The sequence below is a fragment of the Xylophilus rhododendri genome (assembly GCF_009906855.1).
Taxonomy (GTDB): Bacteria; Pseudomonadota; Gammaproteobacteria; order Burkholderiales; family Burkholderiaceae_C; genus Xylophilus; species Xylophilus rhododendri.
Map to the genome: position 1 here is coordinate 57672 of NZ_CP047650.1, position 111625 is coordinate 169296.

At 68.7% G+C, this 111625-nt stretch carries 106 protein-coding genes, 2 tRNA genes and 3 pseudogenes (2 of these 111 only partly in view); 61 read left to right on the top strand and 50 right to left on the bottom strand.

What is annotated here, in order from left to right; translation table 11 throughout:
• Both GT347_RS00290 and imuA read right to left on the bottom strand, forming a co-directional pair.
• Window positions 1–967, bottom strand: partial view of a DNA polymerase Y subunit UmuC family protein gene (locus tag GT347_RS00290; protein WP_160550088.1) — the 5' portion only. Its footprint begins 404 nt before the window's first position; 967 of the gene's 1371 nt are visible here — the first part of the coding sequence; its start codon is at window positions 965–967; the stop codon falls past the left edge of the window.
• Window positions 936–1757 (bottom strand): translesion DNA synthesis-associated protein ImuA, encoded by an 822-nt coding sequence (imuA, locus tag GT347_RS00295; protein WP_160550089.1) that lies wholly within the window; start codon window positions 1755–1757, stop codon window positions 936–938. Before imuA ends, GT347_RS00290 begins: the two co-directional genes overlap by 32 nt.
• A 137-nt stretch (window positions 1758–1894) precedes the next feature.
• On the opposite strand from imuA, the gene GT347_RS00300 reads away from it, so the two are divergent.
• Window positions 1895–3802, top strand: coding sequence for an ABC transporter ATP-binding protein (locus GT347_RS00300; RefSeq protein ID WP_160550090.1), 1908 nt, complete (start codon window positions 1895–1897; stop codon window positions 3800–3802).
• A 161-nt stretch (window positions 3803–3963) separates the two neighbouring features.
• A complete protein-coding gene (locus tag GT347_RS00305) occupies window positions 3964–4185 on the top strand; it encodes a hypothetical protein (protein ID WP_160550091.1) in 222 nt (73 codons plus the stop codon).
• Window positions 4186–4239: 54 nt separating this feature from the next.
• On the opposite strand, the gene GT347_RS00310 is transcribed toward GT347_RS00305, so the two are convergent.
• A complete protein-coding gene (locus tag GT347_RS00310; protein WP_160550092.1) occupies window positions 4240–5628 on the bottom strand; it encodes a sensor histidine kinase in 1389 nt (462 codons plus the stop codon).
• Window positions 5625–6308 (bottom strand): response regulator, encoded by a 684-nt coding sequence (locus GT347_RS00315; RefSeq protein WP_160550093.1) that lies wholly within the window; start codon window positions 6306–6308, stop codon window positions 5625–5627. Before GT347_RS00315 ends, GT347_RS00310 begins: the two co-directional genes overlap by 4 nt.
• A 191-nt stretch (window positions 6309–6499) precedes the next feature.
• Here GT347_RS00315 and GT347_RS00320 point away from each other — a divergent pair, with 191 nt between their 5' ends.
• Genes GT347_RS00320 through GT347_RS00330 form a run of 3 tightly spaced genes read left to right on the top strand, consistent with a single transcriptional unit; the run spans window position 6500 to window position 9087 of the window.
• Complete coding sequence (locus GT347_RS00320) at window positions 6500–7039, top strand: TRAP transporter small permease subunit (RefSeq protein WP_160550094.1); 540 nt, start codon at window positions 6500–6502, stop codon at window positions 7037–7039.
• A gap of 30 nt (window positions 7040–7069) precedes the next feature.
• Window positions 7070–8605 carry a TRAP transporter large permease gene (locus GT347_RS00325; protein WP_160550095.1) on the top strand — a complete coding sequence of 512 codons (1536 nt, stop codon included), beginning with the start codon at window positions 7070–7072 and terminating at the stop codon, window positions 8603–8605.
• On the top strand, window positions 8602–9087 hold the full coding sequence (locus GT347_RS00330; protein ID WP_160550096.1) for a hypothetical protein: 486 nt from the start codon (window positions 8602–8604) through the stop codon (window positions 9085–9087). Before GT347_RS00325 ends, GT347_RS00330 begins: the two co-directional genes overlap by 4 nt.
• Window positions 9088–9108: 21 nt before the next feature.
• Here the strand turns inward: GT347_RS00330 and GT347_RS00335 are convergent, their stop codons facing one another.
• On the bottom strand, window positions 9109–10143 hold the full coding sequence (locus GT347_RS00335) for a sulfate ABC transporter substrate-binding protein (RefSeq protein WP_160550097.1): 1035 nt from the start codon (window positions 10141–10143) through the stop codon (window positions 9109–9111).
• Window positions 10144–10262: 119 nt separating this feature from the next.
• Between GT347_RS00335 and GT347_RS00340 the strand changes: the two are divergent.
• The 12 genes and pseudogenes from GT347_RS00340 (at window position 10263) to GT347_RS00395 (ending at window position 22690) form a co-directional block, all read left to right on the top strand.
• A pseudogene (locus tag GT347_RS00340) lies at window positions 10263–10540 on the top strand (oxidative damage protection protein).
• Window positions 10541–10547: 7 nt separating this feature from the next.
• Window positions 10548–12287: a tRNA (5-methylaminomethyl-2-thiouridine)(34)-methyltransferase MnmD gene (gene mnmD, locus GT347_RS00345; protein ID WP_160550098.1), complete on the top strand. Its 1740-nt coding sequence runs from the start codon at window positions 10548–10550 to the stop codon at window positions 12285–12287.
• Between the two features lie 38 nt (window positions 12288–12325).
• The gene (locus tag GT347_RS27895; RefSeq protein ID WP_160550099.1) at window positions 12326–13954 is read left to right on the top strand and encodes a methyl-accepting chemotaxis protein; all 1629 of its coding nucleotides are present in this window, start codon (window positions 12326–12328) and stop codon (window positions 13952–13954) included.
• Between the two features lie 162 nt (window positions 13955–14116).
• Window positions 14117–15886 carry a nitrite/sulfite reductase gene (locus GT347_RS00355; protein ID WP_160550100.1) on the top strand — a complete coding sequence of 590 codons (1770 nt, stop codon included), beginning with the start codon at window positions 14117–14119 and terminating at the stop codon, window positions 15884–15886.
• Between the two features lie 16 nt (window positions 15887–15902).
• The gene (locus tag GT347_RS00360) at window positions 15903–16304 is read left to right on the top strand and encodes a DUF934 domain-containing protein (protein WP_160550101.1); all 402 of its coding nucleotides are present in this window, start codon (window positions 15903–15905) and stop codon (window positions 16302–16304) included.
• 11 nt (window positions 16305–16315) lie between these two features.
• Window positions 16316–17173, top strand: coding sequence for a phosphoadenylyl-sulfate reductase (locus GT347_RS00365; RefSeq protein WP_160550102.1), 858 nt, complete (start codon window positions 16316–16318; stop codon window positions 17171–17173).
• A complete protein-coding gene (gene cysD / locus GT347_RS00370) occupies window positions 17170–18108 on the top strand; it encodes a sulfate adenylyltransferase subunit CysD (RefSeq protein WP_160550103.1) in 939 nt (312 codons plus the stop codon). Before GT347_RS00365 ends, cysD begins: the two co-directional genes overlap by 4 nt.
• Window positions 18108–19409: a sulfate adenylyltransferase subunit 1 gene (locus GT347_RS00375; RefSeq protein ID WP_160550104.1), complete on the top strand. Its 1302-nt coding sequence runs from the start codon at window positions 18108–18110 to the stop codon at window positions 19407–19409. Before cysD ends, GT347_RS00375 begins: the two co-directional genes overlap by 1 nt.
• A gap of 106 nt (window positions 19410–19515) precedes the next feature.
• Window positions 19516–19845: a ferredoxin FdxA gene (fdxA, locus tag GT347_RS00380; protein ID WP_160550105.1), complete on the top strand. Its 330-nt coding sequence runs from the start codon at window positions 19516–19518 to the stop codon at window positions 19843–19845.
• Window positions 19846–19849: 4 nt separating this feature from the next.
• Entirely contained in the window at window positions 19850–20902 is a 1053-nt protein-coding gene (locus GT347_RS00385; RefSeq protein ID WP_160550106.1) for an NAD(P)/FAD-dependent oxidoreductase, read from the top strand.
• A 173-nt stretch (window positions 20903–21075) separates the two neighbouring features.
• Complete coding sequence (locus GT347_RS00390) at window positions 21076–21390, top strand: helix-turn-helix domain-containing protein (RefSeq protein WP_195812379.1); 315 nt, start codon at window positions 21076–21078, stop codon at window positions 21388–21390.
• A complete protein-coding gene (locus GT347_RS00395) occupies window positions 21374–22690 on the top strand; it encodes a type II toxin-antitoxin system HipA family toxin (RefSeq protein WP_160550107.1) in 1317 nt (438 codons plus the stop codon). Before GT347_RS00390 ends, GT347_RS00395 begins: the two co-directional genes overlap by 17 nt.
• Before the next feature lie 19 nt (window positions 22691–22709).
• Here GT347_RS00395 and GT347_RS00400 read toward each other — a convergent pair whose 3' ends face one another.
• From GT347_RS00400 to GT347_RS00415, 4 genes are read right to left on the bottom strand one after another with little or no spacing between them, the layout of a single operon-like run.
• Entirely contained in the window at window positions 22710–23678 is a 969-nt protein-coding gene (locus GT347_RS00400; protein ID WP_160550108.1) for a Bug family tripartite tricarboxylate transporter substrate binding protein, read from the bottom strand.
• Between the two features lie 10 nt (window positions 23679–23688).
• The gene (locus GT347_RS00405; protein ID WP_160550109.1) at window positions 23689–24789 is read right to left on the bottom strand and encodes an SMP-30/gluconolactonase/LRE family protein; all 1101 of its coding nucleotides are present in this window, start codon (window positions 24787–24789) and stop codon (window positions 23689–23691) included.
• A gap of 44 nt (window positions 24790–24833) precedes the next feature.
• Window positions 24834–25991 carry an L-talarate/galactarate dehydratase gene (locus GT347_RS00410; protein ID WP_160550110.1) on the bottom strand — a complete coding sequence of 386 codons (1158 nt, stop codon included), beginning with the start codon at window positions 25989–25991 and terminating at the stop codon, window positions 24834–24836.
• Between the two features lie 13 nt (window positions 25992–26004).
• The gene (locus tag GT347_RS00415) at window positions 26005–26991 is read right to left on the bottom strand and encodes a Bug family tripartite tricarboxylate transporter substrate binding protein (protein ID WP_160550111.1); all 987 of its coding nucleotides are present in this window, start codon (window positions 26989–26991) and stop codon (window positions 26005–26007) included.
• A 138-nt stretch (window positions 26992–27129) separates the two neighbouring features.
• Between GT347_RS00415 and GT347_RS00420 the strand changes: the two genes are divergently transcribed.
• Entirely contained in the window at window positions 27130–28134 is a 1005-nt protein-coding gene (locus GT347_RS00420) for a LacI family DNA-binding transcriptional regulator (RefSeq protein ID WP_229722573.1), read from the top strand.
• A 71-nt stretch (window positions 28135–28205) separates the two neighbouring features.
• Window positions 28206–28463 carry a DUF3297 family protein gene (locus tag GT347_RS00425; protein WP_160550113.1) on the top strand — a complete coding sequence of 86 codons (258 nt, stop codon included), beginning with the start codon at window positions 28206–28208 and terminating at the stop codon, window positions 28461–28463.
• 9 nt (window positions 28464–28472) lie between these two features.
• Here the strand turns inward: GT347_RS00425 and GT347_RS00430 are convergent, their stop codons facing one another.
• The 3 genes from GT347_RS00430 to GT347_RS00440 are packed head-to-tail and all read right to left on the bottom strand — an operon-like array spanning window position 28473 to window position 32319.
• A complete protein-coding gene (locus GT347_RS00430) occupies window positions 28473–29603 on the bottom strand; it encodes a CaiB/BaiF CoA transferase family protein (RefSeq protein ID WP_160550114.1) in 1131 nt (376 codons plus the stop codon).
• Window positions 29604–29607: 4 nt separating this feature from the next.
• Complete coding sequence (locus GT347_RS00435; RefSeq protein ID WP_160550115.1) at window positions 29608–30585, bottom strand: Bug family tripartite tricarboxylate transporter substrate binding protein; 978 nt, start codon at window positions 30583–30585, stop codon at window positions 29608–29610.
• A gap of 36 nt (window positions 30586–30621) precedes the next feature.
• Window positions 30622–32319: an acyl-CoA dehydrogenase family protein gene (locus GT347_RS00440; RefSeq protein WP_195812380.1), complete on the bottom strand. Its 1698-nt coding sequence runs from the start codon at window positions 32317–32319 to the stop codon at window positions 30622–30624.
• A 91-nt stretch (window positions 32320–32410) separates the two neighbouring features.
• On the opposite strand from GT347_RS00440, the pseudogene GT347_RS00445 reads away from it, so the two are divergent.
• Window positions 32411–33285: pseudogene (locus GT347_RS00445) on the top strand (LysR family transcriptional regulator).
• A 3-nt stretch (window positions 33286–33288) separates the two neighbouring features.
• Here GT347_RS00445 and otnI read toward each other — a convergent pair.
• From otnI to GT347_RS00470, 5 genes are all read right to left on the bottom strand, one after another.
• Window positions 33289–34116, bottom strand: coding sequence for a 2-oxo-tetronate isomerase (gene otnI / locus GT347_RS00450; RefSeq protein ID WP_160550117.1), 828 nt, complete (start codon window positions 34114–34116; stop codon window positions 33289–33291).
• A 22-nt stretch (window positions 34117–34138) separates the two neighbouring features.
• Entirely contained in the window at window positions 34139–35416 is a 1278-nt protein-coding gene (gene otnK / locus GT347_RS00455; RefSeq protein WP_160550118.1) for a 3-oxo-tetronate kinase, read from the bottom strand.
• 5 nt (window positions 35417–35421) lie between these two features.
• A complete protein-coding gene (locus tag GT347_RS00460; RefSeq protein ID WP_160550119.1) occupies window positions 35422–36411 on the bottom strand; it encodes a 4-hydroxythreonine-4-phosphate dehydrogenase PdxA in 990 nt (329 codons plus the stop codon).
• A gap of 13 nt (window positions 36412–36424) precedes the next feature.
• A complete protein-coding gene (locus GT347_RS00465; protein WP_160550120.1) occupies window positions 36425–37396 on the bottom strand; it encodes a Bug family tripartite tricarboxylate transporter substrate binding protein in 972 nt (323 codons plus the stop codon).
• 133 nt (window positions 37397–37529) lie between these two features.
• On the bottom strand, window positions 37530–38474 hold the full coding sequence (locus GT347_RS00470; RefSeq protein ID WP_160550121.1) for a LysR family transcriptional regulator: 945 nt from the start codon (window positions 38472–38474) through the stop codon (window positions 37530–37532).
• A gap of 112 nt (window positions 38475–38586) precedes the next feature.
• Between GT347_RS00470 and GT347_RS00475 the strand changes: the two genes are divergently transcribed.
• Together GT347_RS00475 and GT347_RS00480 are read left to right on the top strand one after the other, a co-directional pair.
• Window positions 38587–39489 carry a ketopantoate reductase family protein gene (locus tag GT347_RS00475; RefSeq protein WP_160555153.1) on the top strand — a complete coding sequence of 301 codons (903 nt, stop codon included), beginning with the start codon at window positions 38587–38589 and terminating at the stop codon, window positions 39487–39489.
• 169 nt (window positions 39490–39658) lie between these two features.
• Window positions 39659–41785 carry a putative bifunctional diguanylate cyclase/phosphodiesterase gene (locus GT347_RS00480; RefSeq protein ID WP_229722960.1) on the top strand — a complete coding sequence of 709 codons (2127 nt, stop codon included), beginning with the start codon at window positions 39659–39661 and terminating at the stop codon, window positions 41783–41785.
• 309 nt (window positions 41786–42094) lie between these two features.
• On the opposite strand, the gene GT347_RS00485 is transcribed toward GT347_RS00480, so the two are convergent.
• A complete protein-coding gene (locus tag GT347_RS00485; RefSeq protein WP_160550122.1) occupies window positions 42095–43531 on the bottom strand; it encodes a CoA transferase in 1437 nt (478 codons plus the stop codon).
• Between the two features lie 83 nt (window positions 43532–43614).
• Here GT347_RS00485 and GT347_RS00490 point away from each other — a divergent pair, with 83 nt between their 5' ends.
• Together GT347_RS00490 and GT347_RS00495 are read left to right on the top strand one after the other, a co-directional pair.
• Window positions 43615–44586 carry a DnaJ C-terminal domain-containing protein gene (locus tag GT347_RS00490; protein WP_160550123.1) on the top strand — a complete coding sequence of 324 codons (972 nt, stop codon included), beginning with the start codon at window positions 43615–43617 and terminating at the stop codon, window positions 44584–44586.
• A 2-nt stretch (window positions 44587–44588) separates the two neighbouring features.
• Window positions 44589–44933 (top strand): chaperone modulator CbpM, encoded by a 345-nt coding sequence (locus GT347_RS00495; protein WP_160550124.1) that lies wholly within the window; start codon window positions 44589–44591, stop codon window positions 44931–44933.
• A gap of 16 nt (window positions 44934–44949) precedes the next feature.
• Here the strand turns inward: GT347_RS00495 and slmA are convergent, their stop codons facing one another.
• The 3 genes from slmA to GT347_RS00510 all read right to left on the bottom strand — a co-directional run bounded on the left by slmA (window position 44950) and on the right by GT347_RS00510 (window position 47433).
• Window positions 44950–45786 carry a nucleoid occlusion factor SlmA gene (gene slmA, locus GT347_RS00500; protein WP_160550125.1) on the bottom strand — a complete coding sequence of 279 codons (837 nt, stop codon included), beginning with the start codon at window positions 45784–45786 and terminating at the stop codon, window positions 44950–44952.
• Between the two features lie 168 nt (window positions 45787–45954).
• Entirely contained in the window at window positions 45955–46596 is a 642-nt protein-coding gene (locus GT347_RS00505) for a CoA transferase subunit B (protein ID WP_160550126.1), read from the bottom strand.
• 3 nt (window positions 46597–46599) lie between these two features.
• Entirely contained in the window at window positions 46600–47433 is an 834-nt protein-coding gene (locus tag GT347_RS00510; RefSeq protein WP_160550127.1) for a CoA transferase subunit A, read from the bottom strand.
• A gap of 76 nt (window positions 47434–47509) precedes the next feature.
• Between GT347_RS00510 and GT347_RS00515 the strand changes: the two genes are divergently transcribed.
• On the top strand, window positions 47510–48085 hold the full coding sequence (locus GT347_RS00515; protein WP_160550128.1) for a PAS and helix-turn-helix domain-containing protein: 576 nt from the start codon (window positions 47510–47512) through the stop codon (window positions 48083–48085).
• Window positions 48086–48119: 34 nt separating this feature from the next.
• Here GT347_RS00515 and GT347_RS00520 read toward each other — a convergent pair whose 3' ends face one another.
• Window positions 48120–48452, bottom strand: a complete 333-nt coding sequence (locus GT347_RS00520) for a hypothetical protein (protein WP_160550129.1) — start codon at window positions 48450–48452, stop codon at window positions 48120–48122.
• A gap of 93 nt (window positions 48453–48545) precedes the next feature.
• Between GT347_RS00520 and GT347_RS00525 the strand changes: the two genes are divergently transcribed.
• The 4 genes from GT347_RS00525 (at window position 48546) to GT347_RS00540 (ending at window position 50486) form a co-directional block, all read left to right on the top strand.
• The gene (locus GT347_RS00525) at window positions 48546–48803 is read left to right on the top strand and encodes a helix-turn-helix domain-containing protein (RefSeq protein WP_160550130.1); all 258 of its coding nucleotides are present in this window, start codon (window positions 48546–48548) and stop codon (window positions 48801–48803) included.
• On the top strand, window positions 48800–49306 hold the full coding sequence (locus GT347_RS00530; protein ID WP_160550131.1) for a GAF domain-containing protein: 507 nt from the start codon (window positions 48800–48802) through the stop codon (window positions 49304–49306). Before GT347_RS00525 ends, GT347_RS00530 begins: the two co-directional genes overlap by 4 nt.
• The gene (locus GT347_RS00535) at window positions 49303–49710 is read left to right on the top strand and encodes a DNA-binding transcriptional response regulator (RefSeq protein WP_160550132.1); all 408 of its coding nucleotides are present in this window, start codon (window positions 49303–49305) and stop codon (window positions 49708–49710) included. Before GT347_RS00530 ends, GT347_RS00535 begins: the two co-directional genes overlap by 4 nt.
• 104 nt (window positions 49711–49814) lie before the next feature.
• On the top strand, window positions 49815–50486 hold the full coding sequence (locus GT347_RS00540) for a YbhB/YbcL family Raf kinase inhibitor-like protein (protein ID WP_160550133.1): 672 nt from the start codon (window positions 49815–49817) through the stop codon (window positions 50484–50486).
• Between the two features lies 1 nt (window position 50487).
• Here GT347_RS00540 and aroQ read toward each other — a convergent pair whose 3' ends face one another.
• A complete protein-coding gene (gene aroQ, locus GT347_RS00545; RefSeq protein WP_160550134.1) occupies window positions 50488–50964 on the bottom strand; it encodes a type II 3-dehydroquinate dehydratase in 477 nt (158 codons plus the stop codon).
• Between the two features lie 93 nt (window positions 50965–51057).
• Window positions 51058–51441, bottom strand: coding sequence for a hypothetical protein (locus GT347_RS00550; RefSeq protein ID WP_160550135.1), 384 nt, complete (start codon window positions 51439–51441; stop codon window positions 51058–51060).
• 199 nt (window positions 51442–51640) lie between these two features.
• Here GT347_RS00550 and GT347_RS00555 point away from each other — a divergent pair, with 199 nt between their 5' ends.
• Window positions 51641–53461, top strand: a complete 1821-nt coding sequence (locus GT347_RS00555) for a glutamine--tRNA ligase/YqeY domain fusion protein (RefSeq protein WP_160550136.1) — start codon at window positions 51641–51643, stop codon at window positions 53459–53461.
• Window positions 53462–53473: 12 nt separating this feature from the next.
• Here GT347_RS00555 and GT347_RS00560 read toward each other — a convergent pair whose 3' ends face one another.
• The gene (locus tag GT347_RS00560; protein WP_160550137.1) at window positions 53474–53674 is read right to left on the bottom strand and encodes a hypothetical protein; all 201 of its coding nucleotides are present in this window, start codon (window positions 53672–53674) and stop codon (window positions 53474–53476) included.
• Window positions 53675–53848: 174 nt separating this feature from the next.
• Here GT347_RS00560 and GT347_RS00565 point away from each other — a divergent pair, with 174 nt between their 5' ends.
• Window positions 53849–56044, top strand: a complete 2196-nt coding sequence (locus GT347_RS00565; protein WP_160550138.1) for a hypothetical protein — start codon at window positions 53849–53851, stop codon at window positions 56042–56044.
• Window positions 56045–56052: 8 nt separating this feature from the next.
• Complete coding sequence (locus tag GT347_RS00570; protein WP_229722961.1) at window positions 56053–56973, top strand: glutaminase; 921 nt, start codon at window positions 56053–56055, stop codon at window positions 56971–56973.
• On the opposite strand, the gene GT347_RS00575 is transcribed toward GT347_RS00570, so the two are convergent.
• Together GT347_RS00575 and gshA are read right to left on the bottom strand one after the other, a co-directional pair.
• Window positions 56970–59312 (bottom strand): penicillin-binding protein 1A, encoded by a 2343-nt coding sequence (locus tag GT347_RS00575; RefSeq protein ID WP_160550140.1) that lies wholly within the window; start codon window positions 59310–59312, stop codon window positions 56970–56972. The two genes, GT347_RS00570 and GT347_RS00575, sit on opposite strands and share 4 nt — an antisense overlap.
• Before the next feature lie 87 nt (window positions 59313–59399).
• Window positions 59400–60959: a glutamate--cysteine ligase gene (gene gshA / locus GT347_RS00580; RefSeq protein WP_160550141.1), complete on the bottom strand. Its 1560-nt coding sequence runs from the start codon at window positions 60957–60959 to the stop codon at window positions 59400–59402.
• Between the two features lie 120 nt (window positions 60960–61079).
• Between gshA and GT347_RS00585 the strand changes: the two genes are divergently transcribed.
• Window positions 61080–61274 carry a hypothetical protein gene (locus GT347_RS00585; RefSeq protein ID WP_160550142.1) on the top strand — a complete coding sequence of 65 codons (195 nt, stop codon included), beginning with the start codon at window positions 61080–61082 and terminating at the stop codon, window positions 61272–61274.
• On the opposite strand, the gene GT347_RS00590 is transcribed toward GT347_RS00585, so the two are convergent.
• Window positions 61275–61940, bottom strand: coding sequence for an alpha/beta hydrolase (locus GT347_RS00590; RefSeq protein WP_160550143.1), 666 nt, complete (start codon window positions 61938–61940; stop codon window positions 61275–61277).
• A gap of 141 nt (window positions 61941–62081) precedes the next feature.
• Between GT347_RS00590 and GT347_RS00595 the strand changes: the two genes are divergently transcribed.
• The 13 genes from GT347_RS00595 (at window position 62082) to GT347_RS00655 (ending at window position 71745) form a co-directional block, all read left to right on the top strand.
• Window positions 62082–62633 carry a GspH/FimT family pseudopilin gene (locus GT347_RS00595; protein ID WP_160550144.1) on the top strand — a complete coding sequence of 184 codons (552 nt, stop codon included), beginning with the start codon at window positions 62082–62084 and terminating at the stop codon, window positions 62631–62633.
• Window positions 62634–62635: 2 nt separating this feature from the next.
• Entirely contained in the window at window positions 62636–63052 is a 417-nt protein-coding gene (locus GT347_RS00600; RefSeq protein ID WP_160550145.1) for a hypothetical protein, read from the top strand.
• Between the two features lie 402 nt (window positions 63053–63454).
• Window positions 63455–63823 carry a PilW family protein gene (locus GT347_RS00605; protein ID WP_160550146.1) on the top strand — a complete coding sequence of 123 codons (369 nt, stop codon included), beginning with the start codon at window positions 63455–63457 and terminating at the stop codon, window positions 63821–63823.
• A 34-nt stretch (window positions 63824–63857) separates the two neighbouring features.
• Window positions 63858–64535 (top strand): pilus assembly protein, encoded by a 678-nt coding sequence (locus tag GT347_RS00610; RefSeq protein ID WP_229722574.1) that lies wholly within the window; start codon window positions 63858–63860, stop codon window positions 64533–64535.
• Complete coding sequence (locus GT347_RS27805) at window positions 64532–65707, top strand: pilus assembly protein (RefSeq protein WP_160550148.1); 1176 nt, start codon at window positions 64532–64534, stop codon at window positions 65705–65707. The genes GT347_RS00610 and GT347_RS27805 overlap by 4 nt, the downstream gene beginning before the upstream one ends.
• Window positions 65701–66522, top strand: a complete 822-nt coding sequence (locus GT347_RS27810; protein WP_160550149.1) for a PilC/PilY family type IV pilus protein — start codon at window positions 65701–65703, stop codon at window positions 66520–66522. The genes GT347_RS27805 and GT347_RS27810 overlap by 7 nt, the downstream gene beginning before the upstream one ends.
• Window positions 66519–66923, top strand: coding sequence for a type IV pilin protein (locus tag GT347_RS00625; RefSeq protein ID WP_160550150.1), 405 nt, complete (start codon window positions 66519–66521; stop codon window positions 66921–66923). The genes GT347_RS27810 and GT347_RS00625 overlap by 4 nt, the downstream gene beginning before the upstream one ends.
• Complete coding sequence (locus GT347_RS00630; RefSeq protein ID WP_229722576.1) at window positions 66904–67620, top strand: RibD family protein; 717 nt, start codon at window positions 66904–66906, stop codon at window positions 67618–67620. The genes GT347_RS00625 and GT347_RS00630 overlap by 20 nt, the downstream gene beginning before the upstream one ends.
• Before the next feature lie 62 nt (window positions 67621–67682).
• Window positions 67683–68327, top strand: coding sequence for a riboflavin synthase (locus GT347_RS00635; protein WP_160550151.1), 645 nt, complete (start codon window positions 67683–67685; stop codon window positions 68325–68327).
• Between the two features lie 79 nt (window positions 68328–68406).
• Window positions 68407–69459, top strand: a complete 1053-nt coding sequence (gene ribBA, locus GT347_RS00640) for a bifunctional 3,4-dihydroxy-2-butanone-4-phosphate synthase/GTP cyclohydrolase II (protein WP_229722962.1) — start codon at window positions 68407–68409, stop codon at window positions 69457–69459.
• A 38-nt stretch (window positions 69460–69497) separates the two neighbouring features.
• Window positions 69498–69962, top strand: a complete 465-nt coding sequence (ribH, locus tag GT347_RS00645; protein ID WP_160550152.1) for a 6,7-dimethyl-8-ribityllumazine synthase — start codon at window positions 69498–69500, stop codon at window positions 69960–69962.
• Entirely contained in the window at window positions 69959–70528 is a 570-nt protein-coding gene (gene nusB / locus GT347_RS00650; protein WP_160550153.1) for a transcription antitermination factor NusB, read from the top strand. The genes ribH and nusB overlap by 4 nt, the downstream gene beginning before the upstream one ends.
• Before the next feature lie 17 nt (window positions 70529–70545).
• Window positions 70546–71745 (top strand): pyridoxal phosphate-dependent aminotransferase, encoded by a 1200-nt coding sequence (locus GT347_RS00655; protein WP_160555157.1) that lies wholly within the window; start codon window positions 70546–70548, stop codon window positions 71743–71745.
• On the opposite strand, the gene GT347_RS00660 is transcribed toward GT347_RS00655, so the two are convergent.
• The 3 genes from GT347_RS00660 to GT347_RS00670 form a co-directional block, all read right to left on the bottom strand.
• The gene (locus tag GT347_RS00660; RefSeq protein WP_160550154.1) at window positions 71706–74087 is read right to left on the bottom strand and encodes a hypothetical protein; all 2382 of its coding nucleotides are present in this window, start codon (window positions 74085–74087) and stop codon (window positions 71706–71708) included. The two genes, GT347_RS00655 and GT347_RS00660, sit on opposite strands and share 40 nt — an antisense overlap.
• On the bottom strand, window positions 74084–75013 hold the full coding sequence (locus tag GT347_RS00665) for a hypothetical protein (RefSeq protein ID WP_160550155.1): 930 nt from the start codon (window positions 75011–75013) through the stop codon (window positions 74084–74086). Before GT347_RS00665 ends, GT347_RS00660 begins: the two co-directional genes overlap by 4 nt.
• A gap of 188 nt (window positions 75014–75201) precedes the next feature.
• Complete coding sequence (locus GT347_RS00670) at window positions 75202–77895, bottom strand: hypothetical protein (RefSeq protein WP_160550156.1); 2694 nt, start codon at window positions 77893–77895, stop codon at window positions 75202–75204.
• Window positions 77896–78053: 158 nt separating this feature from the next.
• On the opposite strand from GT347_RS00670, the gene ybgC reads away from it, so the two are divergent.
• From ybgC to GT347_RS00695, 5 genes are read left to right on the top strand one after another with little or no spacing between them, the layout of a single operon-like run.
• Window positions 78054–78473, top strand: a complete 420-nt coding sequence (gene ybgC, locus GT347_RS00675) for a tol-pal system-associated acyl-CoA thioesterase (protein WP_160550157.1) — start codon at window positions 78054–78056, stop codon at window positions 78471–78473.
• Entirely contained in the window at window positions 78470–79174 is a 705-nt protein-coding gene (tolQ, locus tag GT347_RS00680; RefSeq protein WP_160550158.1) for a protein TolQ, read from the top strand. The genes ybgC and tolQ overlap by 4 nt, the downstream gene beginning before the upstream one ends.
• A gap of 17 nt (window positions 79175–79191) precedes the next feature.
• The gene (locus tag GT347_RS00685; RefSeq protein WP_160550159.1) at window positions 79192–79656 is read left to right on the top strand and encodes a biopolymer transporter ExbD; all 465 of its coding nucleotides are present in this window, start codon (window positions 79192–79194) and stop codon (window positions 79654–79656) included.
• Between the two features lie 21 nt (window positions 79657–79677).
• Window positions 79678–80715: a cell envelope integrity protein TolA gene (gene tolA / locus GT347_RS00690; RefSeq protein ID WP_160550160.1), complete on the top strand. Its 1038-nt coding sequence runs from the start codon at window positions 79678–79680 to the stop codon at window positions 80713–80715.
• Window positions 80716–80754: 39 nt separating this feature from the next.
• Window positions 80755–81000, top strand: a complete 246-nt coding sequence (locus GT347_RS00695; protein WP_160550161.1) for a DUF2164 family protein — start codon at window positions 80755–80757, stop codon at window positions 80998–81000.
• An 18-nt stretch (window positions 81001–81018) separates the two neighbouring features.
• Here the strand turns inward: GT347_RS00695 and GT347_RS00700 are convergent, their stop codons facing one another.
• Window positions 81019–81402, bottom strand: coding sequence for a hypothetical protein (locus GT347_RS00700; RefSeq protein ID WP_160550162.1), 384 nt, complete (start codon window positions 81400–81402; stop codon window positions 81019–81021).
• A 167-nt stretch (window positions 81403–81569) separates the two neighbouring features.
• On the opposite strand from GT347_RS00700, the gene GT347_RS00705 reads away from it, so the two are divergent.
• Complete coding sequence (locus tag GT347_RS00705) at window positions 81570–82055, top strand: GFA family protein (protein ID WP_160550163.1); 486 nt, start codon at window positions 81570–81572, stop codon at window positions 82053–82055.
• A 6-nt stretch (window positions 82056–82061) separates the two neighbouring features.
• Here the strand turns inward: GT347_RS00705 and hemH are convergent, their stop codons facing one another.
• Together hemH and GT347_RS00715 are read right to left on the bottom strand one after the other, a co-directional pair.
• Window positions 82062–83156, bottom strand: a complete 1095-nt coding sequence (gene hemH, locus GT347_RS00710; protein ID WP_160550164.1) for a ferrochelatase — start codon at window positions 83154–83156, stop codon at window positions 82062–82064.
• An 81-nt stretch (window positions 83157–83237) separates the two neighbouring features.
• Window positions 83238–84467 carry a pyridoxal phosphate-dependent aminotransferase gene (locus tag GT347_RS00715; protein WP_160555158.1) on the bottom strand — a complete coding sequence of 410 codons (1230 nt, stop codon included), beginning with the start codon at window positions 84465–84467 and terminating at the stop codon, window positions 83238–83240.
• Window positions 84468–84562: 95 nt separating this feature from the next.
• Here GT347_RS00715 and GT347_RS00720 point away from each other — a divergent pair, with 95 nt between their 5' ends.
• Window positions 84563–85273, top strand: coding sequence for an HAD-IA family hydrolase (locus GT347_RS00720; protein WP_160550165.1), 711 nt, complete (start codon window positions 84563–84565; stop codon window positions 85271–85273).
• A 25-nt stretch (window positions 85274–85298) separates the two neighbouring features.
• Here the strand turns inward: GT347_RS00720 and GT347_RS00725 are convergent, their stop codons facing one another.
• The 3 genes from GT347_RS00725 to GT347_RS00735 all read right to left on the bottom strand — a co-directional run bounded on the left by GT347_RS00725 (window position 85299) and on the right by GT347_RS00735 (window position 89468).
• Window positions 85299–86348, bottom strand: a complete 1050-nt coding sequence (locus tag GT347_RS00725; protein ID WP_160550166.1) for an acyltransferase family protein — start codon at window positions 86346–86348, stop codon at window positions 85299–85301.
• A gap of 138 nt (window positions 86349–86486) precedes the next feature.
• The gene (locus GT347_RS00730) at window positions 86487–87035 is read right to left on the bottom strand and encodes an MOSC domain-containing protein (protein ID WP_160550167.1); all 549 of its coding nucleotides are present in this window, start codon (window positions 87033–87035) and stop codon (window positions 86487–86489) included.
• A 6-nt stretch (window positions 87036–87041) separates the two neighbouring features.
• Window positions 87042–89468, bottom strand: a complete 2427-nt coding sequence (locus GT347_RS00735) for a DUF3772 domain-containing protein (RefSeq protein WP_229722578.1) — start codon at window positions 89466–89468, stop codon at window positions 87042–87044.
• Window positions 89469–89693: 225 nt separating this feature from the next.
• Here GT347_RS00735 and GT347_RS00740 point away from each other — a divergent pair, with 225 nt between their 5' ends.
• The 4 genes from GT347_RS00740 to GT347_RS00755 all read left to right on the top strand — a co-directional run bounded on the left by GT347_RS00740 (window position 89694) and on the right by GT347_RS00755 (window position 93492).
• On the top strand, window positions 89694–90779 hold the full coding sequence (locus tag GT347_RS00740; protein WP_160550168.1) for an AI-2E family transporter: 1086 nt from the start codon (window positions 89694–89696) through the stop codon (window positions 90777–90779).
• A gap of 284 nt (window positions 90780–91063) precedes the next feature.
• Window positions 91064–93238, top strand: coding sequence for a TonB-dependent siderophore receptor (locus GT347_RS00745; RefSeq protein WP_229722579.1), 2175 nt, complete (start codon window positions 91064–91066; stop codon window positions 93236–93238).
• A 36-nt stretch (window positions 93239–93274) separates the two neighbouring features.
• A tRNA-Asn gene (locus GT347_RS00750) sits at window positions 93275–93350 on the top strand.
• Window positions 93351–93416: 66 nt separating this feature from the next.
• Window positions 93417–93492: transfer RNA gene (locus tag GT347_RS00755), tRNA-Asn, on the top strand.
• A gap of 53 nt (window positions 93493–93545) precedes the next feature.
• Here GT347_RS00755 and GT347_RS00760 read toward each other — a convergent pair.
• Entirely contained in the window at window positions 93546–94319 is a 774-nt protein-coding gene (locus GT347_RS00760) for a hypothetical protein (protein ID WP_229722580.1), read from the bottom strand.
• A 159-nt stretch (window positions 94320–94478) separates the two neighbouring features.
• Here GT347_RS00760 and GT347_RS00765 point away from each other — a divergent pair, with 159 nt between their 5' ends.
• Window positions 94479–95678, top strand: a complete 1200-nt coding sequence (locus GT347_RS00765; RefSeq protein WP_160550169.1) for a hypothetical protein — start codon at window positions 94479–94481, stop codon at window positions 95676–95678.
• Between the two features lie 20 nt (window positions 95679–95698).
• On the opposite strand, the gene GT347_RS00770 is transcribed toward GT347_RS00765, so the two are convergent.
• Window positions 95699–97309: a methyl-accepting chemotaxis protein gene (locus GT347_RS00770; RefSeq protein ID WP_160550170.1), complete on the bottom strand. Its 1611-nt coding sequence runs from the start codon at window positions 97307–97309 to the stop codon at window positions 95699–95701.
• Window positions 97310–97441: 132 nt separating this feature from the next.
• On the opposite strand from GT347_RS00770, the pseudogene GT347_RS00775 reads away from it, so the two are divergent.
• Window positions 97442–98587 (top strand): annotated as a pseudogene (locus GT347_RS00775) (SulP family inorganic anion transporter); the annotation flags it as partial.
• Between the two features lie 54 nt (window positions 98588–98641).
• Here GT347_RS00775 and GT347_RS00780 read toward each other — a convergent pair.
• Genes GT347_RS00780 through cyoA form a run of 7 tightly spaced genes read right to left on the bottom strand, consistent with a single transcriptional unit; the run spans window position 98642 to window position 105524 of the window.
• Window positions 98642–99211: a response regulator transcription factor gene (locus tag GT347_RS00780; protein ID WP_160550171.1), complete on the bottom strand. Its 570-nt coding sequence runs from the start codon at window positions 99209–99211 to the stop codon at window positions 98642–98644.
• Window positions 99201–100514, bottom strand: a complete 1314-nt coding sequence (locus tag GT347_RS00785; RefSeq protein WP_229722582.1) for an ATP-binding protein — start codon at window positions 100512–100514, stop codon at window positions 99201–99203. The genes GT347_RS00780 and GT347_RS00785 overlap by 11 nt, the downstream gene beginning before the upstream one ends.
• A 34-nt stretch (window positions 100515–100548) precedes the next feature.
• On the bottom strand, window positions 100549–101301 hold the full coding sequence (locus tag GT347_RS00790) for an SURF1 family protein (protein ID WP_160550173.1): 753 nt from the start codon (window positions 101299–101301) through the stop codon (window positions 100549–100551).
• A 14-nt stretch (window positions 101302–101315) separates the two neighbouring features.
• A complete protein-coding gene (gene cyoD / locus GT347_RS00795) occupies window positions 101316–101768 on the bottom strand; it encodes a cytochrome o ubiquinol oxidase subunit IV (RefSeq protein WP_160550174.1) in 453 nt (150 codons plus the stop codon).
• The gene (gene cyoC / locus GT347_RS00800) at window positions 101765–102403 is read right to left on the bottom strand and encodes a cytochrome o ubiquinol oxidase subunit III (protein WP_160550175.1); all 639 of its coding nucleotides are present in this window, start codon (window positions 102401–102403) and stop codon (window positions 101765–101767) included. Before cyoC ends, cyoD begins: the two co-directional genes overlap by 4 nt.
• Window positions 102396–104399 (bottom strand): cytochrome o ubiquinol oxidase subunit I, encoded by a 2004-nt coding sequence (cyoB, locus tag GT347_RS00805; RefSeq protein ID WP_160550176.1) that lies wholly within the window; start codon window positions 104397–104399, stop codon window positions 102396–102398. The genes cyoC and cyoB overlap by 8 nt, the downstream gene beginning before the upstream one ends.
• A 60-nt stretch (window positions 104400–104459) precedes the next feature.
• Window positions 104460–105524 carry a ubiquinol oxidase subunit II gene (cyoA, locus tag GT347_RS00810; RefSeq protein WP_160550177.1) on the bottom strand — a complete coding sequence of 355 codons (1065 nt, stop codon included), beginning with the start codon at window positions 105522–105524 and terminating at the stop codon, window positions 104460–104462.
• Window positions 105525–105689: 165 nt separating this feature from the next.
• Between cyoA and GT347_RS00815 the strand changes: the two genes are divergently transcribed.
• Complete coding sequence (locus tag GT347_RS00815; RefSeq protein WP_160550178.1) at window positions 105690–107045, top strand: MFS transporter; 1356 nt, start codon at window positions 105690–105692, stop codon at window positions 107043–107045.
• Between the two features lie 75 nt (window positions 107046–107120).
• Here the strand turns inward: GT347_RS00815 and GT347_RS00820 are convergent, their stop codons facing one another.
• The gene (locus tag GT347_RS00820) at window positions 107121–107912 is read right to left on the bottom strand and encodes an IclR family transcriptional regulator (RefSeq protein WP_160550179.1); all 792 of its coding nucleotides are present in this window, start codon (window positions 107910–107912) and stop codon (window positions 107121–107123) included.
• Window positions 107913–108136: 224 nt separating this feature from the next.
• On the bottom strand, window positions 108137–109141 hold the full coding sequence (locus GT347_RS00825) for a tripartite tricarboxylate transporter substrate binding protein (protein ID WP_326830377.1): 1005 nt from the start codon (window positions 109139–109141) through the stop codon (window positions 108137–108139).
• 26 nt (window positions 109142–109167) lie between these two features.
• Between GT347_RS00825 and GT347_RS00830 the strand changes: the two genes are divergently transcribed.
• Window positions 109168–110082 carry a LysR family transcriptional regulator gene (locus tag GT347_RS00830; RefSeq protein ID WP_160550180.1) on the top strand — a complete coding sequence of 305 codons (915 nt, stop codon included), beginning with the start codon at window positions 109168–109170 and terminating at the stop codon, window positions 110080–110082.
• Here GT347_RS00830 and GT347_RS00835 read toward each other — a convergent pair.
• Together GT347_RS00835 and GT347_RS00840 are read right to left on the bottom strand one after the other, a co-directional pair.
• Window positions 110070–110918 carry an amidohydrolase family protein gene (locus GT347_RS00835; protein WP_160550181.1) on the bottom strand — a complete coding sequence of 283 codons (849 nt, stop codon included), beginning with the start codon at window positions 110916–110918 and terminating at the stop codon, window positions 110070–110072. The genes GT347_RS00830 and GT347_RS00835 overlap by 13 nt on opposite strands.
• A gap of 35 nt (window positions 110919–110953) precedes the next feature.
• Window positions 110954–111625, bottom strand: the 3' portion of a protein-coding gene (locus GT347_RS00840; RefSeq protein WP_326830378.1) for a Bug family tripartite tricarboxylate transporter substrate binding protein. The gene runs 315 nt beyond the window's last position; the window shows 672 of its 987 coding nt (coding positions 316–987); its start codon lies beyond the right edge, outside the window — the gene reads right to left on this strand; the stop codon is at window positions 110954–110956.

Below are 111625 nucleotides of genomic sequence, written 5' to 3' on the forward strand. Positions count from 1 at the left end.
GCACGCAGTCCTCGCCCAGGCGGGCGCTGAGCCGCTCGACCAGTTGGTGCAGCGCATCGCCCTTGCGGTTGTCCTCCGGCAGGAAGCTGGTGCTCGATCCGCCCCAGGGCGCCGTCTCCAGCGAGCGCAGGCGCAGGCCGTTGGCGGGCGCCGCCATCTTCTGCTGGGCCAGGCGTTCGCTCAGCAGGCGCTGCAAATGGGCCATGTCCTGCATCGGCTCGGCCGTGCGCAGCAGCAGTCGTTCGTGGGAGGGCAGGTCGATGCCGTCGATGCGTTTCAGGTCCAGCGTCCATTGCAGTTCCAGCGCCAGCACGCCGAGCTGGCGGCCGCGCAGCCAGAACTGCAGCGAGCGCAGCAGCCGGGCGGCCGACCACATCAGCTCCGGCGCCCGTTCGGCCAGCGCCGGCAGTTCGAGCTTCTGGTCGAACTGCTCGGGCAACTCCAGCCAGCGGTGCAGGTCCGGCCGCTGGCCCCAGGCGATGTCCAGCGCATCGCGCAGGGCCGGGCCGAAACGCCGCGCCAGGCCGGCGCGCGGCAGCTGCGCCACATCGCCCCAGCAGAGGCAGCCCAGGCGTTCGAGCATCTCCAGGTGCTCGCGCGCCGCGCTCAGGGTGAACAGCGGCAGGGCGGCGGGGATGTCGGCCGGCGGGCGCTCGTCCAGCAGGATCAGGCGCAGCCGGGCCAGCGCGCACAGGCTGCTGTCGCCCCAGGCGGTGAACAACCGGGCTTCGGGCGCCGGATTGCGCGATTGCAGCTCGGCCCGCAGGGCGCGCGGGCCGCCGAAAAGCCGCTCGCAGGCGGAGACCTCGATCAGCAGCGCCTCGTCCAGCCAGGCCACGCGCGGCGAGAACTGCAGCGCCCACCAGCCCAGGGCTTCCGGCTCGGGCAGCGCGGCCGGTTCCTTGCCCGGCTCGCCGGGCTGGCCCGGCGCAGCCTCAAGCCGCCAGAAAAGGGCGATCCAGCGCATGCGCGATCTCCGGCAGACGGGCCACGGAAGCCAGCCGCACCACGGTGGCGGCCGCCGGCCGGCCGGCAGAAACCTCCACCGGCTGGCGCTGCGCCCGCCGGCGCTGGCTGGCGGCCAACACCGCATTCAGCCGGGCCGGCCGCGCCATCAGCGGCACCGGCCGGACCAGCGGCGGCCCGCGCCGCTTGAGCAGATGCACCTGCAGGCTGTGCCCGCCCTCCTCCTCATCTTGCGCGGCCTCGACCAGCAGCCGCAGCCGCGCCGGCGATGCCTGGGCCGCCTGCGCCTGCGGCCGGAACACCCAGAAAAGCGCATCGAACTGCTGCGCCGCCAGCTGCAGCCGGCGCAACTCGCCCACCCGCGCCTGAGGCAGCCAGGCCAGCACGGCCGACACCTCGGCGCAGCGCAGGGCCTGCTCGCAGGCCCAGAGCCGGGCGGCGGGCGCATCGCAGCGCACCCACAGCAGCGCCTCCGGAGGTAGGCCCTGCGCCGCCAGCGCCGGGCCGAAGGGTTCATGCGGCGCCCCGATCAGCGCCACCGGCCGCCCCCGCGCCGACACCGCCTGCGCCAGGGCCGGCAGCAGCAGCGGCCAGGCGAAACTCTCGGTGCCGGCATGCAACACTTCGGTCATCGAGCCGACCGGCCAGCCGCCGCCGGGCAGTTCGGCGTCCAGCGCCGCGAAGCCGCTGGCCGCGATCGCCCCTTCTCCCGCGGCCAGCGATTCGGCCAGCCATACCTGCGACAGCAGGGACGGACCGGAATCACGTGAGTTGATGGCAAGCGATGGCATGACTGTATTTTTATACAGTATTCCAATCCACGCCAGGGCTTGAGCCCTTTTTTACCCGGGCGTTTTCCAGCTGCGGGAAAATCCAGGCCAAGGCTGCAGCGTTTAAAGTGTGCGCACGCCATCAACAAGGCTCAGGTTTGTCCGAAGATTTTCTCCCCCCATCGCCGCCGCGCCGCGGCGCCTTCGCCTTCTTCGAATCGAGGGTCGAGGCCTTTCCACCCCAGTCCGCCGGCCTGCCGCCCGCCCGCTTCGCCGCCTTCCTGTGGCGCTGCACCGAGGGCTCGCGCGGCTGGATCGTGCTGCTGACGCTGCTGACTGCCGCCATCGGCGCATTCGACGCCCTGCTCGTCGCCTCGCTCGGCCGGGTGGTCGACCTGTTCGGCCATGTGCAGCCGGCCCTGCTCTGGCAGGAACACGGCGGGCTGCTGAGCCTGATCGCGGCCGTGGTGCTGGCCAGCATCGCCTTCGTCTGGCTGCAGACGACGGTGCAGCACCAGGTGCTGGCCATCAATTTCCCGATGCGCCTGCGCTGGAACTTCCACCGCCTGCTGCTGGGCCAGAGCATGTCCTTCTACCAGGACGAGTTCTCCGGCCGCATCACCGCCCGCATGATGCAGACGGCGCTGGGCGCGCGCGACCTGATCTTCACCATGGCCGAAGTGGTGGTCGGCATGTTCACCAACTTCATCACCATCCTGGTGTTCGCCGCGGCTTTCGACACGCGCCTGGTCTGGCCCTTCCTGATCTGGGCGCTGGCCTACGGCTGCGCCTGCTTCCACTTCGTGCCGCGTGTCTCCCGGGTCGGCCGCGAGCAGGCCGATGCGCGCTCCCTGATGACCGGCCGGGTGAGCGACGCCTACACCAACATCGCCACCGTCAAGCTGTTCTCGCATTCGCAGCGCGAGGCCTTCTTCGCCCGCGAGGCGATGCGCGAGTTCCAGGGCACCGGCTTTCGGCAGATGCGGCTGGTGAGCTCCTTCGAGACGATCAACCACACGCTGTCGATGCTGTTGCTGCTGGGCGTGGCCGGCTGCTCCCTATGGCTGTGGAGCCGCGGCCAGGTGGGCCTGGGCGCGATCGCCGCGGCCACCGCCATGGCGCTGCGCCTGAACAGCCTGGCGCACTGGATCATGTGGCAGCTGAGCGCACTGTTCGAGAACGTGGGCACGGTGCAGGACGGCATCAGGACGCTGTCGGCGCCGCACGCGGTGCTGGACCGCCCCGCCGCCCCGGCACTGGCGGTGCCGCGCGGCGAGGTGCGCTTCGAGAACATCCGCTTCGCCTACCCGGTGACGGCCGCCGCCGGCCAGGCCGCCGCCACGGCGGGACGGCCCATCGTCGACGGGCTGGACCTGGTGGTGCGGCCCGGCGAGAAGATCGGGCTGGTGGGCCGCTCCGGTTCGGGCAAGTCCACGCTGGTCAACCTGCTGCTGCGCTTCTACGAACTCGACGGCGGGCGCATCCTGGTCGATGGCCAGGACATCGCCGCCGTCACGCAGGACAGCCTGCGCGCCGCCATCGGCATGGTGACGCAGGACACCTCCCTGCTGCACCGCTCGGTGCGCGACAACATCTCCTACGGCAGGCCGGATGCCGACGACGCCGCGATCGCCCATGCCGCCGAACGTGCCGAGGCCACCGGCTTCATCCCGCAGCTCTCCGATGCCAAGGGCCGCACCGGCTACGACGCCCATGTCGGCGAGCGCGGCGTGAAGCTGTCCGGCGGACAGCGCCAGCGCATCGCGATCGCGCGGGTGATGCTGAAGGATGCGCCCATCCTGCTGCTGGACGAGGCGACGAGTGCACTCGACTCCGAGGTGGAGGCGGCGATCCAGGAAAGCCTGTACCGGCTGATGGAGGGCAAGACCGTCATCGCCATCGCGCACCGGCTGTCGACCATCGCGGCCATGGACCGGCTGGTGGTGCTGGACGGCGGCCGCATCGTGGAGCAAGGCGACCATGCGAGCCTGCTGGCGGCCGACGGGATCTATGCACGGCTCTGGGCGCACCAGAGCGGTGGTTTCCTGGGCGAGCGGGACGATTGAACGGAGCCGCAGCTCTTGCAACTCACCGTTCGTCGGCCGCCGAATGGTCCGCCCCCCTGTGGAAAAATCCAGCGATGGCCCGCCCCGACCCCCGAATCCTTCGTTTCGACCCACCCGGCATCTTGCAGCCCGGCGGCCGTCCTCCCTATGATGGGAGCGATATGGAACCCCGGATCAAGAAGCTGGAAGACCTGGCCGAAAAGACCGGCGAGCGCCTCGCCACGATCGAAAAGGACCTGTCCATCGTGAAAGCCACATCCGCCACCAAGGAAGACCTCCACCGGGAGATCAACACGCAGACCTGGAAGCTGGTCAGCTTCGTCTGCAGCTTCGGCACCGCGCTGGTCGCCGCGACCTACTACATCGCCCATCGCGCCAGTTGAGCATGCAAACCGACTGCGCGGCGATTCAAGCGGCAAAAAAAACCGCCACCACCCTCAGCCCCCGCCCCCGGTGCCCTCCCCCAGCAGCAAACGGCTGCCATGGCTGCGTGCGATCTCCTCGGCAATGGCCAGTCCCAGCCCATTGCCTTCCCCCGCTGTGCCGCGTACGCGGTAGAACCGCTCCAGCACCCGGCCCCTTTCCTCGTTTGCGATCCCGGGGCCGTCGTCCTCGACCTCCAGCACGGCGCATGACTTGCCATGCTCGTCCGCTTCCAGGCGGCAGCGCACCGTCACCGTGCCGCCGGCGGGTGTGTACTTCACCGCGTTGTCCACCAGGTTGGACAGCATCTCCCGCAGCAGCCATTCCTGCCCGATCACCCGGGCCGGCGCGCAGTCCAGCCCCAGGTCCACCTGGCGGTCCGCCGCGTGAGGAAAGTGCAGTTCGATCATCGCGTGGCACAAGGCCAGCAGCTCCACCGGCGCACCGGCCCGGGCGTCCAGCGCGTGGGCGTCGGCACGCGACAGGGCCAGCAGTTGATGCGCCAATTGGGAAGTGCGACGTGTGGCGTCGCGCATGCGCCATACGTCCTCGGCCCGCAGCCGCACGCCGTGCTCGTCGGCCGCATGCGCCCAGGCCTCGACCTGGGATTGCAGCGCCGCCAGCGGCGTGCGCAGCTGGTGCGCCGCGTCGGCCACGAAACGCCGCTGGCTGTCGCTCTGCGCATTGACCAGCCCGAACAACCGGTTGAGTGACTGCACCAGCGGCCGCACCTCGTCGGGTGTCGGGCCCTCGTCCAGCGGGCTCAGGTCGCGCGGGGAACGCCGCTCGACCGCATCCTTCACATCGAGCAGCGGCTTGAGCGCATGGCGCACCGCGAGTTGCATGGCGACAGCGGCCAGCACCAGCAGCACCAGATTGGGCAGCAGCGCGCGGACGAGGATGGCACGCCCCCAGTCCTGGCGCGGATCCGAACCATCGGCCAGCTGCATGACGAAATCGCCTGCCGGAGAGACGATGCGCAGCGACATGATGCGGTAGAGCACCCCCTCGTGTTCGCGGCTGATGAATTCCGGCTCCCGCGTGCCCGGCGCGGCCGACTCCAGCCAGCCATCGCCCTGCAGCACCCGGCCGACGTCGTCGGACATGCTCCAGGCCGCGGTGCCCGGACGCTCCTTGAGGAACTCCTCGACCGGCGGCGCCAGCAGCACCTGGGGCACATGCTGCAGCACATCGCCGTGCTCGGCGGCCGGCACGATGATGCTGTCGGCCAGCAGCGGCGCCATGCGCAGCAGCTGGGCGTCCTGCTGCAGCGCGGCGCTGTCGGCCGAGCGGTAGTCGATCCAGGCCGACAGCAACGCCAGCAGCAGCAACGGCAGGAGCAGCAGCAGCACCAGCCGCCGCTGCAGGCCGCGAAAGACCTGGCGGCGCTCGGGCCGGTTCATGCCGACGCGGGCGCCGTCCGCAGTTCCAGCCGGTAGCCGAAGCCGCGAATCGCCCGCAGCGCCACGCCGTGCGGCTCCAGCTTGGCGCGCAGGCGGGAGATGTGCACCTCCACCGCGTTGGCGGTGATCTCGCGGTCCCAGCCGGTGAGGGCCTGCAGGAGCTTGTCCTTAGCCGTGGGGTTGGGCGCCTGCAGCAGCAGGTATTCCAGCACCGTCCATTCGCGCGGGCCCAACTCCAGCGGCTGGCCGGCGACACTGCCGCGCCGCTGGGCGGTGTCGAGTTCGACCGGGCCGAAGCTCAGCACCGCCGTGGTGGCGGCATGCGACCTCCTCAGCAGGGCCCTCAGCCTTGCCAGCAGTTCCGGGAGCTGGAAGGGCTTGACGAGATAGTCGTCGGCGCCGAGGTCCAATCCCCGCACCCGGTCTTCCAGGGCGTCCCGGGCCGTCAGGATCAGTACCGGCATGGCGTGCCCATCGGTGCGCAGGCGGCGGGTGAGTTCCAGGCCGTCCATTCGCGGCAGGCCGATATCCACGATCAACGCGTCGAATTTTGCCTTTGCCAGCGCTTCTTCGGCCCTTTCTCCGCTGCCGACCCAATCCACTGCATAGCCGGCGTCGCATAAGCCCAGTTTGATGCCGCTGGCCACCATGACGTCGTCTTCTATCAGCAGTAATCTCATGTTTCCATTTTATTGGTATTTTTCAGGTCTTCTTATTTACTTCCCGAAGACTAATTGAAGTAAATAAAACCCCGGCGAGATAACCCAGAAATAAGGGAAAACCCCGCGAAAACTCGTCAGCCTTCTTTCAGCGCCAAATCGATGCCGCGCCGTACGATCCACGGCACAAAAGACAGCTCCAAAGGCCCCCCATGTCTGCCTTGCTATTCCTGGCACGCCTGATCGACAGAATCTCCTCCCTCCTCGGCAAGCTGGCCGCCTGGACGGTCCTGGCCGCGGCGCTGATATCGGCGGGCAACGCCTTCGTGCGCTACGGCTTCGACATCAGCTCCAACGGCTGGCTCGAAATCCAGTGGTACCTGTTCGCCGCCACCGTGATGCTGGGCGCCCCCATCGTGCTCAACCTCAACGAGCATGTGCGGGTCGACATCCTCTACGGCAGGCTCAAGCCCAGGGGGCAGGTGATGGTCGACATCTTCGGCATCGTCGTCTTCCTGCTGCCGGTGATGGGCATGCTCGCCTGGCTCAGCTGGCCGCTCTTTTTGAAGATGTACCTCACGCACGAGATGTCGGGCAACGCCGGCGGCCTGATCCGCTGGCCCGCCATGCTGCTGCTGCCGGTCGGCTTCGCCATGATGTTCATCCAGGGGCTGGCCGAATTGGTCAAACGCATCGCCTACCTCAGCGGCCATCTGCAGATGAGTTTCCAGTACGAGAAACCGCTGCAATAAGAAGAACGAAGAGAAAAAGAGAGACAAGCCATGCAGATGGAAAACTTCGCGCCCTTCATGTTCCTGGGCCTGGTGCTGATCATGCTGATCGGCTTTCCCGTCGCCTTCTCGCTGGCCGCGCTGGGCCTGGGCTCGGGCTTCCTGGCCATCGAGATGGGCTGGTTCCCGGCCAGCTTCATGGCCAACCTGCCGATCAATATGTTCGGCATCCTCAGCAACGAGCTGCTGCTGGCCATCCCCTTCTTCACCTTCATGGGCGCCATCCTGGAGAAGTGCGGCCTGGCCGAGGACATGCTCGACTCCATGGGCCAGCTTTTCGGGCCGGTCAAGGGCGGGCTGGGCTACTCGGTGATCATCGTGGGCTTCATCCTCGGCGCCATCACCGGCACGGTGGCGGGCCAGGTGATCGCGATGGCGCTGATCTCGCTGCCGGTGATGATCCGCTACGGCTACAACATGCGCTACGCCACCGGCGTGCTGGCGGCCTCGGGCACCATCACGCAGCTGGTGCCGCCCTCGCTGGTGCTGATCGTGATGGCCGACCAGCTCGGCCGCTCGGTGGGCGACATGTACAAGGGCGCCTGGGGGCCGTCCATCCTGCAGGTGCTGCTGTTCGCGGCCTATACCTTCATGCTGGGCGTGTTCAAGCCGCACCACATCCCGGGCGTGCCCAAGTCGGAACGCACGCTGCACGGCTGGGCGCTGTGGGGCAAATGCCTGCGCGGCATCATCCCGTCTGCCGTGCTGATCTTCGCGGTGCTGGGCTCCATGGGCGGGCTGCCGGGCATCGATACCGCCATCGCCACGCCGACCGAGGCCGGCGCCATGGGTGTGGTCGGCGCCCTGCTGCTGGCAGCCCTGCACAAGCGGCTCACGCCTTCGCTGGTGTGGGATGCGATGGTGGGCACCATGCGGCTGACGGCCATGGTGGTGTTCATCCTGATCGGGGCGCGCACCTTCTCGATGGTGTTCCAGGGCGTGGACGGCGCCAAGTGGGTGGAGCACATGCTCTCCGGCCTGCCGGGCGGCCAGGTGGGCTTCCTGATCGCGGTCAACATCTTCATCTTCTTCCTGGCCTTCTTCCTCGACTTCTTCGAGATCGCCTTCATCATCCTGCCGATGCTGGGACCGGTGGCCGCCAAGCTCGGCATCGACCTGGTGTGGTTCGGCGTGCTGCTGTGCGTGAACATGCAGACCAGCTTCATGCACCCGCCCTTCGGCTTCGCCCTCTTCTACCTGCGCGGCATCTCGGACACGCTGTTCAAGGAAAAGCGCATCGACAAGCCGATCAAGTCCAGCGACATCTACCTGGGCTCCATCCCCTGGGTGCTGCTGCAGTTGCTGCTGGTGGCGATCGTGATCTTCGTGCCGCAGACGGTGACGGTGTTCCTCGACAAGGAAGAAGTCATCGACCTGGACAAGGTGAAGATCGAGGCGCCCGTCAGCGACCAGCCCGACGCCAGCAGCGAGTCGGAAGAAGAGCAGCAGAAGCGCATCGAAGAGATGTTCAAGCAGAACGGCGCCGCCGCCCCGGCCGCACCCGCCAGCCCGGAGCCGGCCAAATGATCGCCCTGGTCGCTACCGGCCTGACGCCGGATCCCTTCACCTACACCCCGCTGGGCGGCAAGGTCGAAGGCCAGGCCTTCTCGCGCCCCTTCCAGATGCTGGCCACCCTGCTGGTGGCCGGCTGCTTCAGCTGGGTGCTGCGCCTGTGGCTGCGCGATGCGATCACCTGGGGGCCGGGCATGGTGTGGGTGGTGGCGGGCCTGGCGATGATGGCCTGGACCTGGGTCTGCGTGCTGCGCAGCCGCACCGTCATCGACGGCTTGGTGCTGCAGCAGCGCTGGATCTGGAACAAGCGCCTGGCGCTGGGCGAACTGGCCTATTGCAAGGTGATCCGCATGCCGGGGTTGGACTGGCTGGTGGCGCCGCGCCTCTATGCCCGCACGCTGTCGGGCAAGTTCCTGGTGTTCTACGGCGCCACGCCGGCGCTGGTGGCCGAGTTCTCGCGGCTGTCGCGGGAACTGGCCGATTTCCGGCGGATGTAGGGCCGCCGGTCCCGTCAGGCCTCAGCGGCCGGGCTGATAGAGCTTGTCGAAGGAGCCGCCGTCGGCGAAATGCTCCTTGTCGGCCTTGGTCCAGCCGCCGAAGGCGCCGTCCACGGTCACGAGATCCAGCTTCGGGAACTGCTTGTCGTACTTGGCCTTGGCCGCGGTGCCTGTCGGGCGGTAGAAGTTGCGGCCGGCGATGTCCTGGCCTTCGTCCGAATACAGGTACTTGAGGTATTCCTCGGCGACGGCGCGGGTGCCGCGTTTGTCCACCACCTTGTCGACCACCGCCACCGAGGGCTCGGCAAGGATGGAGACCGAAGGCACGACGATCTGGAACTTCTCCGGACCGAACTCCTTCAGCGCCAGGAAGGCCTCGTTTTCCCAGGCCAGCAGCACATCGCCGACGCCGCGCTGCACGAAGGTGATGGTGGCGCCGCGCGCACCGGTGTCGAGCACCGGCACGTTCTTGAACAGCTTGGCGATGTAGTCGGCCGCACCCTTGTCGCCGCCGAACTTGCGGCGGCCGTATTCCCAGCCGGCCAGGTAGTTCCAGCGCGCGCCGCCGGAGGTCTTGGGGTTGGGCGTGATCACGGCCACGCCGGGCTTGATCAGGTCGTCCCAGTCCTTGATGCCCTTGGGATTGCCCTTCTTGACCAGGAACACGATGGTCGAGGTGTAGGGCGCCGAGTTGTGCGGCAGGCGCTTTTGCCAGTCGGCCTTGACCAGGCCGCCGTGGGTGGCCAGCGCGTCGATGTCGCCGCCGAGTGCCAGGGTGGCCACATCGGCCTCGATGCCGTCGATGATGGAGCGCGCCTGCTTGCCCGAGCCGCCGTGCGACTGCTTGACGCTCACGTCCTGGCCGGTCTTGCCCTTCCAGTACTTGGCGAAGGCGGCGTTGTAGTCCACATAGAGTTCGCGCGTCGGATCGTAGGAGACATTGAGCAGGGTGACGGCGGCGGGGGCCTGGGCGAAGGCCTGGGTGGCGGGCAGGCCAATCGCGCTCGCCAGGGCGGCGGCCAAGGGAATCTTGATAAAGTCGCGGCGCGCTTGCATGGCGGAATCCATTCGGGGTTGTCGAAAACAGCCGCGATTCTGGAAGCCGGCTACTGCATGGCAAACGAATAAGAATCTCTTTGTTTAGTTCAAAAATCATCTTAGAAGGCGAAATCCCGATGGCGCGCACAGTCCAATGCATCAAGCTCGGCCAAGAGGCCGAAGGCCTGGACTTCCCCCCTACCCCGGCGAACTCGGCAAACGGCTCTGGGAAAACGTCAGCAAGCAAGCCTGGGCCGACTGGATGAAGCAGCAGACCATGCTGGTCAACGAAAACCGGCTGAACCTGGCCGATGCCCGCGCCCGCCAATACCTGGCGCGGCAGATGGAAAACCATTTCTTCGGCCAGGGCGCCGACGCGGTCCAGGGCTTCGTCCCGCCGCCGTCCGACGCCTGAGGACGCCGTGGCGGAACCCGTCGAATGGCGGGCCGACGGCACCCCATTCAGCACCCCGTACAGTCCGCGTTTCCAGGACCGTTACCGCAGCGAACTCGGCGGGCTCGACCAGGCCCGTGACGTCTTCCTGGCCGGCTGCGGCCTGCCCGCAGCCTGGCAAGGCACGGCACGCTGGTGCATCCTGGAAACCGGCTTCGGCCTGGGGCTCAATTTCCTGACGGCCTGGCAGGCCTGGCGCGAGGATCCGCGCCGGCCGGCCATGCTGCATTACGTAGCGACCGAGGCCTATCCGGCCGATGCTTCGGACGTGCGGCGCAATGCCCAGGCACATCCCCACCTGCAGCCCCTGGCCGACGAACTGGCCGATGGCTGGTGGGGCCTGGAACCCGGCACCCACCGCATCGCGCTGGATGGCGGACGGGTGCAACTCACCCTGCTGATCGGCGACAGCACCCAGGCCCTGCGCGGCCTGGGCCGCTTCGCCGACAGCGTCTTCCTCGACGGCTTCAGCCCCGACCGCAACCCGGAGATGTGGAGCGGCGATGCGATGCGAGCCGTGGCCCGCTGCTGCCGGCGCGATGCCCGGCTGGCGACCTGGACCGTGGCGCGCCTGGTGCGCGACGGGCTGGCCTCGGCCGGCTTCCAGGTCGCCAAGGTCGAGGGCGTGGCGCCCAAGCGGCACAACCTGCAGGCACGGCTGGTGCATCTGCCGGCGCGGCATGTCGACGAGGCAGCCGTGACGATCGGCGATTGCACGGTGATCGGCGCCGGGCTGGCCGGCGCCGCCGTCGCACGCGCCATGGCGCTGCGCGGATGGCGGGTGCGGGTGCTGGAAGCCGGCCCGGGCCCGGCATCGGGCGCCTCGGGCGTGCCGGCGGGCCTGTTCGCTCCCCATGTCTCGGCCGACGACGCGGTGCTGTCGCGCCTGAGCCGGGCCGGCGTGCGTGCGCTCGTCACCACGGCCCGGGGCCTGCTGCAGCGCGGCGTGGACTGGGACCTGTCCGGCGTTTCGCAACAACGCGAAGGCGCCGAAGCGCTCTGGCACGAAAAAGCCGGGTGGCTGCGCCCGGCCCGGCTGGTGCGGGCCTTGCTGGACACGCCGGGCATCACGGTGGAATACGGCCGCACGGCCTTGCCATCCGACCGTGAGTTCGACGGGCCGGTGATCCTGGCAGCGGGCTCGGGCAGCCTCGCGCTGCTGCCGGCGGGATTTCCGCTTCAACCGGTTGCAGGACAGATCTCCTTCGGACCGGCAGGCGCCCTGGCGCAGGCACCTGCTGCCCCACTCACCCCCATGAACGGGCACGGCCATTTCATGCCTTTGCTTCCACTGGCGACTGGCACGGCTTGGCTGGCCGGCGCCAGCTTCGAGCGCGATGTGGCGGCCGTCGAAATCCCCGATGAAGAGCGGCTGCGCCACCGCATGGCGAACCGCCAGCGCCTGGCCGAACTGGCCCCCGCGCTGGCGCCCTGGCTGCCCGCCGCTTTCGCGCAGGCCGGAGACTGGCGCGGCGTCCGCGCCACCTCGCCCGACCGGCTGCCCATCGTCGGCCCCTGGCCGGTGAACGATTTCGCGCCCATCTGGCTGTGCACCGCCCTCGGCGCCCGCGGCATCACGCTGGGGCTGCTCTGCGCTGAATTGCTGGTGGCACAGCTGCACAAAGACCCCTTGCCAGTCGCGCCCAAGCTGGCCGAATCGTTGCAAACCGGCCGAATCGCGCGCCGTCTACTGGTAGTTTCCCGATAGACTGCATGATTTCGTAACGCCGTGTTTCGCGGGCGACCATGCAATTTCTTCAAAACATCAAGATCGGCACCCGCCTGGCGCTGGCTTTCGGCATCCTCATCCTGATGCTCACCCTGCTCGGCCTGACGGGCATCTACCAGGTCCGTGAAACCAACGACTACGCCAGCGATCTCGGCCAGAGCTGGCTGCCGCGCGTGCGCAAGCTGGCCGACATCTCCAACGAACTCGGCGCCGACCGCCGCACCGTGCTGCGCCACATCATCGAGCGCTCGCCCGATGCCAAGAAGGAAGCCGAAGCCCTGATCGCCAAGCGCCACCAGCAGGTGCTGCCGAAGATGCTCAAGGAGTACGAAGCCATGATCACCAGCCAGAAGGAGCGCGAGACCTTCGCCGTGTTCACCACGCAGCTCGACCGCTACCACAAGCTGGCCGACGACACCCTGGCCCTGTCCCGCGTCGGCGAGAGCGGCTTCGATGCCACCAACCAGCAGGACAAGGACATCGCCGCCCCGGCCTTCCGCGAGCTCACCAAGGCGCTGGCCAAGAGCTTCGACTATGCAGGCGACACCGGCGCGCAGGTGGCGGCCGCGTCCAGCGCCAATTATTCGCAGACCGTGTATGTCTCCATAGCCGCCATCCTCGCCGCCGTGGCGCTGGGTGCGATCGGTGCGATCGCCGTCACGCGCTCCATCGTCCGTCCGCTGGCCGAAGGCGTGAAGCTTGCCGAGGCCGTGGCCGAAGGCGACCTGCGCTCGAGGATCGCGGTGCAAGGCAGCGACGAACTCGCCGACCTGCTGCGCGCGCTGCAGAATATGAACCAGCGCCTGGTCGACATGGTGGGCAGCGTGCGCCTTTCCAGCGACAACATCGCCACCGGCTCCACCGAGATCGCCATGGGCAACTCCGACCTGAGCCAGCGCACCGAGCGCCAGGCCAGCAACCTGGAGGAAACCGCCGCCTCGATGGAAGAGCTGAGCGCCACCGTCAAGAACAACGCCGGCCTGGCCCAGGAAGCCAACCGCCTGGCCACCGCCGCCACCAGCGCCGCCGAACAGGGCGGGCAGGTCGTCGGCCAGGTGGTCAGCACCATGCAGGAGATCTCGGCCTCCTCGCGCAAGATTTCCGACATCATCGGCGTGATCGACGGCATCGCCTTCCAGACCAACATCCTGGCGCTCAACGCCGCCGTGGAAGCCGCTCGCGCCGGCGAGCAGGGCCGGGGCTTCGCCGTCGTGGCCAGCGAGGTGCGCAGCCTGGCGCAGCGCTCGGCCAATGCCGCCAAGGAAATCAAGGGCCTGATCGGCGCCAGCGTCGAGAAAGTGGAGAGCGGCACCCAGCTGGTGGACGAGGCCGGCCGCAACATGGAAGGCATCGTCGGCCAGGTACGCCAGGTGCGTAATCTGATCGGTGAGATCGCCAGCGCGTCCTCCGAGCAGAGCTGCGGCATCGAACAGGTCGGCATCGCCGTGACGCAGATGGACCAGGCCACGCAGCAGAACGCCGCCTTGGTGGAAGAAAGCGCCGCCGCCGCGGCCAGCCTGCAGGCCCAGGCCGAGCAACTGGCGGAACTGGTGTCGGTGTTCAAGCTCTCCGACAGCGGCCTGCGGGCCAGCCGTCCCGCCCACCGGGCGAGCGGCACGCCGGCATCGGGGCTTCTCCTGGCCTGAGCGCCTGGACATGCGTAAACCAAATATGCCTCATAACCGGGGCATATATGCCCCAAACGAACTATTCGTTAGTCTTTAGACCTGGAAGTCGTAAAGTGCCCGGGTACCCGTTGTCCGCATGGACAATCGGGCATCCACAAAACGGTGCCCCCGACTTCCACGATGTACCAATACACAGCATTCGATCGCCAATTCGTCCGCCAGCGCGCCGCGCAGTTCCGTGACCAGCTGGAGCGCCACCAGTCCGGCGCCCTGAGCGAAGACGAATTCAAGCCCCTGCGCCTGCAGAACGGCTGGTACGTGCAGCGCTACGCACCGATGCTGCGAGTGGCCGTGCCCTACGGCGAGATCTCCAGCACCCAGCTGCGTGTGCTGGCCCGCATCGCCCGCGAGTACGACGAGCCCGAGGCCGCCGTCTTCCAGTGCGCCATGGAAGGCCAGGGCGCACTCGGCACCACCTTCCTGCCCAAGAACTGCGGCCACTTCACCACCCGGCAGAACGTGCAGTTCAACTGGATCCCCCTGGCGAAGGGCGCCGACGTGATGGACCTGCTGGCCACGGTGGACATGCACGGCATCCAGACCAGCGGCAACTGCATCCGCAACATCACCACCGACGAGCGCGCGGGCGTGGCCGACGACGAGATCGTCGACCCGCGCCCCATCGCCGAAATCATGCGGCAGTGGAGCACGCTGCACCCCGAGTTCGCCTTCCTGCCGCGCAAGTTCAAGATCGCCATCACCGGCGCATCGGAAGACCGCGCCGCCACCGCCTGGCACGACGTGGGCCTGCACATGCAGCGCGACGCGGCCGGCGAAGCCGGTTTCCGTGTCACCGTCGGCGGCGGCATGGGCCGCACCCCCATCGTCGGCACGGTGCTGCGCGAGTTCCTGCCCTGGCAGCAGATCCTGAACTACCTCGAGGCCGTGGTGCGGGTCTACAACCGCTACGGCCGGCGCGACAACATCTACAAGGCGCGCATCAAGATCCTGGTGAAGGCCGAAGGCCAGCGCTACATCGACGACGTCGAGGCCGAATACCGCCAGATCGTCGAGAAGGACGGCGCGCCCCACACCATCACCCAGGCCGAGTTCGACCGCGTGGCCGCCTCCTTCGTGCCGCCCGCGCTCGCAGCCGACGCGGCGGACGACGGCAGCTGGCAGAAGGCCGCCGCCGAAGAGCCCGCCTTCGCCCGCTGGCTGCAGCGCAACGTGGCCGGCCACAAGAACCCGGCGCTGCGTGCGGTGACCCTGTCCTTCAAGCGCCCCGGCCAGTCGCCCGGCGACGCCACCGGCGACCAGCTCGACATCGCTGCAAGCCTGGCCGACGACTTCTCGGCCGGCGAGGCGCGTGTCACCCACGACCAGAACCTGCTGTTGCCCTGGGTGCCCGCCTCCAGGCTCTTCGCCCTCTGGCAGGCCGCCCGCGCGGCCGGCTTCGCCAGCACCAATGTGCACCTGCTGACCGACATGATCGCCTGCCCCGGCGGCGACTTCTGCGATCTGGCCAACGCCCGTTCGCTGCCCATCGCCGAGGCCATCACCGAGCGCTACCAGGACCTGGACGAACTCGACGACATCGGCGAGATCGACCTGCACATCAGCGGCTGCATCAACTCCTGCGGCCACCACCACAGCGGCCATATCGGCATCCTCGGCGTCGACAAGGACGGCAAGGAGTGGTACCAGGTCACGCTCGGCGGCTCCGACGGCTCGGCGCTCTCGGGCAATGCCCAGGCCGGCAAGATCGTCGGCCCCTCCTTCACCGGCGCGGAAGTGCCCGACGTGATCGAGGCCGTGCTCGGCACCTACCGCGACACCCGCAACGCCGGCGAGACCTTCATCGACACCCTGCGCCGCGTCGGCCACGACCCCTTCAAGGCCGCGGCCAACGCCGCCCGCGCGCCCAAGGCCGAAGAAGCCGTTGCCTGAAGAAAGACACTCCACGATGACCACCCCCCAACTGCGCATCCTGTCCGCCGAAGAAGCCGTGGACGACCTGCCGGCCGTGCTGGCCCTGCCCAACGACGAAGACCCGCTCACCCTGGCCGAGCGCCTGAAGGACATCCAGCGCATCGAGCTGGTGTTCCCCAAGTTCACCGACGGCCGGGCCTACAGCCAGGCCTTCCTGCTGCGCCGCCGGATGGGCTTCACCGGCGACATCCGCGCCACCGGCGACGTGCTGATCGACCAGCTGGTGCAGATGTCGCGCATGGGTTTTTCCAGCGCGGTGTTGAAGCCCGGCGTGGACGCCTCGGCCGCCAACCGCCAGTTCGAACGTTTCGCCGCCTTCTACCAGGGCGACGTGGTGCACCAGCAGCCGCATTTCGCAGCGGCTGAGACGGCCTGAAGGCGAGCGCCATGTCCGATGCCCTGCTGGCCCTGCAACGCGGCCGCCCCTCTGCCGATTTCGACGCCAAGGTCGCGCACTCCATCGCCGTGCTGCAGGAGGCCGCGCGCCAGTACAGCCCGCTGACGCAGGCCTCCAGCCTGGGCGCGGAGGACATGGTCGTCACCGACCTGATCCAGCGCAGCGGCATCGACTCGGCCGTCTTCGTGCTCGACACCGGCAAGCTGCACGAGGAAACCGTGGCGCTGATCGGCCGGCTGCAGGCCCACTACGGCCGCGAGGTCGAGGTCTACCGGCCCGACGCGGCCACGGCAGAGGCCTTCGTCGCCGCCAACGGCGAGGACGCCATGTACAAGAGCATCGCCCTGCGCAAGCAGTGCTGCGACATCCGCAAGATGGTGCCCCTGGAAGCCGCCCTGGCCGGCAAGCGCGCCTGGATCACCGGCCTGCGCCGCGAGCAGTCGCAGGCGCGCGCCGAGGTGCACGACATCGAGGCGCCGGCCTCCGACAAACCCGATGCCCGCGCCAAGGCCAACCCCCTGGCCGCCTGGACCTGGGGCGACGTCTGGCACTACATCACCACGAATGGCGTGCCCTACAACCCGCTGCACGACCAGTTCTTCCCCAGCATTGGCTGCGCGCCCTGCACCCGCGCCGTGACGTTGGGCGAGGACTTCCGCTCCGGCCGCTGGTGGTGGGAGAACGAAAGCGCCAAGGAATGCGGCCTGCACGTGGCCGAAGGCCATGACGGCGCGCCCTCAGGCACCAGCCAGGACGACCCCACCTCGGCCGATGTCTCGCCCGACGTCTCGCCCCTGAACTTTTTCCCGACCCGCAGCAGCAGCCCGCAGAAAGAAACCGCCGCATGAACGCCCGCACGGAACCCCAGCTCCTCGGCGCTGCCCACCTGGCCGACAGCCACCTCGACGCGCTCGAGGAAGAAGCCATCTTCATCCTGCGCGAGGTCGCCGCCGTCTTCGAACGCCCCACGCTGCTGTTCTCCGGCGGCAAGGATTCGCTGGTGCTGCTCAAGCTCGCCGAGAAGGCTTTCGGCGCGGGCCGCATCCCTTATCCCCTGCTGATGATCGACACCGGCCACAACTTCCATGAAGTGACCGATTTCCGCGACAGCCGGGCCGCCGAACTCAAGGCCGAACTCATCGTGCGCAGCGTGGAAGACTCCATGGCCCGCGGCACCGTGCGCCTGGCCCACGAAGGCGAGTCGCGCAACGTGCACCAGTCGGTCACCCTGCTCGAAGCCATCGAGGAATTCGGCTTCGACGCCCTGATCGGTGGCGCCCGCCGCGACGAGGAAAAGGCGCGCGCCAAGGAACGCATCTTTTCGCACCGCGACAGCTTCGGCCAGTGGCAGCCCAAGGCCCAGCGCCCCGAGCTGTGGAACCTGTTCAACACCCGGCTGCAGCCCGGCGAACACTTCCGCGTGTTCCCGATCAGCAACTGGACCGAACTGGACGTCTGGCAATACATCGCCCGCGAGAACATCGCCCTGCCCTCGCTCTACTACACGCATGAGCGCGAAGTGGTGGAGCGCAAGGGCCTGCTGGTGCCGGTCACGCCGCTGACGCTGCCGCGCGAGGGCGAGACGCCGGTCGTGCGCAGCGTGCGTTTCCGCACCGTCGGCGACATCACCTGCACCTGCCCGGTGGCCAGCGATGCGGCGAATGCCGAGGACGTGGTGATCGAAACGCTGTCCGCCGAGGTCAGCGAACGCGGCTCCACCCGCATGGACGACAAGACATCCGAGGCTTCCATGGAGAAGCGCAAGAAAGACGGGTATTTCTGATGAACACGAACACCCTCGACACCCCGGTGGAAACCGCCGCCGCCCTGCGTTTCATCACCTGCGGCAGCGTGGACGACGGCAAGAGCACCCTGATCGGCCGCCTGCTGGTCGACACCCGCGCCGTGCTGTCCGACCAATTGGCCGGCGTGCAGCGCTCGGGCGCCACCGACCTGGCACTGCTCACCGACGGCCTGTCGGCCGAGCGCGAGCAAGGCATCACCATCGACGTGGCCTACCGCTACTTCGCCACCGCCAGCCGCAAGTTCATCATCGGCGACGCGCCCGGCCATGAGCAGTACACCCGCAACATGGTCACCGCCGCCTCCAGCGCCGACGCCGCCGTGGTGCTGGTCGATGCGAGCAAGCTGCCCTGGGCCTCGGCCGATACCGGCGCTGCACACGAACTGCTGCCGCAGACGCGCCGCCACAGCCTGCTGGTGCACCTGCTGCGGGTGCCTTCGGTGATCTTCGCTGTCAACAAGCTCGATGCGGTCGAGCATCCCGAGCAGGCTTTCGAGCGCATCCGCGCCGCGCTGCAGGCATTCGCTGCCCAGGCCGGCATCGAAGTGACCGCCACCGTGCCCATGTCGGCGCTGGAAGGCTGGAACGTGGTCGATCCGCGCACCGGCTGGGCCGGCTACAGCGGTCCCTCGCTGCTGCAGATTCTCGAAGGCCTGCCGGTCACGCCGGCCGACACCGCCCTGCCCTTCGCCTTCCCGGTGCAGTGGGTGGAGAAGTTCTCTGCATCCGCCGACACCCAGAAAGGCCGCCGCGTCTTCTGGGGCCGCATCAACGCCGGCAGCGTCGCCGCCGGCCAGGATCTGGTGGTGATGCCGAGCGGCGCCACCGCCAGGGTCGCCCAGGTGCTGGACCACGCCCGCCAGGAGCAGCCCTCCATCGCCGCCGGCCACAGCGCCGGCATCGTGCTCGACCGCGAGGTGGACGTGTCGCGCGGCGACTGGCTGCTGGCCGCCGGCGCCTTCCAGGCCGAACGCACCCTGCGCGCCACCGTCGCCTGGCTGGACGACGAGGCCCTGGTGCCCGGCCGCGTCTACTGGGCGCTGCACGGCCACCGCTGGGTGAAGGCCAAGGTGGCGCGCATCGTCGACCGGCTCGACATCCAGACCCTGGAACGCCTGCCGGCCGAGCGCCTGGAAGCCAATTCCCTGGGCCATATCGAACTTGCGCTGCAGGAGCCGCTGGCCACCCTGCCCTTCGCGGATTCACGCACCCTGGGCGCGCTGGTGCTGGTGGATACCGCCAGCCACCGCACCGCGGGCGCCGTCTTCGCCGACCGCTGAGCGCCAGCGCCTGAGCCGCGGGCCGGGTTAATCGGCCCGTTTTTCGTCTACCCGGCCCGCGAGGCCCTAAAATCGCGGGTTCCCTTCGATCGTCTGCTCCGTACCCATGACCCACGTCGTCACCGAAAACTGCATCAAGTGCAAGTACACCGATTGCGTGGACGTGTGCCCCGTCGATTGCTTCCGCGAAGGCCCGAACTTCCTGGTGATCGATCCGGACGAATGCATCGACTGCGCCGTCTGCATCCCGGAATGCCCGGCCAACGCCATCTACGCGGAAGAAGACTGCCCGCCGGATCAGCTCCACTTCATCGAACTGAACGCCGAACTGGCCCGCGCCGCCGGCTGGAAGAGCATCACCAAACGCAAGTCGCCCCTGCCGGACGCCGACACGCACAAGGACCAGCCGGGCAAGCTGGCCGACCTGATCCGCTGAACGCGTGAGCGAGCCCGGCGCCCCGATCACCACCGACGCGCTGATCATCGGAGCCGGCCCCGCCGGCCTCTGGCTGGCCTTCGAACTGGGCCTGCTGGGCATCTCCAGCCAGATCGTCGATGCCCAGGCGACGCCCGGCGGCCAGGTCGCCACGCTCTACGGCGACAAACCCCTCTACGACATCCCCGGCCTGCCCGCCTGCACCGGCCAGGAACTGACCGAGCGGCTGCTGCTACAGGTCCGCCCGTTCGCGCCTGAACTCCACCTGGGACAGGAAATCGTCTCGCTGGAAAGCGGCGGCGAGGACGGCGGATGGCGCCTGGGCAGCTCGCAGGGCGCCCAGTTCCACGCCAGCTGCGTCTTCATCGCCGCCGGCGTGGGTGCCTTCGCGCCGCGCCGGCTCAAGCTGGATGGCATCGAGGCGCTGGAGAACTCGCAGGTCTTCCATTGGTGGCCGAATGCGGGCGCACTCTTCGGGCAGCGCGTGCTGGTGGTCGGCGGCGATGAACTCGCGCTGGACCGCATCGATGCCCTGTTGGCCGACGCCTCGCCCCCCGCCGCCATCCTGCTGATGCACCGCCGCGCCGTGCTGCAGGCGCCGCCCGAAAGGCTCGCCCGATTCGAGGCGCTATGCGCCCAAGGCCGTGTCGCCTTCGAGGCCGGCCAGATCACCGGCCTGGAGCTGGAAGCCGGCCGCCTCGCCGCCGTGCAGCGCTCGGGCCCCGATGGCGACCTGCCCACGCTGGCCGTGGACGCCATCGTCGTCGCCCAGGGCCTGAGCCCGCGCCTGGGCCCGCTGGCCGACTGGGGCCTGGCGATGGAGCGCAAGCAGCTGCCGGTCGACACCGCCCGTTTCGCGACCAGCCTACCGGGTGTTTTCGCAGTCGGCGACATCGTGTCCTACCCGGGCAAGAAGAAGCTGATCGTCTCGGCCTTCCACGAGGCGACGCTGGCGGCTTTCGCGGCCGCCGACCTGCTGAACCCGCAGCGCAGCCAGATCCTGCAGTACACCTCCAGCAGCAGCTTGTTGCATGGGCGTCTGAAGATAGAAAGTTAAGACTAGTGCTTCAATTGTCTTTTTTGTGCCGATAAAACGAAAATTCTTTAACGACAGGCAAAAATATGCCGATACATGTCGTCATTGACTTGAGCAAGAGGCATCTATATATTTGTCCTTAAAAGGACTCTTATCGCTCCAAATGCCCTCTATCGGCAGAAAAAGGATTGTTGATGCAAATCCTCCATGAAACCCCGGACGAGCTGGAAGTCGCCCTGGGCGACCGGCTGAAATCCCTGCGCCTGGACCGCAACATCGACCAGAAGACCCTGGCCGAACGCGCCGGCGTCAGCGTCCGGGCCTTGCGCAACCTCGAAGGCGGCCAGGGCTCCACCCTGCACAGCCTAGTCTCGGTGCTGCGCGCACTCGGCCGCGCGGACTGGCTGGCCACCATCGCGCCCGTCGCCACCATCAACCCGCTGGCGCTGGGCCGCCATGCCGAGCCGCGCCAGCGCGCCACCGGAAGCCGACATGGCGCGGGCCGCTAGGAAGAAGCCGGCCGTCTACCGGCATGTCGACAAGGTCGATGTCTTTCTCTGGGACCAGCACATCGGCGCCGTGGCGCTCGATCCCGCCTACGGCTACTACGCCTTCGCCTATACCGAGGCCTTCAAGGCCAGCGGCATCGAGCCCTCGCCGTTGCACATGCCGGCGCGCGGCAGCCGCCCCTACCTGTTCACCGAACTGCCCGAGGCCACCTACAAACGCCTGCCAGCGCTGCTGAGCGACGCCCTGCCGGACGACTTCGGCAACGCGCTGATCAACCGCTACATGGCCGACCGGGGCATCGCCTCGAACAGCGTCACCCCGCTGGACCGCCTGGCCTACATGAGCGGCCGCGGCATGGGCGCCCTGAGCTTCAAGCCGGCACGCGGCCCGGCCACCCGCAAGCCCACCGCCATCGAACTGAGCAGCCTGGTGGAAGAGGCGCGCAAGGCCGTGTCCGGCCATGTCGACGACGACGACCATGCCAATGCCGCCCTGCGCAGCATCATCGAGGTCGGCACCTCGGCCGGTGGCGCACGCGCCAAGGCGGTGGTCGCCTGGAACCCCGAGACGCAGGAGATCCGCGCCGGCCAGCTCGACGCGCCGCCCGGCTTCCAGCACTGGCTGCTGAAGTTCGACGGCATGGGCCTGGACAGCGAGCTGGGCTCCTCCCAGCACTACGGCCGCATCGAATACGCCTACCACCTGATGGCGCGCGCGGCCGGCCTGCAAATGAGCGACTGCCGCCTGCTGCAGGAGCACGGCCGCGCCCACTTCATGACCAGGCGCTTCGACCGCGGCGAGGACAACAGCCGGCACCACATGCAGACCCTGTGCGCCCTGTCCCACCTCGACTACAAGAAAAAGGGCACCAACGCCTATGCCCAGCTCTTCATGGCGGCCAGCGCGCTCGGCCTGCCCTACGAGGCCATGGAAGAGGCCTTCCGGCGTATGGTCTTCAATGTGCTCGCGCGCAACTGCGACGACCACAGCAAGAACTTCTCCTTCCGGCTGCGCCAGGGCCAGGCCTGGGAACTGGCACCGGCCTACGACGTGACCTTCGCCCACAACCCCCAAGGCGAATGGACGAACCAGCACCTGATGTCGGTCAACGGCCGCTTCAAGGGATTCGAACGGGAAGACCTGCTGGCCGAGGCGCGCCGCTTCGGCGTGGGCTCCGCGCCGCGGGTGATCGAGGAAGTGGCCGCGGCGTTGCAGCGCTGGCCCGAGTTCGCCGCGGCCGCCGAACTGCCGCCCGCCCTGGTGGAGACGATAGGCGGCCAGTTCCTGGACCTGCGCTGAGCCCGGTCGGCCGCGGGGCCTACTGCGCCGTGATCCCCGCGTCCTTGATCACCTTGCCCCACACCGTGGTCTCGCGCTTGAGCAGGGCCCGGGCCTCTTCCGCCGCACCGCTCTGCGGATCCGAGCCGATGCCCACCAGCTTCTCGCGCGTTTCCGGCGCGGCCATCACCGTCTGCAGGCCCTGGCGCAGCGCGGCCAGCACGGCCGGTGGCGTCCGGGCCGGGGCATAGAGGATGAACCAGCCCATGGCCGCGAAATCCGGCACGCCGCCGGCCGCCACCGTCGGCAGATCGGGCAGCAGCGGACTGGGCTTGGCACTCGTCACCGCGATGCCGCGCAGCTGGCCGGCCTTGATGTAGGGCGTGAGGATGGCCACGTTGTCGATGCCCGCCTGCAGCCGCCCGGCCAGCAGGTCCGGCATCAGCGCGCCGGTACCCTTGTAGGGCACGTACTGCATGTCGGTGCCGGTGCTGCGCTTGATCAGCTCCCAGCCCAGGTGCTGGGCCGTGCCGGGCGAGGAGCCGGCATACGAGATCTGCCCCGGATGGGCCTTGGCATAGGCCAGCAGCTCGGGCACCGTCTTCACCGGCAGGGAGGGATGCACCACCATCACATAGGGCGAAGTCGCCACGATGCCGATCGGCTCCAGGTCGCGCTCGGCATCGAAGGTGCTGGCGGGATACAGCGCCTTGAAGGTCGCCAGCTGCGACGAGGCCATCAATAGCGTGTAGCCGTCCGGCGTGCCCTTGGCCACGCTCTCGGCGGCGATCAGGCCGCTGGCGCCGGGCTTGTTGTCGACGATGAAGGCGCCCCTCATCTGCTCGCCCAGCTTCACCGCGATCAGCCGTGCCACCACGTCGGTGGTGCCGCCGGCCGGGTTGCCCACCAGCATGCGGATGGGTGCATTGCCCGGATAGGCCGGCTGCGCCGCCGCCCCCAAGGGCAGCGCCGCGGCCAGGGCCAGCAGCAGCGTGAAACGCCTGTGCATGGCCACGTCCTCAGACCGCGCCGAAGGCTTCGACATACAGCGCATACAGCGAATGGCTGCTGGCCATGTAGAGCCGGTTGCGCTTGGGGCCGCCGAAGACCAGGTTGGGGCAGCGTTCCGGCAGCTTGATGAAGCCGATCGGCTTGCCCTGCGGGTTGAAGATCTTCACGCCGTCCATCTCCTCGGGCTTGCCCAGCGGCGTCAGCGCCTTCATGCCCGCGCCGATGTCGGTGGTCTCGGTGCCGAAGGCGCCGGTGTAGCCCCAGCCGCACCAGAGGTTGCCGTCGCGGTCCACCTTGAAGCCGTCGAAGGCGCCGGGGCCGTCGGCGTCGATCAGCTTGGTCTTGTTGGAAACCGTCGTGCCGTCGTCCGACACGTCATAGGACCAGATGCTGCGGTTGGGCGTGCCCTTCCACTCGACCACGTAGAGCTTCTTCTCGTCCGGCGAGAAGGCCAGGCCGTTGGGGTTGACCAGCTCGGTGATGACGGCCGTGAGCTTGCCGTCCTTGCCGATGCGGTAGACGTTGGTGGTGGCCTGTTCCGGCCGGGCCTTGAAGCCCTCCCATTCGCCGCCGATGCCGAAGGTGGGGTCGGTGAACCAGATGCTGTCGTCGGACTTCACCACGATGTCGTTGGGCGCGTTCAGGCGCTTGCCTTCGTAGTTGTCGGCCAGCACGGTCTGCTTGCCGTTCTTCTCGGTGCGCACGATGCGGCGGGTGACCGAATGCTCGCAGCTGATGAGCCGGCCCTGGCGGTCGAAGACATTGCCGTTGGTGTAGTTGACGCCGGTCTTGAACACGCCGAACTTGCCGGTCTTCTCGTCGTACTTCATCAGCCGGTTGTTGGGGATGTCGCTCAGCAGCAGGTAGCCGCCTTCGACCGAATAGGCCGGGCCCTCGGCCCAGCGCATGCCCGAACCCAGCTGCTCGACGGTGCTGCTGTAGAGGCGGTACTTTGCGAAGCTCGGGTCCAGCACGTAGACCGAGGGATCGGGGTAGCGCTGGTTGGGCTTGAAGTCGAAGGACTGCGCCCCGGCCAGGCCGCTCAGGCCGGCGATGCCGGTAGCGGAGGCGGTCTTCAGGAAGCGGCGGCGGGAGTTGTTGTCTTGCATGGTTTTTGTCTCCGTCTTGGTGGTGCGTCGTTGCTCGAAAAAAATCAGGGCTGGGTGCCGAACTCGGCCTGTTCGCGGGTCCAGCCGCGGGCCTGCTCGCTCAAGCTCAGGCCCAGGCCCGGCCGGGTCGGTACCAGCATGCGGCCGTCCTGGATCTCCAGCCGCTCGTTGAAGAGCGGCTCCAGCCAGTCGAAATGCTCCACCCAGGGCTCGGTGGCATAGGCCGCGGCCAGGTGCACATGCAGCTCCATGGCGAAATGCGGGCCGAGCATCAGGCCGGCGTGTTCGGCCTGGGCGGCGATCTTCAGGAAGGGCGTGATGCCGCCGACCCGCGGGCCGTCGGGCATCAGGTAGTCGCAGCTGCGGTTGCGGATGAGTTCGTCGTGCTCGGCCGCGCTGGTCAGCATCTCGCCGGTGGCGATGGGGGTGTCGAAGGTGGCGGCCAGGGCGGCGTGGCCTTCGAAGTCGTAGGCGTCCAGCGGCTCCTCGATCCAGACGAGGTCGAACTCCTCGAAGACACGGCACATGCGCTGGGCGGTGGGGCGGTCCCATTGCTGGTTGGCGTCGACCATCAGTTTCGCGTCGTCGCCCAGGTGCTTGCGCACGGCTTCCACCCGCTGGATGTCGAGCTTGCCGTTCGGCTGGCCGACCTTGAGCTTGATGCCGCCGATGCCGCGGTCGAGAGACGCCTTGGCGTTCACCAGCAGCTGGTCCAGCGGGGTGTGCAGGAAACCGCCCGAGGTGTTGTAGCAGCGCACCGAGTCGCGGTGCGAGCCGAGCAGCTTGGCCAGCGGCAGGTTGGCGCGGCGGGCCTTCATGTCCCACAGCGCCACGTCGAAAGCGCCCAGGGCCTGCACCGCCAGGCCGCTGCGGCCCACCGAGGCGCCGGCCCAGCAGAGCTTGGTCCAGATCTTGGCGATGTCGTTCGGGTCCTCGCCGAGCAGGGCCGGCGCGATCTCGCGGGCATGGGCGAACTGGCCCGGGCCGCCTGCCCGCTTGCTGTAGCTCAGGCCCAGGCCGTGGTGGCCGTCGCGGGTGCGGATCTCGGCGAAGAGCATGGCGATCTCGGTCATCGGCTTCTGCCGGCCGGTGAGCACCTTGGCATCGCTGATCGGATTGGCCAGCGGCAGGTAGCAGGACGAGATGCGCACCCAGGCGATGCTGTCGCCGGAAGGAACGGAGGAAGTCGTGGTCTGAGTCATGGGTGACGGGATGTCAGTCGATGGAAATCTTGCCGGTCTCGATCACCTTCTTCCAGCGCGCGTACTCGGCCTGCTGGAAGGCGGCGAACTGCGCGGGCGTGTTGGCGACCAGCTCGTAGCCGACGCTGGTGAAGCCGTCCTTCACCGCGGGTTCGTTGAGCACCTCGACCATGGCGGCATGGGCCTTGTCGCGGATCGCCGGCGGCAGGCCCTTGGGCGCGACCACCGCCTGCCAGGAAGTCACTTCCAGGTTCTTCACGCCGGCCTCGGCCATGGTGGGCACATCGGGCAGGACCGGCGAGCGCTTGCCGCTGGTGATGCCGAGCGCGCGCATCTTGCCGGCCTTGATGTAGCCGATCACCGCGTTGATGTTCTGGAAGGAGGCATCGACCTGGCCGCCCATCAGGTCGGTCTGCGCCGGTGCGCCGCCCTTGTAGGGGATGTGCACGCCGCTGGTGCCGGTCTCCTGCCAGAAGAGTTCGGCAGTGAGGTGATCGCTGCTGCCGTTGCCCGACGATGCGAAGCTCATCTTGCCGGGGTTGGCTTTCTCATAGGCGATGACGTCGGCCACCGTCTTGTGCGGCGAGGCGGTGGGCACCACCAGCACATTGGGCGACTGCACGGCCACGGTGATGAGGTCGAAGTCCTTCAGCGGGTCGTACTGCATCTGCGACTTGAGCAGGTGCGGCACGATGACCAGCGGGCCGAGCGAGGTGACCAGGAAGGTCGAACCGTCGGCCGGCGCGCGCTTGACCATGGCTGCTGCGATGGTGCCGGCGGCGCCCGCGCGGTTGTCCACCAGGAAGGTCTGCTTGAGTTTGTCGCCCAGGCGCGGGGCGAGCGCGCGCGCCACCTGGTCGGTGGAGCCGCCGGGCGGGAAGGTCACGACCAGGGTGACGGGTTTGTCGGGCCAGGCGGTCTGCGCCTGGGCCAGGAAGGGGGATGCCAGAGCGGCGGTGGCGGCGATGCCCAGGGCGACGGCGGCGAGGCGGCGGTTCATGTGTGTGTCTCCTTTTTCGAGGGTGTTGTCTCCGCTCTGGGTGGGGGGATGGTTTCCACGCGGATGACAACGTTGTCATTCTGCTGTGAAATGCAGTGGCCGTCCGGGCAGAATCGCACCGATGACTCAGGGTTTTCGTTGAAGACAACTACCAACTCCAAAGCCGCCACGCTGCACGACGTGGCCCGTGCCGCGGGCGTGTCGCTGATCACCGCCTCGCGGGCGCTGGGCAATCCGGCGCTGGTCACCCCCAAGACGATCGCCAAGGTGCAGCAGGCAGTGGAGGCCACCGGCTACCTGCCCAACCTGCTGGCCGGCGGCCTGCGCTCGCGCCGCAGCATGACGGTGGCGGCGCTGGTGCCGGCGATCTCGGTGCAGCAGTTCCTGCCCACGGTGCAGGCGCTGACCGAGACGCTGCATGCCGCCGGCTACCAGGTGATCCTCGGCCAGTCCGGCTACGACCATGCGCGCGAGGACGCCCTGCTCTCCACCATGCTCGGCCGCCAGCCGGACGGGATCATGGTCACCGGCCTGATCCGCTCCGCCAAGGCGCGGCAGACCCTGCGCCGCCTGGGCATCCCGGTGGTGGAGACCTGGGATTTGGGCGAGGACCCGGTGGACATGCAGGTCGGCTTCTCCCACCGCGAAGTGGGCGCCGCCGTGGCCGCCTACCTGCGCGCCAAGGGCTGGGAGCGCGTCGGCATCGCCACCGGCGACGACCATCGCGCCCTGGTGCGCAGCGGCGCCTTCGTCGAGGCCATGGGCCGCGCGGTGCCCACCGCCACCGTGCCGGCGCCCAGCAGCCTGGCGCTGGGCCGGCGCGCCGCGGCCGAACTGCTGGCGCAGGAGCCGCGCCTGCAGGCCGTGTTCTGCAGCTCCGACCAGCTGGCCCAGGGCGTGATGGTGGAGGCCCAGTCGCGCGGCCTGCGGGTGCCGCAGGACCTCGCCATCTGCGGCTTCGGCGATGCGGATTTCGCGGCCCACACCCTGCCCTCACTGACCACCGTGCAGATCAAGGGCGCGGAGATCGGGCAGCGCGCGGCCGGGCTGATCCTGCAGCGCTGCCAGGGCGCGGAGATCACCGAGCCGGTGCGGGATGTGGGCTTTTCCATCGTCGAGCGGCAGTCCACCGGCGGCACCTGAGCGGCTTTGTGCAAAATCGCCGGTTCCCCGGGGCGCTTGAGGCCCCGTCCAGAACACCAGAAGCGATCCACATGACCGAAGCAGCCAGCCAGCCCGTGCGCCCCGAACTCCCCGACCACCTCAGCGTGGACCCGCGCAGCCCCCACCACGTACCCGCCGTCTTCGAGCACGACATCGGCATCCGCTTCAACGACAAGGAACGCCACGACGTGGAGGAATACTGCATCAGCGAAGGCTGGATCAAGGTGCCTTCGGCCAAGACCCGCGACCGCAAGGGGCAGCCGCTGCAGATCAAGCTCAAGGGCCGGGTGGAAGTCTTCTACCGCTGAGCGTACTGTTCAGTCCGCCAGGAAGCTGTCGCCCTCCGTCAGCGGTACATGGCGGTAACTGGCCGGCGTACGGCTGAGCTTGACCGGCGCGCCCAGGCCACGGTAGCCGCCCTCCATCTCGACCACCATGCCGCGGTGCGCCGTGTGCGGATGCAGCAAGGCGGCGTCCACGCCCAGCACCGGGGCGGCGGGCACACCGGCCGCCATCAGTTCATCGACCAGCTTCACGCCGTCGAAGGCCGCCAGGGCGGCTTCCAGTTCGATCTTCAAGGCCGCCCGGTTCACCGAACGCGAGCCGGCCTCGCGGTAGCGTTCGTCCTGCGCCAGATCGGGCAGGCCGATGCAGCGACAGAAGGCGGCGAACTGCCGGTCGTTGCCCACGGCCAGGAAGATCGGCTCGGTGCCGGTGCGCAAGGCGTCGTAGGGATAGATGTTGGGGTGCGCATTGCCGGTGCGCTGCGGCGTGCGGCCGTTGGCGAACCAGTTGGCGGCATGCGGATGCAACAGCGACAGTCCGCTGTCGTACAGCGCCGCCTCCACGAACTGGCCGCGGCCGCTGCGGTGGCGGTCCTGCAGGGCCAGCAGCACGCCGATCACGGCGTTCAGGCCGGTCACCATGTCCACCACCGGCAGGCCCACGCGCAGCGGGCCGCCTTCGGCCTCGCCGTTGATGCTCATGATGCCGGTCATGGCCTGCACCGCTGCGTCGTAGCCGGGCAAGGCACCCAGGGGGCCGTCCGATCCGAAGCCGGAGACACGGCACCACACCAGGCGCGGGAAACGCTCGGACAGCGCCTCGTAGCCGATGCCCCAGCGCTCCATGGTGCCGGCCTTGAAGTTCTCGACCAGCACATCGGCCTCGGCCACCAGGGCCAGGAAGGCATCGCGGTCGGCTTCGGCGGCCAGGTCCAGCCGCATCGTGCGTTTGTTGCGGTTCAGGCCCCGGTAGTAGGAGGCGACACCGTCGATGAAGGGCGGGCCCCAGGTGCGGGTGTCGTCGCCCTGCGGCGGCTCGACCTTGAGCACGTCGGCGCCGTGGTCGCCCAGGATCTGGCCGCAGAAGGGGCCGCCGAGGATGCGCGAGATGTCGAGCACCCGGATGCCGGCGAGCGCGCCGGTGTTGGCTGTGGGGCTGGTCATGCGGTCAATCCAGCTGGGCGCCCGACTGCTTCACCACCGTCGACCATTTGGCCGTCTCGGAGGCGATGAACTGGGCGAGCGCCTGCGGGCGGATGTCGGTGGCGGCCTCCAGCCCTTGCGAGGCGAACAGCTCCTTGACCTTGGGCGAGGCCAGCACCGCCGCGAAGGCCTTGTTGAGCACGGCGATGCGGTCGGCCGGCGTGCCCGCCGGCGCGACGATGCCGAAGAACACACTCACGTCGTAGCCGGCCAGGCCCTGCTCGGCCACGGTGGGCACCTCGGGCATGGCGTGCGAGCGGGCGGCGGTGGTCACGCCCAGGGCGCGCAGCTTGCCGGTCTTCACATAGGGCATGGCGGTGAGGATGTCGGTGAAGCTCATGCCCACCTGGCCGCCCAGCAGGTCGTTGAGCGCCGGGCCGGTGCCCTTGTAGGGGATGTGCTGGAAGTCGGTGCCGGCCAGCGCGTTGAACATCACGCCGGCCAGGTGCGAGGAGGCGCCGTTGCCCGAGGACGCATAACTCAGCGTGCCCGGATGCGCCTTCGAATACGCGATGAGCTCCGGCACCGACTTCACCGGCAGCGAGGGATGCACCACCAGGATGTTGGGCAGGTGGCCCACGCGGATCACCGGCGCGAAGCTGCGGGTGGGGTCGTAATTGATCTTGCGGTAGAGGCTGGCGTTGATGGCCAGCGGGCCGGAGGTGCCGAACATCAGGGTGTAGCCGTCGGGCTCGGCCCGGGCGACGTATTCGGCGCCGATGTTGCCGCCGGCGCCGGCGCGGTTTTCCACCACCATGGTCTGGCCGATCCGGTCGCGGATCTCGGCGGCCAGGGTGCGGGCCATGGCGTCGGTCGGGCCGCCGGGCGGGAAAGGGATCACCAGGGTGATCGGCTTGCTGGGATAGCTGTCGGCGTATACCGCCGGCGTGAAGGCGGTCGCCAGCGCGCAGGAGGCGGCCAGCAGGAAGGTGCGTTTTTGCATGTCTTGTCTCTTTGTCGTTCTGGGTTCGAAGGGGAATCAGGCGGCGGTGGTGGATGGCTCCCTTCGGGCGCTGCTCCAGTCGGCCGGCATAACATCGGGCGACAGCGGATCGCGCGGCAGCACCCGGTGTTGCAGCGCGAGTTGGGCCCAGCGCAGCCGATCGGCCGAGCCGGTAGCCGCGGCCTCCCAGGCCATGGCGGCGGCGCTGGTGCAGTGGTAGAGGGCGGATGCGGCTTGGCGGGCCAGCACATCGCCGCCTTCGCGGGCCGCCGTTTCGGCCAGGGCGCAGGCCCGGGCCATCGCTGCGCGCAGGGCCAACACGAAAGCGGGCGCGACAGAGGGCATGTCTTCGAGCAGCCCCTCGACATGCGCCTGCAGCACCGGCAGCGAGCCCTCGCGCTTCACCGCCCGGATCACGTCCAGCGCCACGATATTGCTGGTGCCCTCCCAGATCGAGCCCAGGTGGGCATCGCGCACCAGGCGCGGATCGCTCCATTCCTCGATATAGCCGCAGCCGCCGCGCACCTCCATCGCATCGCCGGTCACCTTGCGGGCATCGCGGCAGGCGCGGAACTTGATCAGCGGCGTGAGGATGCGCAGCAGGGCGTAGGCGCCCTCCTCGCCCGCATCGGAACGGCCCAGCGCACGGGCGGTCTGGAAGACCATGGTGCGGGCCTGTTCGGCGGGCACCCGCAGCTTGTCGAGCTGGCGGCGCATCAGCGGCATGTCCTGCAGGCTGCGGCCGAAGGCGCGGCGCTCGCTGGCGATGAACTCGGCCTCGGCCACCGCGCGGCGCATCAGGCCGGCGGCGCGCACGCCGTTGGACAGGCGCGAGTTGTTGACCATGTCGGCCATCTGCACGAAACCCCGGCCCGCCTCGCCGACCAGCCAGGCGCTGGCGCCTTCCAGGCGGATCTCGCCGCTGGCCATGGAGCGGGTGCCGAGCTTGTCCTTCAGGCGCACGATGCGGTAGCGGTTGAGGCTGCCGTCCTGCAGATGACGCGGCAGCAGGAAGAGCGACACGCCCTTCATGCCCTCGGGCGCGCCTTCGATGCGGGCCAGCACCATGGCGAAACCGGCATCGGGGTTGGAGCAGAACCACTTGTCGCCGCTCAGCAGGAACTGGCCGGGCTGCTCGCCGGGCCGGGCGGTGGTGGCGGTGGCGGCAATGTCGGAGCCGGCGGCCTGCTCGGTCATGAACATGGCGCCCTGGGCCAGTTCGTCGAAATCCAGGCTGGTGAGCTGCGGCAGGTAGCGCTTCATCAGTTCCGGGCTGCCGAACTTGCGCAGCGTGCGGGTGAGCGAATCGGTCATCGAGACCGGGCAGCACAGGCCGAACTCTGCCTGCACGAAGAGGAAAGTCAGCACGTATTTGACGATGGCCGGCATGCGACCTTTCCAGCCCAGCGTCTCCTCCCGGTGCGACATGGCACCCAGCCCGAATTCGCTCAAGGCCAGCCGCTCCATCTCCACATAGGCAGGGTGCTTGACGATGCGCTGGACGTCCTGCCCGGTGCGGTTGCGGTGCTCCAGCTCGGGCGGGTTGCGGTCGGCGATGCCGGCCAGTTCGTCGAGCCGGCCGCCGGCCAGGGCGCCCAGGCGCTCGAAATGCGGGTGCATGTGGCGGCGCAGGTCCTCGGGCAGGTAGAGGCCGAGCAGGCCGGGCAGTTCGCGGTCGGTGCTGAAGAGGTTCTGGCCGTGGCGGTCGGGGATCGGGTGCGCGGCTGCGTCCATGTTCTGTCTCCTTTTTGGATGCCGATGGTGCGCATGGCGACCATGCATGTCTAATATCGATTAGGTCTTGTTCGATTTGATTCAACTATCCATGGAACTGCGTCACCTGCGTTATTTCTCGGTGCTGGCCGAGGAGCTGCACTTCGGCCGGGCTGCCACGCGGCTGTCGATCTCGCAGCCGCCGCTGTCGGTGGCGATCCGGCAGCTGGAGGAAAGCGTGGGCGCCCGGCTCTTCGACCGCAACAGCAAGGAGGTGCGGCTGACCGCCGCCGGCCTCGCCCTGCAGGCTTCCGCCCGGCGGCTGCTGCTGGAGGCGGAAGAGGCGGCGGTCGAAGCGCGCAATGTCGCCTCGGGCCTCGCCGGTCGGCTGCGGGTCGGCTTTGTCGGCGCGATGCTGTACCGGGGCCTGCCGCAGGCCCTGAAGGATTTCCAGGCCAGCCATCCCGCCGTGCGGCTGAGCCTGTCGGAACTCAACTCGGGCGAACAGGTCTCGGAGCTGATGCACGACCGGCTGGACATCGGTTTCCTGCACACCAGCCGCCTGCCCGCGCCGCTGCAGAGCCGGCTGCTGCTGAGCGAGCCTTTCGTCTGCTGCCTGCCGCAGGACCACGCCCTGGCCCGCAAGCGCCGCATCGCGCCGCTGGACCTGCGCGAGCAGCCGCTGGTGCTGTTCGCCCGCAGTTCCTCGCCGGACTATCACGAGCGGGTGCTGTCGATCTGCGCCGAGGCGGGTTTCCGGCCCGAGCTGCGGCACGAGGCGCGGCACTGGCTGGCGGTGGTGTCGTTGGTGTCGCAGGGGCTGGGCGTGGCGCTGGTGCCCGAGGCCATGCGGCGCTGCGGTCTGCAGGGGCGGTGTTCCGGCCGCTGGAAGGCGTGACGGCGCGGTCGGAGGCCTACGGGGTGTGGCGCACCTCCTCGGTCAATGTGCTGGCCGAGGTGCTGCTGCGCAGCTTCGTGCCGGCCTGAGCTTCAGGAGTGCAGGCCGCGCAGCCAGCCCAGGCCGTCCGAGGTGCCGCCGGGAACCGCGCCACGGCGGGGTTTGTATTCGCAGCCGATCCAGCCGTCGAAGCCCAGCGAGTCGATCACCTCGAAGAGATAGCCGTAGTTCAGTTCACCCGTGTCCGGCTCGTGGCGTTCGGGCACACCGGCGATTTGCAGGTGGCCGACACGGCCGGTCGGCAGGTAAGCCTTGAGTTTGCTGGCGACATCGCCTTCGACAATCTGGCAGTGGTACAGGTCCATCTGCACCTTGAGGTTGGCGGCGCCGACTTCGGCCAGCACGGCGTGGGCGTCGTCCTGGCGGTTGAGGAAGAAGCCCGGGATGTCGCGGGTGTTGATCGGCTCGATCAGGACCTCGCGGCCGGCCTTCGCGGCTTCTGCCGCGGCCCAGCGCAGGTTGGCGATGTAGGTGGTGCGCAGCGTGTTGCGATCGGCGCCGGTCGGCGCCAGGCCGGCCATGACGTGGATGCGCGGGCAGTCCAGCGCCTCGGCATAACGCAGGGCGTGGGCGAAACCCTGGCGGAACTCGGCCTCTCGGCCCGGCAAGGCGGCGATGCCGCGTTCGGACCGGTCCCAGGCGGTGGCGACATCTGCCGCTTCGCCACCGCTGGGCGGCGCGTTGAACAACACCTGCTGCAGGCCGTTCGCCTTCAGCCGGCTGCGGATCTCCGCCGGCTCGAAGGGATACGGCGCCAAATATTCGACGGCCTGGAAGCCATCCCGCGCGGCGGCCTCGAAGCGGTCCAGGAAGGCGAGTTCCTGGTAGAGAAAGGACAGGTTGGCGGCGAAACGGGGCATGGGTGGTATCCGGGTTGCGTACTCAGGCCCCGAGCAGCGCGAAGGCCTTGGTGAAGAAATCCTCGCTGCCGAAGTTACCGGACTTCAGCGCCAGGTGCAGGCCGTCCACCGGCGCCAGGGCGCAGCGCGCATGGCTCCAGGGCACGCCGGGGTCGATCTGGGTGCCGATCTGCATCTGCTGCACGCCCAGCGCCTGCACGCAGGCGCCGGAGGTTTCACCACCGGCGACGATCAGCTGGCGCACGCCCGCCTCGACCAGTCCACGTGCGATGGCGGCCAGCGCCTGCTCGACCAGCGCGCCGGCCTCGGCCACGCCGAGCGTGCCCTGCACCGCCCGCACCGCGCCGGGTTCGGCCGTGGAATAGATCAGCACCGGGCCATCGGCCAGCAGCGGCGCCGCCCAGGCCAGGGCCTGTGCGACCAGGTCCTCGCCCGAGGCGATGCGCTGCGGATCGATGGCCAGCGCCGGCCGACCGCTGGCGATGAAGGCCGCGACCTGCCGGTTGGTCGCCACCGAACAGCTGCCCGAAACCACCGCGCGCCAGCCCGAAGGCGCCGGCAGCTCGCCCGCCTGCGGCGAAGGCGAGAGCCCGAAATTGCCCGGCAGGCCGATCGCCACGCCGGAGCCGGCCGTCACCAGCGGCATGCCGGCAAGCGCCGGGCCCAGGCGCAGCAGGTCGGCATTGGAGACGGCATCGACGATGGCGATGCCCACGCCCTCGGCCCGTAGCGCCTCGAAGCGCGCCTTCACCGCATCGGCTCCGGCCGCAACCACGTCGTGCTGCACCAGTCCGACCTTGTGCCGGGTCTGCGGCTGCAGCACCCGCAGCAGGTTGGCATCGCCCATCGGCGTCAGCGGATGGTTCTGCATGCCGCTCTCGTTCAGCAGCACATCGCCCACGAAGAGATAGCCCTTGAACACCGTGCGCCCGTTGTCCGGAAAGGCGGGGGTGGCGATGGTGAAGCCCGTCCCCAGCGCCGCCATCAGCGCATCGGTGACCGGGCCGATATTGCCCAGCGGCGTGCTGTCGAAGGTGGAGCAATACTTGAAGTAGATCTGCTGCGCGCCCTGTGCCCGCAGCCAGGCCAGGGCGGCCAGCGACTGCGCCACGGCTTCTTCCGGTGCGACGGTGCGCGACTTGAGCGCGACCACCGCCGCGTCCACATCCGCATCGAGCGGCCCGTGGGGCACGCCGATCAGCTGCGCCACCCGCATGCCGCTGCGCACCAGGTTGTTGGCGAGGTCGGTGGCGCCGGTGAAATCGTCGGCGATGCAGCCGAGTCGGATGCGTCCGGCCATCGGCATCAGGCCGGCAGCGCGGCGGCTTCGCGGGCCGCGCGATGGCTGGCGCCCATGCGGCAGGCCAGGTCGAAGGCGGCGGCCATGGCGGTGGACTGGGCCACGCCCTGGCCGACGATGTCGTAGGCCGTGCCGTGGGCGGGGGTGGTCACGGGGATGGGCAGTCCGCCTTCCACCGTCACGCCGATGTCGAAGCCCAGCAGCTTGGTCGCGATCTGTCCCTGGTCGTGGTACATGGTCACGATGCCGTCGAGCTGGCCCTTATTGGCGCGCAGGAAGATGGTGTCGGCCGGGAACGGCCCCAGGGCCGGGAAGCCGCGAGAGGCGGCTAGCTCGATGCCGGGGGTGATGATCTCGCCCTCTTCCGAACCGTAGTTGCCGTTGTCGCCGTTGTGCGGATTGAGCCCGCAGACGCCGATGCGCGGCTCGGCCGTGCCGGCGGCCTTCAGGGCCTGGGTCAGCATGCCGATGGCGCCGGCCACGCCTTCGGGCTTGAGCAGGTCGGACACCTCGCGCAGGGCGACGTGCGAGGTGACACGGGCCGTCCACATCGGGCCCAGCACATTGAATTCGCCGCAGGGACCGTCGTAGCGCAGCAGCTTGGCGAACCAGCGCATCTCGTCTTCCTCGTGCATGCCGCCCAGGCGCATGGCGCCCTTGTTGAGCGGTGCGAAGCAGAGGGCGTCGGCCTCGCCGTTCTCCACCATGCGGGTGCCGAAGGTGAGGCTGTCGAGGATGAACCGGCCGTTCTCCGGCGTGGCCTGCGAGGGCGCGAAACGCAGCGTGCGGCCGGGCCAGTCGACGATGTGCAGACGCGGGCCGGGCTGGATCCGCGGCACGCCGGCGGCGCGGGCGCCGGCTTCCAGCGCTTCGTCCGTCGCGATCAGGAAGATCTCGGCGCGTTCGGTGGCGCCGGGCTCGGAGAGCAGGCGGGCGATGATTTCCGGGCCGATGCCGGCGGGGTCGCCGATGGCGAGTGCGATGCGGGGGGTCATGGCGGTCAGTCCTTCAATCGAGTTTGATGTCGCGCTGCTTGATGAGGGCGGCGAAGCGTTTGTCGTCCGATGCCTGCAGGGCGATGAACTGCTCGCGTGTCAGGGTGGACGGCTCGCCGCCCAGGCCCTTCAGCTTGCTCTGCACCTCGGGCATCTGCAGGGTCTTCTGGAAGTCGCGGACCAGGCGGTCGAGCACCGGCGCGGGCGTGGCAGCCGGGGCGTACATGGCGTACCAGGTGCTCATCTCGGCGCCCTTCACGCCCAGTTCGTCCAGGGTGGGCACGTCCGGCAGTTCGGCAGCGCGTTTGGGCGTGGTGACGGCCAGTGCGCGGAACTTGCCGGCCTTGATCAGGCCCATGGCCGAGGAGGTGGTGTCCAGCATCATCTCGACCTGGCCGGCCAGGATGTCCTGGTGCGCCTGCGAGCTGCCCTTGTAGGGGATGTGGATCATCTTGCTGCCGGTCGAGGCCATGAACAGCTCGGCGGCGATGTGCTGCACGCTACCGATGCCGGACGAGGCGTAGCGCACGTTGTCCGGCTTGGCCTTGATTTCGGCCAGCAGCTCCGGGAAGCTGCGGAAGCTGGAGGCCGCATTGACGATCAGCACATGCGGCACCTGCACCACCATGCCCAGCGGCGTGAGCTGCTTGAGCGGATCGAAGCTGAGCTTCATCAGGTGCGGCGCGATCACCTGCGGCGAATTGGTCGCCGCCAGCAGGCTGTAGCCATCGGCCGGGGCCTTGGCGGTGACGTCAGCGGCGATGGTGTTGGCGGCACCCGGGCGGTTGTCGATGATGAAGGGCTGGCCGATCAGCGGGCCCATCTTCTCGCCGATCAGGCGGGCCACCACGTCGGTGCCGCCGCCGGCAGAGGCGCCCACGTTGATGTGGATGGGCTTGTTGGGAAAGGCGGCGGTCTGGGCCTGGGCGGCGCCGGCCAGCAGCGTCAGGGCCAGTACGAGCGGACGCGCGAAGTTCGTCTTCATGGGTTTTGTCTCCAGTGGGATGGCGGCCGGCTGCGGCCGGTCTGTGGCGGGAATGTAGCGGCGCCGGGGGGCGCAGGCCATCGCCGATTTCTGGAGACTGAATTCGCGGTTTGCGAAACCGCCCTGCCCTGGCTCAGGGTGCGATCACCTGCAAGGCGGCCAGCGCGGCGCGCGACATGGACGCTTCCGGCATGTGGCACAGCATCATCTGGCGCGCCGGCCAGTCGCCTTCGATGGGGATGCGTTTGAAGCGGCTGCCGCCCGCGATGGAGCGCGCCACCGCCTGCGGCATCACACCCACGGCGATGCCCTGGCGGATCATGGCCACCATGCTGTCGAAGCTGCCGACACGGATGCGCATGCGCAGGTCGCGCCGGGCCTTCGCGGCCAGGCGCAGCAGGGTGGTGGAGATGGCCGAGCCCTCGGTCAGGCCGATCACGTCGTGGTCCAGCATGTCCTCGAAACTGACGGCAGCTCGGTCGGCCAGGGCGTGGTCGTCCCGCACCACCAGCACCAGGCGGTCGCGGTGGTAGGCGCGGGTGGGCAGGGCCACGGCGCCGACGGTGCTCTCGTAGATGCCGATATCGGCCACGCCGCGGTCTATGGCCTGCAGCACACCCTGGCTGTTCAACTCCTGCAGGTCGATCTTGATGCCGGGATGGCGCGCCTGGCAGCGCTGGATGTCGCCCGGCAGGAACTGCAGCACGGCGGAGGTGCAGGCCGCGATGCGCACCACACCCAGATCGCCCTCGCGGTAGGCCAGGGCGTCGTCGCGCATGCGCGAGACGGCATGCGCCATGCTGCGGGCATGGGCCAGCAGGGCGCGGCCGGCGTCGGTCAGGGCCATGCCGTGCGGCAGGCGCTGGAAGAGGGGCACGCCGAATTGCTGCTCCAGCTCCTTCAGGCGGCGCGAGGCGGCGGCGGGCGCCAGCAGGATGCGTTCGGCGGCGCGGGTGACGCTGCCGGTCTCGGCCGTCTCGATGAAGAGGCGCACCGTCACCAGGTCGAAATGGATGGCCGGATGCAGGGGCGATGTGCCCGTGTCGCTGTTCTCGCCCGCCCTGCCCTGCCTCTTCATATGCCGCCCGTTCCTGTGCTGCCTTTGCCGGGCGGCGATTCTGCGCCATGGTCCGATTAGGATCGGCGACATGACCGACGCCACGCCCTCCGCCTTCGCCCCCGGCCAGCGCCTGAAGATCGCCGTGATGGGCGCGGGAGCGGTCGGCTGCTACTACGGCGGCCTGCTGGCGCGCGCCGGCCACGAGGTGGTGTTGATCGCCCGGCCGGTGCATGTGGAGGCGATCCGCGCCCACGGCCTGCGCCTGGAAACCCGCAGCTTCGACGAGCAGGTCCGCCTGGAGGCCAGCAGCGATCCGGCCGCGGTCGCCGGCGCGCAGCTGGTGCTGTTCTGCGTGAAGTCCACCGACACCGAATCGGCCGCCGCCGCCATCGCCCCGCACCTGGCGCCCGAGGCGCTGGTGCTGACGCTGCAGAACGGCGTGGACAACGACATCCGCCTGCAGCCCCTGCTACCGCAGGAGGTCTCGGCCAGCGTCGTCTATGTGGCCACCGCCATGGCTGGCCCCGGCCATGTGCGGCACCACGGCCGCGGCGAGCTGGTGATCGCCACCGGCAGCCGCAGCGCGGCGCTGGCCGCCTGCCTGGCGGCGGCGGGCATTCCCACCGAAATCTCCGACAACGTGCGTGGCGCGCTCTGGGCCAAGCTGCTGCTCAACTGCGCCTACAACGCCCTTTCGGCGATCACGCAGCTGCCTTATGGCCAGCTGGTGCTGCAGCCCGGCGTGACCGACACGCTGGCCGACGTGGTCGCCGAATGCCTGGCGGTGGCGCGGGCCGACGGCGTGCTGATACCGGGCGATGTGCCGGCCGCCGTGCGCGCCATCGCCCAGACCATGCCGGGGCAGTTCTCCTCCACCGCTCAGGACATGGCGCGCGGCAAGCCCAGCGAGATCGACCACCTCAACGGCTTCGTGCTGCGGCGCGGCGCCGCGCTGGGCATCGCCACGCCGGTCAACCGCATGCTGTGGACACTTGTCAAGGCGCTGGAAGCCAAGGCGGCGCCGAAGTTGTAGTGCACCCACTCACGGACACGAAATACGTTCCTGCATAAGAAGCACCCCGTTACACTCCGGGCGTCAGCCCGCCAGACCGTCCAGGTCCGCCGAGGCGCCCGCTCTTGCAAGGACCACCGTGCTCTTTCCGACCAACCAAGCCGGCCTGCTGCCCGCGCAATACGACCCGATGGGCGTGCTGGCTTCGGTCGTCATCGCGACCCTGGCGTCCTATGTGGCGCTGGACCTGGCGCGGCGGGTGCACGCCACCCGCGGCCGGGCCAGCATGCTCTGGTGGGGTTTCGGCGCGGGCGTGATGGGCACAGGCATCTGGGCGATGCACTTCCTGAGCATGCAGGCCTTCATGCTGCCGATTCCGCTGGGCTACAACGGCAGGTTCACCCTGCTGTCCTGGTTCGCCGGCGTGGCCGCATCCGCGGTGGCGCTGGGGGTGGCCGGGCGCATGACCTACCGGCCGCGCAACCTGATCCGCGGCTCGATCGCCATGGCGGTGGGCATCGCCAGCATGCATTACATCGGCATGGCGGCGCTGGACATGACACCGGCCATCCAGTGGGATTTCCGCTGGATCGGCGCGTCGGTGCTGATCGCTGTGTTCGCCTCGGCGGTGGCGCTGGCGCTCTTCCACAAGCTGGTGAAGATTCCGGCCGAACGCCGGGTGGCCGCCCAGTTCGGCGCGGCAGCCGTGCTGTCGGCCGGCATCTGCGGCCTGCACTACGTGGGCATGGAGGCGGCGGGCTTTCCCATGGGCGCCGTCTGCCTGAGCGCCGACAACCTCGGCGGCGCGGCGCTGACGGTGGTGGTGCTGCTGGTCTCGGTCACCCTGCTGATCAGCACCCTGCTGCTGTCCATGCTCGACGCCCGCATGCAGAGCACGGCAGAGCGCCTGACCGCCTCGCTGCTGAAGGCCAACACCCAGTTGAAGACGGCCAATGCCGAGCTGCAGCAGCAGGCGCTCACCGACCCGCTGACAGGCCTGCCCAACCGCCTGCTGTTCGAAGAGCGCCTGGCGCAGGCGCTGGCCCGTGTCGACCGCCTCAACCACGACGACGAACGCATCGCCGCCCGCCTGGCCGTGCTGTTCATCGACCTCGACGGCTTCAAGCCGATCAACGACTCCTTCGGCCACTCGGTGGGCGACCACATCCTGACCGAGGTGGCCGACCGGCTGCGCGGCCAGGCCCGCGAGAACGACACCGTGGCGCGTGTGGGCGGCGACGAGTTCCTGATGCTGCTGGAAGACGTGCCCGGCATCGCCGGCTGCGCCATCGTGGCGCGCAAGATCATCGCGGTGCTGTCGGCGGCCTTCGAGATGGCCGACCGCAACATCAAGATCTCGTGCTCGGTCGGCATCGTGATGTTCCCGGACAACGGCCAGCGCGACAAACTCATCGCCAACGCCGACGCCGCCATGTATGCGGCCAAGCGCGGCGGTGGCGGCAACTATGCGGTGTTCGAAGCCTCGATGGGCGCCGATGCCAACACCCAGCTGGAGCTGCTGAGCGACCTGCGCGCCGCGCTCGACCTGGGCCAGTTCAGCCTGCACTACCAGCCCAAGGTCAGCGGCACCAGCAACCGCATCCACGGCGTGGAGGCCCTGCTGCGCTGGACCCATCCGACCCGCGGCAACGTGCCGCCGGACGAGTTCATCGGCATGGCCGAACGCTTCGGCCTGATCGGCCGCATCGGCCAGTGGGTGATCGAGGAGGCCTGCCGCCAGATGGCGCAATGGCGCACCCAGGGCCTGCGCATGCGGGTGGCGGTGAACCTGTCGGTGCACCAGCTGCGCGAGAACACCCTGGCCGACCGGGTGAACGCGGCGCTCACCGAACACAACATCGAAGCCTCGCAGCTGCTGTGCGAGATCACCGAATCGGTGGCGATGGAGGACATGCACATCACCCGCCGTGCCTTCGAAGCGCTGGCACGCATCGGCGTCTACCTGGCGATCGACGATTTCGGCACCGGCTACTCCTCCTTGAGCTATCTGCGCCAGTTGCCGGCGCAGCAGCTCAAGATCGACCGCAGCTTCGTGAAGGACCTCGAAGGCAGTTCGGACGCCCGCGCGGTGGTCGAGGCGGTGATCCAGCTAGCCCACGCGCTCAGCCTGCGGGTGGTGGCCGAAGGCGTGGAGACCGAAGGCCAGCGCGACATCCTGCTGGGCATGGACTGCGACGAACTGCAGGGCTATTACTTCGCCCGGCCGATGACGGCGGACACGCTGCTGGAATGGTCGCGCGGGCAGAAACCCGAGCATTCGGCGGATTTCGCGCACTCCACCACCGATATGGAGTGAGCCGGCGGCTGGCCTGCTCCCGTCCTTCGCGAATCCATAAGGCGCATTCGGAAAAAGGCTTTTCCTACAAGGCTGGCTGCTTCAGGACGACAAGCCAGCGGCCCGGCCGTGGTCATGCTGAAGGCTTCAACAGGAGGACCAAGCCTTGAACACCATCATCTACGTCGTCGGTCTCGTGGTCGTGATCGCAGCAGTGCTGTCTTTTTTCGGCCTGCGCTGAAACGAACCACTTTGCATCGACCCAAGGGACGGGGCGGTTGCCGGCAACGGTGACCGCCCCCTTCTGTTTTCCGGCGTGATGCCGGCCGCTCACCAGGCCGGCGGGTGGCTGCCCGGCGGCATCGAAGGCAGGTCCCAGACCGCGGGCGTGGCCGACAGCCGGGCCGCATGGCGCAATGCCCGCAAGGCGCCAAAGCCCGACTCGCTGCTCTCCAGGTAATGCTCGAAGGCGGGCTGCTCCATCGTCTTAGGCTGCACGGCGGAAAACCCGTCCGCGACACGGCCCAGCCCGCGCAACCAGTAGCCGGTCTGCGCCAGCGAAACCTCCACCAGCCAGCTGCCGCCCTCGGTCTGCTGCCGGTACAGCGCGGCGGCGGCGCCCATGGCCATCAGGTAGCCGGTCGCCTCGTCGAGGATCTGCATCGGAAACGGCCGGGGCTTGCCCTGGCCGGCCGCTTCGCCCTCGGCCAGGTTGAAGCCGGTGGCCGTCTGCACCAGCGAATCGAAACCGCGGCGCGTGGCCCAGGGGCCTTGCGTGCCGTAGGCGCTCAGGCTGACGCAGACGATGCCCGGGCGCATCTTCGCCAGGGCTTCGGGGCCGAAGCCGCGTTCGGCGATGCCGCCCGGCCGGTAGCCCTGGATGAAGACATGGGCCTGCTGCACCAGGCCGCGCAGGGTCGCCCTGCCCTGCTCCTCGCGCAGATCGACGAGGGCCGAGCGCTTGCCCCGGCTGGTGTCCGCGATGGCGCCGATATTGGGCAGGTGCGGGCCGTTGACCAGCAGCACATCCGCACCATGTGCCGCCAGCGCCCGGCCGCCCACCGGGCCGGCCAGGATGCGGGTGAGTTCCAGCACCCGCACCCCGGTCAGCGGCCGGGCACCGGCGGCCAGCGGCGGCAGGACCAGGGGCGCGGCGGGCGTGTCGGCGGTGTCAATGCGGCGGATGGTGAACAGCGGCTGGGCGGCGATCGCACGCGCCTGCGGCGTGGCATCCCATTCGGCAAAGCTGCGCATGCGGGTGGCGACCAAGCCGGCGGCCGCGGCGGCGTCCTCGAAATCGGCCGCCTTCCACTGCGCCATAGCCGCTTCGGCATCGGCCCGGCTGGCCGTGGCCGGATCCAGGCCCATCAGGCGCAGCGCGCCGTCGCGGTGGTGGGCGAAATTGGCATGGATGCGCACCCAGCCGTCGGCAGTCCGGTAAAGCCCGGAAAAAGCATCCCACAGATCGGGCACCTGGCCATCGAGGCTGAACCAGCCGGTGCATTCGAGGGCGGCATGCAGCATGTCCACCGACACCGTCTGCGCCGCCTGCCCGCGCAGCCGGCCGAGCGTGCAGGCCGCCAGCGCCGCGGCGGCGATGGTGGCCTGGGCGGCGGTGCCCACGGCGAAAGAGGAAGGCAGCACCGGATCGTGGCCGGTCAGCTGCAGGCCCTGGGCGGCATCGGTCGGCAGTCCGCAGGCCTGCAGCAGCCCCCGCGTCAGTTCAACCGCATCCGGCGGGGCTTTTGCAAGCGAGACATCGTTCATGGCGGGAAACCTCAACAAACGCACACAATGGCCGACGGCGGCGGGGCCACATTCTCCGTCTGAAAAACGAAGGACGCACTGACGTGGATTTCAAGGACTACTACAGGATCCTGGGCGTGGAGCGCGGGGCGACGGACGAGGAACTGCGCAAGGCCTATCGCAAGCTGGCCCGCAAATACCATCCCGATGTGAGCAAGGAGGCCGATGCCGAGGCCCGCATGCGTGAGGTCAACGAAGCCAACGACGTGCTGCGCGACAAGGAAAAACGCGCGGCCTACGACGCCCTGGCAGACCGCGTCGCGGCCGGCGGCAAGGCCGCGCCGGACGGCGGCAGTTTCCAGCCGCCGCCCGGCTGGGACCAGGGCTACGAATTCCACCGCAGCGGCACCAGTGGCCCGGCCGACCACCACGATTTCAGCGAGTTCTTCTCCTCCATCTTCGGCGCCGGCGAGCAGCGTGCCCGGGCCCGCCAGGCCGGCCCGATCCGCGGCGAGGACCATCACGCCGCAATCGAAGTCAGCATCGAGGATGCCCTGAACGGCGGCGAACGCCAGATCAGCCTGCGCGCCATGGAAACCGGCGCGGACGGCCAGCCGCGCTGGCAGGAGCGCACCCTGTCGGTGAAGCTGCCGGCCGGTGTGCGGCCCGGACAGTTCATCCGCCTGGCGGGACAGGGCATGCCGGGCCATGCGGGCGGCGCCGCCGGCGATCTTTTCCTGGAGGTGCGGGTGGCTCCGCATGCACGCTACCGGGTGGATGGCCGCGACATCACCATGGACCTGCCCGTCACGCCCAGCGAGGCCGCCCTGGGCGCACAGGTGGAAGTGCCGACGCCCGGCGGCGCGACGGTCGAACTCACCATCCCGCCCAAGGCCCGTGCCGGCATGAAGCTGCGGCTGAAGAACCGCGGTTTTCCCGGGGAGCCGGCCGGCCATTTCTACCTGCTGCTGCAGATCGTGTTGCCGCCGGCCGATACCGACGCGGTGCGCGATGCCTACCGCGCCCTGGCCGCCGCCAGCACCGGCTTCGACCCGCGCAGCGCACTGAAAGCCTGACCATGCCCCAACAACATTCGCTGCATCTGCATTTCAGTTCCACCACCGTGCTCGGCGCGGGCGATTCCCTCACCGCCGAGGAGCTGGCTCGGGCCTGCGGCGCCCAGCTCGACTGGGTGCGCCAGCTCGCTGAGGCCGGCATCCTGTCGGCCCCGCCGGAGCGGCCGCCCAGCAGCTGGCGATTCCAGAGCGAAGACCTGCAGCAGGCGCTGGAGGTGCGCCGGCTTCAGCGCGACTTCGATGCCGGCCTGGACGCGGCGGCGCTGATGCTGGACATGGGCCGCGAGATCCGGCGCCTGCGCTCCATCGTGCAGGCGCTGGGCGGCGAGTTGCCGCGCGGCGATTGAGCGGACCGGCGGCGCCTCAGCGCAGCATGGTGCCCAGGCAGGCCGCCAGCTGCGCCGAAGGCATCTGCACGAAACCCGAATTGGCGAAACGCAGCAGGCGCCCCACGCAGAAGCTGCCGAGCGCAGACGCCAGCGCCCGCGAAGCCTCCAGCGCCATCAACCGGTCGCGCTGCAGCAGATCGGCCAGGGTCTTCTCGAATCGGGTGAACACCAGGGTCATGCGCTGGCGCAGGGCTTCGTCCTCCATGGCCAGCGCGTCGCCCGCCATCACCCGGCTGGCGCCGGGATGGGCCTCGGCGAAATGCAGCGGAATCGCCACCAGCCGCCCCGCATGCTCCTGCAGGCTGGCGCCGCTTACGGCCATGTGGCGGTCGAGCTGCTCGATCTGCTCGAAGAGCGCATGCTCGATGTCCACGATCAGCGCTTCCAGCATGCCGCTCTTGCTGCCGAAGACCCGGTAGAGCGCCGCCTCGCACAGCCCCAGGTGCTGGGCCAGCGAGGCGGTGGTGACACGATCGCTCTTGCGGTTCGCCAGCAGCTCGACCAGCCCGGCCAGCACCTGGCGCCGCCGCTCGCCCGCCTTGCGGTTGCCGGGGCCGGCCAGGAAAGCGGCGCTGGTGGGCGGTGCGGCATCCAGCGTCAGCACCGACCGCGCCGGCAGCACACGCGGCGGCCGCAGGGCCAGAGCGGCCTGCGCCCGGCGGCCCTGGAACTCCTCACGCAGGTCCGAAATGATGGTGCGTGTGGCTCGGGCCCGCCAGGCCTCGCGCTGCGAGGCGTCGGCCAGGCAGTCTTCCAGGGGCTGGGGAAGACCGCCGCGCTGGCGGAGATAACCGTCGCTGACTCTGTCCATGGGCACACCTCGCATGCGGAGACATCCGCCGGGATTGAGGGGAAAAGCCGATCGATGCGCTAACGAAAGCGCAATTTATCGCAGTAGCCCTCAATCGCCGCGTGATTTGGACAAAGTTTTCGGCAACAAAGTTGATGTCTCGCAGAGTGGTCCGGCGCGGGCCGGATCTCAGCGCAGCACCGGTGCGCCTGTCTTCTCCTGCAAGGTCTCGAAACTCACGTCCGGCGCCAGTTCGACCAGCTTCAGGCCCTCGGACGTGACGTCGAGAACGCCCAGGTCCGTGATGATGCGGTCGACCACGCCCACACCCGTCAACGGCAGCGAGCAGTCCTTCAGGATCTTCAGGTCGGTGCTGCCGTCCTTCTTGCGCGCCACATGCTCCATCAGCACGATGACCCGCTTGACGCCGGCCACCAGGTCCATGGCGCCGCCCATGCCCTTGACCATCTTGCCCGGGATCATCCAGTTGGCCAGGTCGCCCTTCTCGCTGACCTGCATCGCGCCGAGGATGGAGAGGTTGATCTTGCCGCCGCGGATCATCGCGAAGCTGTCGTGGCTGCCGAAGATGGACGAGCCGGGGATGGTGGTGACCGTCTGCTTGCCGGCGTTGATCAGGTCGGCATCGACCGTGTCTTCGGTCGGGAAGGGGCCGATGCCCAGCATGCCGTTCTCCGACTGCAGCCAGACTTCCTTGTCCTGCGGCACATAGTTGGCCACCAGCGTGGGAATGCCGATGCCGAGGTTGACGTAGAAGCCGTCTTCCAGCTCTTGGGCCGCCCGCGCGGCCATTTGGTCCTGGGTCCAGGGCATGTCTCAGACTCCTTCGTTGCTGCTGCGGTTGGCGGCGGGCGCGTCCACCTTGGGGATGGCGATTTCCTCGCCGCTCACGGCGGCCGCCTGGGCGATGACGGCCTGGGCCTCGACCTTGGCCGCCGCCGCATCCACCGGCGCGGCCGCGCTCAGGGTACGTTTCTCGATGCGTTTCTCGGGCGTGGGGTTGAGCACGATGCGGTGCACATAGATGCCGGGCAGGTGCACGTCGTCCGGTGCGATCTCGCCGGTCTCGACGATGCGTTCCACCTCCACGATGCACAGCTTGCCGGCCATGGCGGCGGCCGGGTTGAAGTTGCGCGCGGTGAGCCGGAAACGCAGATTGCCCGACTTGTCGGCCACATCGGCCTTGACCAGGGCCACATCGGGCACCAGCGACTCTTCCATCACATAGGTCTCGCCGCCGAAGTCGCGCAGCTCCTTGCCCTCGGCCACCTGGGTGCCGACGCCGGTCTTGGTGAAGAAGGCCGGAATGCCGGCCCCGCCCGCGCGCAGCTTCTCGGCCAGGGTGCCCTGGGGGGTGAATTCGAGTTGAAGCTCGCCGGCCAGGTACTGGCGCTCGAACTCCTTGTTCTCGCCGACATAGCTGGAGATCATCTTCTTGATCTGCCGGGTCTCCAGCAGCTTGCCGAGCCCGAAGCCGTCCACGCCGGCGTTGTTGGAGACCACGGTGAGGTTCTGTGCACCGGTATCGCGCAGGGCGTCGATCAGCGCTTCCGGAATGCCGCACAGGCCGAAGCCGCCGACGGCGAGCATCTGTCCGTCCTGGATGACGCCCTGGAGCGCCGCCTCGGCCGAGGGGTAGATCTTGTTCACGAATTCTCCTTGCGACTGGGAAAAGTTGCGGGTCGGCGAGGACGATACTACGTAGCGATGTACGTAGTGTTTCCTAATGGAAGTCCCTGATCCCGCCGCCTCCCTCGACTACCGCCAGGCCTTCGAACTGGCGCCGGTGGGCCTGGTCGTCTCGCGCCACCGCACCATGGTGGACTGCAACCGGCAGCTCTGCGAGATGTTCGGCGCCGAACGCGAGCAATTGGTGGGCCAGTCCTTCCGCCTGCTCTATCCCAGCGCGGACGAATACGAACGCACAGGCGCACGCATGGTGCCCATCCTCAACGCCAGCGGCCGGTATTCCGACAACCGCCTGATGCGCCGCATCGGCGGCCGCCTGCAGGGCCAGACCTTCTGGTGCCATGTCACCGGTCGTGCGCTCAACCGCGATGCGCCCCACGAGGCCGGCATCTGGTCCTTCGAGGACCTGGGCGCCCAGCGCCCCTCCCAGGCCGAGCTGACCGCCCGCGAACGCGAGGTGGCCGCGCAGCTGCTGCATGGCTCCACCTCCAAGGAGATCGGCCGCGCGCTCGGCATCAGCCATCGCACCGTGGAGGTCTACCGGGCGCGCCTGATGCGCAAGTTCGAAGCTGGCAGCACCGGCGAGCTGGTGCAGCGGCTGATGGGCGGCTGAAGAAGGTGTGAATAAACCTTCCGAGGCCCTGTCGTCAGTGGCCGCTGCCCTGGCACTCCTCGGCGAGAACGGCACAGGCGAGAGCCAGTTCGCTCAGGTCCTTGATCAAACGGCCGGTACCCTCCAGCGCGCCGACGGTGAGCCTGTGCTCGGACTCATTGGATGCACAGGCGACAAGCAGCGTCCCCAGACCGCCCAAGCTTTCGCACAAACGCAGCACAGCGGCATGGGCGGCTGCCGCGACCTCGTTGCGCACAGCCGGTTCGGCCGAGGAGAAATCGACAGTCGCGCCAACCGTGGGCAAGCGAGGTAACAGTTCAAGCAGCTTGCGCAAGGCGCCAGGCTGTGGAATTTCGGCAGGCGTCATGAAGATGTCCAGTTCCTTCGAGCATCCAGGCTTTTGCTCGACACGTACTATAGTCTATGGCGCACTATAGTACGCATCCGCAAACTTTGGCGGATGCCGACGCCCCACCAGCAGCCCGACGAAGATGCCCTGCGCAAGATGTTCGCGAAGGCCATCGTTCGACGCCGCGCGGAATGCGCCCTCAGCCAGGAGCAGTTGGCCGAATCGACAGGTCTGAGCACGACCTACATCAGCCTGCTGGAGCGAGGACGCCGCAACCTCACGGTTCTGTCGGCGGCCCGGATCGCCGCGGCATGCGGCATGAATCTCTCCGAGTTGGTCCACCTCGCCGAGGAGCAAAACCTTCCATGACCCCTGCCCCGCTCCCGCCCGACGAGGCGCAACGCCTGCGGGCCTTGCACGAACTGCTGCTGCTCGACACGCCCGCGGAGGAAAAATTCGACCGCGTGGTGCGTTTCGCGGCCGAGCAACTCGACGTGCCCTTCGCCCTGGTCAGCCTGGTGGACGAGAACCGCCAGTGGTTCAAGGCCCGCCACGGGGTGCAATCCACCGAGACCCCGCGCGACATCGCCTTCTGCGCCCACGCCATCCTGGAGCCGGAGATGTTCGTGGTGGAAGACGCCAGCCTCGACGAACGCTTTGCCGACAACCCGCTGGTGACCGAGGCGCCGCACCTGCGTTTCTACGCCGGCATGCCGGTGAATGCGCCGGGCGGCGAACGCATAGGCACGCTGTGCGTGCTCGACCGCAAGCCGCGCAAGCTCGGTGTGGTGGAGGTCGCGGTGCTGCAGGCCCTGCGCGACCTGGTCAACGACGCGGTGGCCGGCAAGGCCGACGAGGAGGATCTGCCATGAGCCCCGCCCAGGCGCTTCCGGCGGTGCTGCTGATCGAGCCGCAGTTCGTCCTGCGGCGCACCATCGTCACCGTGGCCCGCGAGCTCGATCTGGTGGCCTTCCAGGAAGCCACCAACATCGACCGCGCGCTGGCCCTGCTCGGCTCGCGCCGCTTCGCCGGCATCGTGCTGGACATGGGCGAAGGCGGCGATGCGATGACGCTGCTGGACGAATTGCGCAAGGGCGCCTTCGCCTGCGGCTCGCGCATCCCGGTGATCCTGATGAGCTCCGAGCCCGGAAGGCCGGCCGATGGCGCCATCGGTCCGCTGCAGCCGCTGTCGGTGCTGCGCAAGCCCTTCAAGATCGGCGCGCTGCTGGAATCGGTGCGCAGCATGGCGCTGTACGAGATGCAGAAGCCGCATTGAAGGCGCGGTCCTGCAGGTGACATGCCGAAACGCTGTCGCCGCCGCGGTCTCGCAGACTGTTCGATAGAGACATCCGTATCCATCGATCCAGCCCAGGAGACCCCATGCTCGAAAAACTACCCGATGCCTTGGGCCACGCCTTGCGCAACCAGCGCGCCGGCCTGGATGCCATCGCCTTCAACCGCACCGACCTGCGCCAGGGGACAGCGGCCATCGCCGTGACCAGCCTGGCTTTTGTCGACCATGCGCCGATTCCGGCGCTCTACACCGCCGACGGGGATGGCCGATCGCCGCCGCTGCAATGGGGCGGTCTGCCGGAAGAGACCGGCTCGGTCGTCCTGATCGTGGAGGACGCCGACGCACCCACGCCCAAGCCGCTGGTGCATGCGATCGTGGTGGACCTGCCGCCCGGCGACGGCGCCATGGCCGAAGGTGCACTCAGCGGCGGCGACCACGAAGAGGACGGCAGTTCCGAGGAACGCGACGGCGCCGGCACCGACGAGCCGCGCACCGGCCGCAACTCCTACCTGCAATCGGCCTGGCTGCCGCCAGATCCGCCGCCCGGCCACGGCGTGCACCGCTATGCCTTCCAGGTCTTCGCCCTCTCGCCGGGTGCGGTGTTTTCCGAGAACCCGGGCCGCGACGAGGTGCTGGAACTGCTGGGCTCGCATGCCATCGCCAGCGGCCTGCTGATCGGCACCTATGAACGCGACCACACGGTGAAGGTGGACGACGCCGATGCCGTGCCGCTGGGCGGCGGCGCGCAGCTGGCCTGATTCAGGCCCGGGCCGGCTTCTGTTCGCCGGTGGCCCAGCCGGCGACGGCGGCGATCGCCAGCGCATAGCCGGCGGTGCCGAAGCCGAACATCACGCCACGCGCGACGGCGGATAGATAGGAGTGGTGGCGGAACTCCTCCCTGGCGTGCACGTTGGATATGTGCAGTTCCACCACCGATACGCCGGCGCCCTTGATCGCATCGCGCAAGGCCACGCTGGTATGCGTGTACGCGGCGGCATTGAGCACCGTGCCGGCGAACTTGCCGCCGGCTTCGCCTGCACCTGCTTCCTGCAGCCAGTCGACCAGCTGTCCCTCGTGGTTGCTCTGGCGAAAATCCAGCGCCAGGCCGTGCTGGCGGCAGGCCGCTTCGCATAGCTGGCGCACGCCGTCCAGCGTCTGCGCGCCGTAGATGCCCGGTTCGCGGGTGCCCAGAAGGTTGAGGTTCGGTCCGTTGAGGACCAGTACGGTCTGTGTCATGGCTAGGTGGAATTAAGCCGCCGCAGCATACAACGGCCATGAAAAAGCGCCCCGCAGGGCGCCTCGGACATGGCTGATGGGCAAACAGGGGACTCAGCGACGATCCCAGTGCCGGCCGCCGCGGCCCTCATAACCGCCATGGAAACCATGGCCGTGAGGACCACCCCAGCCACGGCCCGGGCCGTAATACCCCCGCGGCGGCGAATAGATCACCGGGGGCGGTGTGTAGTAGACGGGGCGTGGCTGATAGACCACCGGCGGCGGAGCGTAATAGGTCGGGGGCGGCGAGTAGACCGGCGCCGGGGCGTAATAGGCGGGCGGCGGTCCGTAGACCGGGCCGCCGGCCCCGATCACCAGGCCGGGCGTGGCGATGCCCACCGACAGCGCGACACCGGCCTGAGCGGCACCGGCCGCGCCCAGCGCGAGCACGGCGCCCATCGCGGCGAAGGCGGCGCGCAGTTTTTGTTGATTGGACATGCTGTTCTCCTTAAGGAAGGAGGCGTGGCGGACGATCCGTCAGCTCCTATGTGTGTCAGTAACGCATGAAACCGGCTGCGGGATGGCAGGCTTGTATGTAGAGTCGTGACGGGCCGTAACAGGGCCGGCCATCTCTCCCGTGCGGACGGCACCTTCGGTAACCGTGCTTGCAAGTCGGCTCGCCGCCTAGAATCGGCGGATGACATCCTCCGCGCTCGCGACGCAGTCGGCCCCAGGCGCCGCAGAACCCACCAAGCCCAGCAATTTCTTGCGCCACGTGATCGAGGCCGACCTCAGCCAGGGCCGCTATGCCGGCCGGCGCTGGGGCGGAGGCCCCGGCGACGCGGCCCACCACGCCGCCGGCATCGCCGATCCGGCCCGGGTGCGCCTGCGTTTCCCGCCCGAACCCAACGGCTATCTGCACATCGGCCATGCCAAGAGCATCTGGCTCAACTTCAGCCTGGCGGCGGAATACGGCGGCGTGTGCCACCTGCGTTTCGACGACACCAACCCGGAGAAGGAAGACCAGGAATACGTCGACTCGATCCGCGACACGGTGCGCTGGCTCGGCTACGACACCCTGCTGGCCGACGATCCCGCCGCACCCGCCCAGGCACGCGAACACGAGTATTTCGCCAGCGACTATTTCGACCTCATGTACCGCGCCGCCGAGGCCCTGGTCGAAGCCGGCCACGCCTATGTGGACGAGCAGACCCCCGAGCAGATGCGCGCCAACCGCGGCGACTTCACCACGCCCGGCACGGACAGCCCCTTCCGCGGCCGCAGCCCCGCCGACAACCTGGCCCGCCTGCGCGAGATGCGCGACGGCAAGCATGCCGACGGCTCCATGGTGCTGCGCGCGAAGATCGACATGGCCTCGCCCAACATCAACCTGCGCGACCCGGCCATCTACCGCATCCGCCGCGCCACCCACCACAACACCGGCGACCGCTGGTGCATCTACCCGATGTACACCTTCGCGCATCCCATCGAGGACGCGCTGGAGCAGATCACCCACAGCATCTGCACCCTGGAATTCGAAGACCAGCGGCCCTTCTACGACTGGCTGCTGGAGCGCCTGACCGAAGCCGGCCTGCTGTCCGCGCCGCAGCCGCACCAGTACGAATTCGCCCGGCTGAACGTGACCTACATGGTCACCAGCAAACGCAAGCTGCGCCAGCTGGTCGAAGAGCAGCATGTCAGCGGCTGGGACGACCCCCGCATGCCCACCCTGGCCGGCCTGCGCCGCCGCGGCTACACCCCCGCCGCCCTGCGCCTGTTCTGCGAACGCTCGGGCGTGACCAAGGTCGGCGGCTGGACCGACTATTCGGCCCTGGAAGCCGCCCTGCGCGAAACCCTGGAGCCGGTGGCCGCACGTGCCATGGCCGTGCTGGAGCCGGTGCCTCTCGTACTCAGCAACTGGGATGAGGTCATGGGCGAGGGCTTCCTGGACGACTGCCAGGCGCCGGTGCATCCGCACCATCCGGAGCAAGGCCAGCGCCAGTTCCGTTTCGGCCGCGAACTCTGGATCGAGAAGTCCGACTACGAAGACACGCCGCCCAAGGGCTACAACCGCCTCTATCCGGGCAACAAGGTGCGCCTGAAGTACGGCCATGTGATCGAATGCACCGGCGCAGAGCGCGATGCCGAAGGCAAGCTCACCGCCGTGCTGGCGCGCCTGCTGCCCGACACCAAGAGCGGCACGCCAGGCGCGGATTCGGTCAAGGTCAAGGGCGTGATCACCTGGGTCTCGGCCAGCGATGCGGTGCCGGCCGAATTCAATCTGTACGACCGGCTGTTCACCCAGCCGCATCCGGATGCGGGCGACGGCGACTTCCTGTCGAACCTGAACCCGGCCAGCCTCTCGCGCACGCAAGGCTTCGTCGAGCCCGGCACCGCCGAGCGGGCCGCCCAGGGCCCGGTGCAGTTCGAGCGCCATGGCTACTTCGTCATCGACTCCGCTGCCACGGCGCTGGTGTTCAACCGCGCAGCGGGGCTGCGCGACAACTGGGGCAAATAAGCCCTCTCGGCCTCAACGCCACACGTAGTGGCCGCGGACCATGCGGCCGTGTTCGCGATGCGCCGGCACCCAGACCTTGTGCTTCTTGGGTGCATGGTGAGGCGCGGCATGCGGCGGGCCCGGACGCGGCTGGGCCTGCGCGGCGGTGCCCAGGCCCATGCCGGCGGCGGCGAGAACGATGACGGTGGCGAAGCGGGACAGTTGCTTTTTCATTGTGGTTTCTCCAAGTGCCTCCAAACGGGCACAGGCCAAACATAAGGGCGGGCACAGGCCCTTCTTGTCGGCCCTGCACGGTTTTGCCTCCTCTTTACATGGGAGCGGCCGATTCACTTGGTGGCAAGATAGCGCGGTAGTTACAACTCTCCGAAAGACTCGCGGATGGCGACCATGCAGCACCAGTGGCAATTCTTCCGCGCCGGCGGCGTCGACCAGGTCCTGATCCGGGATGGTCAGGACATCGCCCACATCGGCGAGCTGGACCAGAAACTCTGGGTGGCCCTGGCCTGCCCCACACGCGGCCTGGAATTCGACAGCGCCACGCTCGACCTGATCGACACCGACCACGACGGCCGCATCCGGCCGCCGGAGTTGATCGCCGCCTGCCAGTGGGCCTGCGGCCGGCTGACCGATCCGGACGAACTCATCGCCGGCGGCGATTCGCTGGACCTGGCGCGCCTGTCCACCGCCGACGAGGCCGGCCAGGCCCTGGTGCAGGAAGCCCGCCGCGTGCTGGGCCTGCTGGGCCGCGAACACGACAGCACCATCAGCCTGGCCGACGTGGCCGATCGCAGCAAGCTGCTGACCGCCATGCGCTTCAACGGCGACGGCATCGTCACCGCCGAAACCGCGCTGGAAGACGCCAGCGCCGCCCAGACCATCGCGTGGATCGGCGAAACCCGCGGCACCGTCGACGACCGCGGCGGCAAGCCCGGCATCGACCGCAAACGCGCCGAAGCCTTCTTCAAGGACGTGCATGCCCTCATCGAATGGCACAGCGTGGGCCTGGCCGACCCGCAAGCCCTGCCGCTGGGCGACGGCACGCTGGCGGCGGCCCAGGCCGTCAATGCGGTGCGCGAGAAGGTCGAAGACTTCTTCACCCGCGCCCGCCTGGCCCGATACGACGCCCGCGCCGCCGTCTCGCTCAATCCCACGCCCGAGGAATACGCCGCCATCGCCACGCAGGAGCTGACCACGGCCAGCGCCTCCATCGCCGCCCTGCCCCTGGCGCCGGTCGGCGGCGACGCGGTGCTGCTGCCCCTGGTCGAAGGCGTGAACCCGGCCTGGGCGGCAGCCTTGTCGGCGCTGCGCAGCAAGGCCGTCAAGCCGCTGCTGGCCGGCCGTGCCGACGTGCTGAGCGAAGCCGACTGGCGCCTGGTGCTGGACAAACTCACGCCCTACAAGGACTGGCTGGCCTCGCGCCCCGACGCGGTACTGGGCACCCTGACGATCGAGCAAGTGCTCGCCGCGCAGCAGACCGAAGCCGCCGTGCTGGCCCTGCTCGCCCAGGACGAGGCCGAGGAGCCGGCCAGCGCCCGCATGGCCGACCTGGAGAAGCTGCTGCGCTTCAAGCGCGACCTGGTGCTGCTGCTCAACAACTTCGTCTCCTTCGGCAGCTTCTACCGCCGCAGCGGTGCGATCTTCCAGGCCGGCCGGCTGTATCTGGACGCCCGCAGCTGCGACCTGACGGTGAAGGTGGCCGATGCCGGCAAACACGCCGCGCTGGCGGGCCTGGCCAAGACCTGCCTGGCCTACTGCGAATGCACGCGCGAGGGCCAGAAGATGACCATCGTGGCGGCCTTCACCGCGGGCGATGTGGACTTTCTTTTCGTCGGCCGCAACGGTGTCTTCTACGACCGCCAGGGCAAGGACTGGGACGCCACCATCGTCAAGCTGATGGAGAACCCCACCAGCGTCGCACAGGCCTTCTTCTCGCCCTACAAGAAATTCCTGCGGGCCATCGAGGAGCAGGTCGCCAAGCGCGCCGCCGCCAGCGATGCGGCTTCCCAGGCCGGCCTCGGCACGCTGGCCGGCGAGCTCAGCACCGCCGACAAGGCGGCCGCCGCCGGCAAGCCGCCGGCCGACCTCGCCAAACTGCCCGGCAGCAAGGTCGACGTGGGCACGGTGGCCGCCATCGGCGTGGCCGCCGGCAGCATCAGCGCGGTGCTGGTGGGAGTGTTCGCCAAGTTCGTCGAGCTGGGCGCCTGGATCCCGCTGGCCATCCTGGGCATCGTGCTGGCCATCTCCGGACCCAGCATGCTGATCGCCTGGCTCAAGCTGCGCCAGCGCAGCCTGGGACCGATCCTGGATGCCACCGGCTGGGCGGTGAACGGCCGCATGAAGGTCAATGTGCCGCTGGGGGCTTCGCTGTCGCAGACGGCGCATATCCCCGCCGGCTCCAAGCGTTCGCTGCAGGATGCCTACCGCGAGAAGCGCGGCGCCGGCACCTGGCTGCTCATCGGGCTGGTCACCATCGGCGTGCTGGCGCTGGTCTGGCGCAGCGGGCTGGTCGATCCCTACCTGACACCCGCGCTGCGCCACGCCAATCCGCCGGCTGCCACTGCCGCGGCCACGCCGGCACGCTGATGGCCGCGGTGGACCTGCAGGCGGTCCTCGACGGGATCGCCGCCACGCTGGCGCCCCGCGCCGCGGCCGGCGCAGGCAAGGTGGCCGACTACATCCCGGCGCTGGCCCGGGTGCCGGCCGCGCATTTCGGCATCGCGCTCTGCACCCGCGACGGCACGCAGGCGGCGGCCGGCGATGCCCACCAGCCCTTCTCGATCCAGAGCATCTCCAAGCTGTTCACCCTGACGCTGGCGATGCAGACCCTGGAGGATGGCGAGATCTGGCAGCGCATCGGCCGCGAGCCCTCGGGCAATCCCTTCAATTCGCTGGTGCAGCTGGAGAGCGAACGCGGCGTGCCGCGCAACCCTTTCATCAATGCCGGCGCCATCGCGGTGGCCGACCGGCTGGTGACGCATGGTGACGCCAAGCGCCGGCTGCTGGAGCTGCTGTCGGGCCTGTGCGGTGAAACCATCGCCTTCGACGAGGAAGTGGCCGCCTCCGAGGCCGCCACCGGCTACCGCAACATCGCGCTGGCCAATTTCATGAAGAGCTTCCAGCGCATCGACAACCCGGTCGAGGCGGCGCTGGACATGTATTTCCACCAGTGCTCGGTGGCGATGAGCTGCGCCCAGGTGGCACGCGCCGCCGGCTATCTGTGCCGCGACGGCCTGCATCCGCTGGACGACAGCAGCCAGGTGGTCACCGAGCGCCAGGCACGGCGCCTCAACGCGCTGATGCTGACCTGCGGCACCTACGACGCGGCCGGCGAATTCGCCTACCGCATCGGCCTGCCCTGCAAGAGCGGCGTGGGCGGCGGCATCGTGGCCGTGGTGCCCGACACGCTGAGCCTGTGCGTCTGGTCGCCGGGGCTGGACCACAGCGGCAATTCGGCGCTGGGCATGGAGGCGCTGGAGCTGTTCGTCGGCGCCACCGGGCTGTCGGTCTTCTAGCGTTCCGGCGCCAGGCGCTGGGCTGCGTCGGCCGGCGACAGCCGCATCAGCGAGCCGGGCTCCTGCGTCGGCTGCGCCGGTGACGGCAATGCCATGGCCGCGGAGGCCTGCATGTCCTGCGGCATCGGCACCACCTGGCCTTGCGCCTGCGGCTGAACGGGCGCGGCCTGCCCGCTGCCTTCGCCCTCGCTGGGCGCGAACAGGTGATAAGGAGGCGGCTCGACCGTGCCCGGCATGGCCGAGGGATCGGGCTGCGGCGGCGCGGCGGGCAGGCGGGGCGCGGCGAAGGCCGCATCGGCATCGACCAGCTTGGCGCGCAGCGCGGCCGACATGAAATCGCCCACCATCGGCAAGGCGCTGCGGGCGCCCTGCCCCCAGGCGTCGCCCATGGTCAGGCGGCTGTCGTTGAAGCCGGCCCAGGCGCCGGCCACCAGCTGCGGATGCATCAGGATGAACCAGCCGTCGGTGTTGTCCTGCGTGGTGCCGGTCTTGCCGGCCACGTCGCCGCGGATGCCGTAGCGGCTGCGGATGGCGGCGCCGGTGCCGCGGTCGATCACGCCGCGCATGGCGTCCAGCAGGACCTGCGCGGGGCCTTCGGCCAGCGCCGCCTCGGGCGTGGCGGGATGGAACTCCTCCAACACCTTGCCGTCGCGGTCTTCCACCCGCAGCACCAGGATGGGCTCGATGTAGTTGCCGCCGTTGGCGATGCTGCCGTAGGCCGTCACCATCTCCTTGAGGGTGACCGGGCTGGTGCCCAGGGCCAGCGAGGGCACCTCGTCCAGCGGGCTCTGGCGCACGCCCATGGCGCGGGCCAGCTTGGCGACATTGGCCGGACCCACCTTCTGCATCAGCTGCGCGGTGATGATGTTCTTGGAATAGGCCAGGCCGTCGCGCAGCGTCATCGGCTGGTAGCTGGGCGTGCCTTCGTCCGTCGGGCGCCAGACCTGGCCGTTGCCGAGCGAGAGTTCGATCGGCTCGTCCATGAAGGTCTCGTCGGGCGAGATGCCCTGCGCGAAGGCCGTGCCGTAGACGAAGGGCTTGAAGGTGGAGCCCGGCTGGCGGCGTGCCTGCGAGACATGGTCGAACTGGTCCTGCGCGTAGGACCGGCTGCCGACCCAGGCGCGCACCTGGCCGTCGCGTGGGTCCAGGGCCAGGAAGCCGGCCTGCAGCCGGGTCTTGGCTTCGCGCAGCTCGGCCATGGCCCGGCTGTCGGCCAGCACCGTCTTCAAGGCAGCAGCGTCATCGGCACCGCCATCGCGCGCGGCCTTGTAGGCGGCGGTTTCGCGCACCATGGCCTGCACCTCTGGCTTGCCGCCGCTCCAGGCGCGCGGGCCCCAGAGCGCGTCGGCCGAGCGCTGCAGCTGCTCGGTCTGCTTCTGCACCGCGCGGTTGGCCATGTCCTGCAGGCGCGAATCGATGGTGGTGCGCACCCGCAGGCCGTCGGCATACAGGTCGTAGCCGTTGCGCTCGGCCCAGGCGAAGAGCCAGTTGCGCAGCTGCCGGGCCAGGTGGGGGGCCACGCCCAGGGCCTCGGTCTGCCGTTCGAAATCGACCTTGAGCGGGGCCTTCTGCAGGGCGGCGAGCTGCGCCTCTGGCAAGGCGCCGTAACGCACCATCTGCGCCAGCACGATATTGCGCCGGTCCTTGGCACGATCCGGGTTGTTGACCGGGTTGTAGTAGGCCGTACCCTTCAGCATGCCGACCAGGGTGGCGCTCTGCAGCACGTCGAGCTTGTCGGCCGTGGTGTCGAAATAGGTGCGCGCCGCCATCTCGATGCCGAAGGCGTTGTAGAGGAAGGGCACGGTGTTGAGATAGGTCTCCAGGATCTCGTCCTTGGAGTACACCCGTTCGATCTTCAGCGCGGTGATGGCTTCCCGCGCCTTGCGGGTCAGGCTGACGGCCCGGCCGATCTCCTCCGGATAGAGGTTGCGCGCCAGCTGCTGGGTGATGGTGGAGCCGCCCTGGCGGTCACCGCCCAGGGTGTTGACGATGGCCGCGCCGGTGCGCCGCAGATCGATGCCGCCATGCTGGTAGAAGCGCCGGTCCTCGGTCGCCACCAAAGCGGCCACGACATGGGGCGAGATGTCGGCCAGCTTCACCCATTCGCGATTGGCATGCCGGTATTCAGCCAGCACCTTGCCATCGGCCGACAGCAACTGGGCGGGATGCTCGGCGCGGGCCTTGCGGATGTCGCCGATGCTGGGGGTGAAAGGAATCAGCACCAGGAGGTAGACGAGCAGCAGCGCGGCCAGCAGCACCGGCAATGCCGCGGCGCTGCGCCAGGGGTGACGCCGCACGGCCGAGCCGGCGCGGGTGAGGAACGGGGGAATCGAAGCCATGGGTGCGCATGGTAGTCGGCGCCGCGCGGGCACCGGAAACAAAAAAGGCGGCCAGCGGCCGCCCTGCCTGCTGAGAGCCGGCGCGTCTCAGGCGGGCACTGCCGCCCGGCGTGCCGGCACCAGCCGGGCCGGCGACACATAGGACTCCCGGTAGACCTCGAAGGGCATGGTGTCGGCGTCCTCGATGCGTTTCTGCTCGGCCAGCGAGAGGGCGCTGGCGGCCTCGAACCGCGACTGTTGCTCCGCCGACCAGGGCAGCGCCAGCAGCGCATCCCGCGCCACCGCCGACTGCGCCAGGGTGCAGGCGATGAAGGAGTTGTCGTACTCGGCGGCCATGGCTTTGAGCACACGTGCGGACGGCAGGGAATCGGGCGCCTGCATCGCCGCCTGGGCGGCCCGCAGCGCCTCGGTGTTGGCGCTGCCGCCTTCGGCCGCATCCAGCGCCTCGGCGATCGGCAGGCAGGCCGCCAGGATCTCGCCTGCCCAGTCCGCCAGCACGATGGGCTTGCCGTTGCGGCGCAGTTCCAGGCCGGGCTGGCGGCCGCAGGCGGCGGTCAGGTGCTGGTTGTGGGCCAGTTCGGCGATCTCGGCGGGCGAGTCCGGCGGGCTGTCGCTCAGCAGGCAGTGCAGCAGGAAGACGTCCAGGAAACGCATGGTCTCGGCCGAAATGCCGACCGGGTTGAAGGGATCGAGATCCATGCATCGCACTTCGACATATTCCACCCCGCGCTCGCGCAGCGCATGCAGCGGACGCTCGCCCTGGCGGATGGTGCGCTTGGGCCGGATGGTGCCGTAGAACTCGTTCTCGATCTGCAGCAGGGTGGTGGCGAGCTGGTTGTATTCGCCGCCCGGATTGCGGATGCCGAGCGAACGGTAGGCGGGATAGGGCCGGGTCAGCGCATCGTGCAGCGAGGCGGCATAGCCCTCCAGGCTGTTGTAGCTGACCGCCAGGCTGCCCTGCGCGTCGCTCTGGTAGCCCAGCCGGCCCATGCGCAGCGAGGTGCCGTAGGGCATGTGCATGCTGCCCTGGCCGATCGGCTGCAGCTCGTGCGGCCGCCCTTCGACGAAGCTGGCGCAGGCGGCCGGCGAGGCGCCGAACAGGGTCAGCAGCAAGAAGGCATGGCGGCGGAAATTGCGGATCAGGCCGAAATACTCGTCGCTGCTCACGCCCGGCAGCGACCAGTTGTAGTGGATGCCCGAGATGGTCTGCATGCGCCGGCCATAACGGTGGCCCAGGCCCATGCGGTAGACACTCTTGGCCCGGCCGACGTTGGAGGTGCCGTAGCGGCCCAGCGGAATGGTTTCGTCCGAGGGCAGCACGCAGGGCATGCTGGAAGCCCAGAGGTTTTCCTCGCCATGCGCATCCAGGCCCGCCATCGAGCGGTGCACGAACTGGTGCACCTCGGTGATCTCCGCCATGCATTCCTCGGCGCTGGCATGCACGCCCGTGATCAGCTCGACCTGCGATTCGCTGAAATCGGTGGTGATGTGCGGATGGGTGAGCGCCGAGCCCAGCGGCTGCGGATGCGGCGTGACCGCCAGTGCACCCGTGGGCAGCGAGCGCAGGCTTTCCTTCTCGATGCCACGACGCATGCCCACGAGGCGCTGCGGGGAAAGTGCGGCGAGGCGCTGGTCGATGCTGGTCATGGGCGAGCTCGGATAGTTGTGCTTATTTTGGGGCCGCGAAATTAACACGCGCGTAGGATCGGCGCTCGCCACCTGGCGGGCATCCCCACAACTACGCCGCCAGATCCATTTTTCGCATCCATGAAGCAAAACTTTCTCTTTCGCGGCATCGCCTGCATCGTCATCGGCCTGGCCGTGCTGCTGGCGCCCGGCTTCCTGAAATCGCCCGGCCTGCAGGAGGCGGTGGGCGGCAGTTCGCTGGTCGGCTGGTTCGCCGTGGTGCTGGGCGTGGCGCTGGTGGCGGTACACCTGCTGCGCCGCCCCAGGAAGCGCTGATCAGGCCAGCACACGCCTGAGCCAGGCTTCGAAATCGCGCACTTCCGGCGGGCACACCGTGTGTTCCATCGGGTAGGTGTGCCACTCCACCGGATAGCCCAGCGCGTTCAAGGCATCGCGCGAGGCTTCGGCGCGCGCCAGCGGCACCACGCCGTCGCGGGTGCCGTGGGCCAGGAAGATCGGCACGTCGGCATTGGCCGGCTGGCGTTCGGCCGCGGTGGTCGAAGCGATCGGCAGATAGCCTGAAAGCCCGGCGATGCCCGCCAGCCGCTCGCCGTGGCGCAGGCCGGTCAGCAGCGCCATGGCGCAGCCCTGGGAGAAACCCGCCAGCACGATGCGGCCGGCGGGGATGCCGCGCTGTTTCTCGCGTTCGATCAGCGCCTCGATCGCCTCGCGCGAGGCGCGCAGGCCGGCTTCGTCCTCCTCGCGGCCCAGGTCGGTCACCTTGATGTCGTACCAGGACGGCATGCGGTAGCCGCCGTTGATCGTCACCGCCATGGTGGGCGCCTGGGGGAAGACGAAACGCACCGGGCCGACACCGTCCAGGTCCAGCTCGGGCACCACGGGCACGAAGTCGTCGGCGCTGGCGCCCAGGCCATGCATCAGCAGGACCGTGGCGGTGGGCTGCGGCGCGGTTTCGATCTCGATGGTTTGAAGCAAGGTCATGGGCGGCGGGGAAAAGCAATGGAGTGAAGCCGCGATTGTGGCTGCTGCCCGGATCGACGGCCGGTCGGCGCGGCGCGACGGACGGAACTGGCCGTGGCCGTGGAGGCAAGACGATTCGGACCGGTCGTTCCAGAGCAATGTGTGCAAACGCAAAACCGTCCCCCATGCCGCAGTTCCAAAGCCTCGCGAGGCGTACTCCTGATCGAGATCCTGGTCGCGCTGGCGATCGTCGCCGTGCTGGGCTGCCTGGTGCTGCCGGCCTTCCAGCAAATGCTGCGCGAATACCGCTTGCGGGTGGCGGCGCAAGACCTGAGCAGCCAGATCGCCTGGACACGCAGCGAGGCGCTGCGGCGCAGCGGCCGGGTCACGCTGCGCTTCACGCCGCTGTCCGATTGCCCCAACGGCCTGCCGGCGGGAGCGAAGTATTGCGGATGGCGCATCTACCAGGAGGCGGACGGGCAGTTGCTGCACCAGCATCTGCTGCCACGCGGCATCCATATCTCCGAGGTGAATTCAGCCGGCGGCGACGACGTGAACTTCACCGGAAGCGACATGGACGCCATCCCGGGCCTGGGCATCAAGAGCTTCGTGCTGTCGGCCGAAGGTGCGAGCGGCGACAGGGCCAGCCGCATCCTGTGCATGAGCTCGGGAGGCCGGGTGCGCATCGCGGCCGCAGGCGAATGCAAGGCCTGAGCATGGTCGAGGCCCTGGTGGCGCTGCTGGTGCTGTGCCTGGGCCTGCTGGGCCTGGGCCAGTTCATGGCGCTGCAGCTGCGGGAAACCCGGCTGGCCAACGGCCGTGCCATGGCCATGTCTCACATCGACTACCTGCAGGCAGCCCTGTCGCTCAACCTGATCGCACCGGACAACGCGGACCCGCCCGAATGGAAAACGCTGGACCAGCTGGGCATGCCGCAGGACACGGCCCTGCAGGGCGCGCTCGCGGCGGTCTTCCGCTCGGCCGAGGACCCGGCGCAGGTCGGCATCGCCATGGCCTGGCTGGCCGACGAAAACGCCGCCAACGCCGCGAACGCCCTGCTCCCGCAAACGCTGCGCCCGGGCCTGGACTGCCCGCCGCTGCATCTCTGCCATCTGGTGTATGTGCACTCCTGAGTCCCGGCGCGCGGCACGCGGCATGGTGCTGGCCGAGCTGATGGTCGGCCTGGCCCTGGGCCTGCTGGTGGTGCTGGCCGCCCTGCTCGCGTCGGCCGCAACCTTGGCCGCGGCGGCTGGCGGGCGGGATGCGGCCGACCTGCAGCAGCGCGCCGACACGGCCTTGAAAGCCATCGGCTACCAGATACAGCGGGCGGGAGCCCTGCAACTGGAGAGCACCGAAAGCTCGGTGCGCTTCTCAGGCCGCTTCACCGGATGGCAGGGCGACGGCATGTCCGTCTCGGGCATCGAAGGCGGGCCGGGGAGACCGGACACCCTGCGGCTGAGCTTCGAACCCGCGGATGACGACAAGGATTGCCTGGGCGGCGGCCCCTGCAGGACCCGCCCGATTCCAGCATCCTGGTGCCCCATATCGACAGCGAATTCACCATCGCCGCCGACCCCACGGACGGCGGCCGCCTGGCCCTGTACTGCAAGGGCACCAAACCAACGAGCCACAAGCAGCAGGTGATCGCCGGCGTGGACGACATGCAGCTGCTCTACGCCGTGGACGGGCTCGACGGCCATCTGCAGTGGCGGACGGCGAACGACATCACCGCCGCCACGCCGGTGCGCGCCATCGGCGTCTGCCTGCAGCTCTCCGGCGAACGCCAGCAGAACGCGCCGGGCGCGCTCGATTGCCAGGGCGCGCCGATCACGGCGCCAAAATCCGCCGGCCGCGCGGTGCGCCTGGCACGCGCCATCTTCAGGCTGCGCCATGCGGCCGGCTGAGATGCGCCATCGTCAGCAAGGCATGGCGCTGTTCATGGTGGTCATGCTTCTGCTGCTGTGCACCCTGGCCGTCTGCGGCGCGGCGCGGGTGATGCTGCTCAACGAATCGGTGGTCGGCAATAACGCCGACCGTGCACGCGCCTTCGCCGCCGCCGAGGCGCTGATCCAGGATGCCGAAACCGATATCCGCGGCAGCTGGCCGGACGGCAGCCCCTGCCGCCCCGAAGCGCCCGCCCGAGGCTGCCGCGATGCGGACGCCCTGGTGGCCTTTCCAGCCGATGCCACCGAATACCTCGCGCTCAGCGAGGAACTCGATCGCGATCCCGCCCTGCCCTGCCGGCTCGGCATCTGCAGGCAGCTGAAACCTCAGGACCTGGCCCGGCTGGCCGAGGATCCGGCCCGGCTGAAAGAGCTGACCGATACCGCCCGCAGCCCGCCGGCCTTCGCCACCTACGGGCAATTCACCCGCGCCGGCCAGCCGCCACCGCAGATCCAGGGAAACCCCTACCTGGCGCACGAGGCCTGGTACTGGGTCGAGGTTCTCGATTACCCCGCGCCGGTGGATGCCGATGAAAAAGTCCTGCGCTTGGCGGCCGACCCGGTGCAGCCCTATCTCTACCGCATCACCGCGCTGGTGAACGGCCGGCGCGAGGGCACCCGCGTCCTGCTGCAGGAACTCTTCGTCCCGTCTCCCCTGATGACCCAACCATGAAGACCACCGGCTCCGCCCTCTTGCGCCTCATCGCCGGCGCCCTGCTCGTCGCAGCGTTTTCGGCCCATGGCCAGACCCTGGACCTCGCCCAGGCGCCGGACGACCCGCCCCTGCCGTACACGGCCGGCTGGAGCCAGCCCTTCGCCGTCACCGGATCCGACGGCATGCCCGCCTGGCTGAGCTTCGCGACTTCCTACGACAGGCGCGACTGGTCGGGCAGCCTCGAGGCTTTCCCGCTGGTCGCCACGCCCGCCGGCACCGAATGGCGCCCGGCCTGGAGCAGCGCGGCGCGCATGGACGCGCCGGACTTCGACCCGGCCCGCCGGACGGTGCTCAGCCATGACGGCGCCAGGGGCGTGGCCTTTCGCTGGCGCAGCCTCTCGGTGGCGCAGCAGGCGGCGCTGGCCGCTGGGCAGGGCGAGGCAGCCGGCCAGCGCCGGCTGGACTTCGTTCGCGGCGCGCATTCCGCCGAAGCCGCGCAAGGCGGTCCGCTGCGCGACCGCATCCGCTCCGGAGACGGCAGCCGCTTCCGCCAGGGCGACATGGTGCATGCGCGCCCCTGGTTCGTGGCAGGCCACGCCGGTCCCAAGGACGCCAGGCCGGCCATGGTCTATGCCGGCGGCAACGACGGCATGCTGCACGGCTTCGATGCCCTCACCGGCACCGAGCGCCTGGCCTATGTGCCGGCCGGCGTGCTGCCGCGGCTGCGCGAATTCGGCGAGGCGGGATGGCGCCACCGCTACCTGGTGGACGGCCATGCCTTCGCCGCCAGGGCCGGTGAGGCGACGATGCTGGTCGGTACGGCGGGCGCCGGCGCCAAGGGGTATTTCGTGCTGGACATCAGCCAGCCCCAGAACTTCTCGGAAGCCGCCGCCGGCCGGATCGTGCTGGCCGACACCACGCAGGGTGACGATCCCGATATCGGCCACATGGTGTCCGAACCCTCCACCGATGCGGGCGGCGCCGTGGCGGGCCAGATCGCCCTTCTGCACGGCGGCCGCTGGGCCGCGGTGCTGGGCAATGGCTTCGGCAGCACACGCCAGATGCCGGTGTTGCTGCTGCAGTACTTGGACAAGGGACGCGAACTGCGGCGTCTGGCGCCGGCCTGTCCGGCCTTGCCCGCCCCTGCCGCTGGCAAGGCCAGGGCAACGGCCTGGCCACGCCGGTGCTGATCGATACCGATGGGGACGGCAGTCCCGACATCGCCTATGCCGGCGACCTGCTCGGCCATGTCTGGAAGTTCGACATCTCCGCCGAGAAGCCGGCCAAGTGGCATGTGGCCCTGAACGGCCAGCCGCTGTTCACCGCGCTCGGCCCCGACGGCACGCATCAGGCGATCACCACCGCGCCGATCTGGCTGCCCCACCCCAAGGGCGGCGTGATGCTGGGCATAGGCACGGGCCGCGCCCTCACCACGGAAGACCGCGCGGATGCCAGCCCGCAAACGCTGTACGGCCTGCACGACAGCAGCGCCCGCGGCAAATCCCTGCCGATCAACAGCCCGGACGATGCGCAGCGCCCTGCCGAACTCCAGGCCCGGGCGATCCTGCCGCAGGCGCTGGAACACGCGGGCCGCAGCTACTTCCGCAGCGCCGCCGCCGCGCAGCAGCCCGAATACCCGCGCGGCTGGTACCTGGACCTGCCGGCGCGAGGTGAGCGCCTGCTGCATACGCCGCAGCATCTCGCCGGCCAGAAGGCGATCTTCCCCAGCAGCGCGCCGGAGGGTGAATTCCTCACCGTGCTCGACCTACTGACCGGCGAGCCTTCGGGCGGATCGGTGTTCACCACCGTCTCCGATCCCGCTAGGCCCGAGCCCGAGGGAGCGCCCGACCGCACGGTGAGCCGCGTCGCCCTCGGCAGCAGCCGCATCACCGCCCTGCACCGCCTCGACAGCCTGGTGCTGCGGAGCGACGACGGCCGCCCGCCGCTGGTGCTGCAAAAGCGCAGGGGCGCCGGCCTGCGCGCCGGCTGGCGTCAGCGGCCATGAAAACCCGGCCAGCGCACGGCCTGGGCCTGGTCGAACTGCTGGTGGCCGTGGCCATCCTCGCCATCCTGGCCTCGCTCACGCTGCCGACCTACAGCGCCTACATCGCCCGTGTGCGGCGGGCCAGCGGCCGCACCGCCCTCCTGCAGACGGCCCAATGGATGGAACGGGCGGCGACCGCCACCGGCCGCTATCCCGATCCGGCGCAGATCCCGCCCGGGCTGCTGCGGCCGGCAGATGGCTACTACCAATTGCGGGTGGAATTCCACGGCCCCACATTTCAGCTTCTTGCCGAGCCCGCGGGTGCCCAGGCCGGCGACGCCTGCGGTACCCTCGGCCTCTCCCAATCAGGCGCACGCACGAGCTCCCATGAATCCAATGCCGATGCCTGCTGGAACCGATGAGCCCAGCCCCGCCGGCGCCCTGCCCTGGGTGCGCATGAAGGTGGCCGGATCGCTCGACGGCCGCACCGCCCTGCCCAACGGCGACAGCCGCTGGATCACCTCGCCCCAGGCACGCGCCGACGGCCATGCCTGGCGCGGCCGCGCCGATGCGGTGCTGACCGGCATCGGCACCGTGTTGGCCGACGACCCGCGCCTGGACGTGCGCCTGGCCCCCACCAAACGCCAGCCCGATCTGGTCGTGGTCGACAGCGGCCTGCGCACCCCGCTGGATGCCCAGCTCTTCGGCCTGGAGCGCGGGCTGCACATCTACTGCGGCGGCGGCACCGACAGCGGCCAGGCGGCCGCCATCAAGGCGCGCGGCGCGCGGCTGGTGGCGCTGCCGGGCCCCCTGGGACGGGTCGACCTGCGCTCGATGCTGCTCGATCTGCCGCGCCACGGCATCAAGGTGCTGCATGTGGAGGCCGGCGCCGTGCTCAACGGCGCGCTGCTGCAGGCCGGCCTGGTCGACGAGCTGCTCATCTACATGGCGCCCTGCCTGCTGGGCGAGGGCCTGCCGCTGGCCCAGTTCGGCCCGCTGGGCGCCCTGGCGCAGGCCCATGTGCTCAACTTCGACAGCATCGAACGGGTCGGTCCGGACCTGCGCATCGTCGCCCGCCTGCGCCCTCGCGGCAGCGACGCGGAGGCCCTCTCCGCCTGAGCCGCGCGGCCCGTTTCGCGATGGCCCGACAGGGCCATGCTTATTCCTGCGAAAATTGCCGGATGTTCACCGGAATCATCACCGGCCTGGGCCGCATCCTCGAGGTGCAGGACCTGGGCCCCACCGCCGCCTACGGCAAGCGCCTGCTCATCCAGGCGCCCCCGGGCTATCTCGACGACGTACTCAGCGGAGACAGCATCGCCCTCGACGGCGCCTGCATGACCGTCACCCGCTTCGACATCCCCGCCGCCACCTTCGAGATCGACATCTCGGCCGAATCGCTGGACAAGACCAGCGGCCTGGACCGCCAGCACAGCGTCAACCTGGAAAAGGCCTTGCGCGCGGGCGACCGCCTGGGCGGCCACATCGTGTCCGGCCATGTGGACGGCATCGGCACCGTGGAGCGCCTGCAGCCGGTCGGCGAGAGCCACGATTTCCGGGTGCTGGCGCCGGCCGGACTGGGCCGCTACCTGGCCTACAAGGGCTCGATCACCGTCAACGGCGTGAGCCTGACGGTCAACCGTGTCGAGGACCTGCCCGAAGGCACCCTGGCCTTCATCAACCTGATTCCCCACACGCTGGAGCACACCTCGCTCGGCCGCCTCTCGGCAGGCGACAAGGTCAACCTCGAGATCGACACCGTGGCGCGCTACGTGGCCCGCATGGTCGAAGGCATCACCATTCCCGCCGCTGGAGCCCGAGCATGAGCGCCGTCCTGACTTCCCCCAGACGCCGGTCGGCATCTCCTCGGTGGAGGAGATCGTGGCCGAGATCCAGGCCGGCCGCATGGTCATCCTGGTCGACGAGGAAGACCGCGAGAACGAGGGCGACATCGTCATCGCGGCCGACCACATCAGCCCCGAATCGATCAACTTCATGGCCCGCCATGCACGCGGCCTGATCTGCCTGACGCTTTCGCGCGAGCTGTGCGAACGCCTGCAGCTGCCGCCGATGGTGGCACGCAACGGCGCCAAGCATTCCACCGCCTTCACCGTCTCGATCGAGGCGGCCGAGGGCGTGACCACCGGCATCTCGGCCGCCGACCGCGCACGCACCGTGCAGGCCGCCGTCGCCCCCGGCGCCAAGGCCTCGGACTTGGTCCAGCCCGGCCACATCTTCCCGCTGCAGGCGGTGGACGGCGGCGTGCTGGTGCGCGCCGGCCATACCGAGGCCGGCTGCGACCTGGCCGTCATGGCCGGCTGCAGCCCGGCATCGGTCATCTGCGAAGTGATGAACGAAGACGGCACCATGGCCCGCCTGCCGGACCTGCAACTCTTCGCGGCCGAGCACGGCCTGAAGATCGGCACCATCGCCGACCTGATCGAATACCGCAGCCGCCACGAATCCCTGGTGCAGCGCCTGGGCAGCCGCCCGCTGCGCACGGCGGCCGGCCAGTTCACCGCCCACGCTTTCCGCGACAGCACCAGCGCCGGCGTGCACCTGGCCCTGGTCTGCGGCGAATGGGAAGAAGACGCGGCCGTGCCCGCCCGGGTGCACGAGCCGCTGTCGGTGCTCGACGCGCTGGAGGTCGACCGCTCGATGCACTCCTGGACGCTGGACGCCAGCCTGCGCCATGTGGCTGCCGAAGGCCGCGGCGTGGTGGTGCTGCTCAACTGCGGCGAAAGCGCCGAGGAACTGCTCGCCCAGTTCGACGGCACCGCCCGCGCGGCCCAGGCGCCCGAACGCGGCCGCATGGACCTGCGTACCTACGGCATCGGCATGCAGATCCTGCGCGAATGCGGCGTGCGCCGCATGCATCTGATGGGCCAGCCGCGCCGCATGCCCAGCATGGCCGGCTACGGCATCGAGCTGGCCGGCTACCTGCAGGCCGGAAAATAGCCCTCCCCGAACAAGAACGAACCTCGAAGGACATCCGCGTGCAAGACGCCAATAAAGGCCAGGCCCAGCGCCTGGACGGCCGCAAACTCTCCATCGGGATCGTGCAGGCCCGCTTCAACGAGGACATCACCAATGCCCTGGCCATCGCCTGCAAGACCGAGCTGATCGCGCTCGGCGTGCCGGCCGACCGCATCGAGCATGTGACCGTGCCCGGCGCGCTCGAAGTGCCGATCGCCCTGCAGGCCCTGGCCAAGCGCGGCCGCTACGATGCGCTGATCGCGCTGGGCTGCATCATCCGCGGCGAGACTTACCACTTCGAACTGGTGGCCAACGAATCCGGCGCCGCCGTCACCCGGGTGTCGCTGGACGCGCGCCTGCCCATCGCCAACGCCATCCTCACCACCGAAAACCTCGCGCAGGCCAAGGCCCGCCAGACCGAGAAAGGCCGCGACGCGGCCCAGGTCGCCGTCGAGATGGCGAACCTGCTGACACACATCGTATGACCGAACCCACCAGCCTTCCCGACCAAGAAAACGGCGCCGCCGCCACGCCAGCGGACGCGCAAGCGCCCAAGGCATTGCCCGGCCGTACCAGCACCGGCGCACGCAAGGCCTCGGCCAAGTCGGCGCGCACCCGTTCGCGCGAATTCGCGCTGCAGGCGCTCTACCAGCATCTGGTGGGCCGCAACGAGCCGGCCGCCATCGACCGCTTCACCCGCGACCTGTCGGGCTTCCACAAGGCCGACTCGCTGCATTACGACGCGGTGCTGCACGGCTGCATCGCCGAGGCCGAGACGCAGGACGCCCTCATCCTGCCCCTGCTCGACCGCAAGATGGCCGAGATCTCCCCGATCGAGCACGGCGTGATGTGGATCGGCGTCTACGAGCTGCGCCATTGCCTGGACGTGCCCTGGCGCGTGGTGCTCAACGAATGCATCGAGCTGGCCAAGGAATTCGGCGGCACCGACGGCCACAAGTACGTCAACGCGGTGCTGAACGGCCTGGCGCCGCAGCTGCGCCCGGACGAAGTCGCCGCCGACCGCCAGCGCAATCCGCGGGCCGCGTCTTGAGTCGCGCGGGCGGGGCGCTGCGGCTCTCGGGCCGCGCCGGGCGGGCCACGCCCTTCTACGTGATGGAGGTGGCCAAGGCCGCCGCCGCGCGCGCGGCCGAACTGGCCCGCGCCGGCAGCGACAAACCCATGATCTTCCTGAACGTGGGCGAGCCCGACTTCACCGCACCGCCCCTGGTGCAGGAAGCCGCCGCCCGCGCGGTGCGCGACGGCGTCACCCAGTACACGCCGGCGCTGGGCATCATGCCGCTGCGCGAGCACATCTCCCGCTGGTACGCCGAGCGCTTCGGCGTCGATGTGCCGGCGCGCCGCATCGTCATCACCGCCGGTGCATCGGCCGCGCTGCAGCTGGCCTGCCTGGCCTTGATCGATGCCGGCGACGAGATCCTGATGCCGGATCCCAGCTACCCCTGCAACCGGCAATTCGTCAGCGCCGCCGAGGGCCGCGCCGTGCTGCTGCCCACCACCGCCGCCGACCGCTACCAGCTGAGCGCCGACCAGGTCGAAGCCGCCTGGGGCCCGGACACCCGCGGCGTGCTGCTGGCCTCGCCCTCCAACCCCACCGGCACCTCGATCGCGCCGCAGGAGCTGCGCCGCATCCACGAAGTGGTGCGCGAGCGCGGCGGCGTGCTGCTGCTCGACGAGATCTACCTGGGCCTGAGCTACGACGAGGCCTTCGGCCAGAGCGCACTGGCGCTGCCGGGCGCGCAAGACGACATCGTCAGCATCAACAGCTTCAGCAAGTACTTCCACATGACCGGCTGGCGCCTGGGCTGGATGGTGGTGCCCGATGCGCTGGTGCCGGTGATCGACCAGCTGGCGGCGCATCTTTTCATCTGCCCCAGCACCGTGGCCCAGCATGCCGCCCTGGCCTGCTTCGAGCCCGACAGCATCGCCGAGTACGAACGCCGCCGCGGCGCCTTCAAGGCCCGGCGCGATTTCTTCGTGCCGGCGCTGGCCGCCGCCGGCCTGCCGGTGCCGGTGATGCCCGATGGCGCCTTCTACGCCTGGGCCGACTGCAGCGAGGCCTGCCGCCGGCTGGGCGTTGCCGACAGCTGGGAGCTGTCCTTCACGCTGATGGAGCAGGCCAACCTGGCCGTCACGCCCGGCCGGGATTTCGGCGATGCGGGCACGGCGCAGCGCATCCGTTTCTCCACCGCCAATTCGATGGCGCAGCTTCAGGAGGCCGCGGCCCGGCTGGCAGCGCTTCTGGCCTGAGCTTCGACATCCTGTTCCAGCAGTTCGGTCAAGGCGGCCGCCTGCACCTTGAGCGGATCCTGCAGCTTCAGGCGCGGCGCCACGGCGGCGGCGAAGGCCGGCTCCAGGCGGAAGATCGCATCCAGCAGCTCGCCGGCGACCACGCGCTTGGTGCGATCGGCGCACTCCGAAGGCCGCAGCCCCGACTGCCTGCCCAGCGCCGCCGCCAGCCGGTACAGGCGACGCAACACCGGCGACTGGCTCACCCCCTGTTCCGGCGACGCCAGCACCTGCTGCAGCAGCCGCTTGAGCACCGGCGCGGTCAGCGCGACACGCTCCAGCCCCGGCAGCACGCCCACATAGGCATAGGGCGCCATCATCGTTTCCAGGGCGGCGCAGCGTTCATCCAGGGTTTCGGCGGGCTCCAGGCCGACGTAGCGCTCGATGAATGCGCGGCCGCAGTAGCTCGCCTGGATGGCGGGCGACAGCAGCACGGGCCGGGCGCTGTCTGCCACCGCCTTCTGCAGGGCCGGGTTCAGGCGCTCGATTTCGGCCTGCTGCTCGGCCGCCGGCAACTCGGAGCGTGGCACGCACGGACCGCTGTCGGGTATGGGCAGGTGTTTGGTGCGTGAGAGCCTCATCAGCTCCAGGCGGGTGTGCAGAACGCCGCCGAAAGATTCGCCGTCGCCGATGCGCTCGCCCTCCTGCATCAGGCGGAAGAAGTGCAGCAGGGAGCGCAGGGCCAGCAGTTCCTTGGCCGGATTGCCGCGCGCCAGCCACCAGTTCAGCATGGGCGCCAGGCCGTTCAGGCCGATGAGAGCGCGGTCACTGCTACCCGTCGCGCATTCGGCGGCGAAGCGGTTGCAGGCGCGTGCGAATTCCTCGTCCGCCTCGAACGCGGCATGCAGCTCGCACAGCATCGCGGTCAGGCGCTCACGGCCATCGGGCGTGCGGTATTCGGGCAATGCGTGGAAGGCGTCCGGCTCGTCCGGCGGCTGGCAGCGCGCCCACAGCTGCCAAAGCCCGAAGAGCCCATGCGCCTTGGCCTGGTCGCAAAGGCGCGGGATGACGGTGTCGCGCTCCTCGTCGCTCCAGCGACGGTGATGGCGCAGCAGATCGGCCTCCGGCGCTTGCGATCGCAAGGTGCCCATCACCATGTCCAGGCGCGCCTGCGCCAGCACATCCTCAGGACGGTAGTGCCCGTCGATCCAGGTGGAGAGCCAGGACGCCAGCCGCTTCTCCTGGCTGACGCCGGGCAGCAAGGCCAGCAGCTCGCGTGGAAAGCCAGGCCAGAAGGCGCCACCCGCCCCCTCGGGCGGCACCGCCGGTACTTCGACATTCAGCAGGCCGGCCAGCGCGAACTGTGCGGCGCGGGTACGCAGGCCGATATCCGGGCCGGGGTTGCGCAGCAGCCCGCAGGCGCGCTCCACCAGGGTAGCGGGCGTGCTCCGGCCCTGCGAGTCGGCCGGCAGGTGATGGCCGAGAAAGGTCTGCGCCGCCAGGAGCAGCAGATCCAGAACCTGCGGATCGGCCACCGCCTGGCCATCGAGCCACACCGCCGTGCTGCCGTCCGGGTTGCGGCAGAGCGCGATGCCGCGGCTGGCGGCCGCCGGATCGGTGCCGGCATGGTCGCCATGGGCCTGGATGGTCTGCCGGATGCCCGAAGCGTCGCGATGGCACACCACGGCGCCCGCCGCAGGCACTTCGCCCGGCAATTGGCCGGCCAGCGGCGAGAGCGCGCCCATGCCGGCTTGGAGCCAGCCTTCGATGGAGTGCCAGACGGCATCGAAACGTGCCGGCATCGAGGCCTCTACGACTTCAGCCTTCGGCCCCTGCATCTGCGCCGGCTCGACCGGACTCGGCTCCGCCGCCGCCGCAACACCGCCGGCCTCTTCCAGCGCCTCGAAAGCACGGCCCAGCGCCTGTTTCAGGTAGGCCCGCTTGCGCACCTCCCAGTCGCCGCACCGCGGCAGCAGGCAGAGCAATGAGCCCATGGCCATCGCCTCGACCTCCCGCGGATGGGGCAGCGGCTCGCCGAAGCAGGCGGCGTCCAGCCAGACTTCGCTGCTGCCCAGGAAAGACTCCTGCACCGTGTGTTGGCGGTGGCGCAGGAAATCGAGCAGCTGCCGCCGCAGGGCCGGCGCATCCTCCACCTGTGCGGCGTCGAGCCCGGACATCAGCGTGTCCAGCTGTTCACGCGCACCGGAGAAATAGGCCCCGCCCGTGGCGGCGATGTCCGGCAGCGGCTGATCTGCCGCCGTTCGGGACGGTGGATCGGCGGCCGGGGTGGCCTGCGAATGCAATACGTCCGGCAGGTAGCCGGCATGCGACGAGGTGGTGACGGAAACGCTGGGGTAAGTCATGGCTTGAACTCCTGTTCGGACCCCGCCTGCGGACGCGGCGCCGGGTAGATCACCTCCACGGTGTTGGCCTGCTGGCTGTTGCCCGAAATGCCCAGCCTGCGGCGGCATTCGCCGATGGCCGCGCCCATGTGCTCCGCCTCAAAGTCCAGCAGCTGCGCATTGCGCGGATCGCGCACCTCGTAACGGCCCGGCGTTGTGCGGCACACCATGACGGTGTGCGGCGAGGAGCGCAGCACCGCATCGCGCGCCGGATTGGGCATGACCATCACCAGGCCGATCACGTCCATCCGGTCGAAGAAATCCGTGGCCAGGCTCTGGTATTGCGGGTCGAGGGCGTGCTCGATCCTGCCGGAGCCGCTCAGCCCCAGATTGGCCACCAGCAGATAAGCCCGGCCTTCGGGCGGCTGCCGGTTGTTGAAGCGGCAGACCTGCACCGTGTCGTAGTGCCCGGTCTGCTCCCCGCCGCAGTGCTCGCGCAGCCACTGCCTGAGCTCGGCTTCGGTGTTCAGGCCGAGCCAGCCTTTCAGGAACACATTGATCATGTTCACCGTGCTCAGCGTGCATTCGGCGCCGCGCTGGCGTTCGTGGTATTGGCGCGCCAAGCCATCGACGGCGCGGAAGGCGTCCAGCGTGCGGCCATCCGGCAGGCACACCCGCTGCAGTGCCAGGCCGTTCCGGCCATGCAGCCGGAAGGGCTCGATCCTGAGTGGCGCAAGTTCCGGCTGTTGTGCCTGCCGCGCCTTTTCGATGCCTTCGAGCAGCTGGGCGCTGGAGGCATCCCAGGTAGTTTCGCTCGATCCGTATTCCGCCGCGAAGCGGCACAGCGCCAGCAGCCGGACCAGCTCGCCCTGCGGCTCCAGGCCATGGTCTTCCAGGGACTGCCGGCATCGCTGCACGAATTCCATGCGCTCGGCGGAGCCGGGCATGTGGCGCGGCAGCCAGGCCAGCGGTCCGGTTTCGTTGACGAGCTCAGGCTTGCGGTCCGGCCCTGGCTTGCTGACATCGGATGGCTTTGCGATAGCTGGGCCTGCGGTGGTCGTCGCCGAAGGGCCAAGCGCTTGATCTGTGGGAAACATATGCCGTCGCTCCTTCAGTCCTGAACCCCGTCCAGGTCCTACCCGGACAGTTCCTCGGCCAGCGCGGCGCACTGGGCCTGCAGCGAATCGCCCACCGTCAGCCGTCTCGCGACGAGGGCCGCGAAGGCGGGCTCCTGCCGGGCGATGGCATCGATCAGCTCGCCGATCAGCCCCCGGCGCATCTGCTCCGCCTGGGCCTCGGCGGGCCAGCCGTCCTGCTGCGTCAGCGCCGCACCCATCCGGCGCAGCAGTTCCTGCATCGGCGTGGGCGGCTCCACATCCGGCGCCACCACCTCGAGCAGCAGGCGCTTGAGCACCGGCACCGTCAGCGGCGTGCAGGCCAGGCCCGGCAGCAGGCGCAGGTAGGCATACGGCGTCAGCAGCCTTTCGATCTCGTCGCCGCGCTGTTCCAGCTGCGCAGGCTCGACATGGCCCAGGTTGCGCTGGATGTAGTCGGCGCCATAGGGGCTGGCCTGGATCAGCGGGGTGGACAGCACCGGTCCGGGCGAGGCCTCCATGATGAATCTCAGCGCTGCATCCATGCGCTGCATGGTGGCCGCGTGGGTGCCCTCCTCGTCCAGGTGGCGCAGGTAGCGCGGGCCGTGGTCGGGCAGCAGCAGGTAACGCGAGCGCGCGGCGATCATCAGGCGCAGCGCCGCCTGCGCCGGCTCGCTCGAACTGCCGCTGGCGGTGAGCATGCTCACCGCCGCCTCGGCCATGCGGTGGAAATTGAGCAGGCTGCGCAAGGCCTGCAGGGCCCGCGTCTGGTCGTCGCGCACCTTGTGCCAGTTCAGCAGGAGGCCCAGGCCGGCCAGGCCGATGGCGGCGCGGTCGGTGCAGCCCATGGCGAACTCGGCGACGAAGGCTTCGCAGATGGCGATGAACTGCGGATCCTCCTCGAAGGCCTGGCGCAATTCGCACAGCATGTCGGTCACCCGGGCAAAGCCGTCGGGGCTGGCGTATTCCAGGGTGCCGACGGAATCGTCGCGGCCGTCCCTCGCGTCCTGCGGCGCGGTACGCCACAGCAGGGTGCCGAGGCAGAACAGGCTTTTCTCGCGGGTGAAGGCAAGCAGCTCGGCGACGATGGCATGGCGCTCGTCCACCCCGGCGCGGCGGTAGAAGCGCAGCTGTGCGGGATCGGGCTGCCCGGCCAGGGCGAGCCGGATGGCGATATCGACCCGCGCCTGCGCCAGCACGTCCTGCGGATTGCGCAGCCCGACCTGGAAGGCCGCGACCCAGCAGCGCAGGTCGGCGCTGCTGCCGGCCAGTGTCAGCACCACCAGCAGCGCCTCGGGATCGCGCCAGGCCAGCGCTCCATCGGCCAGCATGGGCTCTCCTGCAGGCAGGTCGATGCTCATCAGGCCGGCCAAGGCGAACTGCGCGGCACGCGCCTTCTGGGCGATGTCCGGCTCGGCCGCGCCCAGCAGCAGCTCAAGCGATTCCTGCAGCAGCAGCGCGGGCCCGGATGCAGGATCGCCGCGGAAGGTTTCCACGGCACGCAGCAGCAGGTCCAGGGTCCGGGGATCGGTCACCGGCTGGCGGTCCAGTGTCACCGCGGCCGTGCCGTCGGCGTTGCGCAGCAGGGCCAGGCCCTGGGTGTTGATGTCCTGCGACAAAAATCGGCTCTGCCGCACCGATTGCACCACCATGCGTGTGCCCGATCCGCCGCGATAGAGCAGGACGTCACCCGCGCTGGCTTTCGAGCCGGCCGGGCGGAACACATGGCGCGAGGGGATGCCGGTGGATGGGGGCACCTCCGCCTCGATCCATCGCCAGCTCGCTTCGAATCTGGCGAGCGGGGTGCGGGCGGCATCGGGCGCTGCCGACTCGTTCACCGGCCGATCCACCCGAGCGGCGTCCGGCTCCGGCTCCGGCTCCGGCTGCGCCTGCACCCCCAGCGCCTGGGCCGCCTTCCACTGCCGCCCCTGCTCGACCACCGCCTGGAGCAACGCCTGCTGCAGACTTGCGTGCAGCTCCGGATGCGCCGGCATCGATTCGATCGCAGCCAGCAGCTGCGGCATGCCCAGGGCCTCGTCCTGGGCGTCCGGGCCCCCGTCCTGCAGCCGTTTCCAGGTCCAGGCATTGGGCCGCACGCCGCCTTCGTAGCCGTAGCGGCCGAGGATGCTCAACAGCGCCGCACGTTTGTGCCCGCGTTTGTCGGCGCACGGATCGGCCACCAGTTCGGCCAGATGACCCTCCACCGCCTTGCGGTCGGCGATGTCCAGGCCCGGTGGCTGCCGGCGCACCGCCTGGGCGGCCTCCAGCGCGTCGAAGGCGGCCATCAGCGCCTGCTTGAAATAGCCGCGCTTTCCGGCCTCCCAGCCGGTGCTCGCGGGCAGCCAGCAGACCAGGGCCCGCATGCCGACCGATTCCACCAGCAAGGGATCCGGCAGGGCGTAGCCCCGGCAGGCGGCGTCCAGGTGCATCTGGGTCGGCTGCAGCATCACGGGTGCGATGTCGTGGCCCCCGAAGCGCAGGAAATCGAGCATGCGCCTGCGCAGCACCGGCGCGTCCTGCTGGGTGAGGGTGTCGATGTCGTCGACCAGGCGGGCGAACTGCTGACGCTTGTCCGCGAAGCAGGCCTCGCCGCTGGCGGTCGGAACGTCGATGAGAGGCGGCTGCGTGGCGACCGTTCCCGCCGCCTGCGATGCCGTACCCGCGGGCGCCAGGGGATCGAATTCGTAGGGATGGTGAAGCCGAGGCGCTGTCGCCGAAGTGCTGGGAAGGTTCATGAAAAGCTGTGCGGACAAAAGTGCCGGCAGCGTAGGAGCCACCGCCATCCGGAGCGGCCGCCGAAGCGAAGTCCGTCAAACCCAGCCGAAGCCGGACGGCCGCCCGTCTCGGCGAAAATGCCCGATTGCCCGCCCTGCCGACCCCAAGCACCCAACCGATGGCCTTCGCCTTTCCGATCCGCATCTACTGGGAAGACACCGATGCCGGCGGCATCGTCTTCTATGCCAACTACCTCAAGTTCTTCGAACGCGCCCGCACCGAATGGCTGCGTGCGCTGGGCCTGTCGCAGCAGGAGCTGCGCGAGCGCACCGGCGGCATGTTCGTCGTCACCGACACCGCCCTGCGCTACCTGAAGCCCGCCCGGCTCGACGATTTACTCACCGTTAACGCGTCCTTGCAGGACAGCGGACGGGCCTCCCTCACAATCGCCCAACAGGCCTGGCGCCAGCCGGCCGACCCCGGTCAGCCGCCGCTGCTGCTGGCCGAGGGAACCATTCGGATCAGCTGGGTCGAAGCCTCTACACTGCGGCCGGCCCGCATTCCCGCCGACATCCTGCAAGCATTGAAGAAACCATGAACCAAGACATGTCCATCCTCCACCTCGTGCTCAACGCGAGCCTCGTGGTGCAACTGGTCATGGTCCTGCTGCTGTGCGTATCCATCGCCAGCTGGGCCGCCATCTTCCGCAAGATCTTCGCCCTGCGCCGGGTCAAGTCGCTCAACGAAGCCTTCGAGCGCGACTTCTGGTCCGGCACCAGCCTCAACGACCTGTTCGCCGCGGCCGCGGCCAACGCCAAGAACGCCGGTCCGCTCGAACGCATCTTCGCCAGCGGCATGCGCGAATACCAGAAGCTGCGCGAGCGGCGTGTGGTCGACCCCGGCACCCTGCTCGACGGCGCCCGCCGCGCCATGCGCGCCAGCTTCCAGCGCGAGATGGACTTCATCGAATCCAGCCTGTCCTTCATGGCCACCGTCGGTTCGGTCTCGCCCTATGTCGGCCTGTTCGGCACCGTCTGGGGGATCATGCATGCCTTCACAGGCCTGTCGGCCCTGACCCAGGTCACGCTGGCCACCGTGGCGCCCGGCATCGCCGAAGCGCTGGTGGCCACCGCCATCGGCCTGTTCTCGGCGATCCCCGCCGTCGTCGCCTACAACCGCTTCGCCCGCGACATCGACCGGCTGTCCATCCACCAGGAGACCTTCATCGAGGAGTTCTCCAACATCCTGCAGCGCAACCTGGGCGCCCCCGCGGCCACCGCCACGGCCTCCGGCCGCTGAGAGATCGGAGCCCCGACATGCCCGGAATGGCTTCACGCGGCCGCGGCCGCCGCACCATCAACGAGATCAACATGGTGCCCTTCATCGACGTGATGCTGGTGCTGCTCATCATCTTCATGGTGACCGCGCCGCTGATCACGCCGAGCAACATCGACCTGCCCTCCATCGGCAAGGCCAACAAGCAGCCCGACCAGGTGATCCAGGTGATCGTCGGCAAGGACGAGACCCTGCAGGTGAAGACCCCCGACCGCACCGCACCCAGCACCATAGGCGATGTGGGCAATGCGGTGAAGATGCTCCAGCAGTCCGCACCGGTGGCCGCCAATGGCGCGGGCAGCGCGGCCAGCCCCGGCACCGGCAACAGCGCCGTGGTGATCAGCGCCGACCGCAGCGTGAAGTACGAGACCGTCGTCAAGGTGATGGACAGGCTGCAGCGCGCCGGTGTGCAGCGGGTGGGCCTGTCGGTCCAGCTCGCGCCCTGATGACGAGGTCCGCACCGCAAGATGCCCGCAATCGCCGACCGTAACGAATTCGCGCCGCCCGAAGAACGCCGCCGCGCCGGCGCCTTCGGCCTGGCCATGCTCGCCCACCTGGCCCTGCTGGCCGCGCTGACCTGGGGCGTGCGCTGGAAGCAGGACACCGACACCCCCGCCGTCGAGGCCGAGATCTGGTCGGCCACGCCGCGCCAGGCCGCGCCCCGCGCCATCGAGCCGCCGCCCCCACCGCCCGTGCCCGAGCCGCCGGCCCCGCCGCCGCCGCCCGCCCCCGAACCGGCGCCCGCACCGCCTCCGCCGCCTCCTGCACCGACCCCGGCGCCCGACACCCGCGAGGCCGACATCGCCCTGCAGCGCCAGAAGAAGGAAGCGGCCGAGGAAAAGGCCCGCCAGCAGCAGATCGAACAGGCCCGCCTGAAAAAACTGCAGGCCCAGCAGGAAGCCCGCGAGGAAGCCGCCCGCGAAAAGCAGGAGCAGGCCGAACGCGACCGCCGCGAGAAGGCGGCCGAAGCGAAGAAGCAGGCCGAGAAACAGGCCGCGCTCGACAAGCAGGCCGCGCTGGACAAACAAAAGCAGCTCGACAAGCAGAAGCAGCTGGACAAACAAAAACAGGCCGCCGAGGACAAGCAGAAGCAGGCCGCCGAAGACAAACGCCGCGAGCAGCAGGAAGCCAAGGTCCGCGACGATCTGCGCAAGCAGCAGCTGCAGCGCATGGCCGGCCTGGCCGGCGCCACCGGAGGGGCCACGGCCACCGGCTCGGACCTGCGTTCGTCGGGCCCCTCGGCCACCTACGGCGGCCGTGTGGCCGCCAAGGTCAGGCCCAACATCACCTTCACCGACGACGCGCCGGGCAACCCACGCGCCGAAGTCGAGGTGCGCGCCGCGCCGGACGGCACCATCGTCGGCAAGAAGCTGGTCAAGTCCAGCGGCAACCCGGCCTGGGACGATGCGGTGCTCAAGGCGATCGACAAGACCGAGACCCTGCCCAAGGATGTGGACGGACGGGTGCCCTCCTCGCTCATCATCGGGTTCCGGCCGCGCGATTGAGCGTCAGCCAACGCGGCGTTTGCCTCCAAGGACTCGTTCATGAGCTTTCAAGACAAGGTCACCACGCAGGTCATCGAAAAAATTTCGAATTCGCTGAGAAGTCAGCTGAAGAAGGAATTCGACATCGAACTCGGCAGCCTCGAACTCGCGCCCATCAGCCGGCATGTCATCGAGGAAGTCGGCGCGACGTTTTTCAACGAGGGCCTGCAGACGGCCCTGAAAATCATCCAGAAACGTGGCCTGGACATCGAAGACGACATCCAGTGCCAGGAAGTCAGCACCTGAGCGCGCGCGCCTGATCGTTCAGGGCAGCACGGTCCCGCTGCGCATGGTGCTGTCGCTGGGCACCAGCAAGGTTGCCCTCCCATCCTGCGACGTCGTCGTCTGCGGTACGACCGGCGTGGTCGAGTAGCTCACCGAAGGCCCGCCGGGTGCTTCCAGGATGGTCGCCCGGCCGTCGCTGGACTGGTCCACCGCCGTGGCCGAACCCACCGCACCGCTGCGGTCCAGCACCGCACCGGCCGCGCGGATGCAGGCGTTGTAGGCCGGCCGGGGCTGGGCCGGATCGCAGGCCGCCAGCTGCTGCTGGTATTGCGACTGGGCGGCGGATTGGGCCAGGGCCGGCAGGGCCGTGACGCTGGCCGCGGCCAGCAGCGTGCCGAGGATGGAGAAACGGTGGTGGCGCATGGGGACATCTCCGGCGTGCCGATCACGCCCAGAAGCAGAGCCTATGCCGCCGGCGCCCGACACCCGGCAACAGTTCGTACGGCCCTGCGCCGTTGCAGCCGCTTGCAAGCCGCGCCGGGCATCGCGGGAACATGGCCGCATCCGCCATCAGACCCACGGGAACGACCATGCACCTCGAAGGCTCCTGCCACTGCCGCGCCGTCCGCTTCTCGCTCGAAGCCGACAGCCCCGTGCCCTTCGCCCACTGCTACTGCTCGATCTGCCGCAAGACGGCCGGCGGCGGCGGCTACGCCATCAACCTCGGCGGCGATGCCACCACCCTGAAGGTGCGCGGCGAGAAATACCTGGGCAGCTACCACGCCGTGATCCGCGAGGAAGGCCAGCGCAGCAAACGCTCCAAGGCCGAACGCCGCTTCTGCCTGAAATGCGGCAGCGCCCTGTGGCTCTGGGATCCGCGCTGGCCGGAGCTGATCCATCCGCATGCCTCGGCCATCGACACGCCCCTGCCCCAACCGCCCGAGACCGCCGAATGCGCGCTCGACTACGCGGCCAACTGGGTGGAGGTGCCCAAGGGGCGGAACCACCACCATCACGGCAAGTGGCCTTCGGAATCGCTCGACGACTGGCACGAGCGCCATGGCTTGAAGGGCTGACGGGGCCTAACGCGGCGCGCCTTTTTCGTGGGCGCGGGCGGCGCTGGCCTGCAGCTCGCGTTCGTCCGCCGGCAAGCGCGTCGGCCAGCCGGCCAGGTGCTGTTGGGCGATGGCGGCCAGGGCGGCGATCCAGCGCTGGCTGTCGTTGAGCGCCGGGATGTAGTGGAAGGCCTCGCCGCCGTTGGAGATGAAGGCCTCGCGCACCTCCATGTCGATCTCCTCCAGCGTCTCCAGGCAGTCGCTGGTGAAGCCGGGGCACATCACGTCGATGCGTTTGGTGCCGGCGCGGGCCAGCGCCTCGATGGTGGGCTGGGTATAGGGCTCCAGCCACTTGGCCCGGCCGAAGCGCGACTGGAAGGTGACCAGCACGTCCTGCGCATGCAGGCCGAGTTCCGAGGCCAGCAGCCGCGCCGTCTTCAGGCATTCGCAGTGGTAGGGATCGCCCAGCTCCAGCGTGCGGGCCGGCACGCCGTGGAAACTCAGCACCAGCTTCTCGCCACGGCCGTGCTCGCGCCAGTGGCTCTCCACCCGCTCGGCCAGGGCGGCGATATAGCCGGAGTCGTCGTGGTAGCGGTGCACGAAACGCAGCTCGGGCAAGTGGCGCTGCCGCTTGCCCCAGTCGAACACCGCATCGGCCACGCTGGCCGTGGTGGTGCCGGAATACTGCGGATAGGCCGGCAGGATCAGGATGCGGGTTGCGCCCTCGGCCTTCAGGGCGTCGAGCTGGCTGGCGACGGAGGGATTGCCATAGCGCATCGCATGGCGCACCAGCACCTGATGGCCGTGGTCGGCCAGCCAGCCGGCCAGCATCTCGGACTGCTTGCGGGTCCAGACGGCCAGCGGCGAGCCTTCCGGCAGCCAGACCTTGGCGTACTTGCGCGCCGAGGCACGCGGCCGGGTGCGCAGGATGATGACGTGCAGGATGGGTTTCCAGGCCAGCGGCGGAATCTCCACCACCCGCGGGTCGGACAGGAATTCCGCCAGGTAACGCCGCACCGACGGTGCATCGGCCGCATCGGGCGTGCCCAGGTTGACGAAGAGGATGGCGGTGCGCGGCGCCTGGCCGTGCAGGAAATGGGGTTCGGGTGCGAATGGGGGCACGTGGGGAGCGGTTCGGGCGGATGACTGGCGGTGCGTGTGACGGCCGGGCGCTATTGTCGCCGCGCGCTGCACCAACAAGGTTCACCGGATGTATCCATCCGGGCGTCGGCTGTCGAGAAAACGGGCGAGCCGGCCCAGGGCATCCGCCAGCTCGGCCTCGTGCGGCAGGAACGCCATCCTGAAGTGGTCCTGGCCTTGCCAGCCGAAGCCGCTGCCCTGCACCACCATCACGCCGGTCTCCAGCAGGAGATCGCGAAAGAAAATCCGGTCGTCCGCGATGGGATAGGCCTCGGGATCCAGCCGCGGAAACATGTACAGGGCGGCTCTGGGTTTGACGCAGCTCACCCCCGGCATATGGGAAAGCAGGGCATACGCCAAGTCGCGCTGGCGCTTCAGGCGTCCGCCCTCAGCGGTGTGCCTCGCCAGCGCCTGGCCTCCATTCAAGGCCGCTTCGATCGCCCATTGCCCCTGCACGTTCGAACACAGCTTCATATTGGCCAGCACATTCAGGCCACGCAGAAAATCTTCGGCCATTTCCGTGGGGCCGGAAACCAGCAGCCACCCGGCCCGGTAGCCGGCGGCGCAGTCGTTCTTGGAGAGTGAATCGAATGTCAGCGTCAGGACATCCGTCGAAAGGCTTGCCAGCGGTATATGGCGGGCGTGGTCGTACAGGATTTTCCGGCAGACCTCGTCGGCCAGCAGAACCAGGCCATGGATGCGCGCGACTTCGATGATCTGCAAAAGCGTTTCGGCTGAATACAAGGCGCCAGTGGGATTATTCGGATTGATGACGACGATGCCCTTGGTGCGCGCGGAAATTTTCCGCCTGATGTCATCGATATCCGGAGCCCATTGCGCTTCCTCGTTGCACCGGTAATGGACGGGCGTGCCGCCGGCCAGCGCGGTCGCCGCCGGCCAGAGGGGAAAGTCGGGCATGGGGATCAGCAGTTCGTCGCCATCGTCGAGCAAGGCCGTCAATGCCATCGAGATCAGCTCGCTGGCGCCGTTGCCCAGGTAGATATTTTCGACGGCGATTCGGGCAATCCCGTCTTCCGAAGCGGCCTGCAGCACCGCCAGTCGTGCAGGCAGGAGACCCTTGCCGTCGGAATAAGCCGCTGCGTTGTGCATGCTGGCGATCATCCGCATCCGGATTTTCTCGGAAACCTCGAAGCCGTGTTCGGCAAGATTACCCATATTCAGCCGAACAATCTGCCGACCGTTTTTCGCCATCTCATCGGCTGTTTCGACGATCGGACCGCGAATATCGTAAAGCACATTCGCCAATTTGGCGGATTTCAGGATTTTCTTCATTTCGGTGTGGAAATAATGCCGGCCGGCCATGACATCGGCCGACAGCGCGAACCGCATCATGCCCAAGCCCGATTTGCGTTACTCTCACCGACGCCATGCCTAAAAATCACTCGCTGGATATCCCCCTGATCCAGGCCGTCACCCTCGACCTCGACGACACCCTCTGGCCCGTCTGGCCCGCCATCGAACGCGCCGAAGCGGTGCTGCACGAGTTCCTGCAACAGCATGCGCCGGCCACGGCGCAGCTGTTCGGCGATGCCAAAGCGCTGCGGCTCATCCGCAACCAGGTCGGCGAGGAGATGCCCGAGCTGCAACACGACCTGAGCGAGCTGCGGCGCGAATCGATCCGCCGCGCCTTGCGCCAGGCAGGTGACGATCCGACGCTCGCCGAAGCCGGTTTCGACCTCTTCTTCGCCGAACGCCAGCGGGTCGACTTCTATGCCGATGCCATCGACTCCCTGGAGCGCATGGCCGCGCGCTGGCCGCTGGTGGCGCTGAGCAACGGCAATGCCGACATCCACACCGTGGGCATCGGCCACCTGTTCAAGGCCAAGATCGGCGCGCGGGAATTCGGCCGGGCCAAGCCGGATGCGCACATCTTCCACGCCGCGGCCGCCCTGGCGGAGGTGCCTTCGCAGACGGTGCTGCATGTGGGCGACGACGCGGCGCTGGACATCGTCGGCGCGCTCGGCGCCGGCATGCAGGCGGCCTGGGTCAACCGCACAGGCCATGCCTGGGCGCTGGGCCAGCCACCGCATATCGAGGTCACCGAACTAGGCACGCTGTGCGAAGCCTTGGGCTGCTGATCCGCAGAGCGCGGGTTTTGCTTCCTCAGGCCGAACGCGGAAGCCGGCGCGGTTCCTTGGGTTTCATGGCCATGAACGGCTTCTCCACCAGAACCCAGCTCGCCAGGCCGGCCAGTGTGCTGAGCAGCAGAGTCGCGACGGTCAGCGGCAGCGCGGCCACCCCAGGCGCGTAAAGCATCAGAAGTTTCATGACCGGCCACCCGTAGAGGTAAACGCCGTAGGAAACGTCGGGCAGCCGGTTGAATACCAGCAGAGGTCCGCGCGTCCTCTGGGCATAGCCAATCAGCAGAAATCCACCCGCGGTGGCCGAGCCCACGTGGGCCAAGGGAATGGAAGCCGGCATGCATGCCAGCCACGCCAGAAAGGCAATCAGGTATGCCATCCGGGTTCTGGAGAACAGGCCCGGATAAAGGTAGTGGCAGCCTCCGGCGGCAAAAACCATCGCCAAGCGAAATAGATAGCTTTTGTTTTTGAGCACTGGGAACAGCTCATTTGCCTGCATCGACACCAGATACGCGGCCGTGATCGCCGCCGTCAACACCGCCCATCCCCACCGATATCTGAAAACTCCGGCGACACCTAGTGCAAGCACCATCAGATAGCATTTAAATTCATACTGAATGGTCCACAGCGATACGTTGGCCGCAGCGATATAAGAGCCGACAAAAACCGGCGGGAGCACCGGCTTGTGAAGCGTCAGCACACTGTAAAGCCAGGCCCATGGCTGGAATTGCGAGAAATAGTCTGAATCGCCCGCAAGCGGCCCCACCACGAATGCGCAGAGGATCGCCGCAGCAACAAATCCTGGATAAATGCGGCAGACGCGGTTGCGCAGGAAATGCATGATGGATGGGCGCAGGACCCAGCTGCGGACGATCAGAAAACCACTCAGCAGAAAAAAACCATCGACAGCCAGATCGCCGAGCGTCAGCGTGCCGGAGAGATGGATGAAGGTTTCCTGCTCGCGTGAATTGCGCGCCACCTCCTGGCAATGCGACACGATCACCATCGCCGCCAGCAAAAACCTCAGGGCATTGAAATGATTGTTCCTGCCGCCTGTTTTCGTATCGTGCATGGCACTGCCACCGGTATTTTTTCGAGCCAGAAGACGTGAAGCGTCGGGGTGTATCTTTGGAAACCCCTTGGCAAGAATGTCATCGTTGCGGCCTCGCTCCGGTGAGCGAGGCGTTAGGCCGTGCGGCCTAGAAGCGGCTCAAAAAAGTCCAGCCTGCAATGCGCGGCACTGCACCGTATCGCCGCGCAGCACGCTGCCGCCGGCCAGCACCCGCGCCGTCATGCCGCCGTGGCCGCGCAGGGCGTTGTAGGCGCCGGGGCCCAGCAAGGCCTCCATCTTGGAGCAGGGCTCGCAGGGGCCGGTCAGCTCCAGCACCACTTCCGGGCCGATGTGCAGCTGCAGCGGCGCGTCCTTGAACAGCGCCCGCGCCGCCTGCAGGTTCAGGCCCGAGACCAGCAGGTTGCGCCGCAGCAGCGCGCCGTCCAGCGATTCGCGGCGCAGGAAGGCGGCCACCGCCGGCAGGTGTTCGGCCTGGATCAGCGTGACCTGGCGTTTGCCGCCCACGGTCTGGGCCTGGCTGCTGCGGTCGCCCTCCAGGCCACGGCCGGCGATGGCCTTGACCGAATCGACCGAAAGCACGGGCGCATGGCGCGCCGGCCGCAGCCAGATCGCCTCGATGCGGCCGGGGTGCGGAAATTGCGCCGTCAGGGCGCGCAGGTCGGTGACGCCGCCGGTGTTGAAGGCCATCCTGGATCAGGCTCCGGCGGCCGGCGGCAGGGCCGCAGTCGGCGGCGGCACGGCGGGCTCTTCGGGCGCTGGCGCCGGTGCCGGCGGCTTCGCCGGGAACTGGCCGATGGCGCGCAGCCGCGCCAGCGTCTCGAACAGCAGTTCGCTTTTCACGCCGTAGCTCACCCGTGGTGAGGACACCGCGCCGTTGGCGCTGAAGATCAGCCGTTCGGTCTCCACGCTCTCCAGAAAGACCTTGGGCGCCGGGTCGCGCAGCACGTTTTCATGCTGCTCGAACACCTCCAGGATGATGTCGCGCACCTTCACCACGTCGGTGTCCAGAGCCATCGGCAGCTTGAAGGAGACCTGGCCGAGCGGATTGGCCAGGGTCACGTTGCGCACGATCTTGGTGATGAACTCCGAGTTCGGCACGATCACCGTCGAGCGGTCGCCCATCTGGATCTCGGTGGCGCGTACGTTGATGCGGCGGATATCGCCCTCCACGCCCGACAGCGACACCCAGTCGCCCACCTTCACCGGCCGCTCGGCCAGCAGGATCAGGCCCGAGACGAAGTTCGACACCACCGCCTGCAGCCCGAAACCGATACCCACCGACAAGGCGCTGGCCACCCACGCGATGCGTTCCAGCCCCAGCCCGATGGCCGACAGCGCGAAGGCCAGCGCGGCCACGATGCCGACGAAGCCCATCAGGCTGATCGCCGAATCGCGCATGGCGGCGTCCAGCCCGGTGGTGGGCAGGTAGCGGTCGCGCAGCCAGCGCTGCAGCAGGCGCACGCCGATGGTGGCCAGCACGAAGACGAGGATGGCCTGCAGCACCGCGCCGGGCTGCAGCTTGAGTTCGCCGATGGCCAGGCCGTCGCGCAGCTGGCCGGCGCGCTGCAGCAGCTCGTCCGGCCCCTGGCCGAAGGGCGCCGCCACCAGCACCACGGCGAACAGCAGCACCGACAGCCGCGACACCGCCGACAGCAGCACACCCGCCTGGGCGCGCACCCGCAGGGCGCCGTCGTCGTTGAGCGCTGCAGTGCCGCCGGCCGGCGCGAAGGCGGCGGTGAAGATGTCGTCGAGCAGCGCGGTCAGCAAATAGGCGACGGCCGCCACCGTGCCGCTCCACACGATCTGCTTGACCAGGAAGCCGCCCAGCGCCACGAAACCGAAGAGCAGGCAGACCAGGCTGAACACCAGCACCGCGGCGATCGCGCCCAGCACCAGCGAAACCCAGGGCAGGCGCGCAAGATGCTGGCCGGGCTTGACCGGCGCGTCGGCCCTGGCCTTGGAAGATTCGGCCGCCTTGGCGGCCTCGGCCGCATCCGCCGCGCGCTGGCTGCGCCGCACACGCCGGATGCGGATCAGCGCCGACAGCAGCACCAGGGCCAGCACCAGCGTGTAGATGCTCTCCAGGCCCACGGTGGTGGCCAGCGCGCCGTTGGCCAGGCCCGCCAGCTGTTCCAGCTCCCAGCCGACGACGATGACCACCGCCAGGATCAGCGGATGGCGCCGCAGCGCCAGCGCCATCTCGTCCGACAGCGGCGCCAGCCGCCAGGACGGCCGGTGCGCCGCCAGCAGCGCCTTGCCCAGGCCCCAGAGAAAGCCGCCGAAGCAGACCATGCCGACGGTGCGGGCCAGCAGGCTGTCCAGCGCCTGCGTGGGCGCGCCGCCCCAGGTGATGCCCAGCCGCAGCAGATGCGCCACCAGCCCCGGCACCACGATGGCCAGCAGCGCCCGCAGTAGTGCCAGCAAGGAGCGGCGCAGGCGCCCGGCCGGCAGGTGCTGCGAGGCGTAGCGCAGCAGCAGCCGGCCGGCCCACTGCTGCAGGAAGAAGACCAGCACGCCGCAGGCCGCCAGGGCCGCCCAAACGCCCCAGGGCGTGGTGGCGGCCGTGGCACCGATGCCGCGCAGGATGCCGCCCAGCCGGCTCAGGTCGCGCGGCAGTCCGGCGCGCAGCTCCAGCCAGAAGGGCGCGGCCAGCATCGAGGAGGTGCGTTCGCCGATCTGGGCATTGAACTGGGAGCGCCGCAGGTCGGCCACCGCATCGGCGGCCTGGGCGCTTTCCACCGACAGCAGCCGGGCCAGCTTGATCTGCGAGTCCAGCTGCTTGCGCTGCTTCTCCAGGGCGGCGCGCTGGGCGGCGATGTCCGGCGCCTCCGCGCCGCCGGCCGGAGCCGGGCCCAGCTCGGCCTGGCGCGCGGTGACCTTGTCCAGCACCGGCTCCAGCGCGGTCGCGGCCTGCTCGGCGGTGACCTGGGTATCCAGCGCGGTGGTGCGCATGCTGGCCAGGCTGGCATCGGTCACCGGCGCGTTGCCGGCCAGCTGTTTCTGGATGGCGGTGAGACGGTCGCGGGCGGCGTCCAGCGTGGCTTCGGTTGTGGCGCTGTCGTCCGGCGGCGCGGCTTGCGCCGGCACCATGGCCAGGCCGGCCAGGGACAGGACCAGCATGCGGCACAGGCCACGCAGGACCGCGGGGAATCGGGGAAACGGAGAGATCAAATCGTGTTCGCGGCGCGGGCGCGGGTTGAAGGTTGGTGAGAACGAGGCAAGCCGATTGTGAGTCGCCCGCCAGAGCGGTTCGTATCGAGATGAAGTCCCACGCGCCGCGCCGGGCAAGCCGGCTAGGATGCGGCACCGCGGCATCCCGCCGCTTGCGCCCTGTGGGGCCTGTCCATGAAATCTCCCGCCGTCGAACAAAAAACCTTTCTGCTGCTGCTGGTCTGCGTCACGCTGGCCTTCGGCTGGATTCTTTTCCCGTATTACGGCGCGATCTTCTGGGGCGCCATCCTGGCCATGCTGTTCCGGCCGGTGTTCCGCTGGCTGCTCGACCGCTTCAAGGGCCGGGCCAACCTGGCGGCGCTGGCCACCCTGGGCCTGATCCTGGTGATCGTGATCCTGCCGACGGCCTTCATCACCGCCTCGCTGGTGCAGGAAGGCAGCGCGCTCTACCAGAAGCTGCAGTCGGGCGACATCAACGTCGGCCGCTACGCCCAGCAGATCTTCGACCATGTGCCCCAGTGGCTGATGAACCTGATGCAGCGCTTCGGCATCGGCGACATGGGCGCCCTGCAGGCCAAGCTGATGGCCTCGCTCAACCAGGGCGGCAAGAACCTGGCCAGCTCGGCCATCGTCTTCGGACAGAACACCTTCGACTTCCTGGTCGGTTTCGGGGTGATGCTCTACCTGATGTTCTTCCTCATCCGCGACGGGGCCGAGCTGTCCAACATGATCCGCGACGCGATCCCGCTGGAGCCGCGCCACAAACGCAAGCTGCTGGGCAAGTTCACCACCGTGATCCGCGCCACCGTGAAGGGCAACATCGCCGTGGCGGTGGCCCAGGGTGCCATCGGCGGCGTCACCTTCGCGCTGCTGGGCATCCACGGCGCGGTGCTGTGGGGCGTGCTGATGGCCTTTCTCTCGCTGCTGCCGGCCATCGGCGCGGCCCTGGTGTGGGGGCCGGTGGCCCTCTACTACCTGGCCACCGGCGCCTATGTGCCGGCCGGCGTGCTGGTCTTCGTGGGGGTGTTCGTGATCGGCCTGGTCGACAACATACTGCGCCCGCTGCTGGTGGGCAAGGACACCAAGCTGCCGGACTGGATCGTGCTCATTTCCACCCTGGGCGGCATGGCGTTGTTCGGCCTGAACGGCTTTGTCATCGGCCCGGTGATCGCAGCCATGTTCATCTCGGCCTGGGACATCTTCTCGACCACCAAGGAAGAGCCGCAGTCGCCCGCCGCCGAAGCCGACGTCGCGCAATAACACACACTTGTTAACACCACGCTACAATCCGCCCCGCTCGCACCGGCGGTCCCGGGGCGAGTCCGCTGGGGGTGTTGCGCGGCGACGGTCTGAACCGTCCGCCATGCGACTGAGAGAGTCCCTTGGAACCTGATTGAGGTAATCCTCGCGCAGGGATAGCGTGTGTGTCGCGGACCGGCCCCGAGCGCCCTGCCCCAGATCCGTCTTCTGGCCGAGTGCCGCTCGTGTGGCCGAGCCGCGCCGCCTGCCCTTCCTTGCCGAGACTGTTTTCGCAAGGCTTGGGCGTGGCACATTCTTCCTGGAATCTTTTTTCTTTTTCGCCGCTGACGGTGGCCGCCTGCATGGCCCTGGGCCTGCCGATGGGCGCCGCGCAGGCGCAGCAGCAGGCGCAGCAGCAGGCCGGCACGCTGGATGCGATCACCGTCGATGCGGCACGCAGCGCGCAGCAGCAGGCCGACATCACCGGCTTCGGCGACATCCCGCTGCGCGAAGTGCCGGTCTCGGCCACCGTCATCGACAGCCGCCAGCTGCAGGCCTCGGGCGCCCGCCGCCTGGCCGACCTGACCCGTTTCGACAGCTCGGTCAGCGACGCCTACGACTCGCCCGGCTACTGGGACTTCGTCAGCGTGCGCGGCTTCGTGCTGGACAACCGCTTCAACTACCGCCGCGAAGGCCTGCCGATCAGCGCCGAGACCACCATCCCGCTGGACAACAAGGAACGTGTCGAGATTCTCAAGGGCACCAGCGGCATCCAGGCCGGCACCAGCGCGCCGGGCGGGCTGGTCAACTACGTGGTGAAGCGGCCGACGGACAAGGACATCCGTGAAGTGCGCATCGAGGCAGGCTCGCGCGCCAGCCTGCTCGGCGCCGTGGACCTGAGCAGCCGTTTCGGCGAGGACCGCCAGTTCGGCCTGCGCATCAACGCCGCCCAGGAACGCCTGCGGCCGCAACTGCACAACCTCGACGGTGAACGCAGCCTGCTCGCCGTCGCCGCGGACTGGCGCATCGACCGCGATTCGCTGCTGGAGGCCGAATTCGAATGGAGCCGCAAGTCGCAGCCCAGCCAGCAGGCCTTCAGCCTGCTCGGCAGCACCCTGCCCGCCCCGCCCGATCCGCGCCTGAACCTCAACAACCAGCCCTGGTCGCAGCCCTCGGTGTTCGAGGCGCTGACCGGCACGCTGCGCTACAGCCGCGCCATCAACAGCGACTGGCGCTGGTCGGCCCAGGTCGGCCAGCAGCGCCTGAAGAGCCAGGACCGGCTGGCCTATGCCTTCGGCTGCGGGGCGGAGGGCAACTTCGACCGTTTCTGCTCCAACGGCACCTACGACATGTACGACTTCCGCAGCGAGAACGACCGCCGCCTGCAGCAGGCGGCTAATCTCGGCCTGCAGGGCAAGCTGATGACGGGCGCCGTCCGCCACGATCTTTCGGTAGGCCTGACCGCCAGCCGCGTGCGCAACCGCTTCCAGGACCAGGCCTATAACTATGTGGGCGACGGCAATGTGAACGGCAGCGCCGTCAACCCGGCCGACCCCACGCTGACGGGCACCAACACCAACCGCGACGAGCACTCGCTGGAGCTGTCGCTGCAGGACGCCATCCGCTGGACGCCCGATCTCACCACCTGGGCCGGCCTGCGCCAGACCCACCTGTCGCGCGACAGCGTGCAGACCGACGGCAGCAATCCCACCGGCTACACCCAGGACGTGACCACGCCCTGGCTCGCCGTGAGCTACAAGCTGGCCGGCAGCAGCTTCGCCTACGCCAGCTTTGGCCAGGGCGTGGAATCGCAGGTCGTACCCAACCGCCCACAGTACGACAACGCCGGCCAGGCGCTGCCGGTGCTCAAGTCGCGCCAGTGGGAGCTGGGTCTGAAGGGCGGCGAGCGTGCATGGTCCTGGCAGACGGCGTATTTCCACATCAACCGGCCGGTGAGCAATCTGGACGCCTGCGCCAACCTGGGCCTGACGCCCTGCACCGGCGCCAACGACGGCGAGGCGGTGCATCAGGGCATCGAAGCCAGCGGCCAGTGGATGCAGGGCCCGTGGCGCCTGAACGGCGGCGTCACCCTGATCGACGCCAAGCGCCAGGGCAGCAGCCAGGATCCGACCCTGAACGGCAAGCGCCCGGTGAACGTCCCCAAACAGGTGGTGCGTGCCCAGGCCGGCTGGCGTGTACCGGGCATGGCGGGGCTGGAACTCACCGGCGGCCTTTCCTACGAAGGCAAACGCGAGGTGACGCCCGACAACAGCATCGAACTGCCGAGCTGGACCCGCCTGGACGCCGGCCTGCGTTTCGAGCAGCGCACCGCCGCCGGCAGCACCATCACCTGGACCGCCGCCGTCGACAACCTCACCGACCGCCGCTACTGGCGCGAATCGCCCTCGCAGTACGGCCACATCTACCTGTTTCCGGGCGCCGCGCGGAGTTTTCGTGTCGGCATGCGGGTGGGCTTCTGAAGACCGTATTTTTCTGTATATAATCTGAGGCTCTGTTCCTCGATAGCTCAGTCGGTAGAGCGCCGGACTGTTAATCCGTAGGTCCCTGGTTCGAGCCCAGGTCGAGGAGCCAGAATTTCACGCTGCAGGCTCCGGATCGCATGCAGCCGCCACCACCGAAGTGGCGTGTCGTTTATGTTCCTCGATAGCTCAGTCGGTAGAGCGCCGGACTGTTAATCCGTAGGTCCCTGGTTCGAGCCCAGGTCGAGGAGCCACCATCGAAAAGCCCGCCATGTTCTGCATGGCGGGCTTTTTTCTTGTGTCATTTCTAGAACCGCATGCCGGTCGACAGCCGCACCATGTTCTGCGGCGTGAAGTTCACCAGCGGATCCCAGGCCAGCTTGGCAAACCAGCGCCGCCATTCGTAATTGAAGGACAGGCCGGCGCGGCGGATGAAGCGATCCTCCACCGTGCCCTGCTTGGCCAGCAGGTCCACCGTGAAACGCTCGCCGCCGGCTAGTTCGTTTCGCCAGATCAGGTGCAGGTTCTGCTGGTCCGGGTTCAGGCGGTTGTCGCGCACCAGCTGCAGCACCACGCTGTCGGCGTCGTCCCAGCGGTAGCCGCCGTAGAGCGTGAGCGAATCGTTGGGATCGAAATTCAGGTTGGCGTAGTTGCGCAGATTGGTGCGGCCCAGGCCACCGCCGCCGAACCAGGTGGTTCCGGCTTCCAACGCCAGGCTGCCGCCGGCAAAGCCACCGGAGGCGATCTGCAGGGAAGGCAGCACACGCAGGACGCCCAGCGTGTAGACCGCATCCCAGCCGGCGCGCGGCTGGGAAAACTCCAGCGCGGGCGAGCGGAAGTAGCCGATCCAGACATGGTCGTCGCCCCGGGTGTAGCGCAGGTTCACGTCCAGCCCCGGCCCGCCGGGCAAGCCACCGCCCGAGACCTGGTAGAGCCCGGTGCTGAGCTTGAACGGTGCGTCCGCGACGGCCGAGGGCGAAGGCGCGATGGTGGCGCCGGGAATGTCGGCCGTCGCCGCGAAAACCGGCGGCAGCACCATGAACAAGGCAGGCAAGAGGCCCGCCATCGAAAGCTTTTGCATGCCGCGAAGCTAACAGAAGCAGCCCAGGCGCCATCGCCTGTATTTCGATTATCGAGATCCTGCCTTCGGCCAAGCCCAGGAAATTCGCGCGCTGAAAAGATAGGGCCGAGGGTCGCCGCAGATCATGAATATTCCACTGTCCCGATCCTGGAGAGCATCATGCTGAGCCGTTTTGTCCGTGAACTGGATCTGCGAACCCTGTTGCCGCTGCCGTTTTCAGCGTTCCGAAGCGCCGGCTCTCCCGAAGAAAATCAGCCGACTTTCAGCGGCGACGGCGAGGCGCGTTTCACGGTTTCGCCCGCACTCGACCGCCTGCTGGCCGTCGGCGCACGCCCTGCGGAGTATTTTCCGTCGGACCTCTCCACCGAGATGCCCGCATCCACCACCACCGCGCCGATCAGCACCGGCGCTCCCGGCGAATACAACTTCAATATCCCGGCAGCCGACCGCATATACGTGCACATGCCGGTCGAAGCCTTGCTGGAGGAATATGTGAAGGTGGCCCTGGATTTCGGCTCGCCCGACGAACCGGTATTGGCGCGCGACCGCATCATGGGCAATATGCTTTTCGCGCTCATGCTCACTCCGGCGCGCCAGCAAGACGTGCCCCGGTTGCGCCAGGCCTATTACGCGCTGGAACTCTTCTTCTTCGACTTTCGATTCGCCCTGAAGACCGCCGCGGCCTATGCCCCGGAACTCAAACCGGCCCTGACGGCGGTCAGCGCACCATGGGCCCGCGAGGCGGTTTCCATCGCCATGGCCGTGCCGCTGGGGCCGGACGGGCAGGCGCAGTACGTGCATGCCGATTTCAAGGCGGTGCTCGACACCGTCCCCACGCCGCGCCAGCTCACCGAGGCCGCGCAGGCTTGGCTGGAGCAGCAGGCCCTGGCGCGCGTGCGTATGGAAGCCCGCTGGTTCTTCGGCGAGCAGCTAGACCTGTGCCTGCGCAACGCCTTCTCCAACCAGGAAGCGGACCTGCTGCGCTTCACCCAGGGGCACATCGTGATCCAGCCGGCCAAGATCGCGCTGCTGACGGTGGTGCGCAACCTGCCGGCCGGCCGGATGCGTCCCTATGTGGACAAGCAAGGCCGGCCGCGCCAGCGCGAGTACGCCGAATATCCCTTCACCGGCTGGCGCCAGAGCCTCAAGGCCATCTGGCTCGAACTGCCCGACGGCAGCCAGATCACGGTGGACGTCGCGGTGCACCAGGGCAGACACAGCTTCACCCTGAACGGCGGACAGACCTGGCATGCGAGCGGCGTGGAGACCGGCCCGGCGCTGGAGGCGCTGCGGGCCGATTTCTGGCGCGAGCTGCTGAGCCAGAAATTGCTGGTGCTGGACCGCATCCGGCGCGGCTGAGCAGCCGGTCCGGGCCGCGATCAGGCGGCGATCAGGCGGCTGGCGGGCAGCGCCACCGGGCGCTGCGCCGTCGCCTGGCCTTCTTCACCCTCGCGGCGGAAATGGTCGATCAGCTCCGACAGGCGCATGGTCTGTTCGCGCAGGCCCTCGGCGGCCGCGGCGGACTCCTCCACCAGGGCGGAGTTCTGCTGCGTCATCTGGTCGACCTCCCGCACCGCCTCGCCCACCTGCACGATCTCGCCGTCCTGTCGTGCCGTGCTGGAGCGGATCTCGGCGATGGCGCCGTTCACCCGCTCCACGCTCTCGACGATGCGCTGCATGCCCACGCCGGCCTCGCGCACCAAACCGGAGCCGGCATTGACCTGCTCGATCGACGAGGCGATCAACCCGCGGATCTCCTTGGCCGCCGCCGCCGAACGCTGCGCCAGCGAGCGCACCTCGCTGGCCACCACCGCGAAGCCGCGGCCCTGCTCGCCGGCGCGTGCGGCTTCCACCGCCGCGTTCAGGGCCAGGATGTTGGTCTGGAAGGCCAGGCTGTCGATCACGCCGGTGATGTCGCCGATGCGGCGCGAGGATTCGGAAATGCCGTCCATGGTGGCCACCACCTTGGAGACCGTCGCCCCGCCCTCGCCCGCTGCCTGGGAGGCCGAGGCCGCCAGCGTGGTGGCGCGTTCGGCCGCGCTGGCCGACTGGTGCACGGCCTGCGCCAGTCCGTCGAGCACGCCGGCCGCGTCCTGCAGCTTGGCGGCCGTGTTTTCGGTGCGCAGGGACAGGTCCTGGTTGCCGGCGGCGATCTCGCCCGCGCCGACGCGGATCGAGTCGGACGCCCCGCGGATGCCGCCCACGATCTCGCGCAGCTTCAGCTGCATCGACGCGATGGACTGCAGCATGCGGCCGAGTTCGTCCTGCCGGGTGGATACCGCCACCGAACCCAGGTCGCCGCCGGCCACGCTCTCGGCGGCGCGCACCGCCTGGCCCAGCGGCACGGTGATGGAGCGGGTGGTGCGCACCGCGATCAGCACGCTGACCAGCACCGCCGCCAGCGCGCAGACGGCCAGCGCCGCCAGGCCCTTGCGCTGGGCGGCGGTGGCGTCGGCATAGGCATCCTCGCCGCGCTGCTGCTGCATCTCGATCAGCCGGATCATGGCGCGGTTCCACTCCTCGATGCGGGGGCGGATCTTCTCGGTGATGAGCTGCGTGGCCTCGGGCGCGGCGCCGTCCATGCCGAGCTTGGCGGCGTCCAGCACCAGGGGCACCGTGCCGGCCTGGGCGGCCTGGATCTTCTTCAGCTGTTCCGCCTCGGCAGCCTCTGCGCCGCCGAGTTCCGCGGCCAGCGACTTGCTGAGCGTGTCGTAGGCCTTGAGTGCGCCGTTGATGCGGGCCATCTCCGCATCGAGTTCCGGCAGGGTCTGCAGCAGCGCCATGTTGCGCACACCCACCGACACATCGCCGAGCTGCTGCAGCATCTGCGTGGCGCTGCGGGTGTGGCGGTTGTCCACCTCCACGATGGATTGCATGGCGGCCTGCAGCCGCATCTGTTGCCAGCTGACCAGGGCCACCACCGACAGCAGCAGCAGGCACACCACGGCATAGCCGGATCCCAGGCGTGTGCCCAGAGAGGAGGATCGCATCATCGTGAGTTCAGTTCCGGTCGCGACCGTTCGATTGAGAGAAAGCGCCCGGCTTTTGCCGCAACGCCGGGAAGATAAGCACAGGCCGTGCCGTAGCCCCTACCATCGGCACTTTCCCGTATTTCTTGACGCATGTTACTTTCCCGCCTCCGCGCCGAATGGTGTCCCAGCATTCCCCGCGAACTCATGGCCGGCGCCGTGGCCACCTTCGCGCTGATTCCGGAGGTGATCGCCTTCTCCTTCGTGGCCGGGGTGGATCCGGCGGTCGGCCTCTTCGCCTCCTTCGTGATCGGAATCGTGATCGCCTTCACCGGCGGACGGCCGGCCATGGTGTCGGCCGCCGCCGGCTCGGTGGCGCTGGTCGCCGCGCCGCTGGTGCATGCGCACGGCGTGCAATACCTGTTCGCCGCCGGACTGCTGGCGGGCGCGGTGCAGATCGGCTTCGGGCTGCTGCGCATGGGGGTGCTGATGCGTTTCGTGTCGGGCGCGGTGCGCACCGGCTTCGTCAACGCGCTGGCCATCCTGATCTTCTCGGCGCAGCTGCCGCACCTGCAGGCCAGCCACGGCGCCAATGCCGCCACCTGGGCGATGCTGGCCCTGGGCCTGGCCATCATCTACCTGCTGCCGCGCATCCCGCTGCGCCTCTTCAGGGTGGTGCCCTCGCCCCTGCTCTGCATCGTGGTGCTGACCCTGCTGGCCCAGGCCCTGCACCTGCCGCTGAAGACCGTGGCCGACCTGGGCCATCTGCCCGACGCCCTGCCCGCCTTCGCCTGGCCGCAGGTGCCGGCGAACTGGGAGACGCTGCGCCTGATCGCCCTGCCCGCCCTGGCCATCGCCATGGTGGGCCTGCTGGAGTCGATGATGACCGCCAGCCTGGTCGATGAACTCACCGACACGCCCAGCTCGAAGAACCGCGAATGCACCGGACTGGGGCTGGCCAATATCGCCGCCAGCCTGTTCGGCGGCATCGCCGGCTGCGGAATGATCGGCCAGACGGTGAGCAATGTGCGCTACGGCGGGCGCGGGCGGCTGTCCACGCTGTTCGCGGGGGCCTTCCTGCTGATCCTGATGGTGCTGCTGCGGCCCTGGGTGTCCATGGTGCCGGTGGCGGCGCTGGTGGCGATCATGGTGATGGTGTCGGCCGCCACATTCGACTGGGGCTCACTGCGTGCTTTGGGCCGCCAGCCGCGCAGCGCCGCCGTGGTGATGTTGGCGACGGTGGCGGTGACGGTGGCCACCGACAACCTGGCCGCCGGCGTGGCCGTGGGCGTGATGCTGCACTTCGCCGGCCGGTACCTGCAGCCCCGCCTGCGCCGGCAGGGCTGACGCGCCCTACTTCACCTGCGGCTTGCCCAGCTTGCGCGCCAGCGTGCGGCGGTGCATGCCCAGGCGCCGGGCGGTTTCGGAGATGTTGAAGCCGGTCTCGGCCAGGGTCTGGTGGATGCGTTCCCACTCCAGCGTCTTGATCGAACTCGAGCGGTTGCCCACCTCCACCTCGGCATTGCCCTCGGCGCGGCCGAAGGCGGCCTCGATGTCGTCGGTGTTGGACGGCTTGGCCAGGTAGTGGCAGGCGCCGAGCTTGATCGCCTCCACCGCGGTGCCGATGCTGGCGAAGCCGGTGAGCACCACGATCAGCATGTCCTCGTCGTGCGCATGCAGCAGCTGCACGCAGGCCAGGCCGGTGGCGTCGCCGTTGAGTTTCAGGTCGACCACCGCGTAGCCGGGCGAATGCTCGGCCAGCAGCGCGCTGGCCTGTTCCAGGCTGGCGGCGTGCAACACCTTCCAGCCGCGCCGCTCGAAGGAGCGGCCCAGGGTGCGGGCGAAGGCCTCGTCGTCCTCGACGATCAGCAATTGCCGCTCGTCTTCTTCTGTCTCTTCTGCGTTTTCAGTTTCAGCCGACACGTCCTTCACCTTCCTTGAGTGTGATCGCCGCCAGGGGCAGCGTCATCACCACCATCGCTCCGCCGCCGGGCCGGTTGCCCGCGCGCACCAGCCCGCCCAGCGTGCGGGCCACGTTCACCGCCAGGAACAGGCCCAGCCCGCGCCCGCTGCGGCCCTTGGTGGAGTTGTAGGGCTTGCCCCATTGGGCCAGCACTTCGGGGGCGAAGCCGGGGCCTCGGTCGGTGACCTCGAGCCGCAAGTGGTCGGCCTCGATGGCGGCCTGCAACACCACATGGCGTGGCGAGGCTTCCAGGGCGTTGTCGAGCACGTTGCAGACCATCTGCTGCAGGGCGGTATCGGCCACCATCGGCAGGTCGTGCTCGATGCGGTTGCGGAATTCGAAGTCCTGCGCGGCGCGGGTCTCGCGCCAGTCGGTGGCGATGTCGTCGAGGAAGGTGTTGACGGTGGTCTGCTCGGAAGACTCCCCGCGCGCCTCGCCCGCCGAGAGCAGGATGCCGCTCAGGATGGTCTTGCAGCGCTGCACCTGGGCCTGCATCTCGCTGACTTCCTGCAGCAGCTCCGGATCGCCCTTGAAGGCCGGCATGCGCCGCCAGTCGCCCAGGATCACCGCCAGCGTGGCCAGCGGCGTGCCCAGTTCGTGCGCGGCGCCGCTGGCCAGCAGGCCGATGCGCACCACGTGTTCCTCCTCGGCGGCGCGCTGGCGCAGGTCGGCCAGATGGGCATCGCGGTCGCGCAGGTTGCGGCCGATGCGGCTGATGAAGATCACCAGCAGGCCGGCATTGAGCGCGAAGCAGATCAGCATGCCCTGGATGAAGGGGCTGGCCAGGCCGCGGTCGTGGTCCGGCGGCAGGTCGAGCGGCCGGCCGAACAGCGCCAGGCCGGCCACGCAGGCCACGGTGACCACCACCATGGTCCACACCGACCAGGCCTGCAGCAGCACCGCGCCCAGCGTCACCTGCAGCAGGTAGAGGTAGGTGAAGGGATTGGTGGCGCCGCCGCTGAGATACAGCTGGGCGGTGAGCATGCCGACGTCCACCAGCAGGGCCAGGAAGAGTTCGTCGTTTGTGACTTCGCCGCGCGAGCGCCAGCGCCAGTGGCTGCCCAGGTTGAAGATGACCAGGAAGCCGATCACTGCCGCCATGTGGCGCAGCGGCAGCGCGATGCCGAAGCCGAAATGGGCGATGCCGATGGTGACGATCTGCCCCACCACCGCGATCCAGCGCAGCTGGATCAGCTGCTGCATGTTCTTGAGGCCCGTAGCCTCCTCCAGCACCGCCATGCCCGCCACGGAGGCAGTCGGCATGGAAAGGCTGGCGGGCGGGCTCATCGGCGTATTTTCAGCCCTGGCGGCGCCGGGCTCGCAGTTCCTCGCGCCACCAGATCACCGCGCCCACCACGGTCAGCAGCGCCATGCCGTACCAGGTCAGCGCATAGGACAGGTGGCTGTTGGGGAAGGACACTACCGTCAGCCCGCCGACCGGCAGTTCCGGCGCGGCGAAGTCGCCGCCGTCCGCATCGATGAAGTACGGCGCTGCCTGCACCACGCCGCGCGCCGCGGCGATGGCCTGCACGTCGCGTGAATACCAGCGGTCGGCCGCCGCATCGTTCTTGCGCAGGAAGCCGCCGCCGGGCTCGCTCAGGCGCAGCAGCCCGGTGATCACCGTCTCGCCCTTGGGCGAAGCACCGCCATGGGCCGCCAGCGCACGTGCTTCCGGCGGCACGAAACCGCGGTTGACCAGCACGCTGCTGCCGTCGGCCAGCTTCAGCGGCGTCAGCACCCAGAAGCCCGATCCCTTGACGGTGACCGCCTGCACCAGCGCTTCCTTGTCATGCTGGAACACGCCGCTGACCAGCACATGGCGGTATTCCTGCCCGGCCGCGCCGAGGTCCGTCCACCCGGCAAGACCGGGTGCCGCCACCGGCGCCGCATGCACCCGCTGCTCCACCCGCTCGATCAGGTCGAGCTTCCAGGCGCGGCGCTGCACCTGCCAGTGGCCCAGCAGCATGAAGCAGACGAAGGCCGCCAAAAAAAACACCGCCAGCAGGGTGGCGGTGGCTTTGGAGCGCGGGGCCCGCGGGCCCCCTTGCATCGACGTCCCTGCCATCAGGGCATGTTCTTCATGTCGTGCGCGCTGACCGGCATCATGTTGGCGTTCATGTGGAACATGACCCAGAGCGAGCCGCTCAGCGTGATCACCACCACGATGATGGTGAAGATCATCGCCAGCATGCTCCAGCCGCCTTCGGAGCGGCTGTTCATGTGCAGGAAATACACCATGTGCACGACGATCTGCACCGCCGCGAAGCCCAGGATGACCAGCGAGGTGGTGTGCGAGTTGTCGAACACCTTGGCCATCACGATCCAGAAGGGGATGGCCGTGAGGATCACCGACAGGATGAAACCCATGGCGTAGCCGCCCAGGGTGCTCTCGGCATGGCCGCCGTGGTCGTCGTGGCCGTGGTCGTCATGGCCGTGGCCATGCTCGACCGGCAGTTCGCTGTCCTGCGGGGTGACGTGGCGGCCGTGCTCGAATTGTTGTTTGGTGTAGGTGCTCATGGCAGCGTACCCATCAGGTAGACAAAGGTGAAGACGCCGATCCAGACGACGTCCAGGAAGTGCCAGAACATCGACAGGCACATCAGACGGCGGCGGTTGCCGGTGGTCAGGCCATGCTTCTTGACCTGGAACATCAGCGTGACCAGCCAGACGATGCCGAAGGTCACGTGCAGGCCGTGGGTGCCGACCAGCGCGAAGAAGGACGACAGGAAGGCGCTGCGCTGCGGGCCCGCGCCCTCGTGGATCAGGTGCGCGAACTCGTAGAGCTCGATGCCCAGGAAGGCCAGGCCGAAGAGGCCGGTGATGCCCAGCCACATGATGGTGCTGTTGACCTTCTTCTTCTGCATCTCCAGCACGGCGAAGCCGTAGGTGATGGAGGAGAACAGCAGCATGGCCGTGTTGATCGCCACCAGGGGCAGCTCGAACAGGTCGGCGCCCGAGGGGCCGGCCGCGTAGCTGCGGCCCAGCACGCCGTAGACGGCGAACAGGCAGGCGAAGATCAGGCAGTCGCTCATCAGGTAGAGCCAGAAACCCAGCAGGGTTCCGTTCTCGACGTGATGCTCTTCCGTCAGGTAGAAGCGGGGGGCTTCGGTGGCGCCGGCGGCGCCATGGGTGTTGGCGGTGATATCAGACATGGGCGGCCAGCAGACGGGTGCGTTCAGCTTCGGTACGGACGACTTCGTCCGCGCCGATGTGGAAATCCCGCTTGTAGTTGAAGGTGTGCACGATGACCGTGACGATCAGCGCGACGAAGGCGACACCGGCCAGCAGCCACATGTGCCAGATGGCGGCGAAGCCGAACACGGTGGAGATACCGGCCAGCACGATGCCGGCCCAGGTGTTCTTGGGCATGTGGATCGGGATGAAGCCGGCCAGCGGACGGACGTAGCCGCGGTTCTTCATGTCCCACCAGGCGTCGTTGTCGTGCACGCGCGGGGTGAAGGCGAAGTTGTAGGCCGGCGGCGGCGAGGCCGTGGACCACTCCAGCGTACGGCCGCCCCACGGGTCGCCGGTGTGGTCGCGCAGCTTCTCGCGGTTCACATAGGTCATGACGAACTGCATCAGCATGGAGCCGATGCCCAGCGCGATCAGCACCGCGCCGAAGGCCGCGATGCGGAACCAGATGGCCAGCGACGGGTCGTCGAAGTGGCTCAGGCGGCGGGTCACGCCCATCAGGCCCAGCACGTACAGCGGCATGAAGGCGAAGTAGAAGCCGACGAACCAGAACCAGAAGGAGCACTTGCCCCAGAACTCGTCGAGCTTGTAGCCGGTGGCCTTGGGGAACCAGTAGTTGATGCCGGCGAAGACACCGAACACCACGCCGCCGATGATCACGTTGTGGAAGTGGGCGATCAGGAACAGGCTGTTGTGCAGCACGAAGTCGGCCGGGGGAACGGCCAGCAGCACGCCGGTCATGCCGCCGATCACGAAGGTGATCATGAAGCCCACCGTCCAGAGCATCGGCAGTTCGTAGCGGATGCGGCCGCGGTACATGGTGAACAGCCAGTTGAAGATCTTGGCCCCGGTCGGGATCGAGATGATCATCGTGGTGATGCCGAAGAACGAGTTCACGCTCGCCCCGCTGCCCATGGTGAAGAAGTGGTGCAGCCACACCAGGTAGGACAGGATGGTGATCACGACGGTCGCGTAGACCATCGAGGCGTAGCCGAAGATGCGCTTGGCCGAGAAGGTGGACACCACCTCCGAGAACACGCCGAAGACCGGCAGCACCAGGATGTAGACCTCGGGGTGGCCCCAGATCCAGATCAGGTTGACGTACATCATGGCGTTGCCGCCGAGGTCGTTCGAGAAGAAGTTCGTGCCGACGTAACGGTCCAGCGACAGCAGGGCCAGCACGGCGGTCAGCACCGGGAAGGCGAAGACGATCAGCACGTTGGTGCAGAGCGCGGTCCAGGTGAAGATGGGCATCTTCATCAGGCCCATGCCGGGCGCGCGCATCTTGATGATGGTGGCCAGCAGGTTCACGCCCGAGAGCAGCGTGCCCACCCCCGCGATCTGCAGGGACCAGATGTAGTAATCCACCCCCACGTCAGGACTGAAGGCGATGCCCGACAGCGGCGGATAGGCCAGCCAGCCGGTGCGGGCGAACTCGCCCACGAACAGCGACATCATCACCAGCACGGCGCCGGAGACGGTCATCCAGAAGCTGAAGTTGTTCAGGAAGGGGAAGGCCACGTCGCGCGCGCCGATCTGCAGCGGCACGACGAAGTTCATCAGGCCGGTGACGAAGGGCATGGCCACGAAGAAGATCATGATCACGCCGTGGGCGGTGAAGACCTGGTCGTAGTGGTGCGGCGGCAGGAAGCCCTGGGCGTCCCCGAAGGACAGCGCCTGCTGGGCCCGCATCATCAGCGCGTCGGCGAAGCCGCGCAGCAGCATGACGATGCCCAGGATCATGTACATGATCCCGATCTTCTTGTGGTCGATGCTGGTGAACCATTCGCTCCACAGGTAGCCCCAGACCTTGAAGTATGTCAGGACGCTCAGCAGCGCGATGCCGCCGATCGCCACGCCGATGAAGGTCATCAGCAGGATGGGTTCATGGAACGGAATCGCCTCCCATGAGAGGCGGCCGAAGATGAGCTTCGTGATATCTAGATGTTCGAACATCGTGGGTCCGGATGCGGTTTCGCGGGGAAACGGTGAAAAACGGCGGTGGGCGCGTGGCGCTTACAGCGGCTGGGAAGCCGTTGCGGCGCCGGCCGGATCGGCCGCCGTGCACATCGAGGCGACATAAGTGCGGCCGGGCCTGCCGGACACACCCGGCGCCACCGGCGGCAATGCTGCCGAGGCGACCAGGTTGGAGCGGCCGGGAAGGTCCAGGCCGCCGTTGGCGTCGATGGCCATCATGTCCTTCATGCACATGCGGTTGGCTTCGACGCAGCGGTTGACGACGGCGTCGAACAGGTCGGGCGCCACGGTGGACCAGCGGCGCACCGGTTCACGTTCGCTCGGGCGTTCGAGTTCCAGGTAGGCCGTGCGGTCCAGCGAGCCGCCGGCGGCCTTGGCCGTGGCGATCCACTTGTCGAAGTCGGCGCCGTTGTAGCCGTGGAACTTGAAGCGCATGTGCGAGAAGCCCGCGCCGCTGTAGTTGGAGGAGAAGCCCTCGAACTCGCCCGGCGCGTTGATCACGGCATGCAGCTTGGTCTCCATGCCGGGCATGGCGTAGATCATGCCGGCCAGCGCGGGGACGTAGAAGGCGTTCATCACGTTCGAGGCGCTGATGCGGAAGGTGATCGGGCGATCCACCGGCGCGGCCAGTTCGTTGACGGTGGCAATGCCGTATTCCGGATAGATGAACAGCCACTTCCAGTCCAGCGCCACCACATCCACTTCCAGCGGCTTGGTGCCGGTGGGGATCGCGCGGTTGGCCTCCAGGCGGTCCAGCGGGCGATAGGGGTCCAGCGTGTGGGTGCTGATCCAGGTGATCGCGCCGAGCGCGATGATGATCAGCAGCGGCGCCGACCAGATGATCAGCTCCAGCGCCGTGGAGTGGTCCCAGTCGGGTTCGTAGGCGGCCTCCTTGTTGCTGGCACGGTAGCGCCAGGCGAAGAGCAAGGTCAGGAAAATCACCGGGATGATGATCAGGAGCATCAGGCCGGTGGCGATCAGGATGAGGTCACGCTGTTGGACCGCGACGTCGCCGGAAGGCTTCATCACGACCGCATTACAACCGGCCAACAAGCCCAGGGCGGCGAGCATTAGCAGTGCGCCGAGTTTTTTTAAGATTGGCATGCCGATCAAGTAAGTGGAGGCTTAGCTAGGGAAAACTCTCGGAATTTACAACGGAATGTTATCCGACGGCCATTGGACGTTTTGTCCTATACCGGGTTTTTACCGGCGGAGGCGAGCATGGAGACGGTTAGTCTGTTCTCACAACAAGCAAGACGGGAGCTCTGCATGTCCAGCGTCACGATGCCCACCGGGCCCACATCCCCCTCCTCTTCCGAGCCCGCCGAGCGCGATCTGCGCAATATGTATGCCGACCACGACAGCATCGCCCCGGGCGAGATCGCGATCGGCGTCGTCATCGGCCGAACCTCCGAATATTTCGACTTCTTCGTCTACGCGCTGGCCTCGGTGCTGGTGTTCCCGGTGGTGTTCTTTCCGTTCGAGGCGCGGCTCGAAGGCACCTTGTGGGCCTTCGTGATCTTCTCATTCGCCTTCATCGCGCGGCCGTTCGGCACCATCGGCTTCATGGCGATCCAGAAACGGCTGGGGCGCGGCACCAAACTCACCATCGCGCTCTTCCTGCTCGGCATCTCGACGGCCGGCATCGCCTTTTTGCCCGGCTATGCCTCGCTCGGCGCCTATTCCATCGTGCTGCTGGCCATCTTCCGGGTGGTGCAGGGCATCGCGCTCGGCGGCGCCTGGGACGGCCTGCCATCGCTGCTGGCCCTGAACGCGCCCAAGGAGAAACGCGGCTGGTACGCCATGCTGGGCCAGCTGGGCGCGCCGATCGGCTTTCTCATCGCCGCGGGCATCTTCGTCTACCTGCACAGCAACCTGGGCCCCAAGGACTTCTACGACTGGGGCTGGCGCTATCCCTTCTACGTGGCCTTCGCCATCAACGTGGTGGCCCTGTTCGCCCGGCTGCGCCTGGTGGTGACGCAGGAATACACCAAGCTGCTCGAAGAGCGTGAGCTGGAGCCCAACAAGTTCGGCGAGATGTTCCGCTCGCAGGGCTACAACGTCTTCATCGGCGCCTTCGCCGCGCTGGCCAGCTACGCCCTCTTCCACCTGGTGACGGTGTTCCCGCTGTCCTGGATCACGCTGTACGCGGCGCAGACGGTCAACGAGGTGCTGGTGATCCAGATCATCGGCGCCTTCATCGCGATTCCCTGCGTGCTGCTCTCCGGCAAGATCGCCGACACCATCGGCCGGCGCAACACCCTGGGCTCGCTGGCGGTGGCGATCGCGGTGTTCAGCTTCTTCACGCCGATGCTGCTGGGCGGCGGGCGCGTGGCGCAGGACATCTTCATCCTGGTGGGCTTCGTGCTGCTGGGCCTGTCCTACGGCCAGGCAGCGGGCGCGGTCACCGCGAACTTCTCCGCCCAGTACCGCTACACCGGCGCGGCCCTCACTTCCGACCTGGCCTGGCTGATCGGCGCCGGTTTCGCGCCGCTGGTGGCGCTGGGCCTTTCGGCGCACTTCGGGCTGGCCTACGTGAGCATCTATCTGCTGTCAGGCGCGCTCTGCACCCTGGCCGTACTCGGCCTGAACCGGCGGCTGGCGGCCGATACGTCGACGGCCTGATCTTTCCCATCCGGGCAAAAAGCCGGGTGTCCTGCGGGACACCCGGCTTTTTTTGCGTCCTGCGCACCATCGTGCTCAGACGCAATGGGCATCGGCGCGGTCGCGCATCTGCCGCTCGATGGTGTCGACTTCCTGCTGCAGCTGCTGCACCAGGCTGTCGCGGCGCGGCTGCTGCAGGCGCGAGCTGATCGCGGCCAGCGAGATGGTGGCGTCGATCTGCGAGCCCGGTCCGCGGATACCGACGGCGACGGCGCACATGTCGGGCACCACCATGCCGTCGCTGAAGGCATAGCCCTCCTGCCGGGTGGCGGCCACGGCACGGCGCAGCGATTCGGCATCGGCCTGGGCGAAAGGCTTGAGCGCCAGGCGGTGGCGCTCCAGGTTGCGCTCCACGTCCTCGTCCGGCAGGGAGGACAGAAGCATCAGGCCGTTGGCGCCCAGGCCCAGCGGCCGTACGTCGCCCACGTCCAGCGCCAGGGTCTTGATCGGGAAACTGCCGGTGCGGCGCGCCACGCAGACGGCGAAATCGCCGCTGCGCGCGCTCAGGAATACCGTGTCGCCGGTTTCCTCGGCCAGGCGGTCGAGGCTGGCGGTGGCCAGGGGAATCACGTCGAAACGCGCCGACGCCGCCTGGCCCATGCTGAAAAGCTTGAAGGCGGGAAAGAAGAGCCGGCTGGGCGCGTCGTAATCGATCATCCCCGCGCTGCGCAGGCCGGTGAGCAGCCGGTGCGCCGTGGGTTTGCTCAGGCCGGCGATCGCGGCGAGCGATCCCAGCGTGATACCGGAGCCGGAATGGCCGACGACCACCTCCAGCAAGTCCATCGCCCGGTCGAGGCTCTGGGTGGGTGAGCCGCCAGGGCCGATCAAGGCGACGGCGGTTGCGCTTTTGCGTCGGACGACCGACGCACCATTGGTTGCGGAATATGGCATGGCTGGTAGGTTTGGTGGATCTGCAATGAACGGTAACGCAGCCCTGCCGCCGCAGGTCGGTATCGCTTAGTGCATCCGGGCCAATGCCGTCAAAGAGACTTTCCGAATATTTCTCGCGGATTGCCGTAGAAATACGGCGCTCTCGGCTACCAGCCTGTCCCTCAGTCGAGCGTGATGTGGTTGGCCTTGACCAACGCGCCCCAGCGGTTGATCTGCCCGGCCAGGAAGGTCTTGAACTCGGCCGGCGTGTTGCCCACCGGCTCTATGCCCATGGACAGCAGGCGTTTGTTGACCTCCGGCTCGCGGATCGCATCCCGCACCGCGGCCGCCAGGCGGTCGATCACCGGCTGCGGCGTGCCGGCCGGGGCGAAGAAGCCGTTCCACTCGACCACCTCGAAGTCCTTGAAGCCGCTTTCCTTGACGGTCGGTACATCGGGAAGTGCTGCCATGCGTTTGTCGCCGGTCGTCGCCAGCGCGCGCAATTTTCCGGACTGCACATAGGCCAGGCCGGACACCGGATTGGCGAAATAGGCCGAGACCTGGCCGGCCAGCAGGTCGGTGATCGCAGGCGCCCCGCCTTTGTAAGGCACATGCACCCAGTCGAGCTTGCCGTCGCGCTTGAGCATTTCCGCCGCCAGGTGGGCCGAGCCGCCAGCGCCGTAGGAGGCGTAGTTGAGCTGGCCCGGATGCTTGCGGCCGTAGTCCAGCAGTTCCTGGAAGTTCTTGTAGGGCGCATCGGCCGGCACCACCAGGATGTTGGGCATGTTGATCGCCTGCGAGACCGGCACCAGGTCCTTGACCGGGTCGAAGGGCAGCTTGCGCAGCACCGCGTTGACGGCATAGGGGAAGGTGTCGAAGAGCAGCGTGTAGCCGTCGGCCGGCGCCTGCAGCACGGCCTGGGCGGCCAGGACGCCGCTGGCGCCGGGCTTGTTCTCCACGATGATCGGCTGGCCGAGCAGCTGCGACAGCGGTTGCGACAGCAGCCGGGCATTGGCATCGGCCCCGCCGCCGGCCGCATAGGGCACGATCACCCGGATCGGCTTGTTCGGGAAGGCGCCCTGCGCCTGCGCCGCCAGCGGCGTGGCTGCCACCACGGCCAGGGCGGCGGCCAGCCAGCGGCGGCGTGCCGCGTTCGTGGCGGCCTGGGACTCATGTTCTTGCATCATCTCTGTCTCTCCTTCTTTGCGGTTTCATGAAACTTCAATTTCTCCAGACGCTCACCGCCGTGCTGCGCCACGGCTCCTTCGCCGCGGCGGCCAAGGAGGTCAACCTGACGGCCAGCGCGGTCAGCCTGCAGATGCGCCAGCTGGAGGATTTCTTCGGCCAGCCCCTGTTCGACCGTTCGGCCCGCCAGGTGCGGCCCACGCCCTTCGCGCTGGAGATCGCCGAAACCCTGCAGCAGACGGTGGACAAGCTCGACGCCCTGCGCAGCAGGAAGGGCATGGAGATCACCGGCCGCATCCGCCTGGGCACCATGGAATCGGCCCAGGTCGCGCTGCTGCCGACCGCCCTGCAGCGGCTGCGCGAACGCGCGCCGGCGCTGGAGTTCTCGATCTCCAAGGGCCTGTCCTCGACGCTGCTGGATGACCTGAAGGCCGGCCGCATCGATGCGGCGGTGCTGGTCAAGCCCCTGTCGGGCGGATCGAGCCGGCTGGCCTGGTTCCCGCTGGCCAGCGAGACCATGGTGATGATCGCGCCGCCCACCGCGCGCCTGGCCTCGCCGGTGGAGATGCTGCGCCGCTACGACTGGATCCGCATGGACCCGGCCACCACCGGCGGGCGCATCGCCGCGCAATACGTGCAGAAGCTGGTGCCGCGCCTCAACTGGGCCTTCGACCTGCCGGGCACGGAGGCGATCGCCGCCTCGGTCTCGGCCGGGCTGGGCGTGTCGGTGGTGCCCACGCTGCGCGACGAACTGCTGTCGGCCTATCCGATGCTGCAGGTGCCGCTGGGCCGGGGCGCGCCGGTGCGCCATATCGCCTTCGTCTGCCGGCCGGCGGATGCCGACAGCCGGCTCACCCAGGCCGTGCTGGAGGCCTTCCAGGCCGCCTCGCAGAAGCGTTATGGCGAGGCGGCGACACAGGGGCTGCATCGTCAGAAGCCGTAGAGCACGGCCGGGTTTTCGACCAGGATGCGCCGGCACAGGGCTTCGTCGCCCACGGCCTCGGCCCAGCGGTCGAGCAGCGCGGCGTCGTCGGGCACGCCCTTCTTCTGCTCGGTGGGATGGGGCCAGTCGCTGCCCCAGACCAGGCGCTCCGGCGCCCGCTTCACCCAGGCCCGCACCACGCCGGCACGGCTGTCGGGCTCGCCGGCATCGAGATAGGCGCCGGAGAGCTTGACCCAGGCCCGTCCGGCATCCAGCAGCCGGCCGACGATGTCGAAGGCCGGATGCGCCGCCCCTTGCGGGTGCGGCAGCCGCGCCATGTGGTCGAACACCATGGGGCAGGGCAGGCTCTCGATCAACGCCTGCTGCTCCACGATCTGGTCGCCGCGAAAGTGCAGCTGCACATGCCAGCCCAGGGGGGCGATGCGGCGGGCCAGCGGGGCGATCATGTCGAAGCTCGTCACCGCCGTGGCGGGGTCGAAGAGCGTGAAGCGGATGCCGCGCACGCCGCCGGCATCCAGGGCCTGCAGGGTGGCATCGTCCACATCGGGATGCAGCACCGCCACGCCGCGGGTGCGCTGCACGCCCAGCTGCTGGATGGCATCGAGCGTGACGGCGTTGTCGGTACCGTAGACGGTGGGGGTCACCACCACGCTGCGGCTGCTGCCCATGCGCTGCTGCAGGCGCCGGTAGTCGCCCGCCGTCGCATCGGCCAGGGCACGGGCCGGATCGCCCAGGCTGGCGAAGCGCCGGTCGTAGATGTGGATATGGCTGTCGCAGGCGTCGGCCGGGACGGCGAATCGCGGAGCGGCTGTGCCGAGGGTGTGCGGAATGCTCATCGGTGTTCAGGTGGCGATGGAGGGGACAAGTTGACTCATTGCGGCTGGATGCCGGCCGCCCGGGCCGCGGCGGTCCACAGCCGGGTCTCTTCGCGGATCTGCGCGGCGAAGGCCTCGGTGGCGATGCCGCCGGGCTGCGCGCCCTGCTGGGCCAGGCGCTCGCGCAGCGCCGGGTCGGCCAGGGCCTGCACCACCGCCTGCTGCAGTTTCTCGATCACCTGCGCACTGGTGCCGCGCGGCGCGGCCAGGCCGAACCAGTTGGCCACCGTGTAGCTGGGCAGGCCGGCCTCGGCGAAGGTGGGCACCTCGGGCATGGCCGGCAGGCGCTTCGCGCCGGTGACGGCCAGCGCCCGCGCCTTGCCGCCGCGCACCTGGGCCAGCGCCGTCGGCGTGGCGGTGATCAGCACATCGACCTGGTTGGCCACCAGGCCCAGCATGGCCTCGCCCGCGCCCTTGTAGGGCACATGGGTGATCTCGACCTTGGCCTCACTGTCGAACACCGCCGCCTGCAGATGGGTGGAGCTGCCCGCGCCGCCCGAGCCGAAATTGAGCTTGCCGGGGTTCTTCCGCGCGAAGGCCAGCAGCTCCTGCAGGGTCTTGAAGGGCGAGGCCACCGGCACCACCAGCACCACCGGTGTCTGCAGGATGGTGGTCACCGGCAGCAGGTCGGCGGCATGGTCCCAGGGCAGCTTGGCCATCTGGCCGGG

Bases quoted from the DNA above. Each gene is read 5' to 3' on its own strand.
- imuA (WP_160550089.1), bottom strand. From the start codon at position 1,757: ATGCCATCGCTTGCCATCAACTCACGTGATTCCGGTCCGTCCCTGCTG.
- GT347_RS00305 (WP_160550091.1), top strand. From the start codon at position 3,964: ATGGAACCCCGGATCAAGAAGCTGGAAGACCTGGCCGAAAAGACCGGC.
- GT347_RS00310 (WP_160550092.1), bottom strand. From the start codon at position 5,628: ATGAACCGGCCCGAGCGCCGCCAGGTCTTTCGCGGCCTGCAGCGGCGG.
- GT347_RS00315 (WP_160550093.1), bottom strand. From the start codon at position 6,308: ATGAGATTACTGCTGATAGAAGACGACGTCATGGTGGCCAGCGGCATC.
- GT347_RS00320 (WP_160550094.1), top strand. From the start codon at position 6,500: ATGTCTGCCTTGCTATTCCTGGCACGCCTGATCGACAGAATCTCCTCC.
- GT347_RS00325 (WP_160550095.1), top strand. From the start codon at position 7,070: ATGCAGATGGAAAACTTCGCGCCCTTCATGTTCCTGGGCCTGGTGCTG.
- GT347_RS00330 (WP_160550096.1), top strand. From the start codon at position 8,602: ATGATCGCCCTGGTCGCTACCGGCCTGACGCCGGATCCCTTCACCTAC.
- GT347_RS00335 (WP_160550097.1), bottom strand. From the start codon at position 10,143: ATGCAAGCGCGCCGCGACTTTATCAAGATTCCCTTGGCCGCCGCCCTG.
- GT347_RS27895 (WP_160550099.1), top strand. From the start codon at position 12,326: ATGCAATTTCTTCAAAACATCAAGATCGGCACCCGCCTGGCGCTGGCT.
- GT347_RS00355 (WP_160550100.1), top strand. From the start codon at position 14,117: ATGTACCAATACACAGCATTCGATCGCCAATTCGTCCGCCAGCGCGCC.
- GT347_RS00360 (WP_160550101.1), top strand. From the start codon at position 15,903: ATGACCACCCCCCAACTGCGCATCCTGTCCGCCGAAGAAGCCGTGGAC.
- GT347_RS00365 (WP_160550102.1), top strand. From the start codon at position 16,316: ATGTCCGATGCCCTGCTGGCCCTGCAACGCGGCCGCCCCTCTGCCGAT.
- cysD (WP_160550103.1), top strand. From the start codon at position 17,170: ATGAACGCCCGCACGGAACCCCAGCTCCTCGGCGCTGCCCACCTGGCC.
- GT347_RS00375 (WP_160550104.1), top strand. From the start codon at position 18,108: ATGAACACGAACACCCTCGACACCCCGGTGGAAACCGCCGCCGCCCTG.
- fdxA (WP_160550105.1), top strand. From the start codon at position 19,516: ATGACCCACGTCGTCACCGAAAACTGCATCAAGTGCAAGTACACCGAT.
- GT347_RS00390 (WP_195812379.1), top strand. From the start codon at position 21,076: ATGCAAATCCTCCATGAAACCCCGGACGAGCTGGAAGTCGCCCTGGGC.
- GT347_RS00395 (WP_160550107.1), top strand. From the start codon at position 21,374: ATGGCGCGGGCCGCTAGGAAGAAGCCGGCCGTCTACCGGCATGTCGAC.
- GT347_RS00400 (WP_160550108.1), bottom strand. From the start codon at position 23,678: ATGCACAGGCGTTTCACGCTGCTGCTGGCCCTGGCCGCGGCGCTGCCC.
- GT347_RS00405 (WP_160550109.1), bottom strand. From the start codon at position 24,789: ATGCAAGACAACAACTCCCGCCGCCGCTTCCTGAAGACCGCCTCCGCT.
- GT347_RS00410 (WP_160550110.1), bottom strand. From the start codon at position 25,991: ATGACTCAGACCACGACTTCCTCCGTTCCTTCCGGCGACAGCATCGCC.
- GT347_RS00415 (WP_160550111.1), bottom strand. From the start codon at position 26,991: ATGAACCGCCGCCTCGCCGCCGTCGCCCTGGGCATCGCCGCCACCGCC.
- GT347_RS00425 (WP_160550113.1), top strand. From the start codon at position 28,206: ATGACCGAAGCAGCCAGCCAGCCCGTGCGCCCCGAACTCCCCGACCAC.
- GT347_RS00430 (WP_160550114.1), bottom strand. From the start codon at position 29,603: ATGACCAGCCCCACAGCCAACACCGGCGCGCTCGCCGGCATCCGGGTG.
- GT347_RS00435 (WP_160550115.1), bottom strand. From the start codon at position 30,585: ATGCAAAAACGCACCTTCCTGCTGGCCGCCTCCTGCGCGCTGGCGACC.
- GT347_RS00440 (WP_195812380.1), bottom strand. From the start codon at position 32,319: ATGGACGCAGCCGCGCACCCGATCCCCGACCGCCACGGCCAGAACCTC.
- otnI (WP_160550117.1), bottom strand. From the start codon at position 34,116: ATGCCCCGTTTCGCCGCCAACCTGTCCTTTCTCTACCAGGAACTCGCC.
- otnK (WP_160550118.1), bottom strand. From the start codon at position 35,416: ATGGCCGGACGCATCCGACTCGGCTGCATCGCCGACGATTTCACCGGC.
- GT347_RS00460 (WP_160550119.1), bottom strand. From the start codon at position 36,411: ATGACCCCCCGCATCGCACTCGCCATCGGCGACCCCGCCGGCATCGGC.
- GT347_RS00465 (WP_160550120.1), bottom strand. From the start codon at position 37,396: ATGAAGACGAACTTCGCGCGTCCGCTCGTACTGGCCCTGACGCTGCTG.
- GT347_RS00470 (WP_160550121.1), bottom strand. From the start codon at position 38,474: ATGAAGAGGCAGGGCAGGGCGGGCGAGAACAGCGACACGGGCACATCG.
- GT347_RS00480 (WP_229722960.1), top strand. From the start codon at position 39,659: ATGGGCGTGCTGGCTTCGGTCGTCATCGCGACCCTGGCGTCCTATGTG.
- GT347_RS00485 (WP_160550122.1), bottom strand. From the start codon at position 43,531: ATGAACGATGTCTCGCTTGCAAAAGCCCCGCCGGATGCGGTTGAACTG.
- GT347_RS00495 (WP_160550124.1), top strand. From the start codon at position 44,589: ATGCCCCAACAACATTCGCTGCATCTGCATTTCAGTTCCACCACCGTG.
- slmA (WP_160550125.1), bottom strand. From the start codon at position 45,786: ATGGACAGAGTCAGCGACGGTTATCTCCGCCAGCGCGGCGGTCTTCCC.
- GT347_RS00505 (WP_160550126.1), bottom strand. From the start codon at position 46,596: ATGCCCTGGACCCAGGACCAAATGGCCGCGCGGGCGGCCCAAGAGCTG.
- GT347_RS00515 (WP_160550128.1), top strand. From the start codon at position 47,510: ATGGAAGTCCCTGATCCCGCCGCCTCCCTCGACTACCGCCAGGCCTTC.
- GT347_RS00520 (WP_160550129.1), bottom strand. From the start codon at position 48,452: ATGACGCCTGCCGAAATTCCACAGCCTGGCGCCTTGCGCAAGCTGCTT.
- GT347_RS00525 (WP_160550130.1), top strand. From the start codon at position 48,546: ATGCCGACGCCCCACCAGCAGCCCGACGAAGATGCCCTGCGCAAGATG.
- GT347_RS00530 (WP_160550131.1), top strand. From the start codon at position 48,800: ATGACCCCTGCCCCGCTCCCGCCCGACGAGGCGCAACGCCTGCGGGCC.
- GT347_RS00535 (WP_160550132.1), top strand. From the start codon at position 49,303: ATGAGCCCCGCCCAGGCGCTTCCGGCGGTGCTGCTGATCGAGCCGCAG.
- GT347_RS00540 (WP_160550133.1), top strand. From the start codon at position 49,815: ATGCTCGAAAAACTACCCGATGCCTTGGGCCACGCCTTGCGCAACCAG.
- aroQ (WP_160550134.1), bottom strand. From the start codon at position 50,964: ATGACACAGACCGTACTGGTCCTCAACGGACCGAACCTCAACCTTCTG.
- GT347_RS00550 (WP_160550135.1), bottom strand. From the start codon at position 51,441: ATGTCCAATCAACAAAAACTGCGCGCCGCCTTCGCCGCGATGGGCGCC.
- GT347_RS00555 (WP_160550136.1), top strand. From the start codon at position 51,641: ATGACATCCTCCGCGCTCGCGACGCAGTCGGCCCCAGGCGCCGCAGAA.
- GT347_RS00560 (WP_160550137.1), bottom strand. From the start codon at position 53,674: ATGAAAAAGCAACTGTCCCGCTTCGCCACCGTCATCGTTCTCGCCGCC.
- GT347_RS00565 (WP_160550138.1), top strand. From the start codon at position 53,849: ATGCAGCACCAGTGGCAATTCTTCCGCGCCGGCGGCGTCGACCAGGTC.
- GT347_RS00575 (WP_160550140.1), bottom strand. From the start codon at position 59,312: ATGGCTTCGATTCCCCCGTTCCTCACCCGCGCCGGCTCGGCCGTGCGG.
- gshA (WP_160550141.1), bottom strand. From the start codon at position 60,959: ATGACCAGCATCGACCAGCGCCTCGCCGCACTTTCCCCGCAGCGCCTC.
- GT347_RS00585 (WP_160550142.1), top strand. From the start codon at position 61,080: ATGAAGCAAAACTTTCTCTTTCGCGGCATCGCCTGCATCGTCATCGGC.
- GT347_RS00590 (WP_160550143.1), bottom strand. From the start codon at position 61,940: ATGACCTTGCTTCAAACCATCGAGATCGAAACCGCGCCGCAGCCCACC.
- GT347_RS00600 (WP_160550145.1), top strand. From the start codon at position 62,636: ATGGTCGAGGCCCTGGTGGCGCTGCTGGTGCTGTGCCTGGGCCTGCTG.
- GT347_RS00610 (WP_229722574.1), top strand. From the start codon at position 63,858: ATGGTGGTCATGCTTCTGCTGCTGTGCACCCTGGCCGTCTGCGGCGCG.
- GT347_RS27805 (WP_160550148.1), top strand. From the start codon at position 64,532: ATGAAGACCACCGGCTCCGCCCTCTTGCGCCTCATCGCCGGCGCCCTG.
- GT347_RS00625 (WP_160550150.1), top strand. From the start codon at position 66,519: ATGAAAACCCGGCCAGCGCACGGCCTGGGCCTGGTCGAACTGCTGGTG.
- GT347_RS00630 (WP_229722576.1), top strand. From the start codon at position 66,904: ATGCCTGCTGGAACCGATGAGCCCAGCCCCGCCGGCGCCCTGCCCTGG.
- GT347_RS00635 (WP_160550151.1), top strand. From the start codon at position 67,683: ATGTTCACCGGAATCATCACCGGCCTGGGCCGCATCCTCGAGGTGCAG.
- ribBA (WP_229722962.1), top strand. From the start codon at position 68,407: ATGGTCATCCTGGTCGACGAGGAAGACCGCGAGAACGAGGGCGACATC.
- nusB (WP_160550153.1), top strand. From the start codon at position 69,959: ATGACCGAACCCACCAGCCTTCCCGACCAAGAAAACGGCGCCGCCGCC.
- GT347_RS00660 (WP_160550154.1), bottom strand. From the start codon at position 74,087: ATGACTTACCCCAGCGTTTCCGTCACCACCTCGTCGCATGCCGGCTAC.
- GT347_RS00665 (WP_160550155.1), bottom strand. From the start codon at position 75,013: ATGCCCGGCTCCGCCGAGCGCATGGAATTCGTGCAGCGATGCCGGCAG.
- GT347_RS00670 (WP_160550156.1), bottom strand. From the start codon at position 77,895: ATGAACCTTCCCAGCACTTCGGCGACAGCGCCTCGGCTTCACCATCCC.
- ybgC (WP_160550157.1), top strand. From the start codon at position 78,054: ATGGCCTTCGCCTTTCCGATCCGCATCTACTGGGAAGACACCGATGCC.
- tolQ (WP_160550158.1), top strand. From the start codon at position 78,470: ATGAACCAAGACATGTCCATCCTCCACCTCGTGCTCAACGCGAGCCTC.
- GT347_RS00685 (WP_160550159.1), top strand. From the start codon at position 79,192: ATGCCCGGAATGGCTTCACGCGGCCGCGGCCGCCGCACCATCAACGAG.
- tolA (WP_160550160.1), top strand. From the start codon at position 79,678: ATGCCCGCAATCGCCGACCGTAACGAATTCGCGCCGCCCGAAGAACGC.
- GT347_RS00695 (WP_160550161.1), top strand. From the start codon at position 80,755: ATGAGCTTTCAAGACAAGGTCACCACGCAGGTCATCGAAAAAATTTCG.
- GT347_RS00700 (WP_160550162.1), bottom strand. From the start codon at position 81,402: ATGCGCCACCACCGTTTCTCCATCCTCGGCACGCTGCTGGCCGCGGCC.
- GT347_RS00705 (WP_160550163.1), top strand. From the start codon at position 81,570: ATGCACCTCGAAGGCTCCTGCCACTGCCGCGCCGTCCGCTTCTCGCTC.
- GT347_RS00715 (WP_160555158.1), bottom strand. From the start codon at position 84,467: ATGAAGAAAATCCTGAAATCCGCCAAATTGGCGAATGTGCTTTACGAT.
- GT347_RS00720 (WP_160550165.1), top strand. From the start codon at position 84,563: ATGCCTAAAAATCACTCGCTGGATATCCCCCTGATCCAGGCCGTCACC.
- GT347_RS00725 (WP_160550166.1), bottom strand. From the start codon at position 86,348: ATGCACGATACGAAAACAGGCGGCAGGAACAATCATTTCAATGCCCTG.
- GT347_RS00730 (WP_160550167.1), bottom strand. From the start codon at position 87,035: ATGGCCTTCAACACCGGCGGCGTCACCGACCTGCGCGCCCTGACGGCG.
- GT347_RS00735 (WP_229722578.1), bottom strand. From the start codon at position 89,468: ATGCTGGTCCTGTCCCTGGCCGGCCTGGCCATGGTGCCGGCGCAAGCC.
- GT347_RS00740 (WP_160550168.1), top strand. From the start codon at position 89,694: ATGAAATCTCCCGCCGTCGAACAAAAAACCTTTCTGCTGCTGCTGGTC.
- GT347_RS00760 (WP_229722580.1), bottom strand. From the start codon at position 94,319: ATGCAAAAGCTTTCGATGGCGGGCCTCTTGCCTGCCTTGTTCATGGTG.
- GT347_RS00765 (WP_160550169.1), top strand. From the start codon at position 94,479: ATGCTGAGCCGTTTTGTCCGTGAACTGGATCTGCGAACCCTGTTGCCG.
- GT347_RS00770 (WP_160550170.1), bottom strand. From the start codon at position 97,309: ATGCGATCCTCCTCTCTGGGCACACGCCTGGGATCCGGCTATGCCGTG.
- GT347_RS00785 (WP_229722582.1), bottom strand. From the start codon at position 100,514: ATGCCGACTGCCTCCGTGGCGGGCATGGCGGTGCTGGAGGAGGCTACG.
- GT347_RS00790 (WP_160550173.1), bottom strand. From the start codon at position 101,301: ATGCAAGGGGGCCCGCGGGCCCCGCGCTCCAAAGCCACCGCCACCCTG.
- cyoD (WP_160550174.1), bottom strand. From the start codon at position 101,768: ATGAGCACCTACACCAAACAACAATTCGAGCACGGCCGCCACGTCACC.
- cyoC (WP_160550175.1), bottom strand. From the start codon at position 102,403: ATGTCTGATATCACCGCCAACACCCATGGCGCCGCCGGCGCCACCGAA.
- cyoB (WP_160550176.1), bottom strand. From the start codon at position 104,399: ATGTTCGAACATCTAGATATCACGAAGCTCATCTTCGGCCGCCTCTCA.
- cyoA (WP_160550177.1), bottom strand. From the start codon at position 105,524: ATGCCAATCTTAAAAAAACTCGGCGCACTGCTAATGCTCGCCGCCCTG.
- GT347_RS00815 (WP_160550178.1), top strand. From the start codon at position 105,690: ATGTCCAGCGTCACGATGCCCACCGGGCCCACATCCCCCTCCTCTTCC.
- GT347_RS00825 (WP_326830377.1), bottom strand. From the start codon at position 109,141: ATGATGCAAGAACATGAGTCCCAGGCCGCCACGAACGCGGCACGCCGC.
- GT347_RS00830 (WP_160550180.1), top strand. From the start codon at position 109,168: ATGAAACTTCAATTTCTCCAGACGCTCACCGCCGTGCTGCGCCACGGC.
- GT347_RS00835 (WP_160550181.1), bottom strand. From the start codon at position 110,918: ATGAGCATTCCGCACACCCTCGGCACAGCCGCTCCGCGATTCGCCGTC.